General features: G+C 47.3%; 100 protein-coding genes, 1 tRNA gene and 3 pseudogenes (1 of these 104 running past the window's edge). 19 read left to right on the forward strand and 85 right to left on the reverse strand.

Features of this window, described 5'->3' with window-relative positions; all coding sequences use genetic code 11:
• Positions 1–817, reverse strand: the 5' portion of a protein-coding gene (locus EIM92_RS01410) for an ABC transporter permease (protein WP_164514996.1). Its footprint begins 419 nt before the window's first position; the window shows 817 of its 1,236 coding nt (coding positions 1–817); its start codon is at positions 815–817; the stop codon falls past the left edge of the window.
• A gap of 19 nt (positions 818–836) precedes the next feature.
• Positions 837–1,772 (reverse strand): ABC transporter ATP-binding protein, encoded by a 936-nt coding sequence (locus tag EIM92_RS01415; protein ID WP_125081151.1) that lies wholly within the window; start codon positions 1,770–1,772, stop codon positions 837–839.
• Between the two features lie 182 nt (positions 1,773–1,954).
• Here EIM92_RS01415 and EIM92_RS01420 point away from each other — a divergent pair, with 182 nt between their 5' ends.
• A complete protein-coding gene (locus EIM92_RS01420) occupies positions 1,955–3,112 on the forward strand; it encodes a sensor histidine kinase (protein WP_125081152.1) in 1,158 nt (385 codons plus the stop codon).
• 19 nt (positions 3,113–3,131) lie between these two features.
• The gene (locus EIM92_RS01425; protein ID WP_246021165.1) at positions 3,132–3,827 is read left to right on the forward strand and encodes a response regulator transcription factor; all 696 of its coding nucleotides are present in this window, start codon (positions 3,132–3,134) and stop codon (positions 3,825–3,827) included.
• A gap of 331 nt (positions 3,828–4,158) precedes the next feature.
• On the opposite strand, the gene EIM92_RS01430 is transcribed toward EIM92_RS01425, so the two are convergent.
• The 3 genes from EIM92_RS01430 to EIM92_RS01440 all read right to left on the reverse strand — a co-directional run bounded on the left by EIM92_RS01430 (position 4,159) and on the right by EIM92_RS01440 (position 6,123).
• A complete protein-coding gene (locus EIM92_RS01430; protein ID WP_125081153.1) occupies positions 4,159–4,392 on the reverse strand; it encodes a cold-shock protein in 234 nt (77 codons plus the stop codon).
• Positions 4,393–4,638: 246 nt separating this feature from the next.
• Positions 4,639–4,839: a cold-shock protein gene (locus EIM92_RS01435; protein ID WP_110930208.1), complete on the reverse strand. Its 201-nt coding sequence runs from the start codon at positions 4,837–4,839 to the stop codon at positions 4,639–4,641.
• A gap of 255 nt (positions 4,840–5,094) precedes the next feature.
• Positions 5,095–6,123, reverse strand: coding sequence for an EAL domain-containing protein (locus EIM92_RS01440; protein WP_164514997.1), 1,029 nt, complete (start codon positions 6,121–6,123; stop codon positions 5,095–5,097).
• A gap of 230 nt (positions 6,124–6,353) precedes the next feature.
• Between EIM92_RS01440 and EIM92_RS01445 the strand changes: the two genes are divergently transcribed.
• On the forward strand, positions 6,354–7,133 hold the full coding sequence (locus EIM92_RS01445) for a TatD family hydrolase (protein WP_125081155.1): 780 nt from the start codon (positions 6,354–6,356) through the stop codon (positions 7,131–7,133).
• Between the two features lie 30 nt (positions 7,134–7,163).
• Here the strand turns inward: EIM92_RS01445 and nfsA are convergent, their stop codons facing one another.
• Positions 7,164–7,946, reverse strand: coding sequence for an oxygen-insensitive NADPH nitroreductase (nfsA, locus tag EIM92_RS01450; protein ID WP_125081156.1), 783 nt, complete (start codon positions 7,944–7,946; stop codon positions 7,164–7,166).
• Positions 7,947–7,981: 35 nt separating this feature from the next.
• Positions 7,982–8,590 carry a LysE/ArgO family amino acid transporter gene (locus tag EIM92_RS01455; RefSeq protein ID WP_125081157.1) on the reverse strand — a complete coding sequence of 203 codons (609 nt, stop codon included), beginning with the start codon at positions 8,588–8,590 and terminating at the stop codon, positions 7,982–7,984.
• Positions 8,591–8,760: 170 nt separating this feature from the next.
• On the opposite strand from EIM92_RS01455, the gene EIM92_RS01460 reads away from it, so the two are divergent.
• The 4 genes from EIM92_RS01460 to EIM92_RS01475 all read left to right on the forward strand — a co-directional run bounded on the left by EIM92_RS01460 (position 8,761) and on the right by EIM92_RS01475 (position 14,397).
• Complete coding sequence (locus EIM92_RS01460; protein WP_125081158.1) at positions 8,761–10,212, forward strand: aminotransferase-like domain-containing protein; 1,452 nt, start codon at positions 8,761–8,763, stop codon at positions 10,210–10,212.
• Between the two features lie 93 nt (positions 10,213–10,305).
• Positions 10,306–10,989 carry a hypothetical protein gene (locus EIM92_RS01465; RefSeq protein WP_125081159.1) on the forward strand — a complete coding sequence of 228 codons (684 nt, stop codon included), beginning with the start codon at positions 10,306–10,308 and terminating at the stop codon, positions 10,987–10,989.
• A gap of 475 nt (positions 10,990–11,464) precedes the next feature.
• Positions 11,465–13,147, forward strand: coding sequence for a methyl-accepting chemotaxis protein (locus EIM92_RS01470; protein WP_125081160.1), 1,683 nt, complete (start codon positions 11,465–11,467; stop codon positions 13,145–13,147).
• Positions 13,148–13,167: 20 nt separating this feature from the next.
• On the forward strand, positions 13,168–14,397 hold the full coding sequence (locus EIM92_RS01475) for an extracellular solute-binding protein (protein WP_125081161.1): 1,230 nt from the start codon (positions 13,168–13,170) through the stop codon (positions 14,395–14,397).
• Between the two features lie 137 nt (positions 14,398–14,534).
• On the opposite strand, the gene EIM92_RS01480 is transcribed toward EIM92_RS01475, so the two are convergent.
• Positions 14,535–14,759: a DUF6809 family protein gene (locus EIM92_RS01480; RefSeq protein WP_125081162.1), complete on the reverse strand. Its 225-nt coding sequence runs from the start codon at positions 14,757–14,759 to the stop codon at positions 14,535–14,537.
• A gap of 254 nt (positions 14,760–15,013) precedes the next feature.
• Between EIM92_RS01480 and EIM92_RS01485 the strand changes: the two genes are divergently transcribed.
• The gene (locus EIM92_RS01485) at positions 15,014–15,241 is read left to right on the forward strand and encodes a helix-turn-helix domain-containing protein (RefSeq protein WP_125081163.1); all 228 of its coding nucleotides are present in this window, start codon (positions 15,014–15,016) and stop codon (positions 15,239–15,241) included.
• A 516-nt stretch (positions 15,242–15,757) separates the two neighbouring features.
• On the opposite strand, the gene EIM92_RS01490 is transcribed toward EIM92_RS01485, so the two are convergent.
• From EIM92_RS01490 to EIM92_RS01665, 34 genes and pseudogenes are all read right to left on the reverse strand, one after another.
• Entirely contained in the window at positions 15,758–16,129 is a 372-nt protein-coding gene (locus EIM92_RS01490; RefSeq protein WP_125081164.1) for a hypothetical protein, read from the reverse strand.
• 136 nt (positions 16,130–16,265) lie between these two features.
• Positions 16,266–17,177 (reverse strand): IS3 family transposase, encoded by a 912-nt coding sequence (locus EIM92_RS01495; protein ID WP_125080998.1) that lies wholly within the window; start codon positions 17,175–17,177, stop codon positions 16,266–16,268.
• A gap of 20 nt (positions 17,178–17,197) precedes the next feature.
• On the reverse strand, positions 17,198–17,524 hold the full coding sequence (locus EIM92_RS01500; protein WP_125080997.1) for a transposase: 327 nt from the start codon (positions 17,522–17,524) through the stop codon (positions 17,198–17,200).
• A gap of 190 nt (positions 17,525–17,714) precedes the next feature.
• Positions 17,715–18,116 (reverse strand): hypothetical protein, encoded by a 402-nt coding sequence (locus EIM92_RS01505; protein WP_164514998.1) that lies wholly within the window; start codon positions 18,114–18,116, stop codon positions 17,715–17,717.
• Positions 18,117–18,336: 220 nt separating this feature from the next.
• Positions 18,337–18,855, reverse strand: coding sequence for a hypothetical protein (locus EIM92_RS01510; protein ID WP_125081166.1), 519 nt, complete (start codon positions 18,853–18,855; stop codon positions 18,337–18,339).
• Positions 18,856–18,858: 3 nt separating this feature from the next.
• Entirely contained in the window at positions 18,859–20,535 is a 1,677-nt protein-coding gene (locus EIM92_RS01515) for a polymorphic toxin type 43 domain-containing protein (protein WP_246021340.1), read from the reverse strand.
• 251 nt (positions 20,536–20,786) lie between these two features.
• Positions 20,787–21,799 (reverse strand): annotated as a pseudogene (locus tag EIM92_RS01520) (IS3 family transposase).
• A gap of 62 nt (positions 21,800–21,861) precedes the next feature.
• Positions 21,862–22,041: a hypothetical protein gene (locus EIM92_RS01525; RefSeq protein ID WP_125081168.1), complete on the reverse strand. Its 180-nt coding sequence runs from the start codon at positions 22,039–22,041 to the stop codon at positions 21,862–21,864.
• A gap of 125 nt (positions 22,042–22,166) precedes the next feature.
• Positions 22,167–22,466 (reverse strand): hypothetical protein, encoded by a 300-nt coding sequence (locus tag EIM92_RS01530; RefSeq protein ID WP_125081169.1) that lies wholly within the window; start codon positions 22,464–22,466, stop codon positions 22,167–22,169.
• An 86-nt stretch (positions 22,467–22,552) separates the two neighbouring features.
• Positions 22,553–22,726, reverse strand: a complete 174-nt coding sequence (locus EIM92_RS01535) for a hypothetical protein (RefSeq protein ID WP_246021167.1) — start codon at positions 22,724–22,726, stop codon at positions 22,553–22,555.
• A 318-nt stretch (positions 22,727–23,044) separates the two neighbouring features.
• Positions 23,045–23,425, reverse strand: a complete 381-nt coding sequence (locus EIM92_RS01540; RefSeq protein ID WP_125081170.1) for a 1,4-dihydroxy-6-naphthoate synthase — start codon at positions 23,423–23,425, stop codon at positions 23,045–23,047.
• A gap of 15 nt (positions 23,426–23,440) precedes the next feature.
• Positions 23,441–24,310 carry a nucleotidyltransferase domain-containing protein gene (locus tag EIM92_RS01545; RefSeq protein ID WP_211344414.1) on the reverse strand — a complete coding sequence of 290 codons (870 nt, stop codon included), beginning with the start codon at positions 24,308–24,310 and terminating at the stop codon, positions 23,441–23,443.
• Positions 24,311–24,427: 117 nt separating this feature from the next.
• Entirely contained in the window at positions 24,428–24,760 is a 333-nt protein-coding gene (locus EIM92_RS01550; protein WP_125081171.1) for a hypothetical protein, read from the reverse strand.
• A 413-nt stretch (positions 24,761–25,173) separates the two neighbouring features.
• A complete protein-coding gene (locus tag EIM92_RS01555; RefSeq protein WP_125081172.1) occupies positions 25,174–26,469 on the reverse strand; it encodes an IS110 family RNA-guided transposase in 1,296 nt (431 codons plus the stop codon).
• Positions 26,470–26,580: 111 nt separating this feature from the next.
• Positions 26,581–27,477 (reverse strand): hypothetical protein, encoded by an 897-nt coding sequence (locus tag EIM92_RS01560; RefSeq protein WP_164514999.1) that lies wholly within the window; start codon positions 27,475–27,477, stop codon positions 26,581–26,583.
• Between the two features lie 341 nt (positions 27,478–27,818).
• The gene (locus tag EIM92_RS01565; RefSeq protein ID WP_125081174.1) at positions 27,819–28,133 is read right to left on the reverse strand and encodes a hypothetical protein; all 315 of its coding nucleotides are present in this window, start codon (positions 28,131–28,133) and stop codon (positions 27,819–27,821) included.
• Between the two features lie 67 nt (positions 28,134–28,200).
• A complete protein-coding gene (locus EIM92_RS24570; protein ID WP_342772893.1) occupies positions 28,201–29,340 on the reverse strand; it encodes a hypothetical protein in 1,140 nt (379 codons plus the stop codon).
• Positions 29,341–29,342: 2 nt separating this feature from the next.
• A complete protein-coding gene (locus EIM92_RS24575; protein ID WP_211344415.1) occupies positions 29,343–29,843 on the reverse strand; it encodes a hypothetical protein in 501 nt (166 codons plus the stop codon).
• 97 nt (positions 29,844–29,940) lie between these two features.
• Positions 29,941–30,228, reverse strand: coding sequence for a DUF6809 family protein (locus EIM92_RS01580; RefSeq protein ID WP_125081175.1), 288 nt, complete (start codon positions 30,226–30,228; stop codon positions 29,941–29,943).
• A 495-nt stretch (positions 30,229–30,723) separates the two neighbouring features.
• Positions 30,724–31,092 carry a hypothetical protein gene (locus EIM92_RS01590; protein ID WP_125081177.1) on the reverse strand — a complete coding sequence of 123 codons (369 nt, stop codon included), beginning with the start codon at positions 31,090–31,092 and terminating at the stop codon, positions 30,724–30,726.
• Between the two features lie 12 nt (positions 31,093–31,104).
• On the reverse strand, positions 31,105–34,032 hold the full coding sequence (locus EIM92_RS01600) for a hypothetical protein (RefSeq protein WP_246021169.1): 2,928 nt from the start codon (positions 34,030–34,032) through the stop codon (positions 31,105–31,107).
• Positions 34,033–34,074: 42 nt separating this feature from the next.
• Positions 34,075–34,506 (reverse strand): DUF4280 domain-containing protein, encoded by a 432-nt coding sequence (locus EIM92_RS01605; protein ID WP_125081178.1) that lies wholly within the window; start codon positions 34,504–34,506, stop codon positions 34,075–34,077.
• The gene (locus tag EIM92_RS01610) at positions 34,503–35,042 is read right to left on the reverse strand and encodes a hypothetical protein (protein WP_211344416.1); all 540 of its coding nucleotides are present in this window, start codon (positions 35,040–35,042) and stop codon (positions 34,503–34,505) included. The genes EIM92_RS01605 and EIM92_RS01610 overlap by 4 nt, the downstream gene beginning before the upstream one ends.
• Positions 35,039–36,301 (reverse strand): pentapeptide repeat-containing protein, encoded by a 1,263-nt coding sequence (locus EIM92_RS01615; protein ID WP_125081179.1) that lies wholly within the window; start codon positions 36,299–36,301, stop codon positions 35,039–35,041. The genes EIM92_RS01610 and EIM92_RS01615 overlap by 4 nt, the downstream gene beginning before the upstream one ends.
• Before the next feature lie 30 nt (positions 36,302–36,331).
• A complete protein-coding gene (locus EIM92_RS01620; protein WP_125081180.1) occupies positions 36,332–37,747 on the reverse strand; it encodes a contractile injection system protein, VgrG/Pvc8 family in 1,416 nt (471 codons plus the stop codon).
• On the reverse strand, positions 37,744–38,412 hold the full coding sequence (locus tag EIM92_RS01625; RefSeq protein WP_125081181.1) for a hypothetical protein: 669 nt from the start codon (positions 38,410–38,412) through the stop codon (positions 37,744–37,746). The genes EIM92_RS01620 and EIM92_RS01625 overlap by 4 nt, the downstream gene beginning before the upstream one ends.
• A gap of 241 nt (positions 38,413–38,653) precedes the next feature.
• Positions 38,654–38,938 carry a cytochrome aa3 quinol oxidase subunit IV gene (gene qoxD, locus EIM92_RS01630; RefSeq protein ID WP_125081182.1) on the reverse strand — a complete coding sequence of 95 codons (285 nt, stop codon included), beginning with the start codon at positions 38,936–38,938 and terminating at the stop codon, positions 38,654–38,656.
• Between the two features lies 1 nt (position 38,939).
• The gene (locus EIM92_RS01635) at positions 38,940–39,536 is read right to left on the reverse strand and encodes a cytochrome c oxidase subunit 3 (protein WP_125081183.1); all 597 of its coding nucleotides are present in this window, start codon (positions 39,534–39,536) and stop codon (positions 38,940–38,942) included.
• Complete coding sequence (gene qoxB / locus EIM92_RS01640; RefSeq protein ID WP_125081184.1) at positions 39,533–41,476, reverse strand: cytochrome aa3 quinol oxidase subunit I; 1,944 nt, start codon at positions 41,474–41,476, stop codon at positions 39,533–39,535. Before qoxB ends, EIM92_RS01635 begins: the two co-directional genes overlap by 4 nt.
• A gap of 60 nt (positions 41,477–41,536) precedes the next feature.
• Positions 41,537–42,490 carry a cytochrome aa3 quinol oxidase subunit II gene (gene qoxA / locus EIM92_RS01645; RefSeq protein WP_125081185.1) on the reverse strand — a complete coding sequence of 318 codons (954 nt, stop codon included), beginning with the start codon at positions 42,488–42,490 and terminating at the stop codon, positions 41,537–41,539.
• 492 nt (positions 42,491–42,982) lie between these two features.
• Positions 42,983–43,960 carry a diaminopimelate dehydrogenase gene (locus tag EIM92_RS01650; RefSeq protein WP_125081186.1) on the reverse strand — a complete coding sequence of 326 codons (978 nt, stop codon included), beginning with the start codon at positions 43,958–43,960 and terminating at the stop codon, positions 42,983–42,985.
• 229 nt (positions 43,961–44,189) lie between these two features.
• Positions 44,190–45,419 (reverse strand): SLC45 family MFS transporter, encoded by a 1,230-nt coding sequence (locus tag EIM92_RS01655; protein WP_125081187.1) that lies wholly within the window; start codon positions 45,417–45,419, stop codon positions 44,190–44,192.
• A gap of 4 nt (positions 45,420–45,423) precedes the next feature.
• Positions 45,424–46,161: a glycerophosphodiester phosphodiesterase gene (locus EIM92_RS01660; RefSeq protein WP_125081188.1), complete on the reverse strand. Its 738-nt coding sequence runs from the start codon at positions 46,159–46,161 to the stop codon at positions 45,424–45,426.
• 221 nt (positions 46,162–46,382) lie between these two features.
• Positions 46,383–46,943 carry a flavodoxin family protein gene (locus tag EIM92_RS01665; protein WP_125081189.1) on the reverse strand — a complete coding sequence of 187 codons (561 nt, stop codon included), beginning with the start codon at positions 46,941–46,943 and terminating at the stop codon, positions 46,383–46,385.
• A gap of 219 nt (positions 46,944–47,162) precedes the next feature.
• On the opposite strand from EIM92_RS01665, the gene EIM92_RS01670 reads away from it, so the two are divergent.
• From EIM92_RS01670 to EIM92_RS01680, 3 genes are all read left to right on the forward strand, one after another.
• Positions 47,163–47,402 (forward strand): PspC domain-containing protein, encoded by a 240-nt coding sequence (locus EIM92_RS01670; protein WP_125081190.1) that lies wholly within the window; start codon positions 47,163–47,165, stop codon positions 47,400–47,402.
• Positions 47,403–47,468: 66 nt separating this feature from the next.
• Positions 47,469–48,143: a PspA/IM30 family protein gene (locus EIM92_RS01675; RefSeq protein ID WP_125081191.1), complete on the forward strand. Its 675-nt coding sequence runs from the start codon at positions 47,469–47,471 to the stop codon at positions 48,141–48,143.
• A 262-nt stretch (positions 48,144–48,405) separates the two neighbouring features.
• A complete protein-coding gene (locus tag EIM92_RS01680; protein WP_125081192.1) occupies positions 48,406–49,227 on the forward strand; it encodes a nucleotidyltransferase domain-containing protein in 822 nt (273 codons plus the stop codon).
• 555 nt (positions 49,228–49,782) lie between these two features.
• Here the strand turns inward: EIM92_RS01680 and EIM92_RS01685 are convergent.
• The 7 genes from EIM92_RS01685 to EIM92_RS01715 form a co-directional block, all read right to left on the reverse strand.
• The gene (locus EIM92_RS01685) at positions 49,783–50,718 is read right to left on the reverse strand and encodes an SPFH domain-containing protein (protein WP_125081193.1); all 936 of its coding nucleotides are present in this window, start codon (positions 50,716–50,718) and stop codon (positions 49,783–49,785) included.
• Complete coding sequence (locus EIM92_RS01690; RefSeq protein ID WP_125081194.1) at positions 50,718–51,152, reverse strand: NfeD family protein; 435 nt, start codon at positions 51,150–51,152, stop codon at positions 50,718–50,720. Before EIM92_RS01690 ends, EIM92_RS01685 begins: the two co-directional genes overlap by 1 nt.
• 297 nt (positions 51,153–51,449) lie before the next feature.
• A complete protein-coding gene (locus EIM92_RS01695; protein ID WP_125081195.1) occupies positions 51,450–52,841 on the reverse strand; it encodes an L-cystine transporter in 1,392 nt (463 codons plus the stop codon).
• 469 nt (positions 52,842–53,310) lie between these two features.
• Positions 53,311–55,380 carry a methyl-accepting chemotaxis protein gene (locus EIM92_RS01700; protein ID WP_125081196.1) on the reverse strand — a complete coding sequence of 690 codons (2,070 nt, stop codon included), beginning with the start codon at positions 55,378–55,380 and terminating at the stop codon, positions 53,311–53,313.
• 193 nt (positions 55,381–55,573) lie between these two features.
• Positions 55,574–56,419 carry a sugar ABC transporter permease gene (locus EIM92_RS01705; RefSeq protein ID WP_125081197.1) on the reverse strand — a complete coding sequence of 282 codons (846 nt, stop codon included), beginning with the start codon at positions 56,417–56,419 and terminating at the stop codon, positions 55,574–55,576.
• Positions 56,416–57,717: a carbohydrate ABC transporter permease gene (locus tag EIM92_RS01710; protein WP_125081198.1), complete on the reverse strand. Its 1,302-nt coding sequence runs from the start codon at positions 57,715–57,717 to the stop codon at positions 56,416–56,418. Before EIM92_RS01710 ends, EIM92_RS01705 begins: the two co-directional genes overlap by 4 nt.
• A gap of 87 nt (positions 57,718–57,804) precedes the next feature.
• Complete coding sequence (locus tag EIM92_RS01715; protein WP_125081199.1) at positions 57,805–59,136, reverse strand: sugar ABC transporter substrate-binding protein; 1,332 nt, start codon at positions 59,134–59,136, stop codon at positions 57,805–57,807.
• Positions 59,137–59,846: 710 nt separating this feature from the next.
• Here EIM92_RS01715 and EIM92_RS01720 point away from each other — a divergent pair.
• Positions 59,847–61,592, forward strand: a complete 1,746-nt coding sequence (locus tag EIM92_RS01720; protein WP_125081200.1) for an alpha-glycosidase — start codon at positions 59,847–59,849, stop codon at positions 61,590–61,592.
• Between the two features lie 370 nt (positions 61,593–61,962).
• Here the strand turns inward: EIM92_RS01720 and pulA (EIM92_RS01725) are convergent, their stop codons facing one another.
• Positions 61,963–70,092 carry a type I pullulanase gene (gene pulA / locus EIM92_RS01725; RefSeq protein WP_125081201.1) on the reverse strand — a complete coding sequence of 2,710 codons (8,130 nt, stop codon included), beginning with the start codon at positions 70,090–70,092 and terminating at the stop codon, positions 61,963–61,965.
• A 92-nt stretch (positions 70,093–70,184) separates the two neighbouring features.
• Here pulA (EIM92_RS01725) and EIM92_RS01730 point away from each other — a divergent pair, with 92 nt between their 5' ends.
• The 4 genes from EIM92_RS01730 (at position 70,185) to EIM92_RS01745 (ending at position 75,540) form a co-directional block, all read left to right on the forward strand.
• Positions 70,185–70,799 carry an ankyrin repeat domain-containing protein gene (locus tag EIM92_RS01730; RefSeq protein ID WP_164515000.1) on the forward strand — a complete coding sequence of 205 codons (615 nt, stop codon included), beginning with the start codon at positions 70,185–70,187 and terminating at the stop codon, positions 70,797–70,799.
• 475 nt (positions 70,800–71,274) lie between these two features.
• A complete protein-coding gene (locus EIM92_RS01735) occupies positions 71,275–72,306 on the forward strand; it encodes a LacI family DNA-binding transcriptional regulator (protein WP_125081203.1) in 1,032 nt (343 codons plus the stop codon).
• A 172-nt stretch (positions 72,307–72,478) separates the two neighbouring features.
• Entirely contained in the window at positions 72,479–73,141 is a 663-nt protein-coding gene (pgmB, locus tag EIM92_RS01740; protein WP_125081204.1) for a beta-phosphoglucomutase, read from the forward strand.
• Between the two features lie 80 nt (positions 73,142–73,221).
• The gene (locus EIM92_RS01745) at positions 73,222–75,540 is read left to right on the forward strand and encodes a glycoside hydrolase family 65 protein (protein ID WP_125081205.1); all 2,319 of its coding nucleotides are present in this window, start codon (positions 73,222–73,224) and stop codon (positions 75,538–75,540) included.
• Positions 75,541–75,743: 203 nt separating this feature from the next.
• On the opposite strand, the gene EIM92_RS01750 is transcribed toward EIM92_RS01745, so the two are convergent.
• The 4 genes from EIM92_RS01750 to EIM92_RS01765 all read right to left on the reverse strand — a co-directional run bounded on the left by EIM92_RS01750 (position 75,744) and on the right by EIM92_RS01765 (position 82,750).
• Complete coding sequence (locus EIM92_RS01750) at positions 75,744–76,322, reverse strand: LOG family protein (RefSeq protein ID WP_125081206.1); 579 nt, start codon at positions 76,320–76,322, stop codon at positions 75,744–75,746.
• Between the two features lie 426 nt (positions 76,323–76,748).
• Positions 76,749–78,710, reverse strand: coding sequence for a type I pullulanase (pulA, locus tag EIM92_RS01755; RefSeq protein ID WP_125081207.1), 1,962 nt, complete (start codon positions 78,708–78,710; stop codon positions 76,749–76,751).
• 91 nt (positions 78,711–78,801) lie between these two features.
• Complete coding sequence (locus EIM92_RS01760; protein WP_164515001.1) at positions 78,802–79,878, reverse strand: LacI family DNA-binding transcriptional regulator; 1,077 nt, start codon at positions 79,876–79,878, stop codon at positions 78,802–78,804.
• A gap of 673 nt (positions 79,879–80,551) precedes the next feature.
• Positions 80,552–82,750, reverse strand: coding sequence for a DUF6359 domain-containing protein (locus tag EIM92_RS01765; protein WP_125081209.1), 2,199 nt, complete (start codon positions 82,748–82,750; stop codon positions 80,552–80,554).
• Between the two features lie 204 nt (positions 82,751–82,954).
• Here EIM92_RS01765 and EIM92_RS01770 point away from each other — a divergent pair, with 204 nt between their 5' ends.
• Complete coding sequence (locus EIM92_RS01770; RefSeq protein ID WP_125081210.1) at positions 82,955–84,280, forward strand: hemolysin family protein; 1,326 nt, start codon at positions 82,955–82,957, stop codon at positions 84,278–84,280.
• A gap of 104 nt (positions 84,281–84,384) precedes the next feature.
• Here the strand turns inward: EIM92_RS01770 and EIM92_RS01775 are convergent, their stop codons facing one another.
• The 17 genes from EIM92_RS01775 to serC form a co-directional block, all read right to left on the reverse strand.
• Complete coding sequence (locus EIM92_RS01775; RefSeq protein ID WP_246021171.1) at positions 84,385–84,594, reverse strand: nitroreductase family protein; 210 nt, start codon at positions 84,592–84,594, stop codon at positions 84,385–84,387.
• A complete protein-coding gene (locus tag EIM92_RS24685; protein WP_125081211.1) occupies positions 84,519–84,812 on the reverse strand; it encodes a hypothetical protein in 294 nt (97 codons plus the stop codon). The genes EIM92_RS01775 and EIM92_RS24685 overlap by 76 nt, the downstream gene beginning before the upstream one ends.
• Positions 84,813–84,854: 42 nt before the next feature.
• Positions 84,855–85,706 carry an MBL fold metallo-hydrolase gene (locus EIM92_RS01785; RefSeq protein ID WP_125081212.1) on the reverse strand — a complete coding sequence of 284 codons (852 nt, stop codon included), beginning with the start codon at positions 85,704–85,706 and terminating at the stop codon, positions 84,855–84,857.
• 86 nt (positions 85,707–85,792) lie between these two features.
• Complete coding sequence (locus EIM92_RS01790) at positions 85,793–86,203, reverse strand: GNAT family N-acetyltransferase (protein ID WP_125081213.1); 411 nt, start codon at positions 86,201–86,203, stop codon at positions 85,793–85,795.
• Between the two features lie 30 nt (positions 86,204–86,233).
• A complete protein-coding gene (locus EIM92_RS01795; RefSeq protein ID WP_125081214.1) occupies positions 86,234–86,980 on the reverse strand; it encodes an SDR family NAD(P)-dependent oxidoreductase in 747 nt (248 codons plus the stop codon).
• Between the two features lie 127 nt (positions 86,981–87,107).
• A complete protein-coding gene (locus EIM92_RS01800; protein WP_211344417.1) occupies positions 87,108–87,722 on the reverse strand; it encodes a cyclase family protein in 615 nt (204 codons plus the stop codon).
• Positions 87,719–88,174 carry a GNAT family N-acetyltransferase gene (locus tag EIM92_RS01805; RefSeq protein WP_125081216.1) on the reverse strand — a complete coding sequence of 152 codons (456 nt, stop codon included), beginning with the start codon at positions 88,172–88,174 and terminating at the stop codon, positions 87,719–87,721. Before EIM92_RS01805 ends, EIM92_RS01800 begins: the two co-directional genes overlap by 4 nt.
• Before the next feature lie 273 nt (positions 88,175–88,447).
• Positions 88,448–89,530 carry an efflux RND transporter periplasmic adaptor subunit gene (locus EIM92_RS01810; RefSeq protein WP_125081217.1) on the reverse strand — a complete coding sequence of 361 codons (1,083 nt, stop codon included), beginning with the start codon at positions 89,528–89,530 and terminating at the stop codon, positions 88,448–88,450.
• A gap of 137 nt (positions 89,531–89,667) precedes the next feature.
• Positions 89,668–91,029 (reverse strand): ABC transporter permease, encoded by a 1,362-nt coding sequence (locus tag EIM92_RS01815; protein ID WP_125081218.1) that lies wholly within the window; start codon positions 91,027–91,029, stop codon positions 89,668–89,670.
• Positions 91,026–91,739 carry an ABC transporter ATP-binding protein gene (locus EIM92_RS01820; protein ID WP_125081219.1) on the reverse strand — a complete coding sequence of 238 codons (714 nt, stop codon included), beginning with the start codon at positions 91,737–91,739 and terminating at the stop codon, positions 91,026–91,028. The genes EIM92_RS01815 and EIM92_RS01820 overlap by 4 nt, the downstream gene beginning before the upstream one ends.
• A gap of 298 nt (positions 91,740–92,037) precedes the next feature.
• Positions 92,038–92,898, reverse strand: coding sequence for a serine/threonine-protein kinase (locus EIM92_RS01825; RefSeq protein ID WP_125081220.1), 861 nt, complete (start codon positions 92,896–92,898; stop codon positions 92,038–92,040).
• A 516-nt stretch (positions 92,899–93,414) separates the two neighbouring features.
• On the reverse strand, positions 93,415–93,663 hold the full coding sequence (locus EIM92_RS01830) for a 5'-nucleotidase (RefSeq protein ID WP_246021173.1): 249 nt from the start codon (positions 93,661–93,663) through the stop codon (positions 93,415–93,417).
• A complete protein-coding gene (locus tag EIM92_RS24035) occupies positions 93,617–93,766 on the reverse strand; it encodes a 5'-nucleotidase (RefSeq protein WP_246021175.1) in 150 nt (49 codons plus the stop codon). The genes EIM92_RS01830 and EIM92_RS24035 overlap by 47 nt, the downstream gene beginning before the upstream one ends.
• Before the next feature lie 254 nt (positions 93,767–94,020).
• Complete coding sequence (locus EIM92_RS01835) at positions 94,021–94,710, reverse strand: MOSC domain-containing protein (protein WP_125081221.1); 690 nt, start codon at positions 94,708–94,710, stop codon at positions 94,021–94,023.
• Positions 94,711–94,764: 54 nt separating this feature from the next.
• Positions 94,765–95,646 carry a pyridoxal 5'-phosphate synthase lyase subunit PdxS gene (gene pdxS / locus EIM92_RS01840; protein WP_125081222.1) on the reverse strand — a complete coding sequence of 294 codons (882 nt, stop codon included), beginning with the start codon at positions 95,644–95,646 and terminating at the stop codon, positions 94,765–94,767.
• A 145-nt stretch (positions 95,647–95,791) separates the two neighbouring features.
• Positions 95,792–95,862 (reverse strand) — tRNA-Cys (locus EIM92_RS01845).
• 200 nt (positions 95,863–96,062) lie between these two features.
• Positions 96,063–97,148, reverse strand: coding sequence for a 3-phosphoserine/phosphohydroxythreonine transaminase (serC, locus tag EIM92_RS01850; RefSeq protein WP_211344418.1), 1,086 nt, complete (start codon positions 97,146–97,148; stop codon positions 96,063–96,065).
• Between the two features lie 109 nt (positions 97,149–97,257).
• On the opposite strand from serC, the gene EIM92_RS01855 reads away from it, so the two are divergent.
• On the forward strand, positions 97,258–98,154 hold the full coding sequence (locus EIM92_RS01855) for a LysR substrate-binding domain-containing protein (RefSeq protein ID WP_125081224.1): 897 nt from the start codon (positions 97,258–97,260) through the stop codon (positions 98,152–98,154).
• Here EIM92_RS01855 and EIM92_RS01860 read toward each other — a convergent pair.
• From EIM92_RS01860 to EIM92_RS01885, 6 genes are all read right to left on the reverse strand, one after another.
• Complete coding sequence (locus EIM92_RS01860) at positions 98,151–99,275, reverse strand: aspartate aminotransferase family protein (protein ID WP_125081225.1); 1,125 nt, start codon at positions 99,273–99,275, stop codon at positions 98,151–98,153. The two genes, EIM92_RS01855 and EIM92_RS01860, sit on opposite strands and share 4 nt — an antisense overlap.
• 12 nt (positions 99,276–99,287) lie before the next feature.
• Positions 99,288–100,604 (reverse strand): glutamate-1-semialdehyde 2,1-aminomutase, encoded by a 1,317-nt coding sequence (hemL, locus tag EIM92_RS01865; RefSeq protein WP_125081226.1) that lies wholly within the window; start codon positions 100,602–100,604, stop codon positions 99,288–99,290.
• 13 nt (positions 100,605–100,617) lie between these two features.
• Entirely contained in the window at positions 100,618–101,865 is a 1,248-nt protein-coding gene (locus EIM92_RS01870) for a serine hydroxymethyltransferase (protein WP_125081227.1), read from the reverse strand.
• Between the two features lie 15 nt (positions 101,866–101,880).
• On the reverse strand, positions 101,881–103,353 hold the full coding sequence (locus EIM92_RS01875) for an aminotransferase class I/II-fold pyridoxal phosphate-dependent enzyme (protein ID WP_125081228.1): 1,473 nt from the start codon (positions 103,351–103,353) through the stop codon (positions 101,881–101,883).
• Between the two features lie 175 nt (positions 103,354–103,528).
• The gene (locus EIM92_RS01880; RefSeq protein WP_125081229.1) at positions 103,529–104,143 is read right to left on the reverse strand and encodes a MarR family winged helix-turn-helix transcriptional regulator; all 615 of its coding nucleotides are present in this window, start codon (positions 104,141–104,143) and stop codon (positions 103,529–103,531) included.
• 118 nt (positions 104,144–104,261) lie between these two features.
• Positions 104,262–104,501, reverse strand: a complete 240-nt coding sequence (locus EIM92_RS01885) for a thioredoxin family protein (RefSeq protein WP_110930135.1) — start codon at positions 104,499–104,501, stop codon at positions 104,262–104,264.
• Positions 104,502–104,767: 266 nt separating this feature from the next.
• On the opposite strand from EIM92_RS01885, the pseudogene EIM92_RS01890 reads away from it, so the two are divergent.
• Positions 104,768–104,980 (forward strand): annotated as a pseudogene (locus EIM92_RS01890) (hypothetical protein); the annotation flags it as partial.
• A gap of 125 nt (positions 104,981–105,105) precedes the next feature.
• On the opposite strand, the pseudogene EIM92_RS01895 reads toward EIM92_RS01890, so the two are convergent.
• The 8 genes and pseudogenes from EIM92_RS01895 to EIM92_RS01925 all read right to left on the reverse strand — a co-directional run bounded on the left by EIM92_RS01895 (position 105,106) and on the right by EIM92_RS01925 (position 115,106).
• A pseudogene (locus EIM92_RS01895) lies at positions 105,106–105,573 on the reverse strand (DUF2691 family protein).
• Positions 105,557–105,724: a hypothetical protein gene (locus tag EIM92_RS23595; protein WP_164515002.1), complete on the reverse strand. Its 168-nt coding sequence runs from the start codon at positions 105,722–105,724 to the stop codon at positions 105,557–105,559. Before EIM92_RS23595 ends, EIM92_RS01895 begins: the two are co-directional and overlap by 17 nt.
• Positions 105,725–105,926: 202 nt before the next feature.
• Positions 105,927–107,057, reverse strand: coding sequence for a glycoside hydrolase family 88 protein (locus tag EIM92_RS01900; RefSeq protein WP_125081230.1), 1,131 nt, complete (start codon positions 107,055–107,057; stop codon positions 105,927–105,929).
• Positions 107,058–107,161: 104 nt separating this feature from the next.
• Complete coding sequence (locus EIM92_RS01905; protein ID WP_342772894.1) at positions 107,162–109,153, reverse strand: hypothetical protein; 1,992 nt, start codon at positions 109,151–109,153, stop codon at positions 107,162–107,164.
• A 586-nt stretch (positions 109,154–109,739) separates the two neighbouring features.
• Positions 109,740–111,623 carry a DUF2264 domain-containing protein gene (locus EIM92_RS01910; RefSeq protein WP_125081231.1) on the reverse strand — a complete coding sequence of 628 codons (1,884 nt, stop codon included), beginning with the start codon at positions 111,621–111,623 and terminating at the stop codon, positions 109,740–109,742.
• Positions 111,624–111,868: 245 nt separating this feature from the next.
• Complete coding sequence (locus EIM92_RS01915; protein WP_125081232.1) at positions 111,869–112,708, reverse strand: carbohydrate ABC transporter permease; 840 nt, start codon at positions 112,706–112,708, stop codon at positions 111,869–111,871.
• A gap of 14 nt (positions 112,709–112,722) precedes the next feature.
• Positions 112,723–113,661 (reverse strand): carbohydrate ABC transporter permease, encoded by a 939-nt coding sequence (locus tag EIM92_RS01920; protein WP_125081233.1) that lies wholly within the window; start codon positions 113,659–113,661, stop codon positions 112,723–112,725.
• A gap of 101 nt (positions 113,662–113,762) precedes the next feature.
• Positions 113,763–115,106: an ABC transporter substrate-binding protein gene (locus EIM92_RS01925; protein WP_125081234.1), complete on the reverse strand. Its 1,344-nt coding sequence runs from the start codon at positions 115,104–115,106 to the stop codon at positions 113,763–113,765.
• Positions 115,107–115,343 lie beyond the last annotated feature (237 nt).

Raw genomic sequence — 115,343 nt, forward strand, 5'->3', positions numbered from 1 at the left:
CTAGGCTGTTCCCGACAATTTTCCCCGTGAATATTTCCAGTGTACTCACAGGCATGGCATTTAGGCGATACAGCGTGTTGTTCCGCCTCTCCTCAGACAGACTGATGCTCGCAGAGAGGCCGGAATACAGTAGAAACATGATCAGCATAGAAGCCGCGTAATATTGGAAGGAAGAATACATCTTGCCTTGTTCGTTCAAGGTCGCTGTCTCCACATAGGTGGAATCCAGATCATTCATCGCTTTCATGGCCTCCACCACGCCCTCGGATCCTAAGACGATAATCGCTGCTTGTATCCGGTTCACTTCATCCAAATAAGCCTGAAAAATCATTTCGGCGATATGATTCTTCATACTGTCCTTCCCCGGAATCAATTCCCACTTCGCCTCCATCCCTGTCATGACCCGCTGCTCGAAATCATACGGAATAACCACGGCAAAATCGGCTTCCCGCTGAATCAATGCTTCGACTGTTTCCTCGCGATTTGTTACATACTCCGTCTGCAGTCTCTGTTCGATTTCAGGGCTGCCCAGAAACTCCTTGAACCCAAGACCAACTAAATGCGCCCCTGCTGCCGTCTCTGGTTGTGACCGCACCCAAGTCTGTTCATGCGCCCCTCTCCCTGGCTGGGGCTTTGCCTCCACTATCATGACTCGCACCATATTTATCGATGCTTCCGTGCCATCTGCAAAATTGCCCGAAAGCGCATTGCCCAATATAAATATCAGTACCATCGGAAGTAAAAATAAATTCAGCAAGACGGCACGCGTTCGTGCGAGCGTTCGCAGCTCGAACCAGGCGATTGTAAATAACTTCACAGTGTATTCCCTCCTAGTCCTAATCCCGCAGCGTGCGCCCGGTCAAATTGAGGAACAGCGTCTCTAGGGTCGGCTGCTCGCATACAACGGAGTGAATGACAGCATCGTGCTTCGCACAGACGTACAAAATATCCTGAAGCTCATTTTGTGAAGACAACGTGTATAGCTCAAGCCCATTCTCATTTTGCTTCATACGAATGATACGCGGATGCTGCTGAAGCTCCGCTAGAACGGCTTCGCCAACGCCGGAGGCTTTCATAATGATCTTCTCTTCCCCCGCGACTCGATCCCTGAGCTCTTGCTCCGTCCCACAGGCAATAACATGGCCTTGATCCACAATCGCTACCCTGTCGCAAAGGGCCGCAACCTCCTCCATATAATGACTCGTATATATTACCGTGGAGCCCATGCGATTCAATTCTCTCACCGATTCCAAAATATGATTTCGAGATTGAGGGTCGATCCCCACGGTCGGCTCATCCATAATAATCAGCTTCGGACGGTGTACGATCGAGCAGGCGATATTCAAACGTCGCTTCATTCCCCCGGAGAACGTATGCGGCAGCTGCTTGCCCCGCTCCTCCAGACCGACGAACCGCAGCGCCTCTTTAACGCGTTCCTTCAGCTCCCACCCCCGCAGGCCGTACAGTCTACCGAAGAACGCCACATTATCTGCAGCAGGCATATTTTCATACAAAGCAAGATCCTGCGGAACCAGTCCGATTCTTCTCTTCACTTCCAACGGACGTTCCTTCACGTCGATCCCATCTACAGTAATACAGCCTTGATCCATCGGCAGCAGTCCGACAATCATATTTATCGTCGTACTTTTTCCTGCTCCATTCGGGCCGAGCAGCCCAAAGATCTCTCCCGCTTCTATCTCCATATTCAAATGATCGACGGACAATTTATCCCCATATCGTTTCACGGCATTTTTTACTTCTACAAGAGCCATCCTATGTTCTCCCCCTACCTAATAACTGCTTTATTCCATTGTATCAGGCTGTTCTCCCCCCGTAAGGTCACGATAGTCACCAATAAGAAGTGACGAAAGTCACCGCTTCCCGTGTCCTAACCGTTAAAGCGATTATGCTATAATAAGGAGCATCTTATCTTGAAGGCAAAGGGTTGAGAACGATGGCGAAGCCTATGCTTCTTCCCTTCATGTACGGGAGCATTTTGATCCCAGGTTTTTTTCATATTTTTCTACTGCAAAACTCTCCCTATGAACGATATGTCATACATATACTAGCCTTGTTTACTTTGGCGGTTTTAGGGCGTTTCTTAAAGCAGAACGTTCACTTCACAATATGGTGTCTACTGCTCATGGCCGCTTCCGCCTGGCTCAGCTATACTTATGGCGGTCTGGCAAGTCTGATGGCCCTTTCGCCCGTGTTTATATACTCGTCCATGCCTAGCCGGTTTGTTCAAGTCAATTTATTTGCGCTTCATTTTGGCACCGTCTATTTCGCTATGAATTCCGAGCCGCTTAGCTGGCGGATTGGCATACTATTGTTCTTGGTGTTTATGACTGCGATCCTTGTTTACTTCCAGTATGTCACCACTCAAAAAGACGTGATCCAGCAAGTCTACGATGATTTGCGCAGACGACATTACGAGCTCAATGAGGCAAATCGCCGATTACTGCTGTTCAGCAAACAAGTGGAAGAAGCCGCTCAAGCCGAGGAACGGACACGGATATCCAGGGAGCTCCACGATGATTTGGGACATCGCCTCATCCGCGCGAAAATGATGATGGAAGCTGCGCTGCAGGTCATTCCTGGCGACCCGGATAAAGGGATGAGCCTGCTTGTGCAAATTCGGGATCAACTATCGACGGGAATGGATGGATTGCGCGCCACCGTGCGCCGCCTGAAGCCGCCATCCGAGGTGACAGGCACTCAGGCGCTAAGAATTATGCTGGAAGAGATCGGTAGAGAGAACGGCATCCGCACGGCCTTATCCGTTGAAGGCCAGCCCTACCCTTTATATCCAAGCCTAGAAATCATTCTTTACAAAAATGCGCGTGAATCCTTGACCAATGCTCTGAAGCACGGACGGCCCGATGTGGTAGAAATTAAACTCAGCTATAACGAAAACGAAATTTGTATGGCCGTAAGCAATAACGGAACACTGCCTCTGCTTCACGAAAATTTAAACAATGTGACTGGCTTAGGAATGGCAGGAATGAGCGAGCGATGCCAAGTTGCCGGGGGAAGTCTTGAGGTTGAGCTGGAGCCTTACTTTACGGTAACGACCCGGCTTCCGGTCTCACGCCAAGGAGAAGTGCTATAAACAGGCAGGAGTGAATGAGATGACGATGACGAATAAGGACTTATCTGTATTTATCGTAGACGATGATCCTTTTATCCGGGAGAGCTTGTCGATCCTGATCAGAATGGATCCGCATATTGATGTCGTGGGCACGGCGTGCAATGGTATTGAGGCTGTGCGCAAGCTGCAGGATGGTGAAGTCGCCATGCCGGATGTTGTGCTTATGGATATCCGCATGCCGGAATGCGATGGCGTGGAAGGAACGAAGCGAATCAAAGCACTTTTCCCGCATATCGCCGTACTGATCCTGACCACATTTGATGATGATGAATTCATTATTGACGCTTTGCAGAGTGGAGCCAGCGGCTATTTGCTCAAGAATATTCCTCCCGACCGAATGATCCAAGGGATCAAGACCGTACATAGCGGCAGCATGCTCATCCACCCCGACATCGCTCGGAAACTGACGGGGATGCTTCGCCCCCCGAATGCAAGGCCAAATACGAATTCCGATGTCAATGCGAGTAAACTAAGAGATGCTGGGCTAACCGCGGCCGAGCACAACGTCGTCACCTTGATTGCAGAGGGATTGTCTAACAAGGAGATTGCTCTAAAGCTGTTCCTTAGCGAAGGCACCGTTAAAAATTACATTACCGATATTCTCGCCAAGCTCCAAGTCCGTGACCGAACGCAAATCGCCATTTTATACTGGAAAAGCCACAACCGACAGGGATAAGGCTGCGACTATAGATCTGCGCGAGATGGGGGCTTGATACTATGTACGGCTTTCGAACCCAATTCCCAGTTGTTAAGCCAATTATCTCTACTTGTTCGCACTATTTTCCCGTAGCGATTGAGCCGATTCCCGTAGTACTATCAGCGGCAGTATCGATAACACCATCGACCGATCCACAGGACCACCCTTTAACACACAACTATCATCTAAACGACTGTCATGTATGCCTCGCCTCATTCCAAATTCAGAATGCCGAAGGAACCTCTCGCAAAGCACAAAAAAGCAGCTGTAGCTCCAGTGGAGTACAGCTGCTTCATTATGAGTTGGTGACTTATTGGTCAATTTTCACGCCTTTAGCCAGCGTCTTCTGATCCAAATTCGTATTCACCAGTTGAGGGAGCATTCGCATCCCCTTCTCCATGGTAGAGGAACACAGAGGACATACCGGAGTGTAATCAAACGCAAAATTATCCCTCATCCAACCGTTGCAGCTCTCGCTCGTACACGACCATACCGCTGTGTTCTCCTCAGGAATTTCTTCTAACGTTTTTTTACGGTAATTCATGTTTTCCCTCCTTTGGGTAATAAGGCTACTTATATAGGGAAACCCTATCCCCTTTAAACAAGAAAAACGTCTATCGACGTAGTTTCACAGTAGACAGACCGCCTTTAATGTTGGTGCTCTTGCATATATGGTTAATATCCTTAAAACTTAGCTTATGATATAAGGATGTCTGTGCTAGAAGTTGTACTTTCTTATATCTTAACGAAACTGCCCTTAACGGATCCGTTAAGAGCAGCTTTGTCTGCATTACAGTTTGACGACGTTTTCGGCTTGCGGTCCGCGGTTGCCTTGAACTACGTTAAATTGTACGCGTTGGCCTTCATCAAGAGTCTTGAAGCCTTCGCCAGTAATTGCGCTGAAATGAACGAATACGTCATCTCCGCCTTCCACTTCGATAAAGCCAAAGCCCTTCTCAGCGTTAAACCATTTTACTGTTCCAGTTTCCATCAGGGGTACCTCCTAAAAATATTAACATGTTCATTTTTACATAAAAAATTCACACATTGAAAAAAGCTCCATCTCAAAAGGTGACACTCTTTTCAATGTGTGAATATCGATACTGCATCACTTTAATCAACTATTAATATTATATCCTCCTCAGATTAAAAATGCAAACCATTTGTAAAAATACGGAAAGAGGGCCGTCCAGCCCTCTTCTTGCCATGGGGATGCTTCCCCTGGTTATAGGTACTTTTTCAAGGCTCAATGCAGCCCTTGCATCTCTAATGGCTTTTGCGGGCGGCCAAACAAATATCCTTGCGCAAGCACGGCCCCGCTATCCAGACAGAATTCAAAGTCCTCCCGCCGCTCAACGCCTTCTACGAGTACCTTTCCGCCAAAATCAATAGCCCGTCTAATGATATCTCTAATTTGCCGCTGCTTATGAGCATCATTCCTACAGCCGTTTACGATACTTCGGTCAATCTTCACATAATCAGGCTGAAGGCGGGACATTTCCTCCACGGATGAGAATCCCGCCCCGACATCATCCAATGCCATCGATATCCCCTGTCCGCGGCATACTTCAAAAATATGCTGCAGATGAGCAATATGCCGTATCCTTTCCGTCTCCACGACTTCGAATACAAAATCACGTGTATCCAGGGCAAGCTGCTCAATTTTCTTAAATGTGTCATTCAAGCGGCGGTACGGATGCTCGACAGAGGATGGCAGGAAATTGATGAATCTCTTCACTCCTTGCGGCAAATGCCGGGCGCTAGTCTCAATTGCCGCCAGCCTTGCCGCCTGATCAAGGGAGGAATGTAGCCCGCTTTCGCGAGCCCTCGCAAACAATTCAAGAGGATTAAACGCTCTCATCTTGGAGGAAGGCCGCAGCAAAAACTCATAGCCAATAATCTCTTCAGCCGCATTGACGATCGGCTGAATATGATTCTCGAACAGCCTATCGACGATTACAGCGAGTACATCACTGTTCCTCACACGGCATTCCATTTGGCATACTTTGAGCCACAGCGAAGATTTCTTACTTCCTTCATTTGCTAAGGACACCATCAGGTTCTCGCCGCACATAAAATTATACTTACGAGTACACTCCAGCAGAAACAGCAATTCATCCTTGGATCGATAAGAAAATTGGCAGTCTGGAAAGCTCTGTTCCGAGCGATATCCCATGTGTTGCATATGAGCTATAAATGAGGCTGAGAATGGACGAAACCTTAAACACCCTCGGTCTTCAAGCGCCGATTGGGCATTGCCGTTGCTGAAGATCATAGCAATCCTCCTTGATTCCATACACAAAACGTTATACCAACATTTAGTTCATTAAGTTAAGTATATGAAAATTATACCATGTCCTCTAGGGGGCTAGCGTGACCTTCATCTCATTTTATTAGCATCGGACATTGATTTGGCTGGACTGCAGCTGTGATTAATTCGGTGTGTCGATATAATGATGTTACATAGCTAAACCTGAACCGATAATTTTGGGGGAGGACTTTAACTTGATCGATGCCCATATTCACCTTGACCAGTACCAGAATGCAACGATAGATCAGCTCATAAAACAAATGCGGCCCAGCGGTATCGAAGGACTTATTTCCGTATCTACGAATCTCAACTCTTCGGAAGCGAACTTGGCTCTATCCAGGTTATATCCCGGAATTGTCCATCCTGCCTGCGGATACCATCCTGAAAATCCTTTGCCAGCCGAGGAAGAGATCCGTCAGCTCTTGGACTGGATGAGGCTGCACGCCCATCATATGGTCGCTGTCGGGGAAATTGGACTTCCTTACTACCTGCGCCGGCAATTGGCCAAAGATGGTATTTCCATCGATACTTCCGCTTATGTACAGCTTCTGGAGGAGTTCCTCATCTTTGCCAAGCAACACGATAAGCCAGTCATACTCCATGCTGTCTACGAGGATGCCGACCTTGCCTGCGATCTATTGGAGAAACATCATATTCGTAGAGCACATTTTCATTGGTTCAAAGGCGCCAAGCATACCGTACATAGAATGGCGGAACAAGGCTACTATATTTCATTTACCCCTGACCTGCTGTATGAAGCAGAAATTATTGAATTAGCGCGCAGCTATCCAGCCAACCAGGTTATGGTAGAGACAGACGGCCCTTGGCCATTTCATGGTGTATTTACAGGGCAGCTGACCCAGCCGACCATGATCTTGGAGGTCGCCAAAGCCTGGGCGGCCATTCAGAATATCACTTTTGAAAAGGCATGCCTTCGGCTACGCGAGAACACCCGGCGTTTTTACGGTATCTAGATGATCTGCTGCTTAACTCGGAGAATCTTATTACCTCGTAGCAAAGCCGCGCTCACGCAAAAATTGGCCCATATGCAATCGTGAAGGCTGAGCCAGTTTATCCGCCATCAGCTCCGACCAAGGCGTGTCCTTCGCTCCGCCAGTTCTTTCGCGCAAATAGGCCGACATGATTTCGTCATAGCGTTCGACCTGCTTGTCCGAGGCGGAAGCGTCATATCCGTTCCAATGCAGAACCGCCTCTTGCGGAAGTCTAGGCCGAAGATCAGGCTGCTGATCCGGGTAGCCCATACACATGCCGAACAGTGGATAGACAAGCTCCGGCAAACCGAGCAGATCGGCTACCTCAGCGATATTATTACGAATCCCCCCAATATATACGATGCCAAGCCCTAACGATTCCGCCGCAATCGCTGCGTTCTGAGCTGCTAAAGCGGTATCGACTGTCGCTACAATCAAATGTTCCATGGTGCCTTCATAGGTCTCCTGACCTGGCTGATGTTTTTCTGCGGCAGCCTTTAGTCTTGATAGATCGGCACACCAAACTAAAAAGACAGGACAGTCATGCACGTAAGCCTGATTACCGCTTAAACGAGCTAATTCCTTCTTAAGCTCCTCCTTCATGACGGCAATAACGCTATATGCTTGAATATTGCTTGATGTCGATGCGGCTTGCCCAGCCGCAACGATCATATTTACCTGCTCGGGCATCAGCGGCTGGTCAGTAAATTTGCGAATAGAACGATGATTGAGCAGCAAATCTATCGTCTCATTTACCGATTTCATCGTCGCGTCCATCGAATTCCTATCCTTCATAATTTGCTCTCTCCTTTTCATCATTTGTCTATACTCTATATTAACTGAATTATAATATATCCGGCCATGACCCATATGATGATTGCCGATAGCCTTTTAATATGTCTCAGAATTTGTCCGCTCGGATCTAAACCGCCAATAAGACGACCCGCCCAGCTTAGCCCAAAAAACCATATCCAGGATACGCCGATGGTCGTTGCGGCAAACACTCCTTTCTCCAGCCCTTCAAAACGCAGGGAGCTTGTCCCAATAACCCCAATGATGTCTATAATCGCATGAGGATTAAACAATGATACTGAAGCGGCAAATACAATTTGTTTCCCCGCTGTAAGACGGGCCTCACCATCGGAGGGCAGCTCGGGACGGCTGCGCCAAATCGACCAGCCCATATATACCATGAATAATGCACCGATGATGTAAAGTAATAATTTTAGCCAGAATACCGTCAGAACGATTAGAGAAACCCCGGCTACGGCAAGCAAAATAAGCACAGTATCACAAATAGAGGCGGTAATTACCCCAGGCAGGGCATGCCGCAATTTGGGATGAGCCGCTCCTTGGCTAAATATAAAAACATTCTGTACACCCAGCGGCAGTATTAATCCAAATGCCAGTACAAGTCCATAAATCAACGCTTCCCACATTCTAAATTCCTCCGTTTATAATTCGAATGTTCTCATTGTAGAGCAGAGGAATGGATTTAGCTCCAGCCATTTGGCTGGATTGCAAACCAACCAAATTATATGGTAGAACTAAATCTAGCGTAAGGAGGTGCGTTCTGCATCTCTTCTTCTATCCGTGGGAGGTCTTGTTCATGGAGCAAATGCATTGGCAGCCTAGCCGGCAATCGGCTACTCCGCTGCATGTTCAAATTACACAATATATTCGCGACAAAATCATCGGCGGCGAATGGCCCGTAGGCACCCGCATTCCCTCACAACGCAAATTAGCCGAGGCCTTCAACGTCAATCGCAGCACGATTGTGACCGCACTCGATGAACTCACCGCCGCTGGAATGCTGGAGGGCTGCAAGGGCGGCGGAACCCGGGTGATCAATCATACCTGGGGCGCTCTAGCCGCTACGCCTCCCACGAATTGGGAAGCCTATGTGAAGTCCGGAATACATCGCCCCAATCTGCCTGCCGTCCAGGAGATTAACCGCGCCGAATTCCATCCCGGCATCATCCGGCTTGGAACAGGTGAGCTGTCGCCAGACCTGCTGCCGCAGCAGGAGATGAGCGCTCTGCTTCACCGTGTAGCAGAGCGGATTTCCCATTTGGGTTACGGCGAGCCTATGGGAGATCCTTTGCTTCGCGAGTTGCTTGCAGACCGGCTTCAGCAGCTCGGCATCGCGGCCTCTCCTTCCTCCGTACTTATCGTCTCCGGCGCGCTTCAGGCGCTGCATCTTATATCCGTAGGATTGCTTGAACAGGGTTCTACCGTACTGGTAGAGCGTCCCTCCTACCTGTACTCCATCCCTGTCTTCCAATCCGCGGGGATGAAGCTTCGCGGCGTACCGATGGATCGAGATGGAATTCGAGCGGATTTGGCTGGAGCATACGCAAGACAATACAAGGCTTCATTACTATACACGATACCTACCTTTCATAATCCATCCGGTACGATAATGAGTGAAAAGCGCCGCAGTGAATTAATGGATGTAAGCGAAGCTAGCGGCCTGCCGATAATCGAAGACGACGTGTATCGTGAACTCTGGCTGGATGCTCCCCCTATTCGACCGCTCAAGGCTCAGGACAGGACTGGAAATATCCTTTATGTGGGGAGTCTATCCAAGACAATTAGCCCGGGGTTACGGATCGGCTGGATCAGCGGCCCCCAGCCTGTACTGGAACGCCTGGCCGATATCAAGATGCAAAGTGATTATGGCTCAAGCGCCTTATCGCAACAGGTTGCCGCAGAATGGCTTATCAGCGGGATGTACGAACAGCATGTGCAGCAGGTTCGCAAGCAGCTTAGGGAGCGCCGCGCCGCCATGCTGAACTCTCTGGACAAATATTTTACTGAAATCGCAAGCTGGAATGTGCCCGCCGGAGGTTTTTACATTTGGTTGAAGCTGCATGCCCCGCTCTCAGCAAGAACGCTATTCGACCAAGCTCTCCGCCAGCATATTCTGATTAATCCAGGCCATCTATACGATCGCGAAGCGAACCAGTATATACGACTTTCTTATGCTTTCGCTTCAATACAAGAAATGGAGAGCAGCCTTGCCCGCCTAGCTGCGATTATCAAGTCCGTTTCACCCTGATGTACAATCAGCACCAAACACCCAAATTATTCCATTACATGACCAACTAATGCGACCCTGGATTCGTTTAAATAGTTGAGAGGGGGCCAACCTATGCGTATCTTAAAAAGCGGTGCCTATGTTATCGTCCTCGCATCAGTTCTGCTGATAGCAGGATGTACAGACAAAGAAAAAACAAGCGGCAAGCCCATCCATCTGGAGTCTTCCGCTACCAATCAACTTCTGGAACCCGCCAACGGCAGTGCCATTTCCGATGCCAGTACGAGCACAAATACAAATATCAATGCCGAGACTAACCTACCGGAAGCGGACAAAACCGGAATGAACGGATCGGAACAAGAGGTGAACAGCAAACATCGATCCCATACCAATATCAATGGCAGCGCAGGTCAATTATATGGCCTGGCCTTTGAAGCGATGATGTCTATTGATGAAGCCTTAAATGAGGACATGACATACATCGCGATTGATTTCAGCGTCCTGTCACAATTAACCGATGAAGATAAGCGATACATTGAGGAGCGCATGGGTCAGTTTGCCGTCCCTGTCAAAGACGCTACTCTCGAGCAACTTAAGGAGAGCGAAGGCAACGAAATCAAAGACAACGACATGGTATTGGGGGGCGTACTGCTCCAAATCGACAAAGTGGACATCAGCGAGAACGGTGCCATCATCGCAGGCACAAAGTATCGATCCGGAAACGGGGCCATTGGCATTCAAATTGAGCTAACATTGGAGGATGGATCATGGATGGTCAAGAAGGCTGCAAGCACTTGAACTGGTTAAAAAGGAGCGTTCCAACGCAAACGAGGATACAATTACCGCCGATTAAAACTACCCGGAAGCACATCATTTCCTCTGCCTCCGGGCAACCATGATCAATCTATTTTTATACTACATCGTAACCATAAGTTAACTGTTGATCACGAAGTATTTTCAAGATACATACTCGACTTCAAATCTTACATTCACCCTTGAAGTCCGGTGCTCAAGACAGATCTTAGTATACCTGCCGAAAATCTTATTTTATGAGCTTGCCTCATCCTTGTAATGGCAACCATTCTCCCTCAGTTCTTTCATGCATTGACTCGTTTGGCAGTGCTATAAATCTCATTTTGATCAACCCTCTGATTCTAATCCGCACTTCCATTTCCATATTACTCAAAGCTTATATGTCTAAGCAAAACCAATCCATATTCCGATACTAAATAAGTACGTTTTTTTACAACAAGACAAGGAAGTGAATAAACCAATGAACCTTCGAAAGAAACTGCAGCTAAGCTTTACAATCATCATTGCATTATTCGTTATCGCCTTATCGCTCTCGTACTTTATGAACAATAGAGTGAGCAGACTAACAGATGAAATCTTTTTTGTAAATGAAAAAATGAAAATAATTGAAAATATAAACTTATTTTCAAAGTCTGCCAACGCAGATGCTGCGCAAGTACTTCTAGCGCCTGCTTATTTGAAGGAGAATTATAAAGCGCGCTTCAACGCTGATGTTAGCTACGTAAATAAACAAATTGAGGTGCTGCAGGGCCTCACCACAACGGAAGCGGAGCAGAAGCAGATCGAGGCTTTTCTCACGGAATGGCAAAGCTTTATTCAGAATCAGGAGGAGCTAGTTAAACAGTATGAGGGGGGAGAACAGGTGAAGGCGCAGCACGCCTTTACTCAGAAATCCTTTGATCCCGTTGATTTTGCACTGCTGTCCTACAGCATCGAACAAGGGAATTTGGCTCTGACGAAGCAGGAAGAGATCCAGTCTACCATTCAATTGATGAATGGGCTCAATCTGGCTACAGCCACTGTGGTCGTAATTATGTCCATCCTCATCTCAACGCTCATTGCCAATCGCCTAACGAGAAGCATACGTGCCATTCAGCAGCATGCCCTTGAAGTAGCAGGTGGTAATCTTGCTGTTGAGTCACTAGACGAGTCCCGTAAGGATGAGCTGGGAAGCCTTGCAAAGTCATTCAATACAATGGTGGTTTCCTTAAAAAAGTTAATCAGCGGGGCCGATCTCGTATCAGGCCAGGTTGCTGCAGCCTCTGCTGAGCTCCAGGTAAGTTCAGAGCAAATCAGTCAGGCAACTGAGCATATTGCACAGGTTATGCAGGAAATCGCTCATGGATCGAGCACGCAGGTTACAGAGGTAGCAGGAAATTTGGAGATTATGCAGTCATTAGAGCAAAATGTACGCCACATTATGGAACAGTCTGAAGTAATGACAAACACCATTAATATAAGCAGTACCAGTACAGAACGGGGGAAGCAGGACTTAACTGATGCCATTCATCAGGTGGAAATGATCGAACAGAGCACATCTAGCATGGCCGCTACCATTCAGGGGCTGAATGAAAGCACTGAACGAATCGAGCAGGTCGTTGCTGTCATCACCGATATAGCGACGCGGACCAACTTACTTGCACTAAATGCCGCAATCGAAGCAGCACGAGCCGGCGAAGCCGGCAGGGGCTTCGGGGTCGTAGCAGAGGAAATTCGAAAATTAGCGCTTCAATCAGGACAGTCTACCGAAGAGATTAACCATATTTTAAGCCGAATACAAGCCGAAACAAGTAAAACTGCAAAACAGATGGCGTCCAGCAAAGATGAGGTCGATAAGGGCATTCATTTGATAACGATTGCGGGGCAGTCCTTTGAATCCATTGAACAATCCATTTATGGCATTACGGAGGTTAACACATCCATTCGAGAAATAACTGCTAAAATCAGCGCCGAGACACAAACAGCAACTCATCAAATTAGTGCTGTATCTCAAATCGCCCAGGAAAATGCAGAGGGAACACAACATATATCCGCTGCATCGGAGCAGCAGATGGCCTCCATGGAGGAGGTGGCTGCCTTTGCGGAATCGCTTGCGAATGAAGCAGAGGAGCTGAAGAACTTAATCGGACAGTTTAAATACTAGAATTAGGAAGGGGTACAGCTATGAATTTCAAACAACTTTGGATTGTGCTCTTGCTGCCGCTGCTGCTCTTTGGATGTTCTGCAGTGAAAACAGAAGAGACAGCTATTACATTAGACTTTTGGACAACTACAAGTGAGAAAGAGACCGAAGTACTAACTAGATTGATCGAGTCCTTTGAGCAAGAGCATCCTGATATTGATGTTAATCTCAAATCCGTGGAGTTTGGAGAAGCATCCAATAATTTCAAAATTGCTACACTGACGCAAGATGCACCGGATATTTTGAGAAGCGATATTGGCTGGACCACAGAATTCGTCGATCTAGATATCCTGCTTCCACTAGATGATATGGTGACTGCTGCAGATCAAGAGGATTATTTCTCAACAGCAATTCAAAATAATATACACGAAGGTCATATTTATGGCTTGCCGATGGTAACTGATGCTCCTGCCCTCCTTTATAATAAAGAATTGCTTAGCAAGGCAGGCTATACGGAGCCTCCCCAAACGCTGGACGAGCTGATGGAGATCGCTAAGGCGATTACGAATGAGGATCATTACGGAATTTATATATCACCTGATTCCTATTATTCGCTTCCATATGTATGGGGATTTGGGGGCGAAATGATTAATGAGGAAATGAATATTGAAATTGCTAATGAGTCATCTGTCCAAGGAATCGAGTTTATGGTGGAGCTGATCAAGGCAAAGGTGACACAACCTGACGGCAGCTTTGAAGACTGGAATGCCAGGATGATGGAGGATTTTAAAAATGGCAAAGTAGCTATGATCATTAACGGGCCTTGGGCAACCGCCGATATACTGAGCGGAGAGGCGTTCAAGAATTCTGCGAATCTTGGAGTAGCGGCTATACCTGGAGGTCCGGGTGGGGAAGGCTCACCTATAGGGGGACATAATCTGGTCATCTCTAAGTATACAAAATACCCGAAGGAAGCCTATCAGCTGATTCATTACTTAAACAGTATAGAAAACCAGGTGACAATGGCCAAGGAAGCAGGAACCCTACCTACGCGTGTCAGCGCCTATGATGACAAAGATCTGATGAGCAATACGATATTCCAAGGCTTTAAGGCTCAACTGGAGGTGGCGCGCTCTAGGCCGCTTATTCCAGAGAGCTCCCTACTGCTTGCGGAATTCTCTACCTATCTAGAGCAAATTCTTAAGCAGGGGATAACCCCTCAAGAAGGATTAACTCAAGTCGCATCGGTTTGGGCATATCTAATAAAGTGACGGAAGCTGTAAGGCTACGATCCCCAGATTAAAGCTTGGATTACTCCTACCATGCGCTACAAGCTGGCACCGGATTTAACCGGCGCCAGCTTCTTTAGTTTTTTGTAGGCTGAAAATTTGCTTTGTGCTTGCGCACCCTAACCGCTTACGATCTCATTTCGTGCTGCATATACTTCTATAATCATTAGCGCACCAAGTTGAAATCTACGGATAAAAGAAGCAGTAGAGTGCATTGATCCTGACTTGCTTCGCAAATCAAGTAATTCTTCAAGCTGACTGAATTCTGTTGCCGTTAACTTTTTTTTCACATTTTCATGGCTTTTGATGCCTCTAAGATACTTCTCATCCCCTCTCCCCTTCAATTGTATTGCGGCTCCTTGAATGAAAAACTGACACATGATAGATTTAATGTGCAGTCTGGCTTTCAGACAGTTCTGTGAAGGATGTACTTATCTTTGCTGAGAGTGCGCCGCTTCATGTTTACTCATGATCCTGCCTATCAAAAAAATTACATTGTTTAGTTAGTAAGCAGCGTTATATAAATTTAATGTGACTCACAGTCACTTAATACATTTTTATTATACAGTGACTTTCAGTCACGGTCAAGGAGCCGTTTATGCTTAATCGGGAAATTTTAGCGGAGCGTTTTAAAAACTTACGCCTTGAGAAGTCAATCTCACAACAAGACATTGCTGCTTCTTTAGGAGTTGACAGATCCATTGTTAGCCATTGGGAAAGAGGAACGCGAATACCCAGTCTAGATATCGCTTACGCTCTGGCTGATTATTTTAACGTAAGCCTTGATTACCTTGTAGGACGCTCGGATGACTCTACTTACCGTTGAAGGAAGTGTTTCAAAGTACGGTGGTTTAGAAGAACGTGACTTGGACAATTAAATATACGAATTTTCCATGATACTGGGAGAGCTGACAGATTTAATAGACGGATTTTGGTATGCGAAAAGGCTCATCCCTACTCTTTGTTTAAGTGGGATAAGCCTTTTAATTGAAGCTTTAAGTTCCAATTATCTTGGTTTTATATAGTTGTACTTACCATGAAGATAATTAATCAATAGTCGTGAACTAAACAAACGTAACACCGAGCCTTGTTCTATTCTTTCTATGAATTCTTCAAAATTTTCTGAGCATCAGAACTTTGTTTATCAATCATATTTACAGTGAAGGCAAGGCCGGGATCAACCCGTGCATAATCATCTTAAGAATTTTCCTTGCCTTGTGATACGTGAGCGGCTGTACAAATAAAAGAAGCTTATTCCTATCTAAATAGAAATAAGCTATTAATGATCTTTTGTAACGCTATCAAGCCTTCCCCTTATATAGTATTCATCATATATCATAATCTATATATTACTTTCCAAAAAGCCATAAATGGTTACATCATGTTTCCCGAATGTCGCTTCACAAAATTCAGCAGGATAAAAATCTTGACCTGTTAAACATAATTTTAACCTATCTATTACGTATTCTATAACTTCGTCTTCTAATTGTAGAAGCAAACCAGATTCACAGTAACTTAATTTATCTTGCTCATTATTGCATGATATAGTTAAATACTTAATTTTTTTACTACCAATATTCGATAACTCATCTAGCTCTAAATTCACATTTTTTCCTTGAACGGTTTCCTGAAACGCTCCAATAAGGTGATTTACTCCATTATTATCAAACCTCAAATGAAAAGAATATCTACCATTTTTATTAATACGAATCATTCTGTTCAGTTCACCCCTATTCTATTAATGGTGCGTGCGGGTTAACCCCCTAATATTGGACACAGCACCTCTTATTCGAATGATTGCATAGAATCGCTCGATGTTTCATAGTTTTTCATCTGATGACGATCATGCCTTACACGTTGATTTCCTTGGGTCTTACATTGCCTTGCCGGACTGCTTCCATGTATTCGTACGGCGACATATCATATATGCTTCCATGGATGCGATTGCGATTGTAATTGTAGATAAAACCGCTAACGATCTTATATGCCTGTTGGTAGCTCTCAAAATCGTGGCGCTGGTAACATTCCGATTCAAGGATCGAGTGAAAAGACTCGATGTGGGCGTTCTTATTCGGCGTCTTAGGCGGTATTCGTTCGTGGATAATTCCAAACTGTTCACAAGCCTCCGCAAACCGATGGCTAATGAACTGTGGACCGTTATCCGATCGAATAATTGGTCGATTCGCCTTGTCAAAGAGCTGGCGCTTCATTAGTGCCTCCTGCGTGATTTGAACCAGATCCTTAGCCTCGCAGGACAAGCCATGATGATAAGCAACAATTGCTCGGTCGAACACATCGATGATGCTCATCAGGAAGAAAAAGCGCTGTTCACCTTCGAGCCAACCATACTTAATATCCGTTTCCCACAGTTGATTGGAAGCGGTAATAACTTTGTTATTTGCGAGTCGTTTCGGATGCTTGGCCTTGAGCTTCCGCTGAGGGCGAAGCACATTCATTTTCTTGCACAGCCGATAGACTTTCTTCTTGTTAATCACAAGGTGGTGCTGGCGCCTCAGCATCTTTGTCAGCTTGCGGTATCCGTAGACAGACGTGTACTCATCGGCCAACAGCTCCATGATCCACTCACAGATTTGCTCATCGCTAATTCGCTTGTTGTCTTGCGTATATGAGTAACCAGGCGCGGAGCGACCGTTCCTGAGGATTCGCTCAGTTTGCTGATTCGGGCGATTCACATGTGCATAATATGTGGAACGCTCCACTTCCAGAATGCGCAGCACAAGGCTGATTGAATAGCCCTGCATGATGTATTTCTGCGAAATTTCTATTTTATCCGCAAGTGTGGGTTCGTTTTTTTTAACAGGTCACGGAGGATTTCCCTCTCTAGCGCCTGCTCTGCATAGAGCTTCTTGAGCTTCTCGTGCTCCTTCTCCAAGGCTGCATAATCTGAGGCTGTAGGAACGAATGAAGCATGCTTCAAAGCATCGCCATCCAATTCGTCAAGATCCTTGCGTTTCAATTCTCTTGCCCAGCGCAGCACCATCTTCGGATCAAGATCATGCTGCCTGGCTACTGCCGTCATATTGCCGATTTCATGCCCCTTGGATACAACCTTTTTCTTGAAGTTCAGATCATACCGTTTTCTTTCCATTGCGTTCCCCTCCGACTGATTTCATTCTATCGGAATAAGGGGTGTACTGTCCAAGTTCATTTGGGGGCTAAATAGAGGCCATGGAGCACACTTATACCGTACTTCTCTTTCATTTCTTTTACAATATCATCCGTACTTCGTTTCTGTAAAACACGTATTGCCACATCTTCTGTTAATTCATCAGACCACCCTAAGCTCTTTGCGTTTTATAAATAACTATATTTGTTTCCCAATTTTCACTAGTTAAATAAGCTGGAATATTCTCTAATTCCCAGCGAAGTAGTACTTCTTCAGGTACCTGTCGATATGAATGCATGACTTCCGCTGAATGTCTCAACAACCCTGGAATTAAATCTTCGGAGCCACTAGTAAATGACAACTGTCGGGCACTTGTCATCATCTTTCCTAAAATCCAATTGCTATAGTAAGCCAGTGTCATCTCTTCGGAAATCTGTATATTAATCATACCTTGTTCTAATAGAGCCGCTATCTGTTTTAATTGATGTAAAGATCCCAAAGCAGGCATAGCAAGAATCCTTCCCCGAACAGGAACTACCGCAGTTACTTGTAATACACCTGCTTGCAGTGCCACGCCTACCGCCTTATTCGCTGGCCCTCCCAGCGCACTCAATAAGACGCCTGTCATTGCTGGAATCGAACCCACCAGCTTATTTCTTCATGCAAAAAAAGCTCATTCCTACCCATAATGCAGGTTGAAAAGAGCTTAGCAAAGGTTATCAAGTATAGTAGAGCATCCTTACTCGTCAAGCTGCTACCGTAACTCTCATATGGATTTTCTTTAATATCCCCATTTATTGCAGTTGAATGTTACGTAAAATCTTTTTTACTCTATGGCGTAACTTTTGTGAAGCCCATCGGGTATTTACAATTTCAAATAGGATTTCTTGTAATTCACATTGTTGTATGCGAGGCAATTCTACAAACCAGTTTAGTGCTAAGTCTGCCCAGTAATCTGATTGTTGCTCTAAACCAATTTTAACAATTTCAGCAAATGGAAAGATGTCCTCTAACTCAATATATAGCTCATAATTTCCTAAAGATTCTTTTAACAAGTTATAGATTGTCGTTCGTGGTTTTTCTAATAATACCAATAAACGAAGATACTTCCAAGGTTCATCTAATATCCTTAATCCTTGCTTCTCATGAACGACCCAAAAACCATATGTTGATAAACCAATTATCGTCTGTTGTTCCCCAATTGGCATAAGCGGAATCCACTCTATTGACATGTCAGAATCCACCAGTTTGGTAGTATTAAAATTATTAGAAGATACTTTACTTTCGATTAGAGATTTCACCTTATTTTTCATAGTTTACATCCCCCACAACTCGTGTTCCACTGGCAATCCATAGTTTTTCATTACCTCTGTAAATTGATTTCTCACCTCAGTAGTCCAATTTTGCCCGTAGTGACCACTATTTTCAGTTGTATAGATTTCTCCATTTTCCCCTCTGGTAAAGGTTCCACCAACCACATTTTTTTCATCAGCATTTATTGTCTGGACTAACCTTTGGTGAGGAGAACCAACAAATTTCTCATCTTTAGGTTTACCAACAACAAATGTACTTGTTTCAGGATCAAATATAAACTCAATTCCTCCCTTTTTAGGATAATAATTTTTAATAGCTTTAACAGAAGGAGATAAAGAGTTTACCCCAAGAACACCAGAAGTTGGCCCTGACCCTTTCCAAGTTGGAATATTAACCGTCCTCTTAATTTCGGGAGACTTATTCGGGTTATTCGACGAGGTCGATGTTTCTCCCTTCTTCTTATACTTTGGATCACTAAACCCGTTAGGGACAATTCCTATATTTCTATTTCCTCGGAAACTAATACCTAAATTATAATATTCATAAAGTAACCCGCTGTAAATAATAGCAACCTTTTGTGCCTGTGTTAGCTTTTCTCCACGCATATTATAGCCTTCACGTGCCAGCTTTGTTTGTTCCCTCACATATTCCGTAATGGGATCATTATTATCTAAACTGTTACCAGATGGTTTAATTACTCCTTCTCTTACAAGTTCAGTGTAAATTAAACTGAGTCGAGCTGCTTCCCGATCTGTACGCCCTTTTTCACTTAAAACCCATGTGCTTCCCATTAGCGTTTTTTGATATTTACTAAAATCGTAATCACGGTATTTTTCAACTGTTGTAAGCTCTATACTGCTAGCGTGTTGATCTACCCAACGACTTCTCATATCTTCGGGAACCTGCTGGTAGGATTGATACATGTCCTCCGACTCTTTCAATACGTTGCGAACGAAATCCAATGGGCCATCTGAATATAACACTTGACGCGCACTCGTTAACATCTTTCCTAAGATCCACTTGGTGTAGTATGCCTGTCTTTCTTCCTCGTAAATCTGCTGGTCGATCAGTCCCTGCAAGAGCAGACCTGCTAATTGCTTTAGCGGATGCAAAGAATTACTAGCAGATTTCTTGGCTTTCCCATCACTTCGCAAAGGAACTCCCGCCGCTGCTTGCAGCGCCACGCCTACCGCCTTATTCGCTGGCCCTCCCAGCGCACTTAATAGGACGCCCGTCATTACCGGAATCGAACCCGCCAGCTTCGACTCCGTAGCCAACATGTTATTGGCCGCGGCTTCAGCAGCCGGACTCGTAATTTTGGCTGTAGGAGCATTTCCACTCCCCGTATGGGACGCTGCAGATGATTGGGATGCTTCATACGCCTCCACACTCACTATCTCAGGCTCCCATACGGGAGGAAGGTCGGTGACAAATACCGGGGCCTTTACCGTCCCTTCCTGCTCGATCACTGGGGCTTTGAGGTCTGTTTCACCATCCAGCACCATGCTGCTAGCTCCGCCCTTGAGATACAGCGCTGTCTCAGCTTTTAGCGATAGTCCTTTCCCCACCTCCAGTTTAAAGTTGCCACCTTGAATTGCAACATTCCCCGGACTGCTGATGGCAACGCCGCCTGTTTCATGGAGCGTAATAGATACTTTGCCTGTGGATCGTTTCATCACTATAACCAAAAAAGCTCATTCCCACCTATAAACGGGTAGAAATAAGCTTTTAATGAGTTATTTACAACGCTAGTATGTCACATGAATAAATATAAAGTAGCTACCTCAACCACCAACGATCTCATTTCGTGCTGCATATACTTCTGTAATCATTAGCACGCCAAGTTGAAATCCACGAATAAAAGAAGCAGTAGAGTAACCAAGACCTGGTCTTACCCCTGTCAAGTAGACAATAAAAAAAGAGGATCAATTTATGCGGCGATCGCTTTCCGGTACTCAACTGGAGAACGGTCGCCGAGTTTTTTTTGGAAACGCTCATAATTGTAAATTTCAATATATTCCTCAATGAGACGACGTGCTGAATGCTGGTCGTTCGGACGTTTAAGGTACAGCTGTTCGGTCTTCAAATGGGAGAAAAACGACTCCATGCAGGCATTGTCATAACAGTTGCCTCGCCTTGAGTGGCTGCCCTGGAGCCCTTGTGCGAGCAACTGAGTCTCGTAAGCCTTGTGCGTGTATTGGAAGCCTTGGTCAGAATGTAAGACTGCATCCTTGCGAGTACCGAGTTGCTTTACTGTGTCCAGCACAAGTTGTTTGCTAATGTCTTGAACAGGGACTTTCACGACAGAAGGCTTGCGCCCTGCATTTGGACGCTTCTTGCGGATGACTGACCGGATCCCGAGCTCACGCATAAGCCGTCTGACTTTCTTGCGGTTAACAAGCAATCCTTCCCTACGCAAAGCCGTACACATACGGATGTAACCGAAATAGGGCCGCAAACGGTGAATGGCAAGTATATGCTTCTTCAGATCAGCATCTCGCTCCTGACGTTGTTGCTGGTTACTTAGAGCAGCTTTCCACTTGTAATACCCGGCACGAGACACTTCAGCAATCTTACACAGCATGACTATCGAGTGGGTCCCAATCATTTTTTCGATGGTCCTAAACCGGGCTTGCTTATCCAACTTCCCTCCCCATGTAGATTCGGATTGAGCTTTTTTAGATATTCGACCTGCGCTTTCAGATGCTCGTTCTCTTCCTCAAGACTGCTGAAGTGTTTTTTCGCCCAACGCCCCCGATAATCCTTGAACGATTCACCATTCATATGTTTGCGTACCCAAGTTACAATCTGAGCATCGCTTTTGATCCCCAACTTTTCCTTGATCTGAGTATAGCTCCATTGCTCTTCAATTCGTAAACGAACGGCTTCTCGCTTCGTTTCTTCGTCGTATCGATTAAACTTCTGACCCTTCTTTGGTGACATAGAAAAATCCCCTCCGGTCTACAGTGTTGAATTCATGATATCATGAACTCTTTTTTCACTGTCTACCGTAAGGGGATAATATCAGACATCAATTCCCACAGTACCGTTTTTTCATTTGATGACAGAAAGAAGCATCTCATATAACTACCTTTTGTCCGTTCTCCTACATATTCAAATGCCCCTTCATCATTAATAAACTCAAATTGATCCTTGATCTCATCTAGCCATTCATGAAGCGCCATAACTCATCCTCATTTCCTGATTAAATTAGGGCTATTCTTACCCCTTCACTTTCTCTATACGACAGGATGTCGCGGCAGTTAAGTCCTGTATAAAAAGAAAATCCCCGCACAACGACGGGGATAGGTTAGCCAAACAACGGCAAATATTTACGATAGTATTCTATATGATCGTCGGATAGCCGCCAATCATACTGATTTAGGAATCGAGCGACTTTGGCTAAGACTTGATTCCGATGAACGACATCATTGTGCTTCGATCTAGCAAGGTAATATGCAAGGCTTAGCTCGACTTGCTCCTGTGACATCGGGTCTTTGACATACTTGACGAAGATACCGACAAGCTCGTCCATATCATCGGAACAATGTCCTAACACATTCTCCCGCCGCATCAGGGCTAAAGCTGTATCTAAAGGTAGTCGTTTCATGGATGCGCCCTCCCTTCTGCGGCGGCGGGGGCGTTTAGTTCTTGCTGAACGCTCCATTTCCTCCATAATAGATACTGCCGCTGTGCTTACTGCTCATCATAGCCGTTCTGTACCATGACATTCAGGATGGCGCGGGGGATGGAATCGGTATAGCCATACAAGCAACTACGAAACCTTTCCCAAGAGATATCATACAGGACAACAAACGCTCGATGTGTTAGCCCTAGCTTCTGAATGCATTCTTTCAAGGGATGCATCATGATAGATTTCTCCTTTCAAGTTGTCTTCCCTTATAGGTTAGACACTCTACAGGCAGGAATCACACCAGACATATAGAAGCATAGGACGTTTTTGGATCTTGAATTTGTCACAACGGGAGTAATCCATGAATAACTAAACAGAAAAATAGTAACGGTAACTCCCAAATGTATTTGCTTGGATTTCCGCATCCTGTCACACTATTTGGATTAATTACCGATTCGGTTCAAGCTTCGCAGAGCATAAATAATTGAATTTGCTTGGCTTCGTTATCCCCCACCTGCTAATTGGGCGGTGCGTGATGCGGCACTATAACTAACTCATTGCCTTTCCTCGAAATTATAGCCTCCTTTTCTTGGAAGCAACTCTTCAAAGTCACAAGAAGCTATCGCCTTATAACCAGCATCCCATAACTTTATCAATAAATTAGATACTTCTACAACGAAAGCATTATTCTCTACATTTTCAGCAGGCTCAATTTCTAGACAATACTTGTAATATAGAAATTCATCATTCCCTAGATTCCTTCTATCTTCGTCGAAATCACCATTATTGAAAATATAAATATCTGCTTGTTCTGTAGAAACGTTCGAGCCACTAATAGTTCCGTATACATTTTTAGATACTATTTCTATAACCGCACCTTTTTCAGCATCAGTATCTAAAAATATTTTTGTAAATAAATCAATGTCTTCATCCAATGAAATCACCTCAAATTATTTAAGTGGCGTAAACGGTGGATTGTCGAAGGGTCCGCCAATTTTAATAATCGATATATCTACATCCATACCTAACTCTTGTTGAAGTTGTTCCCTAAACTTACTCAACTTTGCTTCTCCTGATTGAATTTTTCCAGTCTCAATAGCATGAAGCATTGTTTTCTCCTTAGCAGACCCTGGATTAGGCGGCTTAACCTTACTAAAAGAGCTTTGTATTAATTCATCAAATTTCTCGGATGGAACTCTAATAGCTATATCAATATCAGAAGTTGGTTTTGCTGTTCCTTTTGCCCGACTACCTTGAACAACTATGTCATCACTTATATGCCCTACTTTTTCTCGTATCATTGATGATACTTTATCAAATTGTGCCTGTGTAAGTCCTTGAGGTACTTTAAGAGCTTGTCCCGTCCCCCTAGCAGAACTACTCGGATTCGGCGGTTCTGGCGTCTCCTTAGGTTTATCCACTGTTGTATTCCTAGGATCATTCTTAGGACGTCTATCTTTAACAGACTTGACGAACTTATCTAACTCCGCTTGAGTTATGGTCTTAAACTCAGGCTTCTTACGGTTTAGGTTAGGTACCCTGACATTGAACCCACCACCTCTTATATACGGAACTTCACTAGAATTATGGGTGTAGCCCGTAAAGAGTTCATTTAAAGTAACACCGTCTCTTTCAGCATTGTAGCACGTGTAAATAATAGCTACACCACCGAGTACATCTACCCCATACTTCCGTTTCATTTCTTTTACAATCAAGTTATAGTCCTGTTTCTCTACAATTCGCTGCGCCACATCCTTAGTTAATTCATCGGACCAATTCAGCTCTGCTTGTACTTCTAAGGTTAATCGCTGAGTGTCCACATATCCACTTGGAAATGTTTTATCGGTTGAATGGTAGGTTTATTCAGCACTGGGTAGCCACCCAACAAAGAACCGTAAGAAATTAAATTCCCTACGGTCAGGCTCACTTCTCTTATGCTATATATTCACCAAATTACTAAAGGCAAAATTGGGTTTGAATAATACATCAATATTTTTTTCACCGTTTTCGAATTGAAAATTGAGTTTGTCATTATTTTTGCTTATTTGGGTTACATCCTTTAGTGTCAAATTAATTATTGGGATACTGTAACTCTCGTGATTAAGACTGAGCAAACATTCCTGTTCATAAATTGATACCGTTAATACAAGTTTCAGACCTTGAATATCTGTTTTACTGTAAATAAACATTCCTGCTTCAGTATCAGAAATTGAAATTGGTTCGGATTCAAATAACTCTAATAGATCATATTCGCTGAATTGTATAAACATATAAATCTCCTCCCACTATAAATTAATGTTTTCTCGCGTTTACTCACTCATTCTTAGATTTTCAAGCATCGACCACATTAAGTGGTGGAGATATCATGTAGCAGTGGCATAATTTTCTAGGCATGCCGGTTGCGGGAATAGAGCCTGGACTGCAATTTCCATTCTGTGGATGTTTATCGCTATGATCGCACCTTGGATGTCCACACCAATTCCCTCGACGGTTTACCCTCCCATGTCACACTGGGTCTATGCCCTCACATTCCTTCGTCCTACCTCTCAAGGGGTGGATGCCGCTTCTTGCTCCTTTACTGGGTCGTTGCCCTTATGGAATAATTCCTGCGGCTGCTCCGTGCTTCCATTGTCTACTTGAATCTATCTAAGGCTAATGAGCTTTACGATTGAAATTTGAATCTTTAAGCTGCCATCTGAAGCTGTGCCTGACGAACAGGTCCTAATACATCTTGAGCATTGTAAGGAATTCTTTTTGTACCTAGCGTGTGTAGCACTCTGAAGAGTTTCCCACACAAGGCAACTAGCGATTGTTTCTTCTTTAGCGGATTTACCATTCGTGTTGTGTAATAGTGATGCAGCGCTTGAAACTCTGGATTCTTGGCCACCATCGGCATAATGGCGCGATAGGCTAAGGCCCTGAGTCTCGAACGTCCACGTTTGCTTATCGTGGACTTCCCCTTCTTCTTACCTGAACTATTCTCCCGAAGATTTAAGCCCGCCAGACGGATAATTTGCTGGCCATGATCATAGTTGCTGAGATCGCCTGTTTCGGCTAGAAATCCAGCGAGTGTGGTGATCCCGACACCTGGTATGCTCAGCATCTCCTCTGACCCCGGTATTCTTTCTAGCAAGCTCTCTACCTGGCTCATAATATCTTCAACTTGGCGAGTAAGCAGTTCATGCTGTTCCAGAAGCGCCTTCATTTCCATTTTGGCTGCTGTTAATCCTTGGGTTAGTCCGATGGAACCCGAGGCTGCCTTAACTAACTTCTCTGCTCGCTTGATGCCTACAGCTCGTTTCACATCTTGCTTCCAGCGTCTCAGGATGGTAAATGCCCCTAAGGATACAACCTCCTGCGGTGTAGGAAATTCGACCAACGTGATGAGCGAAGCTTTTCCATTCCAGTCCTTAAATACTTGACTGTATTCTGGAAAGAAGCGGTCTAGCCAGTTCTGAATACGCCGCTGAACTTGCCCGAGATTCACCATGACCTTCTCTCGTAAGTTCATGTAGATCCTTAGATCCGCGTACACATCTGTAGGCAATTGTGGCTCCGAGTACTTTCCGTTTCGGACAAGATCTGCAATGACCTTAGCATCCTTGTAGTCGTTCTTCGTTTGTGAATTGTCTTCAAGCTCTTTGGACTTGTTGACGTGATGCGGATTGACCACAACCACTTTGATGCCTTCATCCTGTAAGAACTCGGCTAGTGGAAACCAGTAGTGTCCAGTGGGCTCAATACCGAAGATGACGTCGGTCTTGGCATGCTCCCGTTGTAATTCCTTCATCCACGATACTAGTTTGGTCAAGCCTTCTCTTGAATTCTCAAACACGCAGTCTCTTCCTAGCTCAATGCCGCGGAAATCGATTGATCTTGCAACATGCGTTTTCTTGGCGATGTCCGCTCCGACCACAAGTGTCTGATCGGTAATTCTTAGAATTCGTTGATTTTGCTTCTTCTTTTGCTTATACTTCATGTTGAGCGTCCTCCTTTAATTAGGGCAGTGAATGGTCCACATTCCAGACCCAGCATACAGGAGGCGCTCTTTTTGTTCAAACCTCAAATTAATTCATTACAGGAATGGCTCCTATCTTGGAATAACCGTAATGACATCGCCATTGGCATTCGTAACTACTCTTACTCGGTCACTCTGATATACGGTTGTTCCTTGTTTATTACCCGGCGTCTTAGTTCCATTTTTAATAGTATCCTCAACAACACTTGGAGGTATGTTACGTGGATCAATCTGTTTATTCATGAAGTCATTGTACTCTTTAGTTCCGGGCTTCAATCCTTGTTCAGTTGCTCTTTGATTTGCTCTTGTTGTTAATTCTGCTCTTACTTCGGGAGTATTAGGAGCCATTCTCTCCAATGCATGTTCGGAGTATCTGCGTCCACCAATTGAACCGCCGCCTTTTGCCATACTCCATCCTATTTCTCCCGTCCCCATAGCAGAATTACTCGGATTCGGCGGTTCTGGCGTCTCCTTAGGTTTATCCACTGTAGTATTCCTAGGGTCATCCTTAGAACGTCTATCTTTAACAGACTTGGCGAACTTATCTAACTCTGCTCGAGTCATGGTCTTAAACTCAGGTTTTTTACGGTTTAGGTTAGGTATCCTGACATTGAACCCGCCACCTCTTATGTATGGAATTTCACTAGATTTATAGGTGTAACCCGTAAAGAGTTCATTGAGTGACATTCCTGCGCCTTCGGCATTATAGCTCGTATAAATCATCGCCAGGCCATGGAGCACACTTATACCGTACTTCTCTTTCATTTCTTTTACAATATCATCCGTGCTTCGTCTCTGTAAAACACGCATTGCCACATCTTCAGTTAGTTCATCAGACCATTCTAAGGATTTTTTCACGTCATAAATAACTAAATTTGTTCTCCAGTTTTTCTCAGTTAAATAATCTGGAATATTCTCTAATTCCCAGTGAAGCAGTACTTCTTCAGGCACCTGTCGATATGAATGCATGACCTCCGTTGAATATCTCAACAACCTCTGATCCTATCGGGGCGGCATATTTAAAGTTTGCGGTACATTTTGAAAAAACCTGAGAAAGCACAGACAAAAAAAAACAGGTCAATTTTGGTAGTATATGACCATAATCGACCTGCAGAATGTAACGGTATCGCGTTATTTAGGATATAAAATTCAAGCATTCTAGTGCGTACAACAAATTCAAAAAATCATTATACGGGTATTACATGGGTTATATGTGTTATTGGTTGAATGATGAGTTCGTTCGGTACTGGGTAGCCCCACCAAAAAAGAAACCTTGAAAGGCATCAAGCCAATCAAGGTGTGATTAAAAACTACTTTGCTTTATTCAAGTCTTTTCTAGCCAAATCAATTGCTACCGCTAATTTTATTTGGTTGATTTTGCTTAAACCTACTTTATATTGTGATAATGGCATGGAATTAATTATTGGTACTACATCTTGATTAAGCCTATTTAATTCAACATCAGCAATTGTAGAATCGTTTATTAGTATTTTGTAAAAATCCTCTTCTTGTTCAGGTATCCAATGGAGAATATACGCCGTCTCCAAACTAGAAAAACTCTGACGAAGAACATCAAGCAATCTTCGCCTTTCCTCTTCTTCAAACAATGACTTATTTGAAACCATTAATTGCTCTCTTATTTCTTGTTCAGTTTTACTTCCAATAAGTTTCAGTTTGTATCCCTCCCATACCTTATTTTATTATTCCTGGTGATGCTGTAACTAAGTTTCCATGACTATCGGTCAAAATGGTCATCGTTGAGGTTGGATTAAAATCATTAAATTTGTCAGTACCAATAGGTTTATTCAAAGTAACCTCTCTTACATAGCGAATCCCATCTGCACTATCTAGAGTTCTAGTTACAGGAGTACTCACTACATTCTTATCTGAAAGTATGGTACGAAGTTCATCTTGAGAAATTGTGAATTGTGATTTGTTCTTAGTTGAAAAATGTTCCTGTACAACGTGCTTAAATCCATCATTACTGATATTAATTCTAGATTGTACGATAGGGGGCATTCCTTCAATTTTAGCCGTCCCCTTAGTAGAATTACTCGGATTCGGCGGTTCTGGCGTCTCCTTAGGTTTATCCACTGTTGTATTCCTAGGATCATTCTTAGGACGTCTATCTTTAACAGACTTGACGAACTTATCTAACTCCGCTTGAGTTATGGTCTTAAACTCAGGCTTCTTACGGTTTAGGTTAGGTACCCTGACATTGAACCCACCACCTCTTATATACGGAACTTCACTAGAATTATGGGTGTAGCCCGTAAAGAGTTCATTTAAAGTAACACCGTCTCTTTCAGCATTGTAGCACGTGTAAATAATAGCTACACCACCGAGTACATCTACCCCATACTTCCGTTTCATTTCTTTTACAATCAAGTTATAGTCCTGTTTCTCTACAATTCGCTGCGCCACATCCTTAGTTAATTCATCGGACCAATTCAGCTCTGCTTGTACTTCTAAGGTTAATCGCTGAGTGTCCACATATCCACTTGGAAAATGCCATGGCATTGCCCAACGATTTCTTACATCCTCGGGAACCTGCTGGTAAGTTTGGAACATGTTGTTCGACTCTCTTAACACGTTGTGGACGAGATCTATTGGGCTGTAGGAATACAACATCTGGCGAGCACTTGTCGTCATCTTCCCCAAAATCCACTTGGTGTAGTATGCCTGTCTTTCTTCCTCATAAATCTGCTGATCGATCAGTCCCTGCAAGAGCAGACCTGCTAATTGCTTTAACGGATGCAAAGAATTACTAGCAGAATTCCTGGCTTTCCCATCACTTCGCAAAGGAACTCCCGCCGTTGCCAGCAGCGCCACGCCTACCGCCTTATTCGCTGGCCCTCCAGCGCACTTAATAGGACGCCCGTCATTGCCGGAATGGAGCCCACCAGCTTCGACTCCGTAGCCAACATGTTATTGGCCGCTGCTTGAGCAGCCGGACTCGTAATTTTGGCTGTAGGAGCATTTCCACTCCCCGTAGCGGACGCGGCAGATGATCGGGATGCTTCATACGCCTGCACACTCACTATCTCAGGCTCCCATACGGGAGGAAGGTCGGTGACAAATACCGGGGCCTTTACCGTCCCTTCCTGCTCGATCACTGGAGCTTTGAGGTCTGTTTCACCATCCAGCACCATGCTGCTGGCTCCGCCTTTGAGATACAGCGCTGTCTCAGCTTTTAGCGATAGTCCCTTCCCTGCTTCCAGTTTAACGCTGCCACCTTGAATTGCAACATTCCCCGGACTGCTGATGGTAACGCCGCTAGTTTCATGGAGCGTAATAGATACTTTGCCTGAGGATCGTTTCATCACTATAACCAAAAAAAGCTCATTCCCACCTATAAACGGGTAGAAGTAAGCTTTTAATGAGTTATCTGCAACGCTAGTATGTCACATGAATAAATATAAATTGGCTACCTCAACCACCAACGATCTCATTTCGTGCTGCATATACTTCTGTAATCATTAGCGCGCCAAGTTGAAATCCACGAATAAAAGAAGCAGTAGAGTGCATTGATCCTGACTTACTTCGCAAATCAAGCAATTCTTCAAGCTGACTGAATTCTTGTGCTGATAACTTCTTCTCCCATATTTTCATGGCTTCAGAAATTTTCCGGTTTAGGACACGATATTCAGGATCAATTGGCATAATCGTTTCTTCAGGGCGAATTTCTCCACAATATAGTGCTTCTAAAATACTTCTCATCTCCCTCTTCCCTTCAACTGTATTGCGGGTCCTTGAAAGAAAAACTGACACATGATAAAGTAATTTGTGCAGTCTGTCCACCGGGCAGTTGCACGGTGAAAGTCGCGAATTCTTTTGCGGGAGTGCGCCACTTCCTTTTGTTTATTCATCTTCATTCAGCCTCTCGATTCCACGCCTTACAGCCTCATTTCTTGTCACTTTATTGTGCTTAGCGTATCGTTCGAGAATCTCACTATGCTTCTTATCTAGCCGCACTGTGAGTCGTATTTCTTTAGGATTTTCAAAGAAAGGCCGTCCCAACTTTTTAGTGATTGGCTTCACCTCCTAGCACAATTAATGTCTGCCATAAAGTCAAGTTATATTGACTTTCTTTCATTTTTAACATACACAAAAGCTTACCCCCACTAATCGTTTAGTAAGAATAAGCTTTTGAAGTTTCTGTTTCAAATTTTTTAGTGTTGAATAGTTTTAGTTGCAAACCACATTAGCAAAATGCTATTCATCGGCAATCCATACCACTTCATTTAATTCCTGTGAACTAGATAACATATCGCAAAGCTCTCCAAGCAGATTCTTTGACTGTTCACTCAATTGGTCTATTTTTATTTTTTGTAGTTGCTTTATTACAATATCTATATCCGGAATTTCCCATGGTTTCTCCCACCAAGGTTCTTCAACATTATAGTAATATGCTATACCTGTCCAGCCGCTTTCCTCCGGCTGTAGCTCCCTCATTATTTCATCAAAATAACCATCCCAGATTCTTAAAACATATTTATCACCATTAGAAAGATGCCTTATAAATTGCATCTCACCTTCACCTTCGTAACCTTCATAATATTTACTATTTATTATTTCCATCATTGCAACTCCTTTTTATGGCGCTGGCCAATGTCCGTTTGCTAACATTCTGTTTTGTTCTGTAGTTGCCGTACCATTCTTTCTAGCGTTAATAGCAGATTGCCAATCATATCTTGGAGTCCATTGGTTTTGACCAGTTAAAATATGATACGTCTTTTTCTGCCCAGTAGTATTTCCTGGTGTAGTTCGCTCAACAACCCAGGTATTTCCTTGATTTTGGGGCGCTCCAGGTGTACGTGTATGCCAGCGTACCTCATACTTGTAATACCCATCTGACCATTTAAATTGTATCTGCTCATATCCTGTCTTTGACTGAATTTTTACTGAAGCAGAGGATGGAATATTGATTGGAGATGATTGAGAAAGATTTGTTCGTATTCTTGCCTCTCTATCCTGCACCTTCCACTCCTCTCGTGTTGTTGTCCTTTCACCAGGCTGCGGCCTGTATCCTTTGGTTTCGAGATCTTCCCCCATACCCTTAGTAAAATTACTCGGATTCGGCGGTTCTGGCGTCTCCTTAGGTTTATCCACTGTAGTATTCCTAGGATCATTCTTAGGACGTCTATCTTTAACAGACTTGACGAACTTATCTAACTCCGCTTGAGTTATGGTCTTAAACTCAGGCTTCTTACGGTTTAGGTTAGGTACCCTGACATTGAACCCACCACCTCTTATGAACGGAACTTCACTAGAATTATGGGTGTAGCCCGTAAAGAGTTCATTTAAAGTAACACCGTCTCTTTCAGCATTGTAGCACGTGTAAATAATAGCTACACCACCAAGTACATCTACCCCATACTTCCGTTTCATTTCTTTTACAATCAAGTTATAGTCCTGTTTCTCTACAATTCGCTGCGCCACATCCTTAGTTAATTCATCGGACCAATTCAGCTCTGCTTGTACTTCTAAGGTTAATCGCTGAGTGTCCACATATCCACTTGGAAAATGCAATGGCATTGCCCAACGATTTCTTACATCCTCGGGAACCTGCTGGTAAGTTTGGAACATGTTGTTCGACTCTCTTAACACGTTGTGGACGAGATCTATTGGGCTGTAGGAATACAACATCTGACGTGCACTTGTCGTCATCTTTCCTAAGATCCACTTGGTGTAGTATGCCTGTCTTTCTTCCTCGTAAATCTGCTGGTCGATCAGTCCCTGCAAAAATAGACTTGCTAATTGCTTTAGCGGATGCAAAGAATTACTAGCAGAATTCCTGGCTTTCCCATCACTTCGCAAAGGAACTCCCGCCGCTGCTTGCAGCGCCACGCCTACCGCCTTATTCGCTGGCCCTCCCAGCGCACTTAATAAGACGCCTGTCATTACCGGAATCGAACCCACCAGCTTCGACTCCGTAGCCAACATGTTATTGGCCGCTGCTTCAGCAGCTGGACTCGTAATTTTGGCGGTAGGAGTATTTCCACTCCCCGTAGCGGACGCGGCAGATGATTGGGATGCTTCATACGCCTCCACACTCACTATCTCAGGCTCCCATACTGGAGGCAGATCGGTGACAAATACCGGGGCCTTTACCGTCCCTTCCTGCTCGATCACTGGAGCTTTGAGGTCTGTTTCACCATCCAGCACCATGCTGCTAGCTCCGCCCTTGAGATACAGCGCTGTTTCAGCTTTTAGCGCTAGTCCCTTCCCTGCCTCCAGTTTAACGCTGCCACCTTGAATTGCAACATTTCCCGGACTGTTAATGGCCACGCCGTTAGTTTCATGGAGCGTAATAGATACTTTGCCTGTGGAGTGCAGCTTCAGCTCTTGCTCAGATAGCCCTACCCCGCTGCCCTTGGCATGCTGCCATACCTTCACATTAGGTTGTCCATGAGTACGCTGCTGACGCATTGCATCGGTGACGTAGGCGTCTTGTTCACGGTTTGTAGGCAAATATAGCTCCACCTGATCCCCGATTTCCGGCATATTATACCACCCGCTGTGGTCTTCTGCCACATAACAGGTGGCTACAGGAAACCAGCAGGCGGCAGGGTGCTCCTCAGGGTCAATCTTCAGTTGAAGCTGCACACGATCCTGTTCTACACGCAGCACCTTTCCTAATAGCGAAACTCCCGTAATCTGCTCATTCTCAACCCGCGCATAGCGAATTTCCTGTTCGGCTTGAAGGTCATATCGTGTACGGAGCATTCCATCCTCTAGACGTGTCTCGGCCCGCACGACGACAAGTTCTTTTCCTTGTCCAATGGAGAGTTCAATCACATCCCCTAAGGCATAGTACCCCAAGCTTTCAATCGTATAAGTGACATACGAGCCAGCCCGCTCTCCCGGATTCCCGGCAGCTAACTCATGAAACGTTTTCCGTACCCGGTAGAATCCATCCCGTTCCAGCTTATGCAGCTTGCCGATCGGCAGCCCAAAAAAGATCTTGGGCGATGCTGCCGTCACTTCAGGCACGAGCACCGAACCGAATCGGGAAGCGAGTCGCTTTAAAAATGCCCAATCCGTCTCCTGATACTGCAGCAGGAAGGTGTCCAGCTTGGCGCCGTCCGTGACAGTATCAATGGCATCCCCGTACTTATACTTCCGCACCAGTGCCGTGACCAGATCATCATAAGTGCGCTGCGGCTCTTGATAAGAACGATTTTTTAGTTTCACATCCAATTGATAGGAATGCGAAGCGGCCTCCAGCTCAAAAGTATAGACTCCCCTTATACAGTGTATAGACAGGCGCGTGGTCATTCCGTGGAATAATGTTCTTACGGATTGTCCTTGTTCGTCCAACTGGCGAATAACGATCGGCTCCTGATCCATCGTTTGCCCGATCCACGCGGCCCCTTGTTCTTCGGGAAGTATGCCGTTCATCTGTAAGTAAGCATGTTCGTTGATGGCTCTATGAATATGTAACTGCTGAATATGCTGCGGCTGAAAGGGACCATATAAACGTATGCTCTCATAGCCGATCCCCTCTGTAAGTAAACTCAAGGTTGTACCTCCTCCCTTCTGACTTGATCCTGATTCCAGCGATTAGTCCAGTTCCTGACCGTCATCTTCTATGCGAATATGTCCGCAATATAAGCAGTGGTGCGTGCAGTCCTGTGTCAAAGCGGGCTGGCCTTCGATCAGCATATCGCTTTTCCCATTCAGCCATGGCATCGTCAGAACGGGGACGCACGGCGCCTTCTTCACCCCGTAAATATCAACCATGTCACTAGTCTGCACAGCCGGATTATGAGGGCTGAAGCAGTTGCCAAAGGACTGTATATTCTCTCCTGGCACGTAATCTGCAATATTCATCGCCGCTTTATTTTTGACATATACCCCATGGCTGAAAGGACGCTTTAACCGGGTCGGCTGAGTGCCATAGCTACAGCTCAAAATTGCACCTGCTACGACATAGCTTTTGGCCCCGCCGGCTCCTGGCTGCACCTGTGTTTGTTGTACCTTCGCTTCCTTCACTCGTTTGTTCCCTCCTTGCTCTCTACCTCCACTCTTTCAAGTCTTATGCCTATAAATGAACGGCGAAGCAGACTCTCTGCCAGCGCCAGATTAATAAATATATAGGGTTCCATCACTTCCGCTATTTGAAAAATAGGGGGCAGATCCTTCCTGTATTGCAGTACCAAACGCTTCAATGTGCGATCAGGGTATCGTTCGGTGCTATCGGACGAGCAATCCTCCTTAGGAGGACGCAGCACCCAGTACACCTCTTGCCTGGCTTGTTTCATATCAGTAAGTATAGCTGCCCTCCATTCCATACCTGGCACATACTTCTCCAACAACGCCTTCATACGATTGGATACCAGCGGCACGGGATATTCGAGAAAGTCTGGAAACATGGATTGCGAATGAAGCTGTATTGCTAAAAATAAAGGCGCATCTTCCTCTTGAGACAGAGTCATCTGCATGCCGCTCTTTATGGATAAAGAGGACAGCGGCACAGGTTCTATACGGTGTTTGATCCGCTCATCCATCCTAAGCCGATAATATCTCACGTAATCTTCCCCCTAACTTCACAAAGCTGTTCTTCCGTCAAACTCACGCCTTGCAGCTTGGCATCGCTGAAATCAGCACCAGCCAATCTTGCACCGGCAAAAGATACGTCTGTCAGATTAGCCCTAGCAAAGCTAGCATCCGTCAAATCAGCCTCAGCAAAACTAGCACCTGTCAGGTCCGCATCCTCAAAGCAAGCCGCTGCTAGATCAGCCCCGATCAACGAAGCTTGCTGCAGCGTGGCATTACGGAATACAGCACCTTGTAACTCAGCTAACCTAAAAGAAGCCCCTTGCAGATTAGCTCCCGTAAAATCCACCGCACTAAATCCCAATGGCTCCCACTCCAGCCATAAATCAGAATCGTTTACGCTGCCCATCACCCTGTCCAATATGGCCTTCCTTAGAGAGCAGCCGCTAAAATCAGCTCCATGGATCAGGCTGGAGGTAAAGTCAGTACCTTGAAGGTGACTGTCCTGCCACTCTGTACCCACCAGCACGCAAAATAGCAAACGACTATGCTCCATCTGCATGCCGCGGAAAGCCGTGTAGCGAAAATCCAGGCGGCTATAATCCCCTTCCGATAGGTCAAGCTCCGTCAAGGCTTGGTAACCGTACTCATGCGCATCTTTTAAATCCAGCCAGGCTTGAACCTCTTGGATATCCCGCTTCCGACGATCTTCCTTATATACGGAGACACTTTGATCCAAATACTCCCCAACACGTACTTCGAATATTTCGCCACGCTCCAGCTCCTGAAACTCAGCAGTGTGCACGGCGCGTTTCATCGCCAGGCGAATGATGTTCACCATGAACGCGTGGAATTCCGCCGCTGCGTCCAGCAGCATCCGCTCTAATCCAACCTTGGAAAGAGGGGATTGCCCCCGCTCCATGATTTCAGCCTGGTGCCGCTGCTGTAGATCACTCCAATAGGAAAAGGCCCAGTTAACATCCCATTCAAATTGGATGGGGTCCGTATCCAACACCCAATACTCATCAGTTGCCTCGACTAAATAAGTCGGATGCTGCTCCAGCCATGATGTTCGCAGCATAGAGTAAGTGATGTAGCTTATACTCCCTTTTTGCCCTTGAAGCTGCCTTTGACGAATGTCGCGGCAGTATTCTCTAAATTTCCGAACGCATTCCTCAATTCGTTGCTCTAGCGTAGCCTGAAGCGTCACTGCCCAATCTTTACGAATAAAGCTCCATGCCTCATCAAGAACGACTTGCTGCCCCTGCCCTTCTATAACAGGCTTGTCCATTGCATTTACACCACCTGGTTACACTTTATGCTAGTTAGATTTCACTTCGCTGCCTTTCATCTTGGCTGAACCGCTAAGTTCAATATGACTGCCATTGCAATCCATGCGCAGTTCGCTGCCTGCGGTAAGTGACATCGTCTTCCCAGCTGTCAGGCTCAGATCTCCCCCCGCCGAGATGCTTACAGCATTATTGCTCACAATATGTATGCCATCCTTGTCATTGAGCTTGATATATATAGCCCCTTCTTTCCCCGTAATGACCAGTTCATCCGGCCCGAGGCAAATTTCCTTCCCATGAGGGGTCCGCCAAATCTTCATTTGGGGATCAGACATTTTATTATAGGCACTTCCTTGCGTATTTCGCCTAACAGCACTTCCCGCAATTCCGTCTTCTTCACGGCTACCTGGAAAATAGAGCGATACCGGATCGCCGATTTCAGGCATTACATACCAGCCCGTATGTCCCTCAGCACTATAGGCCGTGGAATAGTTGAACCAATACGCCTCACTTATTTCCTGCTGCTCATCGCAGTCCAGATGAATGCGCACCTGATCCTGCCGCACATCCACCACCACACCGCTTAACGATGCGCCGGCCAGCTTTTCCTGATAGTAGCTTTTTTGCCGGAATCCCTGATAAGATCCCAGTACATACTGATGCCGCAGCTGTCCCTGTCTCATTTCGGTATAAGCTTCCATCACAAACAGGCTATGCCCTTGAAAAGACAACTGCGCCCCTAAATCGAGCACCTCATCCGTCTCCACCTCATAGAAAATGAAGTCATTCTCCCTAAGCCTGGTCTGATCATTCTCCTGAAAATAGCGAAAAGGCAGCATTTGTTTACGTACGGTGTAGCGGCTACTATCCAGAACCACATGTGCAGGCATATCCTCAATTCCAAAATAAAACTTCGGACTATCAAAACGGGCAGCGGGCATCAAGCTGGTATGATAGCGGGAGGCCAAACGTCTTAAAAAAGCCCAATCCGTCTCTTGGTATTGGATGGCAATACGCCCGATCTGGGCCCCGTCAGTAGCCCCGTCAATCACGTCAAGCCCCTCATAATCCTTGCCAATCTGCTCCAGTAATTGAGGAATCGTCATTTTCGTATTCTGAAAAGAACGCGTCCGCTGTTTGATGTCCATTCGATAGGTATGAGAAATGGCCTCAACCTCCAAATAGTACACATCACGCACAACTTTCACCTCTACCGAAAGCGCAATCCCGCTGAATAACGGCTTGGCGCTGCCTGCCTCATCCTTTTGGCTCACCTCAATGACTGTATAGCTGTGCGTTGTTTCTACATAACTGTCCCGCATATCTTCTGGAATTACGCCTGTAAAATACAGCCGGGTATGCTCATTAATTTTCTTCGTTAAGGTAAGCTGTTCCAAATTAATTCTTTCAAAAGGGTGAACTCGAATGTTTTCATATCCCAGACTCATCTTAAATCATCTCCTTCCTTGAACAGTATTGAGGAGGCATCAGGAACTTCTCTAATCGATTGCACCACTTTTCCAGCTACAGGCAGCCACGCCTCCATGTCGGACTCCATACAGTTGAAGGCGCCAATAATCACGCATCCCTCCAGAACAAACAGCAGCATTTCGTTATACAGGTTACCGTCCACCCCTGCTGCTACAAAACGAATAATCCCGATTGAAAGGCCATTGTCATTAACGATCAATTCCGTCCCCATCCAATTGCGAATGGGTTGGACAGATCGCAGTACGTCCGCCATTTGCTCTATAAAATCCGGAAGCTCCTCCGGCTCCAGTGTCGTTTCTGTCGGATTAAAAGTAATGTTGACCGTTCCATCAGCTGATGTGTAAATGACTTCTGGACGATGCTCCGAAGGGTATTTGAATCTAGCTTCCTCCAGGGCCATGAGATGAAAAGCCTTCGGAATATCCACTTCAATTTTTCCATCTAATACAGTTACCGGAGCGAAAGTAACGATCTCATCTTGTATGCGAAGTACCATGCTTGTGTCAGGCTCGACACTTGCCTTTTCAGAACTCATGGATTGAAGCTGGCTCGCTGTTTCCTCATCTGGTTTAGATGCTAATTCCTGTTTCATGCTAAGAATCTGTTCATCCAAATAATTCATCGTATGACGTCTCTTCTTCCTCTGAATCTATTTTTTTGTAAATGATACCCATCCATACCTATATTTCGGATGCTCACTAACAAAAATTAACCCATACTCCTCTAAATTCCGTGATTTCATCAGAAAGACATCCACCCATTTTGCTGCAAAAAAAAATCACCCTGACCCCGGGGTTTCCCCTTGGATCAGAGTGATTTTATTTCATAGTAAATCAAGCTTGCACTCGCCTTAGCCTATTCGCTTATTGATATCCCCAGATCATCGTAAACAGTGTACCAAAAATCGTTACCAAACCTACGAACAGCGCGTAAGCGATATTCGTATAAAGCGATGTCTTCGAACCTGTCTCTCCGATGTGCATGAAGACGAACAGCTGAACTGACATTTGAATGATCGCACATACGAACAGAACCGTCATTTGCATCACATAAGTCATATCGAAGAACAGAACGGTCAGGGCAACGATCGAAAGGACCAGCGAAGAGACATATCCCATGACGTGTTGAAGCGGGAACAGTTTTTTCATGTCACATCAATCCTTTCAAATATACAAAGCTGAAGATGAAAATCCAGACGACATCCAGGAAGTGCCAGTATAGCGAGAAGATGAACGACTTGTTCGCCGTATCCGGCGTAAAGCCTTCACGCTTCATTTGCAGCATCAATCCGCCGCCCCACACTAATCCGAGCGTTACGTGCGCCCCGTGGAGACCCAGCAGCGTGAATAAGCTGGACAAGAAGGCGTTGGTTTGCAGTGTCGCGCCTTCGCCTACATACGTCACGAATTCATAAATCTCGACACCGAGGAATCCAAGGCCAAGCAATAAGGTGACTGCAAAAAATCCCATCGTCGCTTTCATCAAGCCTTGCCGCATACTATTGATCGCTAGACCAATCGTAAAGCTACTCGTCAGAAGTAGGAAGGTCTCGATAAGCACCGGCCCGATTACAAAAATATCTTTCGCCGTAGGACCGTCACCGGTCCGGTTCCACAAGGTGAAATATACGGCGAAGAGTGTGGAGAACATGACGATCTCTGCTCCAAGAAATACCCAGAAACCAAAGATACGATTCTTGTTCTCTTCTGTACTATACTCCAGCGGAACTGAATGATCTATTTTCATACCTGTTCACCCCGCAATCGTTCTTCGGTCGCTACAACTTCCTTCACAGGAATATAATGTCCGTGATCGCGTTCAAAGGATCTGATGATCATCATAACGAAGATGCCGATGGCTCCAATCACAGCCCCAACCCACCAGTTAAAGACCATAAAGAATCCGAAGAACATAAAGATCACACCCAGAATAAACGGCTGGCCGCTGTTGTTCGGCATATGAATATCACTGTAATCTTCCTTATACAGAGACTTGCCGGACTTCTTCGCAAACCAGAATGCATCACGATTCTCAATGTTTGGCATTTTCGCAAAGTTGTAATGAGGCACTGGGCTTGGCGTGCTCCATTCAAGTGTACGCGCATTCCATGGATCGCCATTTGTCTCTCTCGGCGCATAGCGGAAGCTCCAGTAAATGTTGTATACGAGTACCGCAAAGCCAATAGCTAGACCGACCGAACCGATCGACGCAATAAGATTCAGCAGCCCGAAGCCTGTTTCTGCAGAATACGTGTACATCCGCCGCGTCATCCCGTTCAATCCAAGGGCGAAGAGCGGCAGGAACGTTACATTGAAGCTTATTACAATAATCCAGAAAGCCAGTTTGCCTTGCTTGTCGTTCAGACGGAAACCGAACAATTTCGGGAACCAGTAGTACATTCCCGCAAGTACCCCAAAGACTGTACCCGGGATCAATACGTAGTGGAAGTGAGCTACCAGGAACATCGTGTTGTGGTACTGGTAATCCGCACTTGCCATGGCAAGCATTACGCCGGTAACTCCACCAATCGTAAAGATCGGAATAAATCCAAGAGCATACAGCATCGGTGTCGTAAATTCAATTCGGCCTTTCTGCATCGTAAATAGCCAGTTGAAAATTTTAATCCCGGTCGGGATGGCAATCGCCATCGTCGTCACGGAGAAGACACCGTTAACCATCGCGCCGTGCCCCATTGTATAGAAGTGGTGAGCCCAGACGACAAAGGACAGGATCGAGATGATGACCATACTGAACACCATCGATTTGTAACCGTACAGGTTTTTACGTGAAAACGTCGAAATAACTTCACTAAAAATACCGAATGCGGGCAGAATAACAATATATACCTCTGGATGCCCCCATACCCAGAACAGGTTGGCCCAGAGCATATCCATCCCGCCGTTGGCCATCGTAAAAAATTGCGAGCCGAACTGCCGGTCCAGCATCATCAGTAGAAGCGCGATCGTCAATACAGGGAACGCGAATACGATGATGACAGAGGTAACCAGAATCGACCAGGTGAACATTGGCATACGCATCAGCGTCATGCCAGGCGCGCGCATTTTGAGAATGGTAACGATAAAGTTAACCCCGGTCATGAGCGTACCCAGCCCGGAAATTTGCAGCGCAATGGAATAATAGTTATTACCTACCGTCGGACTGAACTCAATGCTCGACAGTGGGAAGTAAGCCGTCCAACCGGCGTCTGGAGAGCCGCCGATCACAAACGAGATATTGAACAGCATCGCTCCGGCGAAGAACAGCCAGAAGCTGACGGCGTTCAAGCGCGGGAATGCTACGTCCCTTGCTCCAATTTGAAGCGGTACGACCACGTTCATCAAGCCGATAATAAACGGCATTGCCATGAACAGGATCATGATGACCCCGTGTGTCGTGAAAATTTCATTATAGTGCTGGCTGTCCAAAAATCCGTTCTCTGGTACAGCAAGCTGCGCACGCATCAGGAGGCCGTCTACGCCGCCCCGGAACAGCATGATGAGTGCAGCTAGGATATACATGATACCGATTTTTTTATGATCAACGGTCGTTAACCATTCACGCCACAGGTAGCCCCATTTCTTAAAATAGGTCAGTCCGACAACAATCGCGATGGACACAAGGACAATACTGACCATTGCGCCGTAAATCATCGGGTCGCCCGTGACGAAAAATTCGTCCCATTTCATTTAGCTTACTCCTTTCCAGTTCTTAGTTGCATTGCGAGCTTTCTGCTCGTCATCGCCTTCTTAATGGTTATGCCCGGAATGATCCATCTCTCCGCCACTGCTATTCTCTGATCCGGATGGTTCCATTTGGAACTGATCCAGTTCGGATTCAGACTCCACAGCAGCGTCACCATGGTTATGTCCGGCGTGCTCACCCTCAGGAGGCGGTAAGAACGTCAGGTGTGTGGAGGAGTATGTCTTTCTACCCGCATGCTTCATATCCAGCAGGGACTGAAATTCCTCCGGTGACAACTCGGGAGCCGTAGCTTTAACCTCTTCCACCCATTCGTCATACTCATTAGAGCTCATGGCCAGTACTTCAAACTCCATATGGGCAAAGCCTTCACCCGAGAAGTTTGCATTCTTACCCATGAATGAGCCTGCATGCTCGGCAACGAGATTCAGCTTCGTTACCATATCGCTCATGGCGTATTTCTGTCCGCCCAGCTGAGGTACCCAGAAGCTTGTAATTGGCCCGTACGCATACAGGCGGAACTCGATCGGACGATAAGTCGGGATATTGACATAGTTCACTGTCTCGATCCCTTCCTCTGGGTAGCTAAAATGCCATTTCCAGTTGGAGGAGGATGCGTAAATAACTATAGGCTCCTGATCTTGATAATCTTTAGGAACAGCCTCAACCTCGTTCGTACTGCGAATCGTAACAATGGATAGCATGATGACGATTGCCAGCGGAATCGCGGTCCAGGTAATTTCAAGCCACGCCTTTCCTTCATCGTGAGGCGGCTCGTAATCCGGTGCAGCCTTGGAAGCCCGGTATTTAGTAAGCATGTAAACATAGAGTACATAAACGACGAACAATATAGCCGCCATAGTGATGATGGAGAATATAATGACGTCGGATTGCGTCTTGGCTACCGGCCCCTTCGGATCCAATACCGTAAGAGTACTGCAGCCGGACAGGAAGACAAGCAGCGCTGAAAATGCGATTAACAGCAGCCCTCTTCTTTTCATAGATACCGTTACCCCTTTCTAAACAGTAAGCTTCCACGATCATGAACAACGAGAAACAATATACGTGAGAACTTAAGTATTACAACTAAGAACAATGTTAGGAGTCGGCAAAAACAAAAACAAACCATAGAGAAAGGCAATTCTGTAATATTTTTACAGTTAGTCACAACTAGGCTTCCCTTTACTACACCTAAAAAGCCGATATTCAGCCGTATTCGCTCAAAAAACGTCAAATTCGGCGATTTTGATAATTGTTCACAATGAACGCTTTCGGCGCTTAAGTTCGCAAAATTGTCATAATAAACCCCGTGCTTTGTAACTAAAATCACATACATCGCCTTCACGTTCAGGTATGTCGAATATTGGCGGGTTTTGACACTTCAGAAGAGGATTAGAGGAATAAGAGAGGGGGCTGAGCCAGCATCCCTTGCAGACCGGACGCGGCTCAAGCCCATCATACAAATTTTGTGCATGCCATTGCTAGCAACTGGTTTACAACAGTTCTTTACGAAGCTGTTCCGGGGATTTCGGGGACAACAGGCCAAATGGAATATCAAATACGGTTCTCGCCCCGGATTCGCCAGCTTGGGATAGCTTATAGGCAGCACGGGCATAGGCTACCAGAACACTTGCTGTAAATTCGGGGTTGCTGTCGAGCTTCAAGCCGAATTCCATAATTTGCGTATTGTTCTCTCCCGTACGGCCGCTTCTCAGTACATTTCCCCCATGCGGCATGGCGGAATGCTTCGCCTTCAGTTCTTCTTCACTTATAAAATGAACCGTTGTCTCGTAGTCGGCAAAATAGTTAGGCATTTCCTTGATTTCACGTTCAATCTGTCCTAGATCAGCACCATCTTCAGCGACAACATAGCATTCCCGCATATGCTTCTCTCGCGTGGACAACTCCGGATTTTCCCCATTACGGACGCGATCTACAGCCGCTTCAACCGGAATAGTATACTGCACTCCGCCCTTCACGCCATTCACACGGCGAATCGCATCAGAATGCCCCTGGCTTACGCCCTTTCCCCAGAAAGTATACTCATTGCCCTCAGGAAGAATAGCTTGTCCAAGCAGACGATTTAAAGAGAATAGACCGGGATCCCATCCTGTCGAGATGACGCTCACATTCCCCCCTTTTGCGGCAGAGGCATTGACTAATTCGAAATACTCAGGAATTTTTGCATGGTTGTCGTAGCTGTCCACCGTGTTAAACATGGCGGCTAGCTCCGGCCCTTGCTGCGGAAGATCCGTGGCCGAGCCTCCACAAAGAATCAACACGTCGATATCGCCTTTGTATTTCTCCAACTCGGAAATATGCACGACACCACCAGCCGCCGCTACATCATCCGGGTTTCTCCTTGAAAAAATTGCGCGGAGCTCCATATCTGGATTTTGCTTAATTGCTTTCTCCACGCCACGTCCTAAATTCCCATATCCTACGATACCCACTTTGATGTTCGATGCCACTTTACGTATCCTCCTTCAAAATCAGCTCTTCATTATTTTATCTTACTATGGGTCATTTTTAAATCTTTAGCCTCATAAGCAAAGCACTACTATCCCCATAATAATAAGCACATCGCAATTTTTTTCACAAAAATGTCAATTGTTCCGTTTTTACCCCTCCTCGTAAACAGAAGACCGCCTAACGCAAAATACCCGGCACTATCGTCGAACGACGAAAGTACCGAGTGCTTTACGTGCTTGCTGACATTCTCCCCGAGGATGGATTCTCTGTCTTGGCTCCGATTAAGCAGAGCGATGCCAGCAGCATGCCAAGTGATGCGCTAGCGAACAGAGCCGGGTACCCGAACTGATCGATAATCCACCCCAGCATAGGCGGGGAACTGATAGCCGCAAGCGATGACACAAAATAATATATTCCGGTTCTTGTTCCAATGCTCTCCTCCCGTCCTGTGGCTACAATCCATGGATAGGAATTGATATTAATACAGGCCCAGAACAACCCGCCAACAATAAGCAATCCGCGCAACAATAGCACAGACTGAACGAACACGAGTGAACCGAAGATGACGAATAATCCCAGTACGCCGATCGCAATGATTCTTTTCTTGCCGAATTTTGCGCCAAGCCATCCGCTAGGCAGGGCAAAAGCTAGAAACGCCAGGGAGAAGAATGTCAATGAGAAGGCCGCTTCGTTATCGCTCATGCCAATGTACTTTGTCCCATAAAGTGTAAACAACGCCTCAATCCCCTGATACGCGACAAACCAGAAAAAAATCGCTCCCAAAATGAACAGGGTCGTACGGTCTAGCTGGTCTTTAATCCGCACCTGAGGTTTGACTGATTCCTGGGGGCGATCCTCTGGCCGGAAGGGATTGCTGTGACCATCGCCGTTGCTGGTGAGAAACACCGGCTCCTTAATGCGGCTCTTCAGGATGAACATCGACAAGAGCATAATCAAGCCGGCGCACAGAAACGGCAAGTAAGGAGCCATTTTATAGAGCGGCGAGCCAATTCCAAAGGCCAGAATGGAACCAAGCCCGCCCATGAAGTTAATGATCCCATTGGCCTTCGTACGCTGGCTCTCTGGTGTAATATCAGGCATGAGCGCCACGGTAGGCGAGCGAAAAATACTCATGGAAAGGTTCATTAACACCATAAAAACAACTAAGGTCACAAAACCCGTATGTAAAGGAATCAACGTGGCAAACACAGCGCCAAGCGGCATACCGATTAACAAATAAGGCATCCTTCGACCGTAATTACTTCGCGTCTTATCGCTGCGATGACCGATCCACGGCTGCAGGAACATCGCAAAATAATTATCGATCGTCATCATGAAGCCGATCATGGCTACGCTTTTTAAGTAATTGCCCAAAAAGAGCGGTACAAACGCATTATATAGCGCCCAAGTGATGCTGATACTAAAAAAGCCGAGACCGAGCAGCCACGTTTTTCTCATCCCGCTAACCTCCTTCAGCCGTCAACAGCTCGGCCAAACGATCGGGATAATCGGTAATAATTCCCGCCACGCCAGCTTGAATCAAAGCTTGCATCTCTGCCTTCTCATTAACCGTAAACGGATGATACGGCATGCCATACTCCGAAGCGGCAGCCACAAGCTCAGGAACTACGGCGTACTGGAATGCATGGAGCGCGTCAGCGCCGATCCGCTTTGCATAGGCCCAAGGCTCATACAACCCCTCCATGTAGAGAATGCCCGTCCGAATTTCCGGGGCTAGCTTCTTGCATTCAACCAAGGAATAATGATTAAAACTAGAAATGATGACGCGCTCCGATAACGCGAAGCGGCGCACCAACTCAATCACTTTGCCCTCAAGCCCGGGATAGCGGATGATCCCATTTTTCAGCTCTAAATTAATGATCATGTCCAGCGGCTTGACGAGTTCGAGCAGCTGCTCTAGGGTCGGAATCTTCTCCCCCCGAAAATCATCATGAAACCAAGCTCCCGCATCCTTCGACATCAGCTCCGTTAATGTCACATCCTTGACCCACTCTGGAGAGCCCGTGGTACGCCGCAGCGTTTCGTCATGAATCAGCACTAGTTGCCCATCCTTCGTCATTTGCACGTCAGTCTCAATGCCTGTAGCACCAAACTCTAGAGCACGTTTGAAAGCGATCATTGTATTCTCGGGACAATGCCCCGCCGCACCGCGATGCGCAAAATTTATCACTTGAACCATACTTCCCCTTCGCCTCCCTCGTTTTTCCATTTACCTTCTCATATTATTAACCCTACGCCTATCATAATCCTGCATTGTTAAAACTGTATAACGCGAGAAAATAAATGCGGAAGGCGGACACACAAACAGCGCCCCAAACTAGCCGATGTCCAGCTCAGTCCAGTTGCAACGGCTGAACGACCAGCAAGCTCAAGACGCTTGTGCAAGTCTGTATTATCAGTTCATTCCCGCAGGGCGCCAATCTCCAACTTCAGTACGCGATTCAAACATTCCGCTTCTGTCAATGCCCGTAGGTCGCCAGTGATATCGCCAGGTCGGCTCGCCTTCCCGATCAGATAACCTTCGAGCGGCATGCCTACATAGTCGAAAGTATATTTCAACTGCTGAATGAGCGGAAGCGCCTTAATCCGCGGTTGATCTCCTCCAACGACAATGACATAGGCCTTCTTGTTCGCCATAGCTGCCTTGAAGTCGTGGCGTGAGTCGCGCAGGCTCTGCGACCAGCGGTCAATGAAATTTTTTAATATTCCCGAGACGCCATACCAATACACCGGGGTCGTGAACACGAGGATATCGTGCCGAAGCACCTCACGAATGATGCTGTCATAATCATCGTCAACCGGATCAAACCCGCCTTCCTCATGCCTTTGGTCATGAATCGGCAATATTGCCTTCTCTCTAAGAAAAATATCCGTTCGCTCCAGCCCTTCCGTAACCACTTTCGTCAGCGCTTCCGTATTGCCGCCTTTTCTCGTGCTGCCATGCAAAACTACGATGCCCATGACTTCCACTCCCTCACATGAATATATTTCTCATCTTCGTTCAAACTAACCGCTCCAACACTCCCCCCCCACCTTCTGACGAGGGAGCAGCCCGACTATGGTCGAGGTCAAAAACCGTCCCCAGCCCGTTATGCCTTTCCCGGAAAACCGATAAAATAAAGCCATAAACAACGGATTGTAAGCATCCCGATGACAATATATGAAAGTGAGTGGTATAAAATGAGAAAATTGTATCGTTCCAGAACAGATAAACAAATTTTCGGCCTTTGCGGAGGTATTGCCCGCTATTTCAACATAGATTCAACTGTAGTTCGCCTGATTGCGTTAATTTCGGCCATTTGCAGCTTCGGCACCGTCGTAGCTATTTATCTAATCGCAAGCTTGGTTGTGCCAAAAGAGCCTGCCGGCAGCATGCATTACGACTATAACGACTACGGCTATGACGAGCATTACTCGTAATTCCAATCATTTTAACCCCTAAAACGTCTAAACTCATAAAAAATAAAACGAAGAGGAGTTCTGAACATGAGCATATTGGATAGACTGTCCAACTTAACGAAAGCAACCATTCACGAGGTACTGAATAAGCTGGAGGATCCAATCTTGATGACCGGCCAATACTTAAGAAACCTGGAAGAGGACATTGCCTCCACTGAGAATCTGATTCGCGAGCAGAAGACAGCAGCCAAGGTCAATGAACAGAAGAGCCTTGATGCATCACGCCATGCAGAGCTCGAGGAACAAAAAGCCCTGGATGCTTTATCCACTGGTAATGAAGAGGCCGCTCGCCGAGCAGCCGTAGCCAAAATCCACTATCAGGATCAGGCGGAACATTTTGCAGCTAATGCCAAGCAAGCGGAGACCCAGGTGTTCGAGCTTGAGCTGCGCTTGAAGGAAGCCAAGGAAGAGCTAGTCCAGTTAAAAGAAAAGCGCAAAGAACTAGCAGAGCGCGCCCGCAAAGTAGAGCAATCCAGCCAAGCGGAATGCCCGAATTTCAGCCGGGGCACGTACAGCGGCGCAGCCGCAAGAGGATTCGAACGCATGGAAGAGAAAATTTCCGAGTGGGAGGCGGGCATCTCAAAGTACGGCTACAGTCCTTTTGATTCAGCAAATGCCAATGCCAATCCCAACAACGATCCAGCCGTGAACGAGGAGCTGCAGCGGCTAAAGAATCAACTTTCCTCCGATAAAGACAAATAATTCCCCATCATATCAGCAAGAAAAATACTCCCTACGAGTTAAATAGACTAAGCGAATAAGAGGATATTATGTTCACTTTACGAACATGTGTCCTCTTTTCTCGTATAGAACGTATAAGTATAATTAGTCGACATTCTCATAAATTTGATATGATGAATTGGAAGTTAATGAAAGGAGCAATCGATATGTGCTGCTCATGTTGCCCTGTGGTAGATATGCAAAATTCTCTTTAATTATTTCAAAATGAGGAGGTATTTTGTAAATGCTATTACAGGAAATATTAATTAATGCAATTAAAGAAAAGTGCGAGAATGATCCACGTATTTGCGCATGCATGATGTATGGGTCGTTTACAAAAGGCGAAGGGGACAAATACTCAGATGTTGAGTTCTATGTCTATTTAAAGCATACAGAAGTTGAACAATTTGAGTCTTCTGACTGGATAAAAGATATTGCCCCTTATGATTTACACTTTGTGAATGAATTTGGAACTGAAGTTGTCGTGTTTTCCAATTTAATTCGAGGGGAGTTCCATTTCCAGCCTGAAGCTGAGATTGAAGTTATTAAGACATTTAAAGAGACTGGTGTCTTCCCTGACACAGAATCCATGTTTATTTATGATATTACCGGCAAATTAAAAGCATGTTTAGATCATCTAAAGGGTGAAGGGCCAGAAAGAATGACAAATGATAATGTCAACTTTGCTTTTAATAATTTTGCTAACGCATGGATCATGGGGACCAACGTTTTAAGAAGAGGGGAAATTGCACGTTCGTTGGAATGCCTGACCTATGTCCAAAAGTACGTTTTACAATTAATCAGGATTCGTGAAAAAAACGTAGAACGTTGGCTTAACGCTACAAAAAACTTAGAAGCTGATCTATCAGAAAAGGCATATGGTGAGTATACTTCAATGACGTCAAAATTAGATAAAGAAGAATTATATCATGCCTATTCAAATGCACTGCATGTAGTTGAAGGACTAGTTCCTGCACTTGCTGATGATTACCAATTTGACATGAATTTAATGTTTTTAGAAAAATTACATTCTCATTTGCGGAACGACCGGTTGCCCTCAATGTGACCAACAGGTGTGAACAACACATGTGACCAACATGCGCACCACGCCGACAGCCATCCGAGCATGCCCCGAACCACGCATCGTCCACACGGGGAGAGTGTGCACGATGTACAACACCCACCTTAAAAGCCCAGCATGAATCGGGGATTTTCTCGTTCTAAATGGATTTATAGTAGTTAGTTTACTGGCAAAAAGGGGGAAAATAGACTTAAATGTATTTCATGTCGTTAGATGAGCGGAGATCGGCATCATGGGGCTGAATTCATGATTTTAGATACCTAAAATCCATCTAATCCCTCGAAACATTCGTTTAGAGCATAATTAGATACATGAATTCCATTTAATCTGTTTAGCGGCGGAGCCTAATGCTTGACAACCTAATATTCGGCAGCTTATATAGTCGAGCTAGATAAATTGGCTGGCTGCAGGCGAGCGGTTAATTGGATTTCACAAGAAACGGATAGCTTTCTGATTCTGAAAAGAAAGGGGCGCCCCTCCGTCATCGCTGATGACTTTGGGGACGCCCCGTCCTTTAATGTCTCTAATTTCAGGCAGAAATTATTTCTTGCCTTCCTTGCTCTTGAACATTTCGCCGATCGCGCCGATGCTGCCCAGCGTTTCGATGGCATTGGATGGGATGAACACTTTGTTCGCAGGTCCCTTGGATACCTCGGTCAACGCCTCGAAGGAACGGTAAGCGAGCACCTGCTCATCCAGACCAGCCTCGCGAAGCAGCTGGATTCTAGCCTTCTCCGCCTCGGCAACCGCTTCAATCGCCTTAGCTTCCCCAAGCGCCTCCAGCTCCTGGGCTTGACGCAGACCTTCCGCTTCACGGATACGAGCTTCCTTGTCACCCTCGGCTTTGAGAATCTTACTTTGCTTATCCCCTTCAGCGCGAAGAATCATATCCTGCTTCGCCGCTTCGGCTTCAAGAACGATCGCACGCTTGTTACGCTCCGCCTTCATTTGCTTATCCATCGCATCCTGGATGTCCAGCGGCGGCTTAATGTCGATAACCTCGACACGCTCGATCCGCACGCCCCACTTCTCGGTTGCTTCATCGAGTGCAATCCGGATGTCCGAAGATATTTTCTCCCGTCCGGACAACGTCTCATCAAGCTCCATCTTCCCGATGATTTGACGCATCGTTGCCGTTGTAATGTTGCGAACACCGTACACGTAATCGGAAATGCCGTATGTTGCTTGCTCCGGCCCTACGACCTGATAGAAAATGATCGTATCGATTTGAACTTGTACGTTATCCTTGGTAATAACGGTTTGTGGTGGAACATTGGCCTGTTGAATCCGTAGGTCGTGGTTTATACGAACCTTGTCGATCACCGGGATCAAAATGTTCAGACCCGGCGTTAGCAGGCGGTGAAACTTACCAAGCCGCTCCACAACTCCAACCCGCTGCTGAGGCACAATTTTAACTGTAAGCGAAATGAACATAAACACAACAATGATGATAACAGCAATAATCACTAAATCCATTAAATAAATTCCTCCCATCTTTCTACTTCGATAATAGTACTCCCTCGTTTCATTACCCGCACCAGCTCATCCTTGCCAATGGACTGTGTGGATGTGGCGCTCCACGTATCTCCCCCGATCTTTACAATACCATATTGACCCGGTTCAATGGCTTCAACCACAACTCCCTGCTTCCCAACCAATTCAGTACCAGCATCCTCATACCCTTTGGAAGTCCGCAGTCTCCTCGCGAGCGGTTTCGTAAACGCCGTCAGCACTAGAGCTACCACGCAGCCTATAATTACCTGGAGCAATAATGCATCCGGAACCAACCAGGCAACCACTGCAGCCACGAGGGCGCCGATGCTGATCCAAAGAAGGTAGAAGGTCAAGGTCATCATTTCTAGCACTAACAGTACTCCGGCGGCAATCAGCCAAATTACCCATGCTTCCATCCTACCGATACACCACCTTTCTGCAATTATAATAGTATATACGGCGTTCCAGGCAAAAAGTATCAAGAATTAAAACCCTATTGTGCAAATACTTAGCAAGCAATAGAACCAATACTCTCCCCATTTACCCTTATTTTCAAGAATACCAAAATCAAACTCAATTCACAGTTAATTTCTTCCTATTCCTCGTCTCAAATACCCATAAACGGAAAAGACAGCTATGAAGGATTTTTCCTTCAAAGCCGTCTTAACGATTATATTCGACCGGATAACCGACTATTCCAGTTTGTTCACATATTATGCCTGGGCTACATCCAAATCCACATGGCGCTTGAATACATTCTCATCATTCTCGCCAAGCACTTTACCAGTAATTACACCGGCTGCGATAGAGTCGTTCACGTTAAGCGCTGTCCGCCCCATATCAATCAGCGGCTCAACCGAGATTAAGAGCCCCGCCAAAGCGACCGGCAAGTTCATTGTCGACAAGACAATCAAAGAGGCAAAGGTCGCTCCGCCGCCTACACCAGCCACGCCGAAGGAGCTGATCATAACGACCAGAATCAATGTAAGAATAAAATCCCAGCTCGTCGGATCAATGCCCACGGTTGGCGCAATCATCACAGCCAGCATAGCTGGGTAAATACCGGCGCAGCCGTTCTGTCCAATCGTCGCTCCAAAGGAGGCCGACAAGTTAGCAATACCGTCAGGTACGCCCAGCCGCTTCGTCTGCGTCTCTACGTTCAATGGGATCGAAGCAGCACTCGAACGCGAAGTGAAGGCAAACACAAGCGTTGGCAGTACTTTTCTAACATATTGCACCGGATTGTATCCAAAAATAGCTAACAGGATCAGATGAATAATGAACATGACGATCAAAGCTACATAAGAAGCACCCACAAATTTGATCAGCTTCAAAATTTCCTGCGGATTCGTCGTTGCGATCGTATTCGTAATTAGCGCCAGAATTCCGTATGGCGTCAGTCTTAAAACCAGCGTTACGATTCGCATGACCACAGCATACAGAGCATCGATTATTTTACGGAAGGTCTCCGCTTGCTCCGGCTTTTTGCGATCCAGCCCAAGCACGGCGACTCCAATAAATGCAGAGAATATAACGACAGCCAAGGTTGAGGTGCTGCGCGCGCCCGTCATATCGGCAAACGGATTCTTCGGAATGAAATCAAGGATTTGCTGTGGGATCGTCTTGCCAGCCACATCTCCGAGCCTCTCCTCTAACGTCTCACCACGAGCAATTTCACGATCACCTGCGGGAATCTCCAGCGCCTGCAGATCAAAGCTAAGTGTAGTGACGATGCTGACCGATGCGGCAATCGCTGTCGTGATGAGCAGTACGGCGATAATAAGACCGCTGATTTTACCCAGATTTTGTTTCCCCTTCAATTTCATAATGGCGGAAATAATAGATACCATAATAAGCGGGATAACAATCATTTGCAGCAAGCCGACATAACCGCGTCCAACGAGATTGAACCAATCCGCCGACTTTCCAATCACCGTTGAACCGGATGGAAAAATTAATTGAAGCGCCACCCCGAACAGTATACCCAGTCCAAGGCCAGTGAACACTCGTTTTGTAAAAGATATATGTTTCTTCTGCATCCAGAAGAGGATGCCTAGCAGTACGAGCATAACCGCTACGTTGAGAACAATTTGCAGTGTTTCCATCTTAGGACTCCCCTTTATCACTTAATATTTGACCAATGGTCGGAATTATCAAGTCCATTTACAGACGTATATTATCATATATACGACTAAATGGGTAGGATTAATTTAAGTTTAATTTTTACGCCCTTCTTCCCCTATTATGCCTATTTTCCTAACGGAACCACGTAAATATTCTGCATACTGCGAAAATCAATTGAAGTAACACCTGGTTAAGTTAATATTGTTATAACCTTAAGCTTCAACTCAATGCATGCATTGGAAGTAAAATCCACCAGCATACTGACCAACACTATAAATTTCTACAGAATCCTCTTTCAACGTTTTAACCACTCCCCGAAAAGCTGACACATCAACCCTCTTTAATTCTCTCTCCAGCACCAAACATTCAACCGCAAAAGCCAGGCAATAAATTTGCCTGGCTACATTGCAATTTGCAAATCAAAAGCCCCCTATGATATCGCAATCGCTGTTACACCGTTCCCTCTGCATCAATCTCAAAGGAGCTCAAGGATTGCTTCAACGTCTCTGAAAGTCCTTCCAATCGATTGGAGAGCCGAACGAGTTCTTCACTAATCTTGAATTGTTCGGATGACATGGAAGCTACCTCCTCGGTAGAAGCTGTCGTCTGCTGCACGACTGAGCTTACGCTCGCGATAAATTCAGATAGTACATGCTGCGATGACTTCAGATCATGAATCGAAGCTGAGGAGCTTCGAATATCGTTTACGAACTGCTCCATCTCCTGGGTCACTCTTTGAAAAATCGATGAGGCCTCCTTCACCGAGATTAACTGCTCTCCAAATATAGGGGTCACCTGCATCAATACTTTAACGGTGTCCTCGATCGCTTCCTGGATTTCCTCCGTCATCGCTGATACCGTCTGAATGGATTCATTGGACCCTACCGCTAGTTTGCGAATTTCCTCAGCGATGACCATGAAGCCTTTGCCAGCCGCCCCCGCCCGGGACGCTTCAATTGAAGCGTTCAGAGAGAGAATATTCGTCTGCTTTGTCATCTCTACCATAGGCGCCAAAATATTCCGTATTGAATGAGTACTCTGATTTAATTTGGCTGAGTTCTCCTCGATCAGCCCTGTCATCCGGGACACCGACTCCGTCTTTTCCACAAGACTATCCATAAATTCTCGACCCTGCCGGCTGACTTCGATGACCCTTGCCGCCGAAGCATCCATAGTACCGTTCAAATGAATGACATGGTCCATTTGCCGTCCGATTTCATCGGTGATATCCACACCCTTCTCCGATTCAATCGCAAGACTCGCCGCGCCGGAAGCAATTTCTCCCGTAGCCGAGGCAATCTCTCCTGCATGCTGCGAGGTATCTCTCGAGGCTTTCGTCAGATGCTCTGCCGTTGCCAGCAGCTCTTCAGTGGACATATTCGTCCGAACAACCAGCAAAGAGATTTGCTCCAGCATCCGATTGAAGCTTTGTCCCAGCCGACCGATTTCGTCCTTGCTCCTGAAGTTCGTCCGTACCCGCAGGTTGCCGCGCTCCCCTTCCTCCATCAAATTGCACAGCTTCATTAGCGGTTTGCCAACCATGCGGAACAAATAGTAACCAATAGCCAGTGCGACCAGAATCGCTATGATCAGAACGAACACAGTAATCCAAATCAGTTTATCCGCCGCACTTAAGAAATCACTCTCAGGAGCGTATCCAATAATACGCCAATCAACGGATTGAAGCTGCCTGTAAACAACGAGCTGCTTAACGCCCTGTTCATCCTCCATCGTAAAAGAAGACTCCTCGCTCTGCAGCTGTCGGGCATCCAGGCCGATATGCGATTTCGTCGCAATCAGTTCTTGGTTTGGCGCATGGACGATAACGTTATCGGCGGTCAGAATACGCACCTCACCGGATTGGCCGATTTTTAAATTGGACAGGGTTTGCAATAATGCCTCATCTTTAACCTCGATGAGAAGTATGTACTCCGCTTCCGGGTAGTTTAAATTTTGCAGTAATCTCCCCATCGTGACCGATGGCTTTGCATATGTCTCAAAAAAGCCGTTTTGCTGCCCAGGAATCCAAACCGGCTTTCCTTTAGCCTCCTCAATTATCTTGATTCGTTCCTTCACGGAATCTTCATTGCTGGTAGGGCTAGCCCCCGAGCTTGCATACGTATTAGAATAGTTTCCAGGTGCGATCAGCCGAATACCGACCAATCGATCATCCGAGCCACGCATCGCATCCAATTTATTGCGAATCCGTGTCTCCGCCTCCGTCTTCTTGATAATATCCACATTCGGCCTGCTCACGGTCTCCAAATCCGTCCGGAGCATTTGGTCGACAGCAAACTGCCGCGAAATCGATTCATACTCCGCAAACAGGAAATCTAGCTTGTCTGCAGCTTGCTCAATCGCTTGTGAGGATGCAAGTCCCACTTGTCCGCGAATGATTTGCTTCGACATGAGATAGGAGCTGACGCCAAGTACAGCGGATAGAAGCACAACCGTAGCAAATAAAACGATAAAGATTTTTGTACCGACCGACTGAAGCTGAATCCGACCCCATATCTTCATTGTGTGTCCCCCTTAAACAAACATAAAATCATATCCCTCTAGAGAGGCTACTTTTAGGTGCCTTTTTCCATATTTTTATTTTCAAAAAAGGTATAGTCTCCGAATAAACGAGTCTATACCTTAACGATATCTGCGTTTGCTTTTGAGTATTGCTTTTGTATTTTATTTCACGAGTCTTATCCGATCCAACCCATCAACCCTTGCTTGCCCCGGAGGTAAGCCCATCCACGAGCAAACGCTGCATAAACATAAATAGAATCGTAATCGGCACCGCAATCAGCACGGCCCCGGCTGCAAACATGGTAAAGTTCGAGTTCTGATTCGCCTGAACCATGTCCCACATCCCAACAGCTACCGTCCATTTATCCTTACTCCGCAGAATCAGTCTGGCAAAGATGAAGTCCACCCACGGCCCGACAAATTGCAACAACGCCAAATAGGTTAGTATTGGCTTGGAAAGCGGCAGGATGATCGAAATAAATATTCTAAAATTGCTGGCTCCGTCAATCCGGGCCGCCTCATCCAATGAGCGCGGAATGGTATCGAAGAATCCCTTAGCAATCAGCGTCAGCCCTAATGGCGCCCCAGCGGCGTAGACCAAGATCAGGGCGAGGTGGGTATCGAGCAGCTGCATCTCTTTAAGCAGCAGGAAAATAGCAATCATACTCATAAATCCCGGGAACATCCCTAGCACCAAAATGACAGAAAGTGCGTTTTGCCGCCCCTTAAAGCGGAACCGTGATACCGCATAGCTAGTCAATAAGGTGAGAGTAACGCCAAGCAGCATAGAAAAAATGGCTACCTTGAAAGTATTCATATACCATTGCCCATACAGAATCGTCCTGGAGTTAAACAACCCATAATAATGCTCCAAAGTCAGCCTCTCCGGCAGCAGCGATTTGCTATAGAGCGATGTACCTGGACGGAGCGAACCAAAGACGATCCATAAGGCAGGATAAATTGCACCAATAGCCAAGATCACCAGGGTAATGTAGCTCGTTGTCAGCCGTATATAATTACGTATTTTTCGTCTACTCATTGGATCATGTCCTCCTCTTTAAACGACTTTGTTCTGCGGTAGTTATAAATTGAGAACGAGGCAATGATCAGGAATATGATAATTCCGACGGCGGAAGCCATATTATATCTATTCTGGTTCAAGGTCAATTTGTACAACCAGGTCACGAGCAAATCCGTCGCCCCGGCATATTGGTAATCTCCTTTTACCGGATCTCCTCCCGTCAGCAGGAAAATCATATTAAAGTTATTGATATTGCCGGCAAACTGCGCGATTAACGTAGGAGCCGTCGTAAATAAAATCATAGGCAGCGTAATGATGCGGAATTTCTGGTAGCCACTGGCTCCATCCACCTCGGCAGCTTCATACATATCCCGAGGAATTGTGGTCAGAACCCCCATAATCAAGAGCATCGACACCGGAATACCGACCCACATATTTACGATAATTACAGTTACTTTAGCCCAGAATGGATCTGTTAGCCACGGCAATCCCCCCAGACCGAAATAGCCAAGATACTGGTTAATCGGGCCGAATTCACCGTTAAACATATTTCTCATCACTAGCAGCGATATAAGCTGCGGAATTGCGTAAGGAATGATCAGAATCGTTCTCCAAAATCCTTTGAAGCGAATGCCCTTTTGATTAATCAATAGCGCTACGAGCAACCCACCAAAATAAGTGGTTACAGTTGACAATACAGCCCAAATAATCGTCCAGGTCAGTACCCCGTAAAAGGTATGGCTCCAGCTTTTGAGAGCTAGCAGATTTTTAAATGTATCAAAACCGACCCAGTCCACCAGCTTGCCTGGAGGCACGTGATTCGGCGAAGAATAGTTCGTAAAGGCAATCATGACCATAAAGATAATCGGCATTACCGTAAAGAACAAAATCCCGATTGCGGGAATACTCAAAAATGCCTGGGCAAATTTATAGTCAAGTATGTAGCGGACAGATTGTTTAAAGTTGTTGACCTTGTTGCCCTGATCGCGCTCGCGGCCTATTTTTCTCGCGTCCCGAATGTTGATGTAATAAATAATCAGGAACACGACGAGATATAGCAGCGTAATCAAGCTTTGGATCAAAATAAAGATCGAGTGGTCGTATTCACCTGGCTGCATATTAGCAGCGGTTCTTGGATTCTCGCCCAAGGTTACGATTCCCCAGAGCGCATATCTCAGATTAAGAATAAAGTAGGTTACAGATACTGCTTCAAATAGGACTAGAAGTGCTCCTTTAACAAATTGTCTATTATATATTTGGCCCAATCCCATCAAAAGGGACGACAGTATTGTTGCTCGTGTTTGATGTCGGCTCATGTCTCCTCCTTCTCCTCTTCCCTAAAAATCAAGGAATTACCCGCCGCTTTTAGCGGCGGGTGGACAACTCGTACTTAGGTTTTGGTATTATTCAGCATTTAGCCCATCATTCAAATCCTTGATTTGCGTGATCGCTTTTTCCATGGCAACCTTAGGATCGGCTTTGTTATTCCAAATTTCAGCCATAGCTGCATTTACTGGCGCCCATACGTTGGCCATTTCAGGAATCGAAGGCATCGGCTCCGAGTTTTTAGCCTGCTCTGCAAATCCGGACACAATTGGATCATTCTTGATTTGATCGGTTTCTAGTGCTTCAAGGTTAGTAGGAACCGAGCCGATCTTTTCGTTCAACAACAGCTGAGCTTCCTTGGTTGTAGCAAATTGTGCATACAATTTAGCTGCATTTGGATATTGGGTAAAGGAACTTACCGTATAAATTTTAATACCAGAGAAAGTTATCGCTGTTTTTCCATTCACCGTTGGCAATGGTGCAACACCCAGATTTTCACCCAGAGCATCTTTATAGCCGGCAACCTCCCAAGGGCCGTTGATATCCATAGCTACGTCACCCGCACCAAACAGACCACGCTTAATGTCCGGGTTAATGTCGCCGCTATTCATTGGTAAAATCTCCGCCAAGCTTTGATATACCTTCATCGCTTCAGCTACGCCTTCCTTGGCAAGACCAATATCATCTTTGTTGGTGCCGTTGTCGCCAAAGAGATATCCGCCACCGCTAGCGATAAACGGATAGTTAAAATACATATTTCCCGCTTCCCACATCAGAGCGTACTTCTTCTTGGACTTATCCGTGAACGTTCTACCAAAATCAATTAATTCTTCGAAGGACTTAGGCGGTTCAGGAAGAATCGACTTGTTATAGAACAAAGCTGTTGTTTCGGCTGCTCTCGGATACCCGTACAGCTTGCCATCGAACGTAGCCCCGATGATTGAAGCCTCGGTGTTGTTTTTCTTTGTCTCTTCTGCAAAGACATCATTTTCTAGAATCAAGCCCGATGCTGCTGTATTCCCCAGATGGTCATGTGGAATAATGACTACGTCTGCGCCAAGTCCGGAAGGACCATCCGTCGTTAATTTAGCTACTTGATCCGTAGCCGCAACTTCTTCGATTTTTACCTTTACACCATATTTCTCCTCAAATTGTCTTGCAATTTCTTCTGTAAAGGCGACCTCTTCCCTACTCTCCCATACTAGAAGCTCCGCCCCAGCCTCAGGCATCAGTTCGCCATCCTGAACAACGGCATTGCCTCCCTTATTCTCTGCCGCATTAGACGGTGCTGGTGTATTCGCGCCTTTGCTTCCGCCACTACTCTTCGGACTACAGGCGGTCATTGAAGCTACCAGAGTGACTGCAGCGATCAGTACAAGCGCTTTTCTAAACGGTTTTTTGAAATTCATAAAGCTAACCCCTCCCAAGAAAAATGATTACAATTACAAAATACGAAATTTGCGCAAACGATTTCAGAAAGGCCACTATTTCCCGATGTTTATTATGTATAACGGGGCTATCTGACCACTTTTCCGAACAGTAAGCGCTTCAACCTTGCCCACATCATACATCATAATAATCCCATTATAAAAACGTTTGCACATAGTGTATTTCCCGTAAAAGCCTAAGTTTAATCTCAAAATCTCGTAATTACTCGCTTTTTCACACAATAACTCAATAATTGTTCTTTTTTCCTGTAGTACACAATTGTTATCTTTAAAGAAACGTTGGTATATCAGGGTTAAATCATTACATAGCTATGCGTATTCACACGTTTACATCCACTAAATTTTAACTGTCTGTTTCTGTCTTGTGCAATGGTTTGAACAGTGTTATAATCCATTCATGAATGCGGTTAACTCATTGCTGGCATTATGTTTCAGTTCTAAAAACTGAAGGCACTGTTATCGTAAAGGTACATCCTCGGCTCCTGATATTCAGCCCTGGTGTGCCTTTTTTAGCTAATATAGCCTTCTAACTCATTTATATATTGAGTGCTAGCGTAGCATGAGTATCAACCAAATGGAGTATAGAATTGCTATGTATCGACCCATACTTAAGCATTAATCCGTGCAATTTCTATGCTCATAACACTCATTTGTTTAGGAGGAATCATATTATGTTGCTTGAAGCCGTCTATCACCGCCCCAAACTGAACTGGTCCTATGCCTATGATCGAGAAACAATCCACTTACGTCTGCGGTCCAAAAAAGATGACCTTACCCATGTTTATGCCTTTGCGGGTGACAAATACATGTGGGATCAAAGCAAGGAACTAATTCCCATGAGCAAAATGACTTCCGATGAGCTGTTCGATTACTGGACATGCAGCGTCAAACCGCCTTATCGTCGCTTAAAATACGGTTTCCTGCTCCAGTCGGGAGAAGAAAAAATTTGGATGACAGAAAGCGATTTCTCCAAGGAAGCTCCGGCGGATCCGAATCGTCTCTTTGATTATCCGTATATTAATCCAGCGGACCTATTTACTGTACCCGAGTGGGTAAAGGATGCTGTCTTCTATCAAATTTTCCCTGAACGCTTCGCTAAGGGCGATCCGAGTCTGGATCCGGACAACGTGCTCCCTTGGGGCGGCAAGCCGGAAAGAGACAATTTCTTTGGCGGGGATCTGCAGGGCGTCATTGATCATCTCGATCATTTAAGCGAGCTGGGGATTAATGCGATTTATTTCACTCCTATTTTTGAAGCGACAACCAATCATAAATACGATACAGCCGATTACATGAAGGTTGATCCGCATTTCGGGGATACGGAAACATTAAAAAAACTCGTGAAGGCTTGTCATGATCGGGGGATTCGCGTGCTGCTGGATGCAGTCTTCAACCATTCCGGCAAAACGTTTGCTCCTTTTGTCGACGTCTTGGAGAAAGGCGAGCAGTCACGCTACAAGGACTGGTTCGTCGTGCGTGAATTCCCTCTGACCGTCAAAAATGGGGTGCCAACCTACGATACATTCTCTTTCGAACCGCATATGCCTAAGCTGAACACGGAAAATCCTGAGGTTAAGAAATATTTACTGGACGTAGCAGAGTACTGGATCAAGGAGGTCGGAATTGACGGCTGGCGCCTTGATGTCGCGAATGAAGTAGACCACCAATTCTGGAGAGATTTCCGGAAGGTTGTGAAAAAAGCCAACCCTGACGCCTACATCCTCGGCGAGATTTGGCATGAATCGTCCGGCTGGCTGCAGGGTGACCAATTCGATGCCGTGATGAACTATCCGTTCACCGATGCAGTGCTGGACTTCGTAGCCCGTCGCACCTTGGATTCGGAAGGATTTGCCAATGCGGTCGGCAAGCAGCTTTCCCGCTACCCGCAACAGGCGAGCGAGGTCGCCTTTAACTTGCTGGACAGCCATGATACGCCGCGACTTCTGACCCTTTGCGATGGCAACAAGGATCTGATGAAGCTTGCTACGGTCCTGCTGTTCACTTACAGCGGCACGCCTTGCATCTACTACGGAGACGAGATCGGTCTCGACGGCGACCAAGACCCGGACTGCCGCAAATGCATGGAGTGGGATCCGGCCAAGCAGGATCGCGATTTATTCGCCTTCTACCAGAAGCTGATTGCAATCCGCAAAGACCTCCCGGCGCTTCGTACCGGCTCCATTGATTTCCTTGATGCGAAAGCAAATGAAAGCAAACTGGCCTTCGAGCGACGCCTTGGTGAGCAGTCGGTACTGGTGCTTGTGAACAATGACAGTATCGGACAGACGATCCAGGTCGAAGCGGACGGCGAAGCGTGGAAAGACGCGTTTGACGGCCAGGAGTGGCCAACCGAGCGCGGAATGCTCTCCGTCAGGCTGCCGGCCTATGGCTTTGCCATCTTGACGAGAGTAAAGTAAAGGGCGCTATCACAAACAAGCACAAGAGTTTGCGCGCGCTACATCAACCAACCGCCGTCATTAGCGCGAGGTTGAGCTGCACGGCGGCGGCTGGCTGCCCTCTATGCCAAGCATCAGAGGCAGCAATTCACTTAATGAGTTAGAAAACAAGAGACCCTAGAGCGTTGAACCGCTCTAGGGTCTCTTGTTTTTTCATGCTTCTATTGCTGTGTTGCTTCTATTGCTGTGTTGCTTCTATTGCTGTATTGCTTCTATTGCTGTATTGCTTCTATTGCTGTGTTGCTTCTATTGCTGTGTTGCTTCTATTGCTGTATTGCTTCTATTGCTGTATTGCTTCTATTGCTGTATTGCTTCTATTGCTGTATTGCTTCTATTGCCGTTGTTGCAGCAGCTTCCAAATTACCTGTGCACTCTCGGCGCGGCTCAACTGATCCTTTGGTTCAAATAGATCGCTGCCCGTGCCCCGCAATATGCCTAATGCAGCTGCCTCTGATACCGCCTGCCTAGCCCATGGAGCAATGCTATGACTGTCCTTGAATGGCATATCGCCAGTGCTATTTGCACTTCTTGCGCCATTCATCACGGCATAGGCTCTCATTAGCATGACTGCCATCTCCTCACGCGTGATGCCATCCGTGCTGCCAAACGTACCGTTCGCGCGTCCCTTCACTATACCTGCTGCATTGGCAGCTGCAATCGCCTCAGCATACCATGCGCTTGAAGGTACGTCGGTGTATGCCATACTATCAGAAGGATCAAGCATCGACGGATCCAGCTTATGCTCCAGGTTCAGCACTCTAACGAGCATGGCCGTGAACTCCGCTCTCGTTACGCTGGATGCTGGCGCAAAGACATCCTCAGAGCCCCCCGCAGTGATTTGTCGAGCTGCCAGTTGCTGAATGGCCTCGCTAGCCCAATATCCGCCGGGAACATCACTAAACATCTTGTCGTAGCCTGCAAGCGCAAGCTTTCCGAGTGCGCTCAGCCTAGCTGAAACCCCAGCCTCCGACCAACGGGCTCCTGCATAGGACAGCGAACCGGCATCATTAAAACGGTATATCCCCAACACACCACGTACCCCTGCCATCGAATCATCGGACGCCGCATTCGCATTAAATTGAATATGCAGCGGCGCGGCATACCTATCCAGCATCAATGTTGTCCCGTCCTTGGTCACAACGTACAACGCCAGATCAAACACCTTTCCTTGGGATATAAGTGTAGCACGTTCATGCTGTTCAGCCAGCTTCAACAGCCTCTGCCCTTCCTCATCGGCTAAAGGCTGGAAGGAGAAGACGATTTGTGCTCCGTCTAAAATGCGGCTTGAAGCACCCTTCAACGTGCGATTTGAAGAAGCGCTGTTCAAAGAGCTATCGCCCGAAATCAAGCCGATCAGTTGCCTTACGACAGAAGCTGGTACATCCAGCGTAAACGGTTCCGTCTTCAGGGAAAGCCCGTTCGTTCCGTCCATAGCAGCAGCGTTCGCCGGCAGCACAAGCTTGCTTTTTCCCGGCTCGGCCATAACCGGAATCACGCCGCTCTGCGGAGTCAGGTCGTTCACGAACTGTACATCCGCCGGAATTGCTGCACTATCTCCTCCTCCGCTTCCGTCACTTCCACTACGACTTGACGAAGAGGAGGATGATGATCCGGAATCCCCGTTTCCAGGCTTTGGCGGCTTTTCTTGTTTTGAAGCGGACAGCACAACAGTTCCGCCTTGATCCTTGCCTGGAATAGTTACGAACACTTTGCCGCTGTCAGCCACCGTGTATTTGCTCTGGCTGTATTCCTCCGTCAAAATCGTTCCTGCTTCGTAGGGTACTGCAAACTCAGCCGTACTGGCCTCCGACTTCGTATTTAATCCCACGATCACCGCCTCATCTCCATACGTTCTGGAGAATACGACATACCCGCTCTCATCCGACCCGCTCAACTTCGCCCGCGTTCCCTTAGAAAACACCTTCGAATGCTTAGCACGAATCTGCAACAGCTTGGTGTAATGACCGTGAATATCCATCGCCTCGGCATCGCGCCCATCCACTTTATCCCAAGGCATGTCATTCCGATTCTCGTTGAATTCGCCAAGATCCATGTCACCGGCCGTACTGCCCGATTGCCCCAATTCCTCACCGTAGTATACGACCGGCTGGCCTTTGCTCGTCATTTGCAGCGCTGCCGCAACCTTCAGCTTACCGACATCTCCGTCTACATAGTGAGACAGAAACCCACTCTCATCATGGCTGCTCAAAAATTGCCCGAACGTCTTATCGCTCGTCAGCATGGCGTTCCGCTGCTGCAAATATGACTCCACGCTATCAATTTGACCATTCACAAAATCTTTGGCTTTATCCTTAAATTGAAAATCCAATAAAGAATCCATTTGGCCATTCCCTAGAAATCCCCCGGTATTGCCTGGAGATGCCCCAAAATACTCCCCAATCAGCTTGAAGTCCGGCTTCACCTTCGTCAGCTCATTCTTGAAGGCCATCCAGGTCGTCTCATCGACGTGCTTCACCGTATCTACTCGGAAATAGTCAATCGTATCTCCCCGATCGGTGCGCGCCTTGTTCAGCCACCCCACCTGCCATTCAATCAGCTTATCCCTGACCGCGGCTTCTTCTGTCTTGAAGTCCGGCAGTCCGGCAAGTTCGCCGTGAACCGTATCTGTGCCGCCGTCACGCAGCATACCGGCAAACCTCTCTTGGTCGACGGCTGTCGGGTAACCCGGAACCCCTGCTGACTGATCTGCTTGCTTCAATCCATATCCGGCATGGTTCAACACTACGTCGACCATAATTTTGATCCCGCGATCATGGGCCTTGTCGATCAGTTCCTTGAAATCGTCAATATCACCAAGATGCTCATCCATGATTTCGAAGTTTTTAGCCCAGTAGCCATGGTAGCCAAATTGCGGCCCGCTCTTGCCATAACGAACATCAAAATCGATATTGTCTACAATCGGCGTAATCCAAATCGTGTTAATCCCCAGTTCATCCAAATAATCAAGCTTCTCGATAATTCCCCGGATATCACCTCCATGATAGGCTTCCGGCTGATCAGGATTAAAGCTTCCCGGAATATGGTTTGGATTGTCATTACTTGAATCGCCATTATAGAAACGGTCTGTCAGCAAAAAGTAAATTCTCGCCTCATCCCAGTCGAAATCCAGCGGCGAGTTCCCCGTTCTCGCTTGTACTGTAATTTTGACTGTACCGTGATGCTTGTTGCCGTACTCATCAATAACCGTCAGTCCGATAGTTTTAACACCCGCTGTAACGTGATCCGCAACGGAAATCGTCCGTTCCAGCAACTGCGGGTCAATAACTTCTTTAGCCCCGCCACCGAGCTCCCTTAAATCCGCATAAGCCTCGCGCAGCTTCACGCCTTCATCCCCGGATACTCTCAGCGCTAGTACTGCATTCTCATGGTAGGCGATCGTTCCATTCAGGCTTGCAGGGGACACCTCCCCTTGAATGTGCAGCTCTGGCTTCAGGAACTCAACCACGGAGCGATTGCCTTCGCGCTGCGGATTTTTCTCGTCCAGAACAACACTGTCGCGGTCATTATGGGTAACCGTAAAATCATAATAATACTTACCCGGCTCGACATTTTTCAAGGTATACACGAAATACTCATTCTTCGCATCATAGATCATCTCGTAGCTATGCTCATCCTGCCCCGAAGAAACATTTAGCTTCACGCCGGATATATTGGACATCGCATCTTGCCGGAAAAGACGGTCATCCCGGTAATAGAAAATAATATGTCCTTCGTTCAATTCCGGTCCGTTTACCTCTGGCAGTATATCCATCTCCATGACCATGCTTTGCACATTCACCTTCACAAAGGTCTGTCCGGTTCCGATTGGAATATTCCGATCATCGGGAATGTCCTGCTTTGCCGTGCTCCAGTCGGTGCCTTTGCGGACAACAAAACCGACAGAGCTGCTGTCCGGGGCAGTCTCGATATTGGCGATCGCAACGCCGTCCCTAACAGTGAAATCCACCTGTCCATCGCTCACGCCCCCGGTTCCCCAAATCCAGAGGTTCCAATCTTCATAATTCTGATCCGGACGTGTATAGCGCAGTTGTACCATTTTCTTAACGAAACCCAGAACCTTCAGTTGCTTCTCTGCCTTAAGCTCTCCAATCTGAGCCGTGATCGTCACAGTGCCTGGCTTGATTCCCTTGACTTCACCAGTCGCACTGACGGTTGCAATAGATGGATCCGAGCTGCTCCAAGCTAAAGCTTTGCCTTTCAATGGCTGACCGAATTGATCCTGCAGTGTTGCACTTATAAACGTGGACTGCGTAGCATAGACTTCGCTCGCACCCGTTAACGCAAGCTTAGTTGGATGCAGCGTACCGACCTGTACCGTGGAAGAGGCCTGAACGTGGCCGACGGTTGCTGTAATCGTTGCCGTTCCTGCCGATTCGGCACGGATCAATCCTCTCTCGCTTACTGTGGCCACCGTACTGTCGGAAGTGCTCCACTCGATGCTTGCTCCCGTCATCGGGTTGCCCTTCTGGTCGCGAACAACGGCCGTCATCGAGCGAATCATGCCTGGTTCCAGTCCTATGGTGTCAGGAGTCAGGTCAATCTTGCTCACCTCCGGCGTGTACACGGTTTCTTCGTCGTACAGCACCATCATCGACAATCCGGCAACCTGGACACTGCCTGTCACCGGAGCACCCAGCTTCGTCGTCCCGGCAGCCCGGTCATTAACAACGATGTTCCAGGCTGAGCCGCCGGGAAGCGCTACGGTCTGAGCCGTCTGATTGGCGTTGTAAATGACGACGATATTGTTCCAGGTGTCACCGTTTGCATAATTTTTCAATTGAAATGACACGATGTTACCATCGCTCTTCAATACCTGCAAATGGTTGGCGATGGCTTCCTTGGAATTCATCCGGAAGGCCGGATGGCTTTGGCGCAGCTCAATCAAGCCTTGATAATAGTCGAATACCGGCTTGAATTTGTCCTTGTTCTCCCAGCGAATCTGATTGATCGCATCCGGGCTTCGGTAGCTATTATGATCGCCGTATTTGGTACGCAGAAATTCGTCGCCTGCATGCAGGAACGGTATCCCCTGCGAAGTTAATACAATTCCATTCGCCAGCAACGAGCGCCGCACCGTCTCATTATCCAATACATCATTGCCCGCTCCAACATATTTGTAGGGCTGGGCGGCAGCGACCGCATTCTCGATGCTTCCTCCGCTCTCCAGTACGCCGTCCCGAATATTCAGCATACCAAGATCAGCGTCTAGCCCTTGGGTTCTAACAATTTTATCCCATAAATTCAAATTGTCATGCGCGATAACATAGTTCACTGCCTCCGATGGCATCACCGCGAAGGAATCTGTCGCGCCTTTGATTCCTGTGACAATAGCAGCTTCCTGGCCGGGCTCTCCCGTGGCAAAGCCCTTGCCTGCTCCGTCGCTATCCCCTTTAATTGCACCGCGGAAATCATCATTAAATACGGCAAACCCCTTATTTTGCTGCATCCCTTTGATCGTCTTCAGGTTTTGCGGCAGTGGCGTCGGGCCCATATCCCATGGCTCACCATACACGATCAGCTCGGGAGCCACCTCCTGGTGCAGTTCATTCGTCACCTCGGTCATCGTTTCGATATCGATGAGTCCCATCAGGTCAAAGCGAAAACCGTCTACGCCGTATTCTTGGGCCCAATATTTTACGGAATCACGGATATACTTGCGAACCATCGGGCGTTCCGAGGCAATTTCATTGCCTACTCCTGTAGCGTTGGAATACGTGCCCGCGTCTGTCGTCCGATAATAATAACCCGGGACAATTCGATTAAAAGGTCCGTCTTCAATCGAGAAAGTATGATTATATACGACATCCATCACGACGCCGATGCCTTCATCGTGCAGGCTCTGCACCATTTCCTTGAATTCGCGTATTCTCGCCGCAGGATCACTTGGATTACTGGAATATGCCCCTTCAGGCACATTGTAGTTTTGTGGATCGTATCCCCAGTTGTATTTTGGAGCAACAGAGGCTGGATCGTCCACGGCTAGTTCATTAACCGTCTTGAAATCATAGGCCGGCAGCAAATGCACATGCGTGACCCCAAGTGATTTTAGATGATCGATTCCCGTGGGAAGTCCCTGGGACGTTGTCGTTCCTTTCTCCGTAAAAGCCTTATATTTTCCTTTATGCGACATTCCAGAGTCTGGACTGATGGAGAAGTCGCGAATGTGCAGCTCATATAGCACTGCATCGGTAGGCTGAATTAGCGTTGGTTTGTTCTCCGGTGTCCAGGTTGCAGGATTCGTATCCCGCAAATCAATGATGGCAGTACGCTGTCCATTTGCCGAGACGGCGACCGCATATGGATCTACCGCATAATTGACCGTGCCATCCGCAAACTCTACCTTGTACATATAAAATTGTCCTTTTAAATCGCCGGATACCGTCCCCGACCATACCCCGTTTGCTGCACGGCTCAGTACACGCTCCGTTCCGCCCGAATGATCTGTCACGAGACCGTTCTCGTTATAATCGCCTGAACTGCTGTATAGCGACACACTCACTTTCGTTGCAGTTGGCGCCCATAACTTGAACGTACTGCCTACCGTGGTATAGGTTAGACCCAAATCTCCTCCGGCGTAATAAAAGGATGGATCATCCAATATTTTGCGCATCGTCACCGGGGTAGGCGCAAAGTTGGCTGTCTCTACCGTATAAGCATGGGTTACGTCAAACTCTTGCGGGTTAGCTATCGTGATTCTGAGCTTACGATCACTTATTTTGACGGCATTCACCGATAACTTCCTGTTTCCATCCGTTATATCCGTTAACTCCATTGTGCTTAGATCCGCATCCGCCACTTCGCTGCTGGCCTCAGCGATTAACGTATCTAGGCTGTCCGCCATCACAGCGCTGAACCTCGGTGAAGTATCCGGTCTCGCAAAATATACCTTTGGATCGTTCTCCACCAGGTACACGTCAGTGGTAGTTTGGCCCGCAGGCATTTCAACCTTGCGATCCATTTCCTGCGCGCTCCAGTCGTTATCCGGAGTACTCAAACGTGTCAGGACTCCGATCTTCGGCGAAGCTGACGTATATACGCCAACTGCAAAGCCGTCGGCATCCACACCTGTAAACGGGTAGCTGCTGCCATCCTGTCCTTCAGGCCAAATCCACATATTCCAGTCACTCTGCTCGTCGTCATAACGATAATAATGCAGATTGAAGGTGTACAGATCCGATACTACGGTTATTTCCTTCTCGCTGCTTCGCCCATCATGCTCAGCAACAATCGTAAATTTCTTTACGATCGTATCGTCCGCGATGACAAGCTTCCCTTCGGATATCGCCACCCCGGTCAAGTCGCTCTCCTTCAAGGACCACTGCGGGGACACCTCTGCTGTCGTGCCATCCGTTCGAACGAGCGTAGCTGTTAATTCTGTCGAGCTTCCCTTTCCGACCGTATCCGCTAGCCCGATTTGAATACCTGGAACGTGCAGAACCGAATTGCCTTCGCTTTGCAACGGATTTAACGGGTCTGCAAAACTCTCATCCCAATTCAAACGACTTGCATTGAATTTATATGGATAAGAGCCCGGCGACAGGAGCATCGTGGCTGAGAACACGCCCTTTGCGTCCATAGACATTGCTTCGCTCTTATCCAGAGACCAGCCATTCATGGAGCCGATAACATAAAGCTCGTTCCCTGTATGAGTGTTGTTATTGAAGGTCACGGTGCCATCGTCATGAATAACAGGGCTGGCAAGAATATGATCAACGACCTTCAATTCCAATTCTGTTGCAATATTTTCATAGACAGCCGATATAACTGCACGCGCTCCAGTCGCTGCATGATCAGCAACCTTCACTTTTCCGCCAGTTACAGAAATCACTCCAGGTTGACTGGATGACCATTCGGCATTGTCCGTTAAATCCACGACTGTGCCATCCGCAAGAATTCTGACGGCTTTCAAGTCTATGGATTGCCCTTGGCTCACTTCTTTTCTAGGAGGATGCCCCGCGGCATCCCGCATGCTTAAGCTATAAATCGCGGAATTCACGCTAATCTTGGACATGTTGCGGGGATCGGCGTAAGAAGCATTCCAATCTCCCTCTGCTGTCGAAAATTTATATTCAACAACTCCCTTATTGGCGATGAAATCCGTCTTCGGAATAGTGTATGAATATACGCTCAGCTCGGTTCCATTCTCGTTGTAAGTGCTTACTTTTGTCATTTCAACGAAGCTATTCCAGCGGGAGGCGCTAAAGTTACCTACCACGTACAGGCTCCCCGCTTCCGTAATCCCAGTTACAGTTACGGAACCGTCCTCTTGGAACAAAGGACTGTGCAGTTCATTCTGCTCTCCCTGGAGGACGGCGAACGATGACGGTGAACTGGATGGTGAATTAGCTTTACCAAACGCTTGACCGATTCCCATCAGGTTAACGACCATTAACATAACCAGAAATACTGTAACCAAGCGAACTGACTTTCGATTAGCCATGTAAGCGTTGACCCCTTTCTAGTCAATAAAATATGAAACTGAAACAGGATTAAGTTCTTTTCCGTTTGGAGCAGGGTGTAACGGAAGGGAATGTGGACGATTTTTCGTACACAATCCTGCATTTGGCCGCTGAACGAGCCGGTGTGGACGATTGTTCGTACACATTCCTGCATTTGGCCGCTGAACGAGCCAGTGTGGACGTTTGTTCGTACACATTCATGCATTTGGCCGCTGAACGAGCGATTGTGGATGTTTTTTCGTACACATTCATGCATTTGGCCGCTGAACGAGCGATTGTGGACGTTTGTTCGTACACATTCATGCATTTGGCCGCTGAACGAGCGATTGTGGACGTTTTTTCGTACACAATCCTGCATTTGGCCGCTGAACGAGCGATTGTGGATGTTTTTTCGTACACAATCCTGCATTTGGCCGCTGAACGAGCGATTGTGGACGTTTTTTCGTACACATTCCTGCATTTGGCCGCTGAACGAGCGATTGTGGACGTTTGTTCGTACACATTCCTGCATTTGGCCGCTGAACGAGCGATTGTGGACGTTTGTTCGTACACAATCCTGCATTTGGCCGCTGAACGAGCGATTGTGGACGTTTTTTCGTACACATTCCTGCATTTGGCCGCTGAACGAGCGATTGTGGACGTTTTTTCGTACACATTACACATTACACATTCCCCTCTACCGGACTGAGATGCTGCTTAACAGAACTGCTCAATCTTATGAACGCAAATCGTCAAAAAAGCAGCCATATGAATAAAATTATTTCGAGTTATGTAAGCGTACACTCCCCTTTCCGCGCCCCTATTTACATCAAATTGAAACTTTTTGTGCAATCGTTAGCACTAATTTTAAAAATATGTTTCAGCTATGACTCCCAAAATTATGTAAGCGCTATATCGGCATCACCACTATAACTTAAGCGTTTAACTTATTTAAAACGTTTGCATCAGCCGTTTTTCGTAGTTATTTTAAATATTTCGTTGTTTTTCTTCGTATTTCTCATGTTATCGTTTATATTCAATTTTTGTATTATTGGCGCATATATTCCAAAAAAATGAGCAGCATATCTCTGAATATCCCACTTTGTCGGGGTTTATCTATTTACTTTCTCTGATCTTTCGATTAAGATTACAATGTAAAGCAAACGGTTCCACAGGAGGTTATTATGGCTGTAACCATTAAAGATGTTGCTAGAAAGGCCGGAGTATCTCCTTCCACCGTGTCCCGGGTGCTGTCCAATCATCCAAGAATCAGCACGGAGACTTCTCAAAAAGTAAAGGCGATTATGGAGCAGCTTGGCTACCATCCCAACATTATGGCGAAAAGCCTGGTATCCAAGACAACGAACAGCATTTGCATCATGCTGCCTAAATCAGCCGAGGAATTGTTCTCCAATTACTTTTTTATGGAGCTGATCCGCGGCATTGTCACCCAGGCAAGTCGTTTGGGATATGATGTACTCATCAGCTCTGGAGCAAATGAGAAGGAAGAGGTCGAAGGCGTCTCTAGACTTCTTAACGGCCGCCGGGTCGATGGAGTCATCCTCCTCTATTCCAGGACAAATGATCCTGTCGTCGATTTTCTGCATGAAAATAACCATCCCTTCGTTCTGATCGGACGGAGTGATCAGTATCCTGATATATTGTCCGTAGATACCGACAACGTTCAGGCATCCTATGATGCGACCAAGCACTTAATTTCACTTGGACATGAACGTATTGGATTTGTAAGCGGACCACCGGAGCTTGTCGTTTCCAAGGATCGGTTGAAAGGTTACATGCAGGCACTTGCAGATGCCGGGTTAGAATCCCATCCTGAATGGATTGTCGAAGGAGAATTCCTACAAGAAAGCGGCTACCGGGCCATGTCGTTTTTCATGAATCTTCCGAATCGCCCGACTGCGCTCGTTCTGATCGATGATGTCGTCGCCTTTGGAATATTGCGGGGCTTGCATGAGCTTAAATATAATGTGCCCGAAGACTTGTGTCTGGTGAGCTTTAACAACATACCTTTATCCGAATTGTCGACGCCGCCATTGAGCAGTATTGATATCGGCATTTACAATTTGGGATATACTGCTTCCCAGGTACTGATCCAGTCGATCAAAAATAATCAGGATGCCTCCTATCAGAAGCGCCAGATTATACCGCATCGGCTGATGATCCGCGAATCTTCCATCCATTCCGTTCGCTCATAGACGGGGGACACGAAGGATTACGGAAGGATTCATAAAGCATTATCCACGAAGATAGGGCTGAGCTTAGCTTTCATAAAGTGTAAGCTCTATCTTCTTAAAATAAATGAAGCCATGCTGCTTCTTTTATTTTTAACACTTTGTTCAAACGTTTGCGCTAAAAGGAGGAGAGGTTATGACCTCAATCAAAGCTTGTCTTTTTGACCTGGACGGCGTCCTGGTCGACACCGCCAAATATCACTATTTGGCTTGGAAGCGGCTCGCGGATGAGCTCGGTTTCACGTTTACCGAGCAGGATAACGAGAAGCTCAAAGGGGTTAGCCGCATGGCATCCCTGGATATTTTGCTAAGTGTAGGTCAGCTTGAGTTCGATGATGCTAAAAAGCTTGAACTGGCCGAGCGAAAAAACAGCTGGTACTTCGAATCCATTTCAAAAATGGATCATTCGGAAATATTGCCGGGGGCGCTGGAGTTCCTCAAGGCCTGCCGGGAGAATGGCCTGAAGACCGCCCTTGGATCAGCTAGCAAAAACGCGATGACCATTTTGAATAATACCGGCTTAACTCCTTATTTTGATGCCATTATCGACGGGACACATACAAGCCAGGCCAAGCCCGATCCAGAGGTATTCCTGCTTGGCGCCAAGGCCCTATCGGTGTCTCCTGAGCAATGCGTCGTCTTCGAGGATGCCGAGGCCGGGGTCGAGGCTGCACACCGCGCTGGCATGAGCTGCGTCGGAATCGGCTCAGCAGATACACTAGGCAAGGCTGAACTTATCGTTCCTTCACTGCAAGAAATGACGATAGACCGTCTTAAGGAGTTAAATGCTGTTCGCTAACTCACTTCTGTTCACGTTATAAGTCCGTGTTGAAAGTGCATTTTTTACCCTATTAATATCATTAAAAGGAGTCGATTATAGTGAAACAATACTTGAAAATAAATGAATGGTCGATTATTGAAGAGTCCTTTGATCCAACGACACATGAAATATCTGAAAGTATATTCAGCATCGGCAACGGTTTCATGGGCCAACGGGCGAACTTCGAAGAGAAATATAGCGGTTCCTCCCTGCAGGGAAGCTATATGGCGGGCGTCTATTACCCAGATAAGACGCGTGTAGGCTGGTGGAAAAATGGCTATCCAGAATATTTTGCTAAAGTCCTAAACAGTACGAACTGGATCGGAATTGACGTTTTTATCAACGGAATCGAGCTCGACCTGGCGAAGTGCAAGGTTAGCGACTTCGTACGCGAGTTGAACATGAAGGAAGGCACTTTGTCCCGCCGTTTTAAGGCGGAGCTTGAAGACGGCAAGCAAATTCAAGTAGATGCACTGCGTTTTGTCAGCATGGCTCGCCATGAAATCGGGGCAATCCGCTATACGATTACTCCGCTGAATTTCAGCGGCACAATTCGTCTTGTTCCGTATTTGGACGGCGATGTGCAGAATAAAGACTCGAACTATGACGAGAAGTTCTGGCTTGAAGTAGAGAAAGCTGCTGCTGCAGATGTTTCATATTTGACGCTGAAAACGAAGAAGCTCGATTTCCATGTGACCTCGGTGATGGCGTTTGATGTTTTCAAAGATGGCAATAAACTGGACCTGAACCGCTCCCTCCAGGAACGTGAAAAATTCGTCTCCAGTGAAGTGGCTATTGAAGCTGCTGAAGGAGAACAAGTCACTCTGTACAAATATGTAGCTAATGTGACTTCTCGCAATCACGGTTTGGGCCAACTTGTAGAGGTCGGCAAAAAATTGCTCATCGAGGCCCAGGAAGCAGGGTTCGACACACTGCTTCGCGAACAGGTAGATACTTGGGCCGCCAAGTGGCGCGAAAGCGACATCATTATTGAAGGCGATGTCTCTGCGCAGCAGGCGATTCGTTTTAACATTTTTCAATTGAATCAAACTTATACCGGGGATGACGACCGTCTGAACATTGGGCCAAAGGGCTTCACAGGCGAAAAATACGGCGGTAGCACCTATTGGGATACAGAGGCCTATTGCCTGCCGTTCTACCTTAGCACTGCGGATTCCAGCATCGCCCGCAACCTGCTCATTTACCGTTACAAGCATCTAGAGAAGGCGAAGGAGAATGCCCGCAACCTCGGCTTTACCAAAGGCGCTCTCTACCCGATGGTAACGATGAACGGTGAAGAATGCCATAACGAGTGGGAAATTACGTTTGAGGAAATTCACCGCAACGGTGCTATTGCTTATGCGATATACAATTACGTCAACTATACCGGAGATAAATCGTATCTGGGTCAATATGGGCTGGAAGTGCTCGTGGAGATTTCCCGCTTCTGGGAAGAACGCGTCAACTTCTCCAAAGACAAGGGCAAATACGTCATGCTGGGCGTCACAGGCCCGAACGAGTACGAAAACAACGTCAACAATAACTGGTATACGAACCGGATCGCCGTCTGGACGTTGGAATATACACAGGAAGTTATGAGCTATTTGAAGGAGCATGAGAATGCTCGTTATTTGGAGCTCATCAACAAGCTGGAGCTGAAAGACGAAGAGGTTGCCAAGTGGAACGACATTATCGATAATATGTACTATCCGTACGATGAGGAGCTCGGTGTATTCCTGCAGCAGGATGGTTTCCTGGATAAGGAAATTATTCCGGTGAAGGATCTTAAGCCTGAGGATCTGCCGCTTAACCAAAACTGGTCCTGGGACCGGATTCTCCGCTCCTGCTTCATCAAGCAAGCCGATGTACTGCAAGGGATTTACTTCCTTTCCGACCAGTTCGACCTGGAGACGAAGAAGCGCAACTTCGATTTCTATGAGCCGCTGACTGTGCATGAATCTTCACTATCCCCTTGCCTCCATAACATTATCGCTTGTGAGCTGGGATATCAGGAGAAGGCCTACGAAATGTACCTGCGCACGGCGCGTCTGGATCTCGATAATTATAATAATGACACTGAGGACGGTCTGCACATTACAAGCATGGCCGGCACCTGGATGTCTGTCGTACAAGGCTTCGGTGGATTGAAAGTAAAAGATGATGCATTGCAGCTGCATCCGTTCGTTCCTTCCCACTGGACGTCGTTCTCCTTCAAGGTAATGTTCCGCGGAGCTCGTCTGAACGTGAACGTAACCGAAGATAACATTACAGTTACGAATGAGACCGATACACCAGCAGCTATCGTCATCTATGATCGCAGTTATACCGTAAGCGGTCTTGGTGAGGTGCAATACGCCAGATCTTCTGTGACAATTTAAGCTTTATTTAAAAAAGGGTGTCCCTAACCGTAATACGGTTAAGGGCACCCTTTCTCTGTGCCGTGATGTGCATGGATTAGTGCAAACGAGTTGTGCTCTACCTGATGATGAACTACGGCCTACGGCTCAAGTGAGGGACGCTTCTTCGATTTCATTACTTTCACTACTTTCACTACTTTCACTGGTTACACTACTTTCACTGCTTACACCGTCCCCTTCCACTTTTTCTCTAAAATCTGCGGCTCGTAGGACTCCATCATTTGTAGTAATTCGGCAGGTTCCGAGGAAATATTGATTAAGCTAAGATGAGAAGAGTTCGAGAAGCCTTCATTGATGCTATGCTTGACCATTTGAATCAGGGGATCGTAAAAGCCTCGTACATTTAGAAGTCCAATCGGCTTCTGGTGAATTCCGATTTGAGACCAGCACAACACTTCAAACAGTTCTTCATACGTTCCAAAGCCTCCAGGCAAGGCAATAAAGCCGTCGGCTAGCTCCCCCATTTTTGCTTTCCGCGCATGCATCCCGTCCACTTCGATCAACTGAGTCAGTTCGCGATGCACCATTTCGCCCGTGGACAATCCTGATGGCATGACACCAATAACCTCTCCGCCCGCGGCCATAGCCGCATTAGCCGCTGCGCCCATGAGGCCGTTTCTGGAGCCGCCGTACACTAAACGATATTGATGCTCAGCCAAACAGCTTCCGAGTTGGGTGGCTGCCTGCCTATAGTCCTTATGTGAGCCTGGATTCGAGCCTGCAAAGACACAGATCGTTTTCATCCCATCATCTCCTATTTCTAATGGCTTAGCTTAATTCAATTTTTAATCTTCTGTATAACTATATTTTGTGCAACAGCTATTTTCAATATGACGGCGAGTTAATAACGCACTATAAAAATCGCTAAAAAACTTGGTATTGATACAAATTCCTTAGATGTTGAATTGTAGATCATATACACTTTGTATAATAACAAAAAAAGCAAGGACAATATTCAAATACCAAAACAATATCTGCGGAAATCTGTTGTGATTTAATTATTTTTAAATCATTTATTTTTCGGGGTTTTGCCCTTTCGATTTGATTTAGGAAACCTAAATTATTTGAAGGTTCCTATTTACAACCTGATCTAAAACTCAAAATAACGAAAAGACCGGGCAGTATTAAGTTACTGTCCGGTCTGGATATAACCACCTAAGTGGGTCGAATTACCGTACTACAAGAACAATCATGCCGATCCCGTCCGCCTCCAGGCAATTGCCCTTCAGCTCCGTGACATGCTCGCCTCCGAAGCGCATGCTCCAGTCCCCCAGCTCGGGGAGTTCCACCCGAACAGACTCAGTCCTGGTATTATACAGCACATAAATGTGTTCGGCGGCATCTCCGCCAGCATGGTTCCGCAGCGTATAAGCTACACAATGCTCCGGCACCGGCTCAAAGTGCAAATGCTCGCGAATTTGCTCAGCGGTTCGCAGGCGAAAAGCAGGGTGACTCAGGCGTAATGCAATCAGTTCCCGCAGATATGCTACGTTATCCTGGTGTGCCGCGCACCGCTCCCAGTCGAGCCAGTTCACCTCCACCGGGGATTTGTAGCTGTTCTCTACTCCGCCCTTTGTCCTCATAAACTCCTGCCCGGCATGCAAAAAGGGAATTCCTTGGCTCGTCAAAATCATTGCCGAAGCCAAACGGTGCATTCCGATCCGGCGCTCCTCCGGCTCCTCGGATGTGGACAGCACGATTTTATCCCATAAGGTATGGTTATCATGACACTCGACATAATTCACCGTCTGGTCAGGCTCATTGGCGAAATTACGGATATGGTCATCATACGCAATGGCTCCTACGACTCCCTTGCGAATTGATTCTTCGAACCCGGCACCACCACTTATAAACCCCTTTTGATCAAAATAGAATATATTCCCTTTAATCGCGTCCCGGTAGTCATCATTGAAATGCCCGAATCCAGGTAGTTTGGCCGCATTGTTCTGATGAGCCCTTTGCTCTTCTGGGAGAACGGTGTCCATGATCCAGCCCTCGCCAATCGTAATAAGCGAAGGATCTATTGCATCCAGGCGTCTTCGGATTTCATTCATTGTCCCTACGTCCATTAAGCCCATCAGATCGAACCGGAAGCCGTCGATATGATATTCCGATGCCCAGTACACCACCGAATCTACGATAAACTTCCTCATCATCGCTCGTTCAGAGGCGCATTCATTGCCGCAGAACGAACCGTCCGATAAGGTTCCGTCCTCTTTATAGCGCAAATAGTAGCCGGGCACAAGCTTGGTAAAATTAATTAAATACCAATCATAGACGTGATTATATACAACGTCCATAATGACGCGTAGTCCGCGCTCATGCAATGCCTGAACGGTCTGTTTAAGTTCGGATATCCGCAGCCCAGGGATAAAAGGGTCCGTAGCATACGATCCTTCGGGAACGTTATAGTTCTTAGGATCATACCCCCAATTGTATTGGGGCTGGTCTAGCTTCGTCTCGTCCACGCTTTCGGTAGCATAATCGTAGATCGGCAGGAGCTGGACATGCGTCACACCTAGCCCGGTAATATGATCTAAGCCCGTTGCGATATTTTCCGGCCCTCTAGTCCCCTTCTCCGTAAGCCCGAGGAATTTCCCCTTATGCACGATGCCGCTATGAGGATGGCTGGACAGATCCTTAACATGCAGTTCATAAATAATTGCATCCACGGCTGCTTCAAAAGGCGGTTTTGAGTCATACTTCCACTGCTCCGGGTTAGTGCTTTGCAAATCGATTATGGCTGCCCGATCTCCGTTTACGCCTACGGCTCTAGCATAAGGATCGACTGCTTCATTCCAATCTTGCCCTACTTTAACACGATAGGTATAGAAACGCCCTTGATAATCGCCCTTCACGCTCAATATCCAGGTGCCTTGAACATCTCGCTCCATAGCCAGCGTCTTTACAGGCTCTGCCTCGTTCCACCCTTCATAAAATACAACTTTCGCCTCCGAAGCCGTCGGTGCCCACAGTCTAAACTTGCTCTCCTTCGGCGTGTACGTTACACCCAGGTCATCACCGTCATAATAGAACAATTCATCAAATCGCTCATCGAAGACGGATATTCCTCCAGTTACCGTGAGGTCACCATAATCAACGACGACGTCATGCTCTCGTTGTACCGCCAATCTATTCACTCCAATCACGAAATATCACGCGTAACTTAAGCGCTTAAGTCACCTGTATGAGCGGCATTATATCACCGCTCTATCCGAAGTGTCAATCCGCTAATTCGCAAATAGAAGGACCGACGAAATTATAATCCTCAATTTCATCATATTCCCTACGGAGCAGCTTCTCCATAACGGCAATAGCCGTCCGAGCCTTATCTTCGTTATCATACACAATCCGCCGCACTCCGCTTGGGAGCAAGTACTCTGCCCCGGCATTTACAATCACGGTCATATCCTCGGCTTTCATATAAGGTGCTGCCATTACCGCGAGCCACTCATTAATGAAAATCCCCGGGTTGCCCTGGTGAGCCCGAACATACTGCTCTAGTCCTTCCCGCGTCCCCATCTCATATACATACTCCGGTCGAAAATATTCCCTAACAACGCTCGTCATGCCTTCGTTATTGAACTTTCCGGTAACCAGAAAGGGCTCTTGTCCGGTAAGCAGCTCATTCACCCGCGCGTTGGTCAGCTTTAGTTCACTGTTCAATTCATTGTTTAGTTCATTGTTCAGTTCACTGTTCAGCATACTCATCTTTTCGACACTTTTCCCGCCAGCATTATCTGTATTACCCACCAAGGTTCGCGCAGCAATCATTGTCCTAGCCCGTTCTATCGCTGATCGATAGTCGGGCACTACCTTTCGGAACATCGTATCTGCGATATAGCTGTCAATGACGATAATCGGTACGGTAAATTTGCGTGAAATATTGAAAAAATGCTGCTCAGGCACATCAATGATAAACAGTGCATCCAGCGTTCTTTTTAAAATAATATCCAGCTCCACCTGTTCGCTGTCCGTTCCTGCCACGATCACATCGTAGCCCTGCTCATTCAGCAGCTCCTGAAGCTTCATCGTCAAGTCATAATATCGGCTCCTATGCCAGGGCTGATCATGGTGATTCTTAAGCGTGACAATCGCGACCAGCTTTGATGATGTATTCCCTACAAGGCTGCGTGCGGCCATATTAGGGACATATTGAAGCTCCTTGGAAATTTTGAGAATCCGCTGACGGGTTTCCTCGCTTATTTTCTGCTTCGTATTATTATTAAGCACATAGGACACCGTCGCCAAAGAGACATTAGCTGCCTCGGCAATATCCTTCATCGTCACCTTGTTCATTCGTCGTTCCCCCACCAAATGGCTATTGGCCTTTTTCTTCTTATTATCATAGCCGAATGGCGAATCTGGCACAAAAGCAGCGGAAAAAAGCAGCATATAGTAAATATAGTATGGATACCATCCCAGTATCCCAGCAGCCCAGCCGCCAAGCTAGCGCACCAAAAAAGAGGCTGCCCCTAAGCACAAGCTTGGTCGCCTCTATAAACGGTTTACGGCCTCTTATGCACCTATATCATCCAAAAAATTGGGAAATAACAGCGATCAAAGGAGTACGTATTTTCCCAACATCCATTTTAATAGTGCAACTTAATAAATGGTAAATGGATTTATTGTAGTTAGTTTCTTTGGCAGGGCATGAAATGTAGATTTAGATGGATTTCATGTCGTTAGAAAAAGAGAACTGGCCAATCATGAGCTGGATTCTCGATTCTAGCTGCATAAAATCCATCTAGTTCCCTGGAATACTCTTTTAGAGCATAACTAAATACATGAACTCCATTTAGTGTACGACACAGCTTAGTGCACGCCGCTTATATAGAATTAGAGAATGGAGAGCAGACAAGTAAATAAAACGATTGAAGAAACGGATCGTTTTTTGAAAGGATAAGGGGCGCCCCTCGGTCACCTATGATGACTTGTGGGACAGCCCCTTCGTATTACGAGGTCAAAAGCTCTAAGCTGCTTTCCCGGTGATTAAATGAGCTTCGCTCAATAAACGCTGAGAATATACCGTAGCGTACGCGATACCCATTGCTTCATGAATCAGGGTTCTGCCTGTCAGAGGCAGCGGCTCGGCATTTACATTGGCAATCGTTACCGCCTTCGTAATCACGTTGGCGCTGCCTACCTTAAGCCGTAGAGTCGCCGCTCCGGCTTGGTTCGGCTTAAGCTGGACAGTAAGGTCTTTATAGGCGTAACCCTGAGCATTAGCCGTCAATGAGAAATCTGGGCTGTATCCATAAGCTGACCAGGTTCCATCCGGATTTTTAAATCGAGCAATTTGCTCACCGCCGCTAAGATAAATTCCTACCTTAAGGTCAGTTGCCGTCTGCCCTGGATTTAACCCATCCGCGGTTAAGCGGATCGTGAACTCCTGTGCGCTTGGCAGCTGCGATTGATGCACAAAGGTATAAACCGGTTCGACTACCGGCGGCTGCGAAGAGCCATAGGAGCCTGGCTTAAACGTCGATGGATCATACCACTTGTAGCCTGCGGCCGGGACTGACCACGGCTCAGGCGCCGGCTCTGTCGAGGCCGAAGGGATTTCGTGCGCATGTAGCGCAGTCGGTGTATCAAGCACGAGCCCGGGCACTGCGCTCAGCGAAGTATAGCTTTCATCATGTGCCAGCCATTTAACGGTTTGAACGAGGAATACCCCGTCGTCCACTTCCATGAAGCCATCATACGTCTTCTTTCTCGCGCCGTTCTCTTCGCGGACGTACTTTGGCGTCGCATCCTCAACGGGCGAAGAATCGCCTATGAAGGCTGCTTTACCTAGACCGATTTTAGCAATAGCGGCATATGGACCCTCTGCTCGGCCACCGCCATTATAAACGCCGCTGTCCACGGCATTGCCCCATTTTGGTACCCCAGCAGGCACGTATACAATTCCCTTCGCCTTCGTCGGGTCGATAATGGCCAGGGTAGAACCAGCATGCATGGCGACGGCGTTTACACCTGCTGTAATCCCGAACGCTTGAGAGGGCGCAACAATATCCGTCGCGTTCACGTCGCCCAACGCGTTATAGCGAAACCGTACGCCGAATTGATTGGCAAGCCAATCCGAGCTGATCACATCCTGCATCGCCGGCGAGGTCGCCTCTTCGACGCTCATGCCTTTGGCTGGGTTGTCATAGGCCCCGCGGCGGTACCCGTTGAATACCTCGGAGGAGTCCCAACGATTCTTATTGCGATCCGCATTATAGTGGTCGGCGATAAAGAATACGGCGCCTCCGTCTTGAACGTATTGCACAATCGCATCCTGCTCCGCAGCCTTGAAGGGAATATTCGCTTCAGGGATGATGAATACGTCATAATCTTTAAGACGGCTATACGTAATCGCCGGAGTATCGAACTGATGCGGAGCAGTGCGTTCCAGTGACTCTACCGCAAACCCTGCTGCCCGCAGCCCATCGGCGAAGTCGGAGAATGCTCCGTCAATGATCCAATCGGCAGCACCGGCCGTTTGGGCGTGGGCGTTGTCGAAGAGCACTTTTTTACCTGTACCGTCCGGCAGCGCTGGAATGCCTCCATTCCCCGGATGACCTTCGCCAGGTTGTCCTTCACCAGGTTGTCCTTCACCAGGCTCTCCTGGATCTTCACCCGGCTCCGGCTGCTCGGCATCGTCCAATTGAATCGTCGATACACCTTTAAGCCCGGAGAAATTGTTATAAGCCGCAAGCGTTCCCGCTACATTTACACGCTCGCCGATTAAGCCCGGATTGCTCTGCAATCCAAATTGGGCTCTAAAGCCTGAAGGAATCTGCACATCGATCAATTTAGCGGAATTTTGTTCCACTGGATCGTCGGCGATCAAGAAATTGTAATCATTCGAAAATGGACTTTGGAATTTTGCCGTTAACGAGCCGGTAGCATGTCCCACAATATAACCGCTGACTTGAACTGCTTCCCCATTGTTTCCTTTAGCGATTGCCTCAGACACAGTAAGTGGAGCAGCCGTTTTCTGCAAATCGGCACTAGCTGCAGCAGTTGCTGCGGAGTTCCCGGCATTCAGCTTTAGACCAACCTGGTGCGGATATCCCTCTGCATGCGCATCTGCTGCCATCCAAGGAACGATGCCCATAACCGTCGCAATCGTTAGCGCACTAGCCACTACACATTGAAGCCATTTTCTCAGCCATTTCTTCTTCATTCGTAATCGATTCCTCCCTCTATCCAGTTTATGGATTACTCCTTTATGATAAATGCGAATAAATTCCTCACGTTAGTTTTCTTGTAAAATTATTGTAAAATTTCATTTATGTCAAAATTGTGTCCTGTATTAGCTTTCCTGTTAAGCATGCTATATAATTAATAGTATTTCATATCTTATTATTTGAAGGAGTAGATGAATCGAATGGATAGTGACAGGCTTTTGGTACTATACTTGGTGCTGGTCGCCATACTAATCGGGTTTACAGCGTTTTTCGTAGCCGTGGAGTTTGCCATCGTACGTGTACGGGCAAGCCGGGTGGATCAAATGATAGCCGAAGGAAACAAGAATGCTCTATCAGTCAAACAAGTGACTAGCAATCTGGATGGTTACTTATCGGCTTGCCAATTGGGAATTACGATTACAGCGCTCGGACTTGGATGGTTAGGAGAACCAACGGTGAAGAAAATGCTTCACCCACTGCTCCATAGTTTAAATGTACCTGAAGCAGTAAGCAGCGTTATTTCATTTATCATCTCTTTTTCCGTAATTACTTATCTTCATGTTGTTGTCGGGGAATTGGCTCCAAAGACGATCGCCATCCGTAGAGCAGAGCAGGTTGCTTTGATTACTGCAAAACCGCTCATTATTTTCACCAAGATTATGCACCCCTTCATTTGGGCGCTCAATGGATCTGCGCTTCAGCTTGTACGCCTTTTTGGAATCAAGCCTGTCAGCGAGCATGAAGAGGCTCACTCGGAGGAAGAACTGCAAATTATTATTAACGAAAGCTTCGAAAGCGGTAAAATCAATCAAAGCGAATACGGGTACGTGAACCGGATATTTGCTTTTGATAATATGCTTGCCAAAGAAATTATGGTGCCGCGCACCGATATGGTGTGCTTATATACAGACAAGACCCGGGAAGAGAACCTGGAGATCATCAAAGAACAGCAGTATACCCGCTTTCCTGTTGTCGAGGGACATAAGGATAATATTGTAGGGATCATCAATACGAAGCAATTTTTCCTATCGTACGAGGATAATCCGAATCTGGAGATTTCCTCGATTCTGCAGCCGGTTATGGCGGTAGCCGAGGTAACACCGGTGAATGAGCTGTTAAAAAGAATGCAGCATGAAGGTACCCATATCGCGATATTAATCGATGAATACGGCGGCACGGCCGGGCTGATCACCATTGAGGATATCCTCGAGGAAATCGTAGGTGAAATCCGGGACGAATTCGACAAGGAAGAAGAACAGCCTATCATCCATCTGGATGAACACCACGTGATCGTCGACGGCAAAGTAACGATTAATCAGATTAACGACATCATGCTGACCGAGCTAAACACCGAGGATGTCGATACGATCGGCGGATGGCTGTACGGCATGAATCCGGAAATGAATGAAGACGAGACGTTCGAGCACCAGGGCCTTATTTTTAAGCTGCTGGAGAAAGAACCGCATCGCTTCAGAAAACTTGAGATTATTAAACAAGCCGTAGAGACTGAAGAAGCAATTGAATAGATAGAATGCAAAAGAACCTCAACCACCGGGATGTACTCCCTGGGTTGAGGTTCTTCATTATTTCTTAAATTTATCCTAACGAGGAATCTGGTAACTTCCTTGGTCTATTCTTCTTCGCCGATCCAAACCGTCTTACTGTGGAAATCTTCTCTTTTCCCCTGAAGCTCGTCCACATCCGGAACACCGAGATAAATGAACCCCAGCATCTTGTCCTGCGAACGAAGTTCAAAAGCTTCATTCATGATAGGATGATAACACGGCTCGCCCGTTCTCCATACCGCACCAAGTCCCAAACGATGTATTGCCAGCAACATGTTCTGTATCGCCGCAAATACAGCGCCGTAATAATTCCAATTGCCACTTGCTGCTGCAAATACTCTACAGAGGCATACTCATTTATGATGTCGGGCACATAATTTCTAGTCAGCCATAGCCCCTGAACAACCTGAAAGCCCAACACGACAACAATGATAGCAATGGGAAACATAATAGATTCAATCAATACTCGCTTGTTAAGCTTGTTTTGTTTCATGTTAACTCCTGAATTTCTATTTTAAAAAACTCTCCCTCAACCTTACAGCCGAAGGAAGCTACTGCTCTTCACATACACGAACCGTTCGCCGCGGGCCATGACATGGCACTTCTGCTCAGGAAAGTGCTCATAAAGATAGTCCACAAAATGGCCCGGCTTCTCAGCATTCCCCGCAAATACGTCATAATGCAACGGAATGACCGTCTCCGCGCCGATTCTCACCGCGAACTCGGCCGCTTCCCTATAATTCATATTGCCAACAATCCCGCGCTCCCGGCGAAAATAATCAGCCCCATTAATCGGGAGCAGAGCAACATCAGGCTGAATGGCGCTCATTTGCTCAACTAATTCCGGGAAAAGCACCGTATCTCCCGCATGATATAGCGTAACCCCATTCAACTGGATAACATAGCCCACATAGCGAGGCTTCCCCTTCGTATCCTTATCCAACTGCTCATGGGCCGCTGGGATCGTTGTAATTTTAACTTTAGAGAACAGCTCGGCCTCTTGGCTGTCATCCGCCTCTAAAATTTGCGAGTCATGGATGCCCATCTCGATCAAATCCGGTTTGCAGCAAGCGGGAGCCATGATGAGCGCCTCCTTGTTTTGCTGGTGTAAAATAGGCAACGTCCCCGCATCCATATGATCTACATGCTCATGAGTAATCAGACACAGATCCGCCCCATTAATATCTTCAGGGGTAATCGGCGCAGGATAAGTACGGGGGAGATCCAGGTGATCCGATACATAAGGATCCACGTACACCGTTACTCCATCTCCCTTTATAATTACGCTCTCCTGACCTAGAAACCAAATCGCCAGCGTCCCGAAGGGAACCTCGGTGCGGTTCACCTCTTGGATCAAGTCCGCCCCTCGTCTGTGATGCTTAGCCATGATTAGCCCTCCTGTCGCTTTAAATATCCTCAATTATCTATGGCATCTTCGTTCATCTTCTCCATTATTCCATATAACGTCTTAATTCATCGGGGAGCTCTTCTCATCAATCTATCACGATCCCGTACAAAATGAAATTGCTCGTAGAGCTCATGAGCGTCGCGGGTACCTAGCAGACCCGTCAGTTTGCGAAACCTCTCAGACTCGGTAATAGTCTCAACTAAATATTTACCAAGCCCTAGCCCCCTGTAATTCTCATCGATAAACACATCACACAGCCAATACATCGTGGCATCGTCCGTCACTACACGGGCAAACCCCACCTGCTTCTTGTCTTTATATATGCCAAAACAAACCGACTCTTCGATAGACTTCTCTATTTTTTCTTCTGATCGCTGATTTGCCCAATAACTTCTGGCTAGATACCCCTTGACCTTATCTAAGTCCAGCCGTTCTTTATCGTCAGAAATTAAATATTCATTATAGTAAATTTCCATGGCCCTCCCCTCCCTTGAATCCCCAGGCTCTCAGCGCCGATATTCTGCGTAATTGACAAGCCTGCCAGGAGCAATTTCATCCTCGATTATTCTCAGCAGATGCCTTCCAAGCTCCTCGGTAGATTGAATTTGCCCTGATTCGTGTGCTTGTTTGAAAAGCTTGGCCATCCCGAATTCCTGCTCATCCTTGCCCCGAGCAGCCGCCTGCAGCTCTGTCTCAACCATTCCTGGGTCTACCGCTATAATCTCTACAGGTTTAGACTGGCTTGATTGCTCTAACCCGATACATTCAGTGAACATATTGATTCCAGCCTTAGCCGTGCAATATACACTCATGCCAGGTGCGGGATGCGTTCCTGAACCCGAGCTAATATTCATAACTTTCCTTCTGATGTCTATGTGCTCAGTATGGCGAATAAAACTGGAGGTTAATATCATCGGGGCCATTAAGCTGACTTGCAAATGTTGCTGGATTTCCACAGGGGTGCAGCGCTCAATCGGTTTTAACGGTTCGAGCACAGCTGCATTATTAACTAGGCAAATTATTTCGGAGTCGTTAATATTTACTCCATTAACTATCTCTTCAATTAGGGAATCGATCGCCTTGATCTCGCTTAAATCAAAGGTTCGATGAGTGTAGTTTCTATAGCTGCGTAAAGCTTCCGAGCTTCCACGAGCGATGCCATATACATAGTGTCCCCGATCCAGCAGCCTGCTCGCCAACTGCTCGCCGATTCCCTTCGATGTTCCGGTAATGATGAAATTGCCTCTCTCCATAAAAGTACCTCCGTCCTATTAACTTTGTAGTGTAATCATTATAAACTGCGCTTTACGAATCTGACATTAAGTTCCCTGCCATGCAGCTCAATCTTAATAATCGTTAATCCATGTAAGCAACTGGTAATTATACCAATCGGGCAATGATGCGTGCTGGGGATGAGTCGGATTTGATATGTAGCGGAAGGGCAATGATCTCAAACGATTTTACATTCACTAGCAGCTCCAGGTTGGTCAGATTTTCGGCGATGGGGATACGGTGCTCAAACAAGTATTTGTGGATATCAAACGGATGCTTATCGGGCGAAGGCGTATCCATGCCGATCATTTTTACCTGCTTTCTGACTAACAGCTCAGCAAAGTCCAGAGTCAACACAGGATAATCCGTGAAATACCTCTCTTCTCCAAAGCACCCGCTGTGCCCCGTGTACAATAGCACAATCTGACCAGGCTTGATTGCACGCTCATACTCTTCCCTGTAATGAATTGTTGATTGTCCCGTTACGTCCAGTAGACACCCTTCACCGATAAAGTTATCCAGCGGTAGTTCATTAAGATATACGTTCGAATCGGTCAAATGCATAGGGCCATCGATATGAGTACCTGCGTGCATATTGATCGATAATTGGTGATTGTTGTAGTGATCTTTTTCGAAGCGCTTCGAGTGAAGCAATACTGTCTCTTCATCGCCTGGAAACACAGGCATCGCATTCTCGATAAGGTGAGATAGATCGATGATCATTTTGATTCAGCCCCAATCCCTTTATCTAAAAAAATAATTCTGCTGATTTCATCAAAGCCATTTTTGCGGTAAAAACCCTCTGCGGGGATTCCCCGGTTCGTCAGCAGCACCATGTTCTCGACCCCTTTACGGGCTAATGTACTTTCTAAATACTTAAGCATAGCCGAGCCAATTCCAGATTGCTGAATGCTTCTGTCCACGCACATTTCATTGATCCAAAACTCATCTCCACTCCACCATTGCCGGCGGCAGCCAAACATCAAGCCCACCAGATTATTCCTATTATCCTCTGCAACAATCCCGATAAATCCAGGCGTTTCCGTGAAATCCTTCAGATAAATTCTCGCCTTCTCCGCAGACCATCTGTCGTTCCATGGCTCTTGGTTGAACACCTCGATAAACAGAGCCACACATGACTCCAAATCCCTTAAACGGAATTCCCGTATATCCATATGTCTCGATCTCCCTTCACTTCCAAGCTTCCAAGCTTTCAAGCTTTTAAGCTTGAAAGCAGCTTCGCAGCTCGGCTACTCACGAATAACGGCACTGTCGTGAAGGCGCTCTAATAGAGGTAGAAATCCGTGAACAAGGGAGAATGCTTCGTTTCTCCAGAACATGCCACAATCTGCTCAGACAATGCCGCTCCTTATATGTAGTATATAAACAGACGAACCTGACAGCTACCTGCCAGGTTTGTCCGAAATAAATGAAGCGCTGCCCGGAACTTATTGCAAGACGACCGTATCGCCTTCCTTCAAACCTTCCAGCACCTCAGTTTTATCAATCGTCTCCAGGCCTATCTTGATATCTCTACGCTCGTATTGACCTGCCCCTTTATCCAGCATGACATAAGCAGAGGTCTCATCGCGCATGACAGCGATCGACGGAAGAACCAATACATTTTCCTTACGGTTAGTCTCGATATCACCGGTGAGCGATAGCCCGGCAATCAGATACTCGCTTGGTTCAAGAGAGATGGTGACCTCGAATTGCGCTGCTTTATTCATGCTGTCCTCGTCGGTTCCCGTCTTGGCAAATTTGGAGACATGCTTCACAGTTCCGCTCAGCGGTACATCCTTCATCGCGCTCATTGTCACTTTCACATTCATATCCGGCTTGATCCGGAATACATCCTGCTCCCCGACGAGGGCAGTAAATTGCAGCTTGTTCAGATCGACAATCTTGCCAACATATTGATTGTCGCTAAGCGTCTGCGCCTTCTTCGCTGCCGAATCGAACAGGAAAATGCCCGCAGCCGGAGCGCGGAATTCGGAATCCTGCAGCTTCAGCTTTTTCTGCTCCAGCTCCTGACGCTGAATCGATTTGCGCACATCCTCCAGCTCCTTCGACAGCCGCTCACTCTCCCGGTTGACGAGCAATTTTTTGCGGTTCTCTTCGGTTAGTTCGCCTCCTACTGTCTCCATGTCGAACTCTGCGACAAAAGACTGCAGCGTGGTTTCCAGCTCGGCTTTGCGAAGCTCCGCTTCTTCCCGTGTAATCTGGTTCTGCAGCTCGGTCTGATCCAGCCTGAACAGCACATCGTCTTTATTGACCTGCTGACCGTCCTCGATCTTCCACTCCGTTACTTTGGAGCTGAACGGAGCATAGACCGATGTCTCCTGCTCATACAGAGATTTTCCCTTGACCCGTATCGTGTGAACCAGCGTCTCTTTCGTTACCTGGAATGTAATAGCCTGAGAATCCATTCCCGGATCAGCGACCTGGGCAGGCTTCGACATGGAATACAGCAAGTAACTGATTCCGGCAAGAATGATAGCGATAATAATCCATTTTATTTTTTTCTTCACTTTCCTGCTCTCCTTCTCTCATACCACTTAGAATTGGCAGCGGCGAGGCCGTATACGCCTCTATGTGCAGCCCCCGTGTCCCTCTGTTGCACCGTCTTGACGAGCATCCTATGCTATGCGGAACTGATATCGCATCTCTAATCCCGTTTGATTGCGGTTAAAGCATCTGTCCGCGATGCGCTGACCGCCGGATAAATGCCCGACATAATACCTGTCATGATCGCAAAGGCCAACCCGACCGGAATGGCTGTATACGGGATGAAAATCGATATATCCGACTCTCCCCTATTCAATGACAAAATGAGTGCGTTAATTCCCCATACGATCCAGTAGGAAAACATAATGCCCAGCAGCCCGCCAAGGATGCCAAGCAAGGCCGCTTCAACAATGAACATATTGCGAATCTGGGACAGATTCGACCCCAGCACCTTCATAATACCGATCTGTCGGCGGCGCTGATAGGTCGACATCGTCATGGCGACAATAATAGAGATCGAGGCGATGATCAAAATAAAGACACCCGCACCGATCGCAATCGCCTTGAACACGGCGAATTGCTCCTCCAGTTGCTCCTTTTGCAGCAGATTCGACTGTGTCGATACGGTAAGCCGCTGCAGCTGCTCCTCGACCTGCTTTACGTTCTGCTCCGCGTCCACCTTCACCTTAACTGAGTTGTATGTAATTGTGCTGCTTTGCACCGAGGAAGGTATCAGCTCTTTTCGCAGCTGCTCGGCCGTTTCGATCGAGATGTAAATCTTGCTGTCCTGGGCGATGGAAATATCACTGCGGCCCTTGGGCTTCTTCAGCACGCCAACGACCTGCAAGGGAGTGCTCGTTAGCTGTTTGCCATTTTCGTCATACTTCACGAGCTGAATTTGCGTCTGGTACATGGCTGTCGGTATGACCATCATATTGCGGTATTGCTCCTGCGACTCTCGATCATATCCTGAACGTTCCATTGTTTCATATAGTTTGTTTCTAGTCTCCTCGTCCATCAAGCCCATCGTGGCCCCGTAACTGAGCACAACTGAATTGATATCCACACTGTCGGCCTTGCCCTGCGCGAAGGTCTCTCCAAAGTCCTTAAGCCGGGTCAGATCCGTAGCGACCACTTCGACGTAGCCCTCCTTGCCGTCCGCTGTCGTCATTTCCAAATGATCGAATCTCTGATATGGTGCGACAGCCGTTACATGCTTCATATTGCGCATAACCTCGAGCTTCTGATCCGTCAGCAGCCCACGGTTATTCACCTCTTCGTTGAGCTGGTCGGGGTTGCCCTGGCCCGGCATAGCACCGGAATCGGGCATAACCGTAATCTCATCCATCTTTAGAAAGCTGTTCAACTGGGATTCGACGATCTGTTGCGTCGATTCGCCGATGCTCATCGCCAATATAATTGCAGCGCAGCCTATGGACAAACCAGCTGAGCACAGCATAGTCACGACTTTGCGTCGCCGTACCTGATCCCAAGACAGCCTTGTCAGATCGCTGATTCTCAAGCTTGTACCTCCTCTGCTTCCACTTGCCGATCTACAGCCGGCTGTGATGTCTGGAGCTGTCCATCCCGCAGCGTAATAATATTCTGCGTTTGTTGCGCCACCTCGCGCTCATGCGTAACAATAATAAAGGTGGTGTTCATTGTCTGGTTGAGCTGCTTAAGAATCGCCAAAATTTCTTCCTCCGTCTTCGTATCCAGATTCCCGGTCGGCTCGTCAGCAAAGATGACCGAAGGCTCGGTTATCAGCGACCGGGCGATGCTGACCCGCTGCTGCTGTCCACCCGACAGCTGGGACGGGAACAGTTCGGCCTTGTCTGGAATGCCGACCTGCTCGAGCAACTGCAGCGCTTTTTGCTTCCGGACGGAGGGGCGGGTAGATTGAAAGACAAGCGGCATCTCGATATTTTCACGCACCGTCAAGTTCGGCAGTAGCTCATAAGCTTGAAATATAAAACCGATATGCTTGCGGCGGAACTCGGCCAGTTTGTTCTCGTTCATCTTCACAATGTTATGATCGGCGATATAAATTTCACCTTCGGTCGGCTTCATCAGCCCTGCCATCAGATTGAGCAGGGTCGACTTTCCTGAGCCCGAGCTGCCCAGCAGCGCAATCATCTCGCCCTTGCGGACATGAAAATTGATGTTCTGTAGAACAAGCGTGGTCTCGCCGCCATTTTTGAAAGCATGGGACAAGCCCTCTACACGAAGCAAGTTCTCCACTCCTTTTTATATGAATCTCTCTCTCAAAAGTAAACGTCTAACGCCGCCCATGAACGGCGCAACTACGTTTCCCATAGAAATATAAGCCTTGTATAAGGATGAGCTTATAAATTCTTATACCTCAATAAATAGACGATGCATCCGGTGTCAGCCCCTGCATGTTATACGAAAAAAATTTCCGCAAGTTGCCAATTCAATTGCCCCACCGTCTATTTAACCAGAAAAAGGTATCCCGCGGGTCGACAAATATCACTTTGCCGTATCAGCGAGGGCGTATCTTCATAAGCTTCTATCTTCTTTGCTTCCATGCCATATTAAACTCCGCAACGGACGAATATCGGCGCTGCCGCTCCGGTTCAACAGCCTTCAAGGCCACCTCATACAGCTCTGGGCCAGCCTCCCATTTTGCCAATGAACGGTCGAGCTCTCCGCCGAGCAGCGCAAAAGCCGCGGCTCCCATGTTGAACACGTTGGTGATTCCATCGATCACGGCCCCTTTTTCAAATTCTTCCGGGGACATGAACCTGGACGAGCCCCACATTCTACCCATGGTATTGATAAAAGGCCCTTTCCGATACAAATCAATATCGCAAACCCGTGTCGACCTCAATTTGAAATCATACATGATGCTCCCATCATAAAAATCGACAGCCACGTAGCCCCTCTGCTCGACAGCAGCATGAAAGGAAAAAATCACATCCAAAGCGGAGAGCCGCTGTTCTATGGAGAGCTGCCTATATTGATAATATGGTGAATCAGGGTCCGTATACTTCGCAGGCGGCGGGAAAGACCAATGCGGATGTAGATTCTCCCCGTCGAACCATTCAAAAACTGCAGCATATCCGTCTTTCGTTGCAAAATGGGTCACTAGTTTCACTAGGCTTGGATGCATTAAGTCTTCATACACGGTCATAGCTTGCTGGAGTCGAAAAATGGCTTCCTTCACATCCCCTTGGTAATTCACGGTTTCGGCGCCTGCGTATTTCACAAAAGTTTTCTGACCATCCTCTTGCTTGATTCCAAATGAAATATTACCGGAATCCTGCTGATCAAATACCGCAATTATCTCTCCCATGCTATCCAGCCATGCAAAGTCATGAAAGGATTGCAATTCGAAAGCTCGGTTTTGGAGCTGAACGGTTACCGCCATGGCTTCCTCCTATAAATAACGACCTGCTCCTAGATCAACACTTCTCATAGGGTCAGGTCGTTGGATGTCTAATTAACTAAATTAAGGTTCAAAAGTTAATACGATATATGAATGAATATGTTGCCCCGGTCTATATAATAGTTCACCGGACAGAACCGTCTGGATACAATCAGTTAACTCCCTTCAGAAAACTATTTGTTTGGTCTTCCATGATTATACATCCAGCAGCAAAGCGTTTGGAAGGTACTTAATAATTAATTAAAGTCTACCTATGCGTTACCAGAAAAAAAGTGAAAAAACGACCTTATTCCAGTGGGTTGTTCCTCCAATAACAAAAGGTACCCACAGCCTAAACACCCTTTTTCAAAGTATCTAGTTTATAGGTACCCGTTCAGAAGATGCCAACAGCATTTAAATATCGTTTACTGACAGCTATAGCGATGATTACATTTACTTTTCTTTTTCTCATTCTTCAGTCCTCTCCCTCTCCAGCCCCATATTTAACAGAAACAGATGCTATTCCAAGGGAGGAGGATTCTTCTCCGAAGCACTCCTGTCTCTTATTACATTTGTTATTCCAAACGGAACATGAACAGAGGGAACAATTCTAGCGACACCTTCGATGTGTCCCACCTGATCATCGAAGAATATATGCGGCTTAAATATTCGCAGAACTCTGCCTTTATCAATTCCACCTAAAAAGAAAGCCTCGTCTACTCTAATATCTAAATTCCTTAGAGTCGTTATCACTCGTATCTGGATCATTACGAGACAGCAAAACGACCTCCACCGGCTGATCCTCCAGTTCCTCCGTATTTATACTGAGCAGCCTTTTAATTAGAGGATAGGCAACACCTGTATCGAGCACGATATGCTCATTTTCCCGCTGATATTTTCTATTATATTTCCGTCAGGGTCCTTGAATCAAAATAGGATTCACCAACAATGATCCCCATGAAGCTCGAATTAATGATCCTCATCATCGCAAAAACGCCTCAGCCTTAAGATCGCTCTTATCTTAGGCTGAGACGCTTGTCATGCGAGCTTCTTGCAATGATTATACATCCGTTCATCCTATTTCGGTAGTCTTGGTAGCAATAAAGAATCGGGCGGGGCTCGAAGCTACTCTCCCTTTTGGCCGGTTAATCTTTCCTGGGTATCTGTCGCAGTTCCTGCTAGACGCTTCAAAAAGGTTTTTCGCCAGTTTTCCGATAATTCCTCCACCTCAAGGATCTTTCTAACGCCGTCGAGGTTATCCTTCTCCTCATGCATAATGCGATTGGCATAGGAAACCGTAATTCCCAGCGGATGGCGGTGGGTTCTAATCAAACCAGCGGATTTGGATACGAGCCCTTCTTGAAGCACCCGAAAATAAAAGCCGGTGTAGCCGGTTTTTTGAACTTTTAACGGCATGTCAGGCGCACCGTACTTTACGGATAGTTTGAAACAAGGCTGTCTTGGCTGACTTACCTGGACGATCGCTTCCCCCAGCTGAAAAATATCGCCGATGCAAACCTCCGTCTCCAGCAGACCCCTCGTCGTTAAATTTTCACCAAAAGCGCTGTATCCCAACGCCTGATCCAATTCCCTCTCCCAATAGGGATAGTGTTCATAAGGATACACACAGACGGCCTTCTCCCTTCCTCCGTGGTGAACAAGGTCGGCTTGACCGTCTCCATCGAAGTTCAACCAGGACAAGAACAGCGGTTCATCGCTGGGCGTCTTGAATATGCCTGTAGATACTTCCTTATTATTAAACTGCACCTGCACGGGCTTGCCTACATTGATGGATATAATTTCACCCTGTCCCATTAGGGATCACTTCCGTTTCCGACTTGAATTCAAGAATCAACTGCCTCTCTCCTATTATATACCACGTTCCTGCATGCGGTCTCCTGCCTCTAGCTTTGAGATTTCTATCCCTTTCATCGGGGTGCCCAGATTTTTGGATATTTCTGCAATCCGCTTAAAGTCGGTATAATGCGTCGTTGCCTCCACAATAGCCCGGGCAAATTTCTCCGGCTGCTCCGATTTAAAAATACCCGACCCAACAAACACCCCGTCGGCTCCCAATATCATCATTAAAGCTGCATCAGCGGGAGTAGCCACCCCTCCAGCGGCAAAGTTAACGACCGGTAATCTCCCCGTTTCCTTAACCTGCAGCAATAATTCGTAAGGCGCGCCGAGCTGCTTAGCCTCCACCATGAGTTCATCCTTGCTCATTCCCTGCACTTTACGTATTTGCCCAAGCATCATGCGCATGTGGCGTACAGCCTCGACAATATTCCCCGTTCCCGGCTCCCCTTTGGTGCGAATCATCGATGCCCCCTCTCCGATGCGACGCAAGGCCTCTCCCAAATCCCTGGCCCCGCAAACAAATGGGATCGTAAACTCATTTTTGTCGATATGGAAAATATCATCGGCGGGCGTTAACACTTCACTTTCGTCGATATAGTCCACGCTTAGGGCTTCAAGTACTTTGGCTTCTACATAGTGACCGATTCGCGCTTTCGCCATCACTGGGATCGATACTGCCTTCATCACCTGCTCTACAACAACCGGATCGGCCATCCGTGCAACTCCGCCCGCCGCACGGATATCCGCCGGCACTCTTTCTAGTGCCATTACGGCAGTAGCTCCAGCCGCTTCCGCAATTTTGGCCTGCTCAGCATTCATCACGTCCATGATGACACCGCCTTTTTGCATTTCCGCCATCCCACGTTTGACTCGAATCGTTCCTGTTTCCATCTTTCATTCCTCCATATTTTTAAGTATCTAAACTTATTTAATTAAACTTTCAATCATTCACAAAAAAACAATAGTTAATCCCTATGATTCGTAGCGATAAATGGACGTATCAGTTGAATCCTTGAATCCATACCTACACATGTGAAGGGAGTATCTGGATTCGAACCAGAACCTAGGGCTTTGCGAGCCCTCGCCTTACCATTTGGCTATACTCCCGAAAATAGAATATTGGAGAAGCTGTAACCTGATATTACCTGCCTTCTTGCATATGTTCAATTGCATGTTTTGACTCATAATGATTGGTTTTACCTATCGTTCTGCACTAATTATCAGCCGCGCATACAAGGTCCCAGACTATGCTTCATAAACTGAAATTCCGACGAAGAAGGGTCGAAATTTCAGTTTGTAGGTATTTTCTAACCAAAGCGCCGTTGAAAGTCCACCATGAAATCCGCCAAAGCTTTACATTGTTCATACGTAACTGCATTATAGATCGAAGCCCGCAGATGCCCGGCATCCCGATGTCCCCTCAACCCCACAAAGCCGTTTTGCTCCGCTTCTTGTAGAAATCGCAGTTCCAATTCATCATTCATCACACGAAACGTCGCATTCATCAGAGAACGACTGTCCTTATGAGCCAGTCCGTCATAAAATCCGCCGCTATGGTCGATAGTGCTATACAGTAAATCGGCTTTGAGCCGATTGCGCCGTTCCATGCCTTTTACTCCACCGTTATTCCGAATCCATTTCAGCACAAGATTGACCATGTACACGGCAAACACAGGCGGCGTGTTATACAACGAGCGACTGTTCGCATGAATTCGATAATTCATAATATCGGGGATATTTGCAGGAATTCTGCTCAGCAGCTCACGGTTAGCGATCACAACGGTAACGCCGGACGGCCCTAGGTTCTTCTGAGCGCCGGCATAGATAAGCGCAAAGTTAGATACATCAACCGGACGGGACAATATATCACTGGACATATCTGCAATCAACGGCACTTCTCCCGGATCGGCAAAGTTCCGGTATTGGGTACCCGCGATCGTTTCATTGGAAGTAAGGTGAACATAGGCTGTTTCTGGGTGGAGCATCATTCCCTGCAAATCGGGAACCTTTGTAAAATGCTCCGCCTCCGAGCTTGCCGCGATTGCCGTATCGCCCATTTTTCTCGCTTCTGCTATGGCTTTGCCCGACCAAGTCCCGCTGTGAATGTAACTCGCTACATGTCCTGCGGTCAAAAAATTCATTGGCACCATGGCAAACTGCGTACTGGCGCCTCCCTGCATAAACATCACTTCATAACTGGAGGGAATGTGCAGAAGCTCCTTTAACAGCTGCTGAGTTTCGTCGTTGATTTGTTCATATTCCTTGCTTCTATGCGAAATTTCCAGGACAGATAGACCGGTGCCCTGTAGGTCAAGGAGCTCCTCCTGTACTTGATGCATCACTTCCCCAGGCAATCCTGCGGGCCCCGCATTAAAGTTATAGACTTGGTTCATCTCCATTCTCCTTTTATCATATATATAGATATTTCATATGATTTGTCTTACAATGATAGAAACATCCTATTATTTTTTTTGAAAACAGGCTTTTCAAGGAGGAAGATTCATGGAACTCAGGCAATTGGAGTATTTCATGGCCGTATGCCATGAGCTGCATTTTACCCGTGCCGCCGAGAAGCTGGGCATCGCCCAGCCCTCTCTAAGTCAGCAAATTCGTTTGCTGGAGCACGAAATCGGCACGCCCTTGTTCGATCGCATCGGCAAGAAAACCGTCATTACCGAAGCGGGCAAGACCTTGCTGCACCACAGCTACAATGTGTTTCATGAGCTCTCCCAGGCACGTGCCGCGATCAGTGAAATCCAGGGATTGAAAAGAGGTTCATTAAAAATCGGCGCGCTGCTGACGGTAGTCAATTACTTGCTCCCCCCAACCGTGATTGGCTTCCATCGCAGCTATCCCAATGTGGAGCTGTCTGTGCTCGGTCTGCGAACCGGAGATATCTACAACGGGCTGCTGCAAAATGAGCTCGATTTGGGCATCGTCTATTTGCCGATGGAGCATGATGATCTTGAAACGATCCCGCTCTACAAAGAAAATCTTGCTCTAGCCTTGCCTGCGGATCATCCCCTTGCTCAGGAATCTTTTGTGACGCTTGATATTCTTAAAGAGACGCCAAGTGTTTTATTGCCAAGCACGTATTTTCTACGGCAGCTCATTAACGAGCAATGCCGGGCCCTTGCATTCACGCCGCAGCCGATTATGGAAATGACGACTATGGAATCGATTATCAATATGGTCGCTCAAGGCCTCGGCGTCACCATTTTGCCGAAAGGTTATCTCGACTACATAAGCCATCCGCATATTCAAATAATTCCGATTCAGAACCCGGTGCCAACAACACAAATCGGGGTCGTCTATCGGAAAAATAAATATTTGTGCGCGGCCAGCCGGGTATTTATGGAGCAATTGGTCACTACGATCAAAGGCAAACATATGGACTAACGCTTCTCCAGTACGGTAGAGACAATGTCCACGGCTTGGTCAATTTCTTCCTTCGTAATGTATAAGCTCGGTATAAAACGAATCACATGGGAACCTGCTGCCAATACCAATAGTCCGTGCTGCAGCAGCTCTTGAATGATGGGGGCAATCGGTTCGCGGCATTCAATGCCGATCAATAGACCGAGGCCCCTTACAGATTGAACGATGGAATAATATTGAAGCTGCTCCCGCAGCCTGTTCAAAGCATATGTTCCCATCTGTTCCGCGCGTTCACACAAGCATTCCTCAAGTATCGTCTCCAGTGTAGCCAGACCAGCCGCCGCCGCAAGCGGGGCGCCTCCGAATGTCGACGCATGGCTTCCTGGGGAGAAGGCGTCACGAAGCTTTTTCTTTCCCATCATTGCGCCGATAGGAAACCCGTTGGCCAGCCCTTTGGCAAGCGTGATGATATCTGGCTCGATGCCATAATGCTCGTATGCAAACAGCTTTCCCGTTCGCCCCATTCCCGTCTGCACCTCATCGATCATAAGCAGGAGTCCTCGCTCCTTGCATAGAGCGGAGAGCCGAGCCACAAACTCGGGATCCGCGGCATACATGCCGCCCTCTCCCTGTACGAGTTCAAGCATGATCGCGGCGGTTCGCTCCGTGATGATATCTTCTACCGACTGAATATCGTTATATCGTGCATAGGCAAACCCCTCCGGCAGCGGAAAAAATCCATCCTTGACCTTATCCTGCCCCGTCGCAGTCAAGGTGGCCATCGTGCGCCCATGAAAGGAATTTTCGAACGTGATAATTTCATATCTGCCATTCCCTAGCACCCGCTGGTGGTATCTTCTGGCACATTTGATCGCAGCTTCATTGGCTTCCGCCCCGCTATTGCAAAAAAAGACGAGATCCGCACAGCTATGAGCGGTGAGCATCTGCGCCAGCTTCTGCTGGTTCGGAATATGGAACAGGTTGGATACATGCCCCAAATTACATACCGCAATTCCCGACATAAAGTCCAAATACTCTTTGCCTTGATCGTCCCATAGTCGGCTTCCATCCCCTTTGACTAGCGAGACGGGATACTTCGTATAGGTCGGGAACAGGGCGTCGTCGTCACTAGGCTCAGCCATATTCAAACCAAATCACTCCTTGACGAATTCTATCGTTTTTAAAACCTCGTAATGGGCTTTAATCGTAGCTTCGATATCCTCAACCGAATGGGCAGCCGATACGAACATAACTTCATATGGGGTAGGTGCTGTCAAAATGCCACGATCCAGCATCGCTGCATAGTATTGTTTAAACAACCCCATATTCGACCGTTTAGCTGTCTCATAATCCACGACGTCATGTTCCGTAAAAAAAATAGAAAGCATCGAACCTACCCTATTGACCTGGAGCGGAATCCCTGTCATTTCGGCATTTCGCATAAAGCCTTCTGCCAGCCGAGCTGCTTTTCTTTCCAATTCGTCATAGATTCCAGGCTGTCCAAGCAATCGCAAAGTCGTATATCCAGCCGTCATGGCGAGCGGATTACCCGATAACGTTCCGGCTTGATAGATGGGCCCGGCAGGAGCAATCTGCTGCATAATTTCATGCTTGCCGCCATAAGCGCCAACCGGGAGACCTCCGCCAATCACTTTTCCAAGGCAGGTAAGATCCGGCTCGATTCCGTATAACCCTTGCGCCCCATGATAGCTCACCCGGAATCCCGTCATGACCTCATCGAAGATCAGCAGGCTGCCATACTGCGCGGTAATCTCCCTTAACCCTTGAAGAAAGCCGGGCAAGGGCGGCACGACACCCATATTTCCGGCGACCGGCTCAACGATGACGGCCGCGATCTGGTCGCCAAATTGTTCGAATGTATGACGAATGCTAGCCATACTGTTATAAGGCACCGTAATGGTATTTGCAGCGACACTTTCAGGGACTCCCGGGCTGTCTGGCAAGCCCAAGGTCGCCACCCCGGAGCCGGATTTAATGAGCAGAGCATCCGCATGCCCGTGATAGCCTCCTTGGAACTTCACAATTTTTTGCCGCTTCGTAAATCCTCTGGCTAAACGTAGGACACTCATTGAAGCTTCCGTGCCGGAATTCACCATGCGTACCATATCTATAGACGGAACGCTTTCGATGATCAGCCGGGCCATTTTCGTTTCAATTTCTGTGGGCAAGCCAAAGCTTGTTCCTTGAGCCGCCGCTTTTCCTATTGCCTCGACAACCTCCGGATGAGTATGTCCCAAGATCAACGGCCCCCACGAGCCGATATAATCTATGAACTCATTCCCATCGATATCGAACACGTGCGATCCTTGTCCGCCTGCGATGAACACAGGGGGCAAGCCGACCGATGAAAAGGCGCGAACCGGGCTGTTTACCCCTCCGGGGATCACGCTTTTGGCCTCAGCGAAGGCTGCTCTAGAGTAAGTATCCTTCCTTCTGGTGCTGGATGTCATGGCTGCTCCTCCTTCAGCTCATTGTTTCCTCATACAAAGAGAACCGCGAGGTAATTTCCTGTACCTTGCCACTCAATTGCTCGTGAACCGCCGAATGATGCGGATGCTTCAAAGCGGTCGCAATGATCCCGGCAATCTCCTTCATTTCCTCCGGCCCCATGCCTCTTGTTGTAGCCGCAGGAGTTCCGAGCCGAATCCCGCTCGTGACAAGCGGGCTTGTAGGATCAAAAGGAATAGTGTTCTTATTGACGGTAATTCCAATTTCATCTAACAGTTGCTGGGCCTCTTTGCCGGTCAGCTCAATATTCCGAAGATCCAGAAGAATGAGATGATTGTCTGTTCCTCCGGAAACGGCATGCAGGCCTTCTGCCATTAAAGCCTCGGCCAATATTTTGGCGTTCTGCAGGACGCGTTCCATATATATTCTGAATTCAGCTCCGGCATTTTCCTCGAAAGCGACAGCCTTAGCGGCAATCATATGCATCAGCGGGCCGCCCTGCGTCGTTGGAAAGACTGCTTTATCAATGGCTCGCGCCCACGATTCCTTGCATAAAATCACCCCGCCTCTCGGCCCGCGCAGCGTCTTATGGGTAGTCGTTGTCACAAAATGGGCGTGGGGCACGGGATTCGGATGCAAGCCTGCCGCAACGATCCCCGCAATGTGGGCCATATCTACAAGGAACAGCGCGCCTACTTCTTCAGCAATCTGGGCAAAAGGCTCAAAATCAATCGTCCGCGGATAGGCGCTTGCCCCTACGACGATCATGCGCGGCTTGTGTTTATGGGCCAACTTTCGCACCTCATCAAAATCAATGCGAGAGGTCTGAGCATTAACTCCATACGGAATAAAGTTATATAATTTTCCAGAAGCATTGACGGGACTTCCATGCGTCAAATGGCCGCCATGCGATAGATTCATGCCGAGAATCGTATCCCCGGCGTTTACAGCGGCAAAGTAAACGGCCATATTGGCCTGTGCTCCTGAATGGGGCTGCACGTTGGCATGCTCTGCCCCGAACAGTTCCTTCACTCTTTGCCTGGCCAAATCCTCTACCCTGTCCACGTACTGACAGCCGCCGTAAAATCTTTTTCCAGGGTAGCCTTCCGCGTATTTATTGGTTAAAACAGTACCCATCGCCTCCATAACAGCTCCACTGACAAAATTCTCCGAAGCAATCAGTTCAATTTTGTCGCGTTGTCGTTCCAGTTCCAGCTGAATCGCTTTGGCTATAGCCGGATCTTGTTTGAACAGGTGTTTCATTCCCAATTCCTCCCTTTAAAAAATGGCCTTCACTTCGACCACAACCTTAACGTTTTGAACCGTCAAATCCTCGGGCCCCTTTACAGGAAGACCGACTTCCAAATGCTCCAGAATGTAACGGATATGCTGCTCTGCAATCACTTCCCCCGGCAGCAAAATAGGAATGCCCGGAGGATAAACATAGATGGACTCTGCAATGATGCGTCCAGCGGATTGGGCGATAGGTATAAGCTCGACATCCCCGTAAAAAGCGTCTCTTGGCGTTAAGGCCAGCTGCGGAATCTCGGGTAGTTTGACATCCACAGCTTGAAGATCCGCTTGTTGCTTGTAGTGCTCGTTAGCGAGCTCAGCTAAAGCGTTCAGTAGACAGTCTATGGCTTCTTTCGAGTCGCCCGGCGTGATTAAGCACAGAATATTGTATAAATCGCTCAGCTCCACCTCGATGTTGTAATGGTCTCGCAGCCATTGCTCCGCATCATATCCGGTAATTCCAAGCTCCCGAACATGCACCGTAAGCTTGGTAGGATCGAAATCAAACGCTGCGTCCGTCCACAAAATCTCTCTCCCAAAGGAAGACAGACCGGGAATTTCATTGATCCGGTTTCTGGCGTACTCCGCCAATCGAATTGCTTTACTCGACATCTCGCAGCCTTGCAGGGCGAGCTGCTTACGTGCTGCATCCAAGGAGGCTAACAGAATGTAAGAAGTGGAGGTCGTTGTCAGCATACTGAACATCGCCTGTACTTTTTCCGGTTGCACAATGCCCTTCTTGATGTGAAGAAGCGAGCTTTGGGTCAATGATCCACCAAGCTTGTGCATGCTTGTCGCCGCTAGATCTGCGCCGGCCTGCATCGCCGATAACGGAAGCTTGTCGTGAAAATGCAGCAGCGCTCCATGCGCCTCGTCGACGAGTACGGGTATGCCGTAATGGTGAGCCAGATCAACGATCGCCTTTAAATTCGTGCATACCCCGAAATACGTCGGATTGATCACCAGTACGGCCTTGGCATCCGGATGCCTTTCAATTGCCTTCTTGACCGAGCGAACGGAAATACCATGATCGATGCCTAAGTCCGCATCCCGCTCCGGGGCAACAAAGATCGGCTTAGCTCCGGCGAAAATGATCGCCGATAAAATCGACTTATGCAGGTTCCGCGGCACGATAATTTTATCGCCCGGGCCGCAAACCGACATGATCATCGTCATAATCGCGGTACTTGTACCCTGCACGGAAAACAAAGAATAATCCGCACCAAAAGCATATGCAGCCAAGCGCTGTGCTTCATCAATCACTCCGGTGGGCTGGTGCAAATCATCCAAAGGCGCAATATTGATTAGATCAATGGACAAGGCATTGTCGCCCAAAAAGGTTTTAAACCCGTTTTCCATGCCCTCGCCTTTTTTGTGGCCGGGTATATGGAACGGAATTGGATTGCGCTTGGCATGCTCGGTTAAAGCAGTAAATAAGGGGGTACGGTGATGAACCATAATTTTTGTTCAATTCCTTTCAGGAGACGGTTTCCGTATTTCGCTCTAGTATAGAGCGCAGGAATCGATCGTTCAATTCAATAATTTATATCATTTTGATAGGTTATCCCTATGGTTTAAGGGGAATGAAATCCTGTATAAGGCAAGGGGGAGACGAAAGTCGACCCATTTCCTTTCAGACTTCGATAGAAGGAGTATGTTCGGGGCACTCTTGGAGAGAGGCTTCGTGGGTAAGATATTTTTGGACAAGTCCGCAATAATGAGGTGCTGCGGCATCGCCGGCATTCGGGTGAAAATGTACACAGCCCAAGCAGGGTTCAGCAACCACAAGCTGGCCGCGCTGCTGCATGGCCGAAATAATAGCGCCGAGCCCCAGCTCGAAATCCGCCAAAGCTTCATCCGGAATAGAGCCGAGCACTTCTTCGAGGGAGCGCCCCCAATGGTTCAGCTGCGAAACGATGACTCTACCTTCTGCAGTCAAATTGAGCAAGGTTACTCGGCGATCCTCGGGCTTTTGCGCTTTGCTGACTAGCCCTTTACCGACCAATCCATTGATAATCTTCACCGCAGTTACATGGGTCGTACCGATGGCGCCAGCAAAATTACCCACGGTAGCCACATCACTTCGGGTATATGCCGCAAACAGCAGCGCTTGAATCTGTACGGGTGATAACCCCAGTGCGTCACTCTCTGCTTGTGTCACCTTTTTGATAGCCTGCGAAATCCGAAAGAGAGCCATGCTGACGCGGGCTGAACGATTGTCTTTGCGGTGCTGGGGATCAAATATCATAGCTATTCGTACCTTCCATGTTCATTCTTGTATCCATTTTACATGTAAACATGGTCAGATAAAAGCTGATTTATAAAAGGAAAAGGCGCCTAAGCAGGCACCTTTCCTATAGGCAAAGTTAGCCTTTTTTGACATCCTCCAGGCTCGCGCCATAGTTGATGTGATACACATTACCATCGATCACCAAAGCAGGAACAGATTGAACCCCGGCACTCTCCGCTTCTTCAATGCGATTCCGGGCCGTGCCCAGATGCACGATCTCCGTATTAAGTTTTGATTCGTCAAGATACCTGAGCACCACCTGCTCCGCATCCACGCAAATCGGACAACCCGCATGATAAAAAACCGCTTTTGACATTACGATCATCTCCTTATTAATTATGTAGCATTGCTACTTATCTATAGTATAGGAGAGGCCATGATCCATGATCAATTACAGATTTCTTATGATTATGATAGGTAATAATAATCGACTATGCCATTCAGCAGCCGACTAAAAAATCATATTATATTATTTGGCTTGACTGCTATCGTCATTTCCTGAACATATTTCTATAAGGTTTCCTTCGGGGTCAGCGATATAACAGACACGCATACCGAATGGTTCAGTGGTAGGCTCGGGGCATTCTATATGCCCTTTTTGGCCAAGAAGGATTGCGGGATTTGCTTAGACGTTATGAAAAGGCTGGGGGCAAAACCTGGCCCCGTATGCATGAGCACATCGCGGAGCAATGGGCTGCTTATCCGGCTTTAGTCGCCAAGTTCGCCCTTACCACAGGAAAAGAGGCCGACATGGAAATGGCGAGAGGCATGATGGCTAACTGGAACGTCGATTAATCGCCTTTAGTTATAGGTGTTACTCATTAAAACAAATCACCGTCTTCCCTCGGAAGACGGTGATTTTAATGGCTCTCGCTAGATGTAGACGAGAAGGTTTCCGTGACTATTAAGCTACCACCGGACTACCATACGGACAGTCTAGTTCTAAAGTCATTTTCATCGGTGATATATTGGACATGGAAAAATCCTTTTTCGCTTGCATTTTGATATAGACTTTCAAGTTACACATTGCTCTTACAATATATCGTGACATATACGCTATCCACGACAAGCAGGCATAGTTGACAACCACTATGTAAAAAATCCTCGTACGTTTCCACATTCGTTATGTTTTGCCCCTTGGGATAAGCTTTGAGATCTGCAAATATTAAATAATATGATTTATTTTCTATAAGATCCTTTAGAAGCTCGCCCTCCATGCCACTTGCCTGTTCTATAAAAAGGGGAGGCCCCAGTCCTTCCGCATTTATTATATAAGACTCCTCACCGCCAGTACGCCAATGGAAGGCTGAGACATCAAGGGGCTCTAATATCTCGCCAAGATAACTTCCATGTTTGTTTAGAATTTCGAAACTAACGCCCCTTTTCATGAATGTAAATGTCCAGTGCTTTAATTCCCCTGTGAGCAAGCTTAATAAATAAAATCAAGCAGTAAACGCTTAGTCCGATCAATGCCAAATAAATTAGAATAGCCAAAATTGGAAAAATGCCAAATATGCCAACATTCGCAGCAGTATCCATAAGTCATCTTCTCCTTATATGTATAGTTGATATTGCCCATACTCCTCAATCCAACAAAACGCCCCAGCTTAAGATCACTCTTATCTTAGGCTGGGGCGATGCGGTTAGAGGATATTCCACAATTATACATACACGATACAAGAAATGCTAGAGCTCGATAGCAATCCGCTGAAATCGATACCCATGCACCGCCTTAAAAAGATTACTCCCAATAAAACGGCCCGCAGCCCTTCAGCCGAGCCAAGCCTTCTACAAAGAAGTAGTCGCCGTAAATCAACGGGACATCGATATTGGTGCCCTGCGGATAGTTGCTCGTACCATGCAGCAGCAGCCCTTCCTCTTCAGGGAGATTCCAGGTGCCGTAGTTTTCGTACAGGGACTTCAATATTCGCTCACCGCCTGCACGGTAGACATCCGCATCTCCTCCCTCACTCTGATTCGCGAGCAGCAGAAGACCGCTTGCCGCACAGGAGCCGGCCGAACTGTCACGAAGACTGCGCAGCTCATCAGGAGCACGAAAGTCCCAAGCGGGCACACTATCCTCCGGCAGCCTGCTGAGAAAGAAATTCGCCACTCGCTTCGCGGCCTGGAAATAATCCTCCTTACCTGTATGGTGATAAGCCAAAGTCAGGCCGTAAATGGCCCAGGCAGCGCCCCGCGACCAGGCAGATTCTGGAGCATATCCCTGACCGCCCAACCCTTCCAGCATTTCACCCGTCTGCGGATCAAAATTGACGATATGATACACCGAGCCGTCATCTCGAATAAAATACTTTAGCACGGTATCCATATGCGCCTCGGCAATGTGGGCAAAACGAGGATCGCCGCTGACACGCGAAGCCCAGAACAGGAGCGGCATATTCATGCAGCAATCAATGATGGCCTGGCCTTCATTCCGCTCTCCTTCTGACCAGGGATTCCACGCCCGGATAAATTGCCCCTTCATATTAAAACGAGCAGCAAGATAGTTCGCAGCCTTCATAGCTCTTATTCGCGAAGTTTCGTTGCCTGTCAACATGTAGTTGGCAATACTGGTCAATGTCCACATGAACCCCATATCATGATCCAGCTTTACAAAGCCGTGAAGCACTTCATCCAGTTTAGCCTCACATTCCTCGGCCAGCGCCTTCAGCTCTTCCTTTCCGCTCTCCTGATACAGAAGCCAGAGCATCCCCGGCCAAAAGCCCGCTGTCCACCAGCTTGGCTCAGCCAGTTGATATACTCCATTTTGACTCGCATGGGGAAAATCAGATCCGATTCGAGCGGTATTCCGCAGCGTTTTTTCCAGCGATTTATGCCAAGCCTCGTTTATCCAAGCCTGTTCCGTTTTCATTCCGTAGCTCTCCTCTCTCCTCGATGCTTCATTTTAATAATTTAGATGCTATTTCTCTAAGAGGGCTTTTGCCACTGCTTAGTTTCAAATCAAATCCAACAGCCTTACTGTCGTATAAATTGAAAAAGAAAGCTCAGTTCAAGATGCCGCTCCGGTTGTAATACATGGAAATCCAGCGTATACCATACCTGATCCTTCCCAAAATGATCGCGATAGATCCGCTCCTTTACTTCAGCCTGAAGCTGCCACTGGTCATAAACCAGTTCCAAAGCGAGATCACTGCGGGATAACAGGAGACGCCCTTCCCCCAATTCTTCCGGTTGAATCAGCGTTACAAATCGTTCCACTAAGGTGAGCGGCTTGCTGGAAAAAGCAAACACATCTCGCAGCTCCAAACCCGGAAGCTCTACCTTGCTCCACAGCCAAGATCGTTTAAAGGAAAGCAACGCCTCGCAATCATATGCCCTGGACAGCTCTACGGCCATCCGAGTCTCCACCCCACTGCTTGTCTGTTCCAGTATAGAAGCGGTTCTAGCTCTTCCGGCCATCTGCAGACCGCCGTTAATGATAGGAACCGAATGACCCTGTGATCCGTTGCAATCATACGTATAGCGGGCTAGGCCGAAATAGTCCTTCGTATATTCCCCGCAACCAAGATCGGACAAGAAGAATGCACCATCTCCCGCTAGCATGAACTGGCCGAGGTCGTTATGGTTATGCGGCTCATCGTTATGTCCTCCCTTGGCGGCAAAACCAAAGACACCTTTCGGCGAGACGGTACGGGAAATGAGCCAGCCTGCATCTTTCAGCAGAAAATCGCCCGGTTCCCAGTCCTGCACTTCCGCTGACAATCCCCGCCAGAGCAAATTCCGCAGCGCGGGCGCCCATCTGCTGCAATGATCCTCCCGGTAATCCGCCCGCAGACGGGATGGCGGTGGCGGAACGCTTGCATATGTGCTGGAAATATAGTGTGAAAGCCCGATATGCACGCTTCCATAAGGCAATGCATCGGAGAAGTTAACTACGGCGCTGCCGCCCAGGAAGCATTTCTGCTGGAAGCCGGCAATTGTTTTTACCTTTGTCTGGGCAAACCAGTCCAATTCACCCCTGCTGCGCTTGTATAGCAGGTCGGCGTAATATACGAAATAGCCGAAGCCATAGTTCCAATATCCGAGCCCCTCCAGGCAGGCGCCGTCATCCCCAAAGCCCTTTAGATAACAGGTCATACTATGCTGGGTTTTCTCCAGAATCCGTGCCAGAAGCTCCCGATCCTGATTTTCATCCAGCAGCAGAAGAGCTGCCGAGCCGATGGATCCGGCGCATACGGCAGACCAGTTATGCTCCGCCTCCTCCCATTCATAGGGGCCACTCTCAACGAAAGGCTTCAGGAGCCGTCCATAAACGAGTTCAGCGATATGCACATGGAGCATCTCCGGCAGCCTGTCGCCCAACAGCACGCTCAGCTCAGCTAACGTATATCCCGTTTCTGCCGCAAACAGGTCAATGGTCTCCGCAAGCGGCCGCTCCGGGCTGACATGCGCTGGCAGGCACCAGCTCACCTCGCTGCATACTCTCCAAATGGCCTCCAGCAGCTCCGTATGGTGCTCCTCGCACTCCGGCTCCAACAACGATAACAAAGCATAGGTATTCAACCGTCTTCTCCGCTCAAAATAAGCCCGCTCATATGCCAGCCTGGAGCCCGTCTGCGCAAACTGAGAGAAGAGCGAATACGTGAGATCAGGCCATGCCGCCCCCCGCAGCCTATCCCCTTCTGCCCTAATTTCGGCGAGATCCGCAGCATATTCCTCGCCGTTTCGTACATTGCGCCAAAACCGTCGAGCATCGCCATCCGGAAAATATATATGCAATCCAGTTGGAGACATTCTGCTAACGATTTCTGTCAGCTCGTGAGCCTCTGTGTACTTTGGGGACTCTGCGTACTCTGGGAACTCTGGGAACTCTGTGTTCTCTGGGAACTCTTCGTTCTCTGGGGACACTGCGTTCTCTAGGGACTCTTCGTTCTCTGAAGCCTCTGCGTTCTCTAGGAACTCTCCCTCTCCCGGCAATAGTTTGGTTATCTTCTCAACCCGCTTCATTCATCGCTTTTCCTTTCCATCACACGGATTTGAGATCTGTATAAACTGTACACCTAGCTGTCGTGCACCAAGATGTCGTGAACTTGTATGTTGTACACCAAGATATCGTAAACTTAGATTCCTTAAACTAAAAAGCGTATACCAAGCTGCTGTCCTACTGAGATGCCTACTGAGATGCCTAATAAGCTGTATCGAAATCAAATGGAATTCATGTATCTAACTATGCTCTAAACGAATGTTTCAGAGGAGTAGATGGATTTTATGCATCTAAAGTCTAGAACCCAGCTGATGATTGGAATTCCCCTTCTTCTAATGACATGAATTCCATTTAAATCTGCTTTCTTTTCTTTGTCATAGAATCTAACTGCTATATATCCATTTATATAAGTTGAACTATTGAAATGGATGTAGGGCAATTACGTCATATGTTCCTGCAATCGCTATTGCCCCGCTTTCTCTCAGAAAGCTTTCCGTTTCTTCGGATTCATTGTTCTCCCTTGTCTGCATCCCATTCCTTAGTTCAGCTTATATGGCATCTTAGAATCCTCTTCACCCAAGCATCGCCTTCTAGCCGCTGGGCTTATTCTCAATTACGGGGGATTATGATCTCTTCCCCTCGGCGACTCCGAATGGCAATAGCTCCTTCCCCGATCGTGACGTTCAGCCCGATCTCCGGGAGGCCGTCCAAGCTTGCACCCGCCTGATCCAACTCTTCCACTGCCCCCGCCTTACCCGGCTCCCCATACACCGCCGACACGAGCCAGTGCACCCCTGGCGCAAGCGAAGCGGTCAGCGTCGGAATCACCGTACGCGCCCGCAGCAAATTCGTGTTGGCGTTCGGCCACACCAGCCCTGCCGACTCATAGCCCAGCAGGCTCCGCACGCCGCTAATCCCCCAAGGGCTAGAAGCAGCAGCCTCGCTTGCCTCAACGCGCTGCAGCGGCGGCGCTTCGATACCGAGGGCGAACCCTCCCTCTGCGGCATCCAGGCTGCGCAACGTCTCGATCCGGTGAATCCGGATATGCCATGGAAGCCCGGCCACAAGCCAGGTACTGACCTCGACGTCAGCCCAAGGCTTCCACACAGCATGGAGCACGTTATCCCGGATCATCGTCTCGTTGTTGCGGCGTCTAACCCGGTAGAGGTTGTCCCCGGTTTCACTCAAAGCCAGCATAGAATCAAAGGCCCCTTGGGACAACCCCCATTCGGAACGCGGCACGCTAAACCCAAACCAGGTAGAATACACGAACTTCTCGTATTTGGCCGAGGTATGGGTATGCTCATTCGTTCCCCGGTGGCCACTGTTAAAGGCCGCTACATGCCCGGACGCCTCATCCCGAGCCAGCACGAGATGCGCCGGATTTTGAACGGACAATGCGTCCATTTCCGGCAGCGGCAGTTCCTCGGCGGTCCAGAAAGGATGGTCCGCATGCAGAGCCAACGGCAAAAAAGTCTTCAGCGCCCAATACGGCGAACCCGGCGAATTGTAGTTCTCCGCCATCACAAGGTTCGGGTAAGCGTAGCCGATCGTCAGAATGCCGCCCGCATCCACCATCCTCTGGCTAAACCACCAGCGCAAATTGCGCAGCAGGAGCCCTTTCAATACGCCCATCGGCAGACTATCCGCCCCGGCAAAAGCCATTGCGCCCCAGAAGGCCGACTGGGAGAAGCGATAAGATAGGCTTCGTCCATAAGGAACCGCTGAGCCATCCGGGGAGAACCAGGCCAGGAAACTGGACGCGAACTCATTCGCGCGCTGCTTGAACCTGTGAGAGCGATCGGGGTCTTCCCGCTCCATCAGCCCAGCATAGAGCAACCCATAATAATGGAAAGCAAACGGCACATAGTAATCGCAATGCCCCCCTACCCCGTCGCTATACCAGCCTTCCTCCAGATAAAAAACGTCGAGCCGATTCAAGTTCTGCTCCAGCTGCCCGGCATCGTACGGCAGTCCCGCTTTCCGGAAGCCAATATTCACGAGTACATTGAAGAACAGCCAGTTACAGTCATGACAAGGATGCGAGTTGATTTGATTCAGCCAGGCATAGAGATTATTCCTTGCCTCCACATCAAGCGGCTCCCAGATTTTGTCCGGGATCAGCGCCAGCGCGTAGCCAAACACAGCCATCTCGACCAGCCGCTGATCATAATCGTCCACCTTGCCCCAGTATTCCTCATGTCCCGGATCTGTTCCGTTCTCGATCCCTTCAAGTACGATATCCCATAAATCGCTCGAGCCCCCGCCAGCTAGGAGCGGAACCAGCCCCCACAGCACCCGGGAGAAGCCCTCCATCCCGGCGACCGCAGCCGGATAGCTTGCTCCAGTTGCACCGATCTCCAGCCTGGCCTTCCCCTGGCTATAGCAGGGCCGAAGCGGCGCAAGCAGCTGCTGCAGGGCGGCGGTCAGATCGTCACGGTTTCTAAGCGGATTGTCCGCCAGCTTTTCATATCTAAGAGAGACGTTCCCCATCACCAATCTTCCCCTTCGTTCCTCTGGTATTTGCTTGTATTTTGCCTGTGTTTTTTTGCTTGTATCTTGTATTTCGCTTGTATTTAGCTTCTTGTATTTAGCTTGTATTCACTTTTACCCAATTACATTTAGCTTATATTCACTTGTGCTCACTTGTATTCCGCTTGTATTCACTTGTTCTCACTTGTACTTCGTTGTATTCGATTGTATTCACTTGAAGACGATTGAATTCGCTTACAACCCCATCATCCTTTAATGCCCGAAGAGGCGACTCCCTGCACGAAATATTTCTGCAGCGCCAGGAACACCACCAGCACCGGAATGATGGACACGACGCTCGCGGCCATAATCAGGCCGTACTCTGCCGAATACTGGGAGATGAACATCCGCAGACCGATTTGGATCGTCTTCAGCTCGGTTTTGGTCAAATAAATCATCGGCCCCAGGAAGTCATTCCACGTCGACACAAAGGTAAAAATCGTCAGGGTCGACAATGCCGGCTTCGACAACGGCAGCATGATCCGCGCCCAGATGCCATATTCGCTAAGACCATCGATCCGGGCCGCTTCGCACAGCTCATCCGGGATACTCTGGTAGAACTGCCGCATCAGGAAGACGCCGAAGGCCGAGAATGCCTGGAGCAGGATGATCGCAAGGTGGGTGTTGTTCAGCCCCATTGAGCGCATCATGATGAACTGCGGCACCATGTAAGCCTGCCAAGGAATCGCAATCGTGGCAATGTACCCGAGGAACAGCGTTTTTTTACCGGTAAAATTCAGTTTTGAGAAAGCATAGGCCGCAAAGCTCGATGTCAGGATCTGCAAAACCGTGACGATAATCGACAGCTTGGCGGTATTGTAAATGAACGTGCCGAGCGGAATCCGCGTCCAGATTTCCTGATAGTTGCTCCAGCGCGGAAGCTCCGGTATCCACTGCATCGGAAAGGTGAATACGTCCTTGTTCAGCTTGAGCGAGGAAGAGAGCATCCACAAGTACGGCACAAGCATGCACAGCACAACGATGATCAGAACGACATAGGCAAACGCTTTGGCAGCGATTTGAATTCCTTTATTTGCTCCTACCATATCCGTAAATCCCCCTATTGTCCATACTTCTTCTCGCCCTGGAACTGCACTAGCGTGATGCCGAGGACGATCAAGAATAATACGATCGCCATCGCGCTTGCATAGCCGTAATCTAAGGAACGGAAGGCCGTGTTGTAAATTTGATAGACGAGCACCCTTGTCGAGTCATTCAACTGATTATCCGCGCCGGCAAACAGGTTGATGAAAATATCGTAGACCTTAAACGAGTTAATGACCAGGATCATCAGTACAAAGAAAGTCGTAGGCGCAAGCTGCGGAATCGTTACATTGCGGAATCTTTGCCAGGCGTTCGCGCCGTCGAGCTCGGCGGCTTCATACAATTCGGGGTTCACGCCTTGGAGCCCGGCCAAATAAATCACCATGTAGTACCCCATGTTCTTCCAAACGGTGAACAGCACGACCGTAAACATCGCCCAGTCCTTGTCCGCGGCCCAGCGCGGCAGCTCCTCGATTGGAACGCCAGTCAGCGCATGGAGAATGTTATTGACGGGCCCCATCGTCGGGCTAAAAATAAAATTCCATACTGCAGCCACCGCTACAAGCGAAGCCACATAAGGGAAAAAGAACACCGTCCGCATGAAGTTCCGCCCGAATATTTTCTGATTGAGCAGAATCGCGAGCCCTAGTGCGCATACCATCGTCAGCGGCACGACACCCACAGTGTAGATCATCGTATTCCATAACGCTTTATGGAAGGTCGGATCCTTCCAGAGCCGAATGAAGTTGTTCATTCCAACGTATTCCATCGGATTGGCGCCGTCCCACTTTACGAAGGCAAGTATGAGGGCAAAGACCATAGGCACCAGCGTAAATACAGCAAAGCCAATAAAATTGGGGGCGATAAAGCTGTAGGCCACCAGATGATCCTTCGCCTTCTTGCTCATGCCGCTTTTTTTCGCCGGATGGTTTCGTATCACAGTTTGGTTCTGCATAGCATCACTCCTCCTCCTAACCTGTTAGCTTTTCTAAAGATTTGACAAAGGGCAGGCCATTAGCCCGCCCCTGGTGTTCATGTGTATATTCTTCATATTTGTTAATTGTTTAAAATAAGCTGTACGCGCGTGTTCATATCGGCGAGTCCTTTGTCGATTGTCGCATTTTTAGTCATGATGCTATCATGCGCCTCGTTCAGGATAACCTCGATGTCCGCGCTCTTCTCATGCAGCGGCATTTCCAAATATGTCTTCGCCGTAGTCAGCGCTTCCTTGCTAGCCTCGTCCGCAGGGAATCCCTCCACAGAAGCGATGGAATTAACGACTTCATCGTTCTTGATTGCCGGAATAGTACCCGTAGCAGCAATTACGGCTGCGCCCTCTTCACCGGTGACGAATTTCATGAAGTCCAGCGCGGCTTCCTTGTTGGCCGACTTCTTGTTTACCGCCAGCGAAGTGATTGTACCCAGCGTAGTGCCTGGTTCTACTCCTTTTGGATGCGGGTATTTCACGATGCCCCAGTTTGTTGCCTGTGATTCACCGCTCTTGACCTTCTCGATTTGCGTCGCTATGAACCAGCTGCCCATATTCATCATGGTAACAGAGTTATTGTAGAACACGCCGGAATAGTGAGTGCTGGAGGTTTTCAAGGTGGCGTAATCCATCACGATCCCGTCTTCCTGCTGCTTGAGAATACGCTCGTAGGTCGGTTTCAGGAAGTCATATTCGCCGTCAACCACGGTATTCTGGCCATCCAGGATGCCGAACAGCTGCACCGCACTGCGCCAAGTGTGATAGTGGGCACCGTATACTTTATTCGCGCCGCTGCCGGACGTCATTTTTCGCGCCAACTCATCGTACTGCTCCAGCGTCATATCATTGGTCGGATATGGAACGCCCGCCTGATCGAACAGATCCTTGTTGTAATAAATCAGCCAGAAGTCGCTGCGGAAAGGAAGCGCATACACCTCATCGTTCATTTGAATTTGCTCCACCGTGCCGCCGTACAGGGATACGTCGATGCTTTGCTCACTCATGTACTTTTTCAGCGGCTCCAGATGGTTCTGCTTGACGAGGTTAGCATATCCCGGAATATCCTTAACCGTAAGAATATCAAGATCCGCCCCGCCGGAGAGCTGCGTGCTGAGCATCGTCATGTAGTCGGTCGAGCCCAGATCCACGTATTCAATCGTCACATTGGGGTGCTTCGCTTTGTAGGCATCGATCAGTGGCTGATAATAAGCAGTCGCCTCCCAATCCCACAGGGCCCATTTCAACGTAATAGGGTTGCCAGTCGATTCATTGGTAGCGTTCCCATTATTACTTGCGGCAGGCGGCTCCGTCGCGTTAGCGTTCTTGCTTCCGCTGTTCCCCGAGCAACCGGCAAGCAGGCTCAGCAAGAGTACAGCAGCCAGAGTGATCCCTAACCATTTTCGCATTCTCATGTTTTTGTCCCCTTTTCAACTGGTTTTGATGCCGGATTCGATATTTCGAATCTCTACTTTAATCCTAGTGTATTTCAAAATGAAAGGGCATACATTTTTTATCACAGATCATTCACTTTTCTGCTTACTTCTTTTCAGGGGGCGCTAAAAGCTGTAAAATTCACATAAAGACCTGTAAAATTCATCGTTCCTGCCTAACCTGCTATGTCTGCGGACTCGCGTTCATGTTATGGTAGT

This window comes from Paenibacillus lentus (assembly GCF_003931855.1).
In the GTDB taxonomy this organism is placed as follows: Bacteria; Bacillota; Bacilli; order Paenibacillales; family Paenibacillaceae; genus Fontibacillus; species Fontibacillus lentus.

Coding starts and splice junctions, on each gene's coding strand:
- EIM92_RS01415 (WP_125081151.1), bottom strand. CDS start 1,772: ATGGCTCTTGTAGAAGTAAAAAATGCCGTGAAACGATATGGGGATAAA.
- EIM92_RS01420 (WP_125081152.1), top strand. CDS start 1,955: ATGGCGAAGCCTATGCTTCTTCCCTTCATGTACGGGAGCATTTTGATC.
- EIM92_RS01425 (WP_246021165.1), top strand. CDS start 3,132: ATGACGATGACGAATAAGGACTTATCTGTATTTATCGTAGACGATGAT.
- EIM92_RS01430 (WP_125081153.1), bottom strand. CDS start 4,392: ATGAATTACCGTAAAAAAACGTTAGAAGAAATTCCTGAGGAGAACACA.
- EIM92_RS01435 (WP_110930208.1), bottom strand. CDS start 4,839: ATGGAAACTGGAACAGTAAAATGGTTTAACGCTGAGAAGGGCTTTGGC.
- EIM92_RS01440 (WP_164514997.1), bottom strand. CDS start 6,123: ATGATCTTCAGCAACGGCAATGCCCAATCGGCGCTTGAAGACCGAGGG.
- nfsA (WP_125081156.1), bottom strand. CDS start 7,946: ATGAAGGATAGGAATTCGATGGACGCGACGATGAAATCGGTAAATGAG.
- EIM92_RS01455 (WP_125081157.1), bottom strand. CDS start 8,590: ATGTGGGAAGCGTTGATTTATGGACTTGTACTGGCATTTGGATTAATA.
- EIM92_RS01460 (WP_125081158.1), top strand. CDS start 8,761: ATGGAGCAAATGCATTGGCAGCCTAGCCGGCAATCGGCTACTCCGCTG.
- EIM92_RS01465 (WP_125081159.1), top strand. CDS start 10,306: ATGCGTATCTTAAAAAGCGGTGCCTATGTTATCGTCCTCGCATCAGTT.
- EIM92_RS01470 (WP_125081160.1), top strand. CDS start 11,465: ATGAACCTTCGAAAGAAACTGCAGCTAAGCTTTACAATCATCATTGCA.
- EIM92_RS01475 (WP_125081161.1), top strand. CDS start 13,168: ATGAATTTCAAACAACTTTGGATTGTGCTCTTGCTGCCGCTGCTGCTC.
- EIM92_RS01485 (WP_125081163.1), top strand. CDS start 15,014: ATGCTTAATCGGGAAATTTTAGCGGAGCGTTTTAAAAACTTACGCCTT.
- EIM92_RS01490 (WP_125081164.1), bottom strand. CDS start 16,129: ATGATTCGTATTAATAAAAATGGTAGATATTCTTTTCATTTGAGGTTT.
- EIM92_RS01495 (WP_125080998.1), bottom strand. CDS start 17,177: ATGCAGGGCTATTCAATCAGCCTTGTGCTGCGCATTCTGGAAGTGGAG.
- EIM92_RS01500 (WP_125080997.1), bottom strand. CDS start 17,524: ATGGAAAGAAAACGGTATGATCTGAACTTCAAGAAAAAGGTTGTATCC.
- EIM92_RS01510 (WP_125081166.1), bottom strand. CDS start 18,855: ATGAAAAATAAGGTGAAATCTCTAATCGAAAGTAAAGTATCTTCTAAT.
- EIM92_RS01525 (WP_125081168.1), bottom strand. CDS start 22,041: ATGGCGCTTCATGAATGGCTAGATGAGATCAAGGATCAATTTGAGTTT.
- EIM92_RS01530 (WP_125081169.1), bottom strand. CDS start 22,466: ATGAAACGACTACCTTTAGATACAGCTTTAGCCCTGATGCGGCGGGAG.
- EIM92_RS01535 (WP_246021167.1), bottom strand. CDS start 22,726: ATGATGCATCCCTTGAAAGAATGCATTCAGAAGCTAGGGCTAACACAT.
- EIM92_RS01550 (WP_125081171.1), bottom strand. CDS start 24,760: ATGTTTATACAATTCAGCGAATATGATCTATTAGAGTTATTTGAATCC.
- EIM92_RS01555 (WP_125081172.1), bottom strand. CDS start 26,469: ATGAAGTATAAGCAAAAGAAGAAGCAAAATCAACGAATTCTAAGAATT.
- EIM92_RS01560 (WP_164514999.1), bottom strand. CDS start 27,477: ATGCATTCATATCGACAGGTGCCTGAAGAAGTACTGCTTCACTGGGAA.
- EIM92_RS01565 (WP_125081174.1), bottom strand. CDS start 28,133: ATGGTTTCAAATAAGTCATTGTTTGAAGAAGAGGAAAGGCGAAGATTG.
- EIM92_RS01580 (WP_125081175.1), bottom strand. CDS start 30,228: ATGAGAAGTATTTTAGAAGCACTATATTGTGGAGAAATTCGCCCTGAA.
- EIM92_RS01590 (WP_125081177.1), bottom strand. CDS start 31,092: ATGATGGAAATAATAAATAGTAAATATTATGAAGGTTACGAAGGTGAA.
- EIM92_RS01615 (WP_125081179.1), bottom strand. CDS start 36,301: ATGGACAAGCCTGTTATAGAAGGGCAGGGGCAGCAAGTCGTTCTTGAT.
- EIM92_RS01620 (WP_125081180.1), bottom strand. CDS start 37,747: ATGAGTCTGGGATATGAAAACATTCGAGTTCACCCTTTTGAAAGAATT.
- EIM92_RS01625 (WP_125081181.1), bottom strand. CDS start 38,412: ATGAATTATTTGGATGAACAGATTCTTAGCATGAAACAGGAATTAGCA.
- qoxD (WP_125081182.1), bottom strand. CDS start 38,938: ATGAAAAAACTGTTCCCGCTTCAACACGTCATGGGATATGTCTCTTCG.
- EIM92_RS01635 (WP_125081183.1), bottom strand. CDS start 39,536: ATGAAAATAGATCATTCAGTTCCGCTGGAGTATAGTACAGAAGAGAAC.
- qoxB (WP_125081184.1), bottom strand. CDS start 41,476: ATGAAATGGGACGAATTTTTCGTCACGGGCGACCCGATGATTTACGGC.
- qoxA (WP_125081185.1), bottom strand. CDS start 42,490: ATGAAAAGAAGAGGGCTGCTGTTAATCGCATTTTCAGCGCTGCTTGTC.
- EIM92_RS01655 (WP_125081187.1), bottom strand. CDS start 45,419: ATGAGAAAAACGTGGCTGCTCGGTCTCGGCTTTTTTAGTATCAGCATC.
- EIM92_RS01660 (WP_125081188.1), bottom strand. CDS start 46,161: ATGGTTCAAGTGATAAATTTTGCGCATCGCGGTGCGGCGGGGCATTGT.
- EIM92_RS01665 (WP_125081189.1), bottom strand. CDS start 46,943: ATGGGCATCGTAGTTTTGCATGGCAGCACGAGAAAAGGCGGCAATACG.
- EIM92_RS01670 (WP_125081190.1), top strand. CDS start 47,163: ATGAGAAAATTGTATCGTTCCAGAACAGATAAACAAATTTTCGGCCTT.
- EIM92_RS01675 (WP_125081191.1), top strand. CDS start 47,469: ATGAGCATATTGGATAGACTGTCCAACTTAACGAAAGCAACCATTCAC.
- EIM92_RS01680 (WP_125081192.1), top strand. CDS start 48,406: ATGCTATTACAGGAAATATTAATTAATGCAATTAAAGAAAAGTGCGAG.
- EIM92_RS01685 (WP_125081193.1), bottom strand. CDS start 50,718: ATGGATTTAGTGATTATTGCTGTTATCATCATTGTTGTGTTTATGTTC.
- EIM92_RS01690 (WP_125081194.1), bottom strand. CDS start 51,152: ATGGAAGCATGGGTAATTTGGCTGATTGCCGCCGGAGTACTGTTAGTG.
- EIM92_RS01695 (WP_125081195.1), bottom strand. CDS start 52,841: ATGGAAACACTGCAAATTGTTCTCAACGTAGCGGTTATGCTCGTACTG.
- EIM92_RS01700 (WP_125081196.1), bottom strand. CDS start 55,380: ATGAAGATATGGGGTCGGATTCAGCTTCAGTCGGTCGGTACAAAAATC.
- EIM92_RS01705 (WP_125081197.1), bottom strand. CDS start 56,419: ATGAGTAGACGAAAAATACGTAATTATATACGGCTGACAACGAGCTAC.
- EIM92_RS01710 (WP_125081198.1), bottom strand. CDS start 57,717: ATGAGCCGACATCAAACACGAGCAACAATACTGTCGTCCCTTTTGATG.
- EIM92_RS01715 (WP_125081199.1), bottom strand. CDS start 59,136: ATGAATTTCAAAAAACCGTTTAGAAAAGCGCTTGTACTGATCGCTGCA.
- EIM92_RS01720 (WP_125081200.1), top strand. CDS start 59,847: ATGTTGCTTGAAGCCGTCTATCACCGCCCCAAACTGAACTGGTCCTAT.
- pulA (WP_125081201.1), bottom strand. CDS start 70,092: ATGGCTAATCGAAAGTCAGTTCGCTTGGTTACAGTATTTCTGGTTATG.
- EIM92_RS01735 (WP_125081203.1), top strand. CDS start 71,275: ATGGCTGTAACCATTAAAGATGTTGCTAGAAAGGCCGGAGTATCTCCT.
- pgmB (WP_125081204.1), top strand. CDS start 72,479: ATGACCTCAATCAAAGCTTGTCTTTTTGACCTGGACGGCGTCCTGGTC.
- EIM92_RS01750 (WP_125081206.1), bottom strand. CDS start 76,322: ATGAAAACGATCTGTGTCTTTGCAGGCTCGAATCCAGGCTCACATAAG.
- EIM92_RS01760 (WP_164515001.1), bottom strand. CDS start 79,878: ATGAACAAGGTGACGATGAAGGATATTGCCGAGGCAGCTAATGTCTCT.
- EIM92_RS01765 (WP_125081209.1), bottom strand. CDS start 82,750: ATGAAGAAGAAATGGCTGAGAAAATGGCTTCAATGTGTAGTGGCTAGT.
- EIM92_RS01770 (WP_125081210.1), top strand. CDS start 82,955: ATGGATAGTGACAGGCTTTTGGTACTATACTTGGTGCTGGTCGCCATA.
- EIM92_RS01775 (WP_246021171.1), bottom strand. CDS start 84,594: ATGTTGCTGGCAATACATCGTTTGGGACTTGGTGCGGTATGGAGAACG.
- EIM92_RS24685 (WP_125081211.1), bottom strand. CDS start 84,812: ATGAAACAAAACAAGCTTAACAAGCGAGTATTGATTGAATCTATTATG.
- EIM92_RS01785 (WP_125081212.1), bottom strand. CDS start 85,706: ATGGCTAAGCATCACAGACGAGGGGCGGACTTGATCCAAGAGGTGAAC.
- EIM92_RS01790 (WP_125081213.1), bottom strand. CDS start 86,203: ATGGAAATTTACTATAATGAATATTTAATTTCTGACGATAAAGAACGG.
- EIM92_RS01795 (WP_125081214.1), bottom strand. CDS start 86,980: ATGGAGAGAGGCAATTTCATCATTACCGGAACATCGAAGGGAATCGGC.
- EIM92_RS01800 (WP_211344417.1), bottom strand. CDS start 87,722: ATGATCATCGATCTATCTCACCTTATCGAGAATGCGATGCCTGTGTTT.
- EIM92_RS01805 (WP_125081216.1), bottom strand. CDS start 88,174: ATGGATATACGGGAATTCCGTTTAAGGGATTTGGAGTCATGTGTGGCT.
- EIM92_RS01825 (WP_125081220.1), bottom strand. CDS start 92,898: ATGGCGGTAACCGTTCAGCTCCAAAACCGAGCTTTCGAATTGCAATCC.
- EIM92_RS01830 (WP_246021173.1), bottom strand. CDS start 93,663: ATGATCCAGATACGAGTGATAACGACTCTAAGGAATTTAGATATTAGA.
- EIM92_RS01835 (WP_125081221.1), bottom strand. CDS start 94,710: ATGGGACAGGGTGAAATTATATCCATCAATGTAGGCAAGCCCGTGCAG.
- pdxS (WP_125081222.1), bottom strand. CDS start 95,646: ATGGAAACAGGAACGATTCGAGTCAAACGTGGGATGGCGGAAATGCAA.
- serC (WP_211344418.1), bottom strand. CDS start 97,148: ATGAACCAAGTCTATAACTTTAATGCGGGGCCCGCAGGATTGCCTGGG.
- EIM92_RS01855 (WP_125081224.1), top strand. CDS start 97,258: ATGGAACTCAGGCAATTGGAGTATTTCATGGCCGTATGCCATGAGCTG.
- EIM92_RS01860 (WP_125081225.1), bottom strand. CDS start 99,275: ATGGCTGAGCCTAGTGACGACGACGCCCTGTTCCCGACCTATACGAAG.
- hemL (WP_125081226.1), bottom strand. CDS start 100,604: ATGACATCCAGCACCAGAAGGAAGGATACTTACTCTAGAGCAGCCTTC.
- EIM92_RS01870 (WP_125081227.1), bottom strand. CDS start 101,865: ATGAAACACCTGTTCAAACAAGATCCGGCTATAGCCAAAGCGATTCAG.
- EIM92_RS01875 (WP_125081228.1), bottom strand. CDS start 103,353: ATGGTTCATCACCGTACCCCCTTATTTACTGCTTTAACCGAGCATGCC.
- EIM92_RS01880 (WP_125081229.1), bottom strand. CDS start 104,143: ATGATATTTGATCCCCAGCACCGCAAAGACAATCGTTCAGCCCGCGTC.
- EIM92_RS01885 (WP_110930135.1), bottom strand. CDS start 104,501: ATGTCAAAAGCGGTTTTTTATCATGCGGGTTGTCCGATTTGCGTGGAT.
- EIM92_RS23595 (WP_164515002.1), bottom strand. CDS start 105,724: ATGGATACTGCTGCGAATGTTGGCATATTTGGCATTTTTCCAATTTTG.
- EIM92_RS01900 (WP_125081230.1), bottom strand. CDS start 107,057: ATGAAAACGGAACAGGCTTGGATAAACGAGGCTTGGCATAAATCGCTG.
- EIM92_RS01905 (WP_342772894.1), bottom strand. CDS start 109,153: ATGAAGCGGGTTGAGAAGATAACCAAACTATTGCCGGGAGAGGGAGAG.
- EIM92_RS01910 (WP_125081231.1), bottom strand. CDS start 111,623: ATGGGGAACGTCTCTCTTAGATATGAAAAGCTGGCGGACAATCCGCTT.
- EIM92_RS01915 (WP_125081232.1), bottom strand. CDS start 112,708: ATGGTAGGAGCAAATAAAGGAATTCAAATCGCTGCCAAAGCGTTTGCC.
- EIM92_RS01920 (WP_125081233.1), bottom strand. CDS start 113,661: ATGCAGAACCAAACTGTGATACGAAACCATCCGGCGAAAAAAAGCGGC.
- EIM92_RS01925 (WP_125081234.1), bottom strand. CDS start 115,106: ATGAGAATGCGAAAATGGTTAGGGATCACTCTGGCTGCTGTACTCTTG.